General features: G+C 67.3%; 102 protein-coding genes, 1 tRNA gene, 1 other RNA gene and 1 riboswitch (1 of these 105 cut by a window edge). Of the genes, 60 read left to right on the forward strand and 44 right to left on the reverse strand.

Annotated features, from left to right (window positions below; all coding sequences use genetic code 11):
- Positions 1 to 35: 35 nt before the first annotated feature.
- The 5 genes from FBZ87_RS16135 (at position 36) to FBZ87_RS16155 (ending at position 4081) form a co-directional block, all read left to right on the forward strand.
- Positions 36 to 767, forward strand: coding sequence for an amino acid ABC transporter permease (locus FBZ87_RS16135; protein WP_145611320.1), 732 nt, complete (start codon positions 36 to 38; stop codon positions 765 to 767).
- Positions 767 to 1438, forward strand: coding sequence for an amino acid ABC transporter permease (locus FBZ87_RS16140; protein ID WP_145611321.1), 672 nt, complete (start codon positions 767 to 769; stop codon positions 1436 to 1438). The genes FBZ87_RS16135 and FBZ87_RS16140 overlap by 1 nt, the downstream gene beginning before the upstream one ends.
- A 28-nt stretch (positions 1439 to 1466) precedes the next feature.
- On the forward strand, positions 1467 to 2240 hold the full coding sequence (locus FBZ87_RS16145; RefSeq protein ID WP_145611322.1) for an amino acid ABC transporter ATP-binding protein: 774 nt from the start codon (positions 1467 to 1469) through the stop codon (positions 2238 to 2240).
- A complete protein-coding gene (locus FBZ87_RS16150) occupies positions 2237 to 3154 on the forward strand; it encodes an isoaspartyl peptidase/L-asparaginase (RefSeq protein ID WP_145611323.1) in 918 nt (305 codons plus the stop codon). The genes FBZ87_RS16145 and FBZ87_RS16150 overlap by 4 nt, the downstream gene beginning before the upstream one ends.
- Positions 3155 to 3301: 147 nt before the next feature.
- Entirely contained in the window at positions 3302 to 4081 is a 780-nt protein-coding gene (locus FBZ87_RS16155) for a transporter substrate-binding domain-containing protein (RefSeq protein ID WP_186454795.1), read from the forward strand.
- Here the strand turns inward: FBZ87_RS16155 and FBZ87_RS16160 are convergent.
- The gene (locus tag FBZ87_RS16160; protein WP_145611324.1) at positions 4078 to 5088 is read right to left on the reverse strand and encodes a LacI family DNA-binding transcriptional regulator; all 1011 of its coding nucleotides are present in this window, start codon (positions 5086 to 5088) and stop codon (positions 4078 to 4080) included. The genes FBZ87_RS16155 and FBZ87_RS16160 overlap by 4 nt on opposite strands.
- 89 nt (positions 5089 to 5177) lie before the next feature.
- On the opposite strand from FBZ87_RS16160, the gene FBZ87_RS16165 reads away from it, so the two are divergent.
- Together FBZ87_RS16165 and FBZ87_RS16170 are read left to right on the forward strand one after the other, a co-directional pair.
- Positions 5178 to 6098, forward strand: coding sequence for an ROK family protein (locus FBZ87_RS16165; protein WP_145611325.1), 921 nt, complete (start codon positions 5178 to 5180; stop codon positions 6096 to 6098).
- Positions 6099 to 6127: 29 nt separating this feature from the next.
- Complete coding sequence (locus FBZ87_RS16170; protein WP_145611326.1) at positions 6128 to 6886, forward strand: copper homeostasis protein CutC; 759 nt, start codon at positions 6128 to 6130, stop codon at positions 6884 to 6886.
- Here FBZ87_RS16170 and FBZ87_RS16175 read toward each other — a convergent pair.
- From FBZ87_RS16175 to ubiA, 5 genes are read right to left on the reverse strand one after another with little or no spacing between them, the layout of a single operon-like run.
- Positions 6874 to 7188 carry a type II toxin-antitoxin system RelE/ParE family toxin gene (locus tag FBZ87_RS16175; RefSeq protein ID WP_145611327.1) on the reverse strand — a complete coding sequence of 105 codons (315 nt, stop codon included), beginning with the start codon at positions 7186 to 7188 and terminating at the stop codon, positions 6874 to 6876. The two genes, FBZ87_RS16170 and FBZ87_RS16175, sit on opposite strands and share 13 nt — an antisense overlap.
- A gap of 4 nt (positions 7189 to 7192) precedes the next feature.
- Positions 7193 to 7432 (reverse strand): hypothetical protein, encoded by a 240-nt coding sequence (locus FBZ87_RS16180; protein WP_145611328.1) that lies wholly within the window; start codon positions 7430 to 7432, stop codon positions 7193 to 7195.
- 44 nt (positions 7433 to 7476) lie between these two features.
- The gene (locus FBZ87_RS16185; protein ID WP_145611329.1) at positions 7477 to 9006 is read right to left on the reverse strand and encodes a UbiD family decarboxylase; all 1530 of its coding nucleotides are present in this window, start codon (positions 9004 to 9006) and stop codon (positions 7477 to 7479) included.
- Positions 9007 to 9062: 56 nt separating this feature from the next.
- Positions 9063 to 9716 (reverse strand): class I SAM-dependent methyltransferase, encoded by a 654-nt coding sequence (locus FBZ87_RS16190; RefSeq protein ID WP_145611330.1) that lies wholly within the window; start codon positions 9714 to 9716, stop codon positions 9063 to 9065.
- Positions 9713 to 10645 (reverse strand): 4-hydroxybenzoate octaprenyltransferase, encoded by a 933-nt coding sequence (ubiA, locus tag FBZ87_RS16195; RefSeq protein ID WP_145611331.1) that lies wholly within the window; start codon positions 10643 to 10645, stop codon positions 9713 to 9715. Before ubiA ends, FBZ87_RS16190 begins: the two co-directional genes overlap by 4 nt.
- Positions 10646 to 10841: 196 nt before the next feature.
- On the opposite strand from ubiA, the gene FBZ87_RS16200 reads away from it, so the two are divergent.
- Together FBZ87_RS16200 and FBZ87_RS16205 are read left to right on the forward strand one after the other, a co-directional pair.
- Positions 10842 to 11633 carry a 16S rRNA (uracil(1498)-N(3))-methyltransferase gene (locus FBZ87_RS16200; RefSeq protein WP_145611332.1) on the forward strand — a complete coding sequence of 264 codons (792 nt, stop codon included), beginning with the start codon at positions 10842 to 10844 and terminating at the stop codon, positions 11631 to 11633.
- A gap of 86 nt (positions 11634 to 11719) precedes the next feature.
- On the forward strand, positions 11720 to 13087 hold the full coding sequence (locus FBZ87_RS16205) for a glutamate--cysteine ligase (protein ID WP_145611333.1): 1368 nt from the start codon (positions 11720 to 11722) through the stop codon (positions 13085 to 13087).
- A gap of 139 nt (positions 13088 to 13226) precedes the next feature.
- On the opposite strand, the gene FBZ87_RS16210 is transcribed toward FBZ87_RS16205, so the two are convergent.
- The 3 genes from FBZ87_RS16210 to tldD all read right to left on the reverse strand — a co-directional run bounded on the left by FBZ87_RS16210 (position 13227) and on the right by tldD (position 15818).
- The gene (locus FBZ87_RS16210; protein WP_145611334.1) at positions 13227 to 13571 is read right to left on the reverse strand and encodes a hypothetical protein; all 345 of its coding nucleotides are present in this window, start codon (positions 13569 to 13571) and stop codon (positions 13227 to 13229) included.
- A 191-nt stretch (positions 13572 to 13762) separates the two neighbouring features.
- Entirely contained in the window at positions 13763 to 14347 is a 585-nt protein-coding gene (locus FBZ87_RS16215; protein ID WP_145611335.1) for a DUF5655 domain-containing protein, read from the reverse strand.
- Between the two features lie 37 nt (positions 14348 to 14384).
- Positions 14385 to 15818 (reverse strand): metalloprotease TldD, encoded by a 1434-nt coding sequence (tldD, locus tag FBZ87_RS16220; protein WP_145611336.1) that lies wholly within the window; start codon positions 15816 to 15818, stop codon positions 14385 to 14387.
- Between the two features lie 584 nt (positions 15819 to 16402).
- Here tldD and coxB point away from each other — a divergent pair.
- The 10 genes from coxB to FBZ87_RS16270 all read left to right on the forward strand — a co-directional run bounded on the left by coxB (position 16403) and on the right by FBZ87_RS16270 (position 24162).
- Complete coding sequence (coxB, locus tag FBZ87_RS16225) at positions 16403 to 17293, forward strand: cytochrome c oxidase subunit II (protein WP_145611337.1); 891 nt, start codon at positions 16403 to 16405, stop codon at positions 17291 to 17293.
- Between the two features lie 55 nt (positions 17294 to 17348).
- Positions 17349 to 18962: a cytochrome c oxidase subunit I gene (gene ctaD / locus FBZ87_RS16230; protein WP_145611338.1), complete on the forward strand. Its 1614-nt coding sequence runs from the start codon at positions 17349 to 17351 to the stop codon at positions 18960 to 18962.
- A 134-nt stretch (positions 18963 to 19096) separates the two neighbouring features.
- A complete protein-coding gene (gene cyoE / locus FBZ87_RS16235) occupies positions 19097 to 20008 on the forward strand; it encodes a heme o synthase (RefSeq protein WP_145611339.1) in 912 nt (303 codons plus the stop codon).
- 44 nt (positions 20009 to 20052) lie between these two features.
- Positions 20053 to 20247 (forward strand): hypothetical protein, encoded by a 195-nt coding sequence (locus FBZ87_RS16240; protein ID WP_088871958.1) that lies wholly within the window; start codon positions 20053 to 20055, stop codon positions 20245 to 20247.
- Between the two features lie 101 nt (positions 20248 to 20348).
- Positions 20349 to 20978, forward strand: coding sequence for a cytochrome c oxidase assembly protein (locus FBZ87_RS16245; protein ID WP_281288977.1), 630 nt, complete (start codon positions 20349 to 20351; stop codon positions 20976 to 20978).
- 186 nt (positions 20979 to 21164) lie between these two features.
- Complete coding sequence (locus FBZ87_RS16250) at positions 21165 to 22034, forward strand: cytochrome c oxidase subunit 3 (protein ID WP_040845183.1); 870 nt, start codon at positions 21165 to 21167, stop codon at positions 22032 to 22034.
- 38 nt (positions 22035 to 22072) lie between these two features.
- Entirely contained in the window at positions 22073 to 22507 is a 435-nt protein-coding gene (locus FBZ87_RS16255; protein WP_246134435.1) for a DUF983 domain-containing protein, read from the forward strand.
- Positions 22504 to 23271 carry an SURF1 family protein gene (locus FBZ87_RS16260; RefSeq protein WP_145611340.1) on the forward strand — a complete coding sequence of 256 codons (768 nt, stop codon included), beginning with the start codon at positions 22504 to 22506 and terminating at the stop codon, positions 23269 to 23271. The genes FBZ87_RS16255 and FBZ87_RS16260 overlap by 4 nt, the downstream gene beginning before the upstream one ends.
- A 108-nt stretch (positions 23272 to 23379) precedes the next feature.
- Positions 23380 to 23664 carry a ribbon-helix-helix domain-containing protein gene (locus tag FBZ87_RS16265; RefSeq protein ID WP_186454796.1) on the forward strand — a complete coding sequence of 95 codons (285 nt, stop codon included), beginning with the start codon at positions 23380 to 23382 and terminating at the stop codon, positions 23662 to 23664.
- A 57-nt stretch (positions 23665 to 23721) separates the two neighbouring features.
- A complete protein-coding gene (locus FBZ87_RS16270; RefSeq protein ID WP_145611342.1) occupies positions 23722 to 24162 on the forward strand; it encodes a type II toxin-antitoxin system VapC family toxin in 441 nt (146 codons plus the stop codon).
- 22 nt (positions 24163 to 24184) lie between these two features.
- Here FBZ87_RS16270 and FBZ87_RS16275 read toward each other — a convergent pair whose 3' ends face one another.
- Positions 24185 to 24766, reverse strand: a complete 582-nt coding sequence (locus FBZ87_RS16275; protein WP_145611343.1) for a hypothetical protein — start codon at positions 24764 to 24766, stop codon at positions 24185 to 24187.
- Complete coding sequence (locus FBZ87_RS16280; RefSeq protein ID WP_145611344.1) at positions 24763 to 25335, reverse strand: hypothetical protein; 573 nt, start codon at positions 25333 to 25335, stop codon at positions 24763 to 24765. The genes FBZ87_RS16275 and FBZ87_RS16280 overlap by 4 nt, the downstream gene beginning before the upstream one ends.
- A 324-nt stretch (positions 25336 to 25659) precedes the next feature.
- Here FBZ87_RS16280 and thrC point away from each other — a divergent pair, with 324 nt between their 5' ends.
- The 3 genes from thrC to FBZ87_RS16295 are packed head-to-tail and all read left to right on the forward strand — an operon-like array spanning position 25660 to position 28991.
- A complete protein-coding gene (thrC, locus tag FBZ87_RS16285; RefSeq protein ID WP_145611345.1) occupies positions 25660 to 27081 on the forward strand; it encodes a threonine synthase in 1422 nt (473 codons plus the stop codon).
- Positions 27078 to 28349, forward strand: a complete 1272-nt coding sequence (locus FBZ87_RS16290) for a M16 family metallopeptidase (protein WP_145611346.1) — start codon at positions 27078 to 27080, stop codon at positions 28347 to 28349. Before thrC ends, FBZ87_RS16290 begins: the two co-directional genes overlap by 4 nt.
- A 51-nt stretch (positions 28350 to 28400) precedes the next feature.
- Positions 28401 to 28991, forward strand: a complete 591-nt coding sequence (locus FBZ87_RS16295) for a GNAT family N-acetyltransferase (protein WP_004272455.1) — start codon at positions 28401 to 28403, stop codon at positions 28989 to 28991.
- A gap of 10 nt (positions 28992 to 29001) precedes the next feature.
- Here FBZ87_RS16295 and FBZ87_RS16300 read toward each other — a convergent pair whose 3' ends face one another.
- Both FBZ87_RS16300 and FBZ87_RS16305 read right to left on the reverse strand, forming a co-directional pair.
- A complete protein-coding gene (locus FBZ87_RS16300; protein WP_145611347.1) occupies positions 29002 to 29502 on the reverse strand; it encodes a DUF2199 domain-containing protein in 501 nt (166 codons plus the stop codon).
- 93 nt (positions 29503 to 29595) lie between these two features.
- Positions 29596 to 33603, reverse strand: coding sequence for an autotransporter outer membrane beta-barrel domain-containing protein (locus FBZ87_RS16305; RefSeq protein ID WP_186454797.1), 4008 nt, complete (start codon positions 33601 to 33603; stop codon positions 29596 to 29598).
- A 258-nt stretch (positions 33604 to 33861) separates the two neighbouring features.
- Here FBZ87_RS16305 and FBZ87_RS29245 point away from each other — a divergent pair, with 258 nt between their 5' ends.
- Positions 33862 to 34149, forward strand: a complete 288-nt coding sequence (locus tag FBZ87_RS29245) for a hypothetical protein (protein ID WP_186454798.1) — start codon at positions 33862 to 33864, stop codon at positions 34147 to 34149.
- A 120-nt stretch (positions 34150 to 34269) separates the two neighbouring features.
- On the forward strand, positions 34270 to 34698 hold the full coding sequence (locus tag FBZ87_RS29250) for a hypothetical protein (RefSeq protein WP_186454799.1): 429 nt from the start codon (positions 34270 to 34272) through the stop codon (positions 34696 to 34698).
- Between the two features lie 1407 nt (positions 34699 to 36105).
- On the opposite strand, the gene FBZ87_RS16310 is transcribed toward FBZ87_RS29250, so the two are convergent.
- From FBZ87_RS16310 to FBZ87_RS16325, 4 genes are all read right to left on the reverse strand, one after another.
- Positions 36106 to 42123: an autotransporter domain-containing protein gene (locus FBZ87_RS16310; protein WP_145611349.1), complete on the reverse strand. Its 6018-nt coding sequence runs from the start codon at positions 42121 to 42123 to the stop codon at positions 36106 to 36108.
- A gap of 420 nt (positions 42124 to 42543) precedes the next feature.
- A complete protein-coding gene (locus tag FBZ87_RS16315) occupies positions 42544 to 42981 on the reverse strand; it encodes an NUDIX hydrolase (protein WP_145611350.1) in 438 nt (145 codons plus the stop codon).
- 337 nt (positions 42982 to 43318) lie between these two features.
- A complete protein-coding gene (locus FBZ87_RS16320) occupies positions 43319 to 44179 on the reverse strand; it encodes a DUF3108 domain-containing protein (RefSeq protein ID WP_145611351.1) in 861 nt (286 codons plus the stop codon).
- Positions 44180 to 44236: 57 nt separating this feature from the next.
- Positions 44237 to 44809 carry a YqgE/AlgH family protein gene (locus FBZ87_RS16325; RefSeq protein WP_145611352.1) on the reverse strand — a complete coding sequence of 191 codons (573 nt, stop codon included), beginning with the start codon at positions 44807 to 44809 and terminating at the stop codon, positions 44237 to 44239.
- 314 nt (positions 44810 to 45123) lie between these two features.
- Between FBZ87_RS16325 and FBZ87_RS16330 the strand changes: the two genes are divergently transcribed.
- Positions 45124 to 45606 (forward strand): peroxiredoxin, encoded by a 483-nt coding sequence (locus FBZ87_RS16330; RefSeq protein WP_145611353.1) that lies wholly within the window; start codon positions 45124 to 45126, stop codon positions 45604 to 45606.
- Positions 45607 to 45704: 98 nt separating this feature from the next.
- Here the strand turns inward: FBZ87_RS16330 and rnhA are convergent, their stop codons facing one another.
- A complete protein-coding gene (rnhA, locus tag FBZ87_RS16335; protein WP_145611354.1) occupies positions 45705 to 46178 on the reverse strand; it encodes a ribonuclease HI in 474 nt (157 codons plus the stop codon).
- Complete coding sequence (locus FBZ87_RS16340; RefSeq protein ID WP_145611355.1) at positions 46175 to 47167, reverse strand: homoserine kinase; 993 nt, start codon at positions 47165 to 47167, stop codon at positions 46175 to 46177. Before FBZ87_RS16340 ends, rnhA begins: the two co-directional genes overlap by 4 nt.
- A gap of 298 nt (positions 47168 to 47465) precedes the next feature.
- Here FBZ87_RS16340 and FBZ87_RS29255 point away from each other — a divergent pair, with 298 nt between their 5' ends.
- The 3 genes from FBZ87_RS29255 (at position 47466) to FBZ87_RS16350 (ending at position 48734) form a co-directional block, all read left to right on the forward strand.
- Positions 47466 to 47612, forward strand: coding sequence for a hypothetical protein (locus FBZ87_RS29255; RefSeq protein WP_186454800.1), 147 nt, complete (start codon positions 47466 to 47468; stop codon positions 47610 to 47612).
- A 56-nt stretch (positions 47613 to 47668) separates the two neighbouring features.
- On the forward strand, positions 47669 to 48346 hold the full coding sequence (locus tag FBZ87_RS16345) for a PspA/IM30 family protein (RefSeq protein WP_145611356.1): 678 nt from the start codon (positions 47669 to 47671) through the stop codon (positions 48344 to 48346).
- A 115-nt stretch (positions 48347 to 48461) separates the two neighbouring features.
- Positions 48462 to 48734 (forward strand): PspC domain-containing protein, encoded by a 273-nt coding sequence (locus FBZ87_RS16350; protein WP_081486478.1) that lies wholly within the window; start codon positions 48462 to 48464, stop codon positions 48732 to 48734.
- 124 nt (positions 48735 to 48858) lie between these two features.
- On the opposite strand, the gene FBZ87_RS16355 is transcribed toward FBZ87_RS16350, so the two are convergent.
- Positions 48859 to 49461, reverse strand: coding sequence for a methylated-DNA--[protein]-cysteine S-methyltransferase (locus FBZ87_RS16355; RefSeq protein WP_145611358.1), 603 nt, complete (start codon positions 49459 to 49461; stop codon positions 48859 to 48861).
- A 39-nt stretch (positions 49462 to 49500) separates the two neighbouring features.
- Positions 49501 to 50448: a 4-hydroxy-3-methylbut-2-enyl diphosphate reductase gene (gene ispH, locus FBZ87_RS16360; RefSeq protein ID WP_004272219.1), complete on the reverse strand. Its 948-nt coding sequence runs from the start codon at positions 50446 to 50448 to the stop codon at positions 49501 to 49503.
- A 312-nt stretch (positions 50449 to 50760) separates the two neighbouring features.
- Here ispH and FBZ87_RS16365 point away from each other — a divergent pair, with 312 nt between their 5' ends.
- The 7 genes from FBZ87_RS16365 (at position 50761) to FBZ87_RS16395 (ending at position 58188) form a co-directional block, all read left to right on the forward strand.
- On the forward strand, positions 50761 to 51258 hold the full coding sequence (locus FBZ87_RS16365) for a hypothetical protein (protein ID WP_145611359.1): 498 nt from the start codon (positions 50761 to 50763) through the stop codon (positions 51256 to 51258).
- A 140-nt stretch (positions 51259 to 51398) separates the two neighbouring features.
- Positions 51399 to 51505, forward strand: a riboswitch (glycine riboswitch).
- Positions 51506 to 51729: 224 nt separating this feature from the next.
- Entirely contained in the window at positions 51730 to 52845 is a 1116-nt protein-coding gene (gene gcvT / locus FBZ87_RS16370) for a glycine cleavage system aminomethyltransferase GcvT (protein ID WP_145611360.1), read from the forward strand.
- Between the two features lie 91 nt (positions 52846 to 52936).
- On the forward strand, positions 52937 to 53311 hold the full coding sequence (gene gcvH / locus FBZ87_RS16375; RefSeq protein ID WP_145611361.1) for a glycine cleavage system protein GcvH: 375 nt from the start codon (positions 52937 to 52939) through the stop codon (positions 53309 to 53311).
- Positions 53311 to 54654, forward strand: a complete 1344-nt coding sequence (gene gcvPA, locus FBZ87_RS16380) for an aminomethyl-transferring glycine dehydrogenase subunit GcvPA (RefSeq protein ID WP_145611362.1) — start codon at positions 53311 to 53313, stop codon at positions 54652 to 54654. The genes gcvH and gcvPA overlap by 1 nt, the downstream gene beginning before the upstream one ends.
- Positions 54654 to 56207, forward strand: coding sequence for an aminomethyl-transferring glycine dehydrogenase subunit GcvPB (gene gcvPB / locus FBZ87_RS16385; RefSeq protein WP_145611363.1), 1554 nt, complete (start codon positions 54654 to 54656; stop codon positions 56205 to 56207). The genes gcvPA and gcvPB overlap by 1 nt, the downstream gene beginning before the upstream one ends.
- A gap of 256 nt (positions 56208 to 56463) precedes the next feature.
- Complete coding sequence (locus FBZ87_RS16390; protein ID WP_145611364.1) at positions 56464 to 56835, forward strand: hypothetical protein; 372 nt, start codon at positions 56464 to 56466, stop codon at positions 56833 to 56835.
- A gap of 183 nt (positions 56836 to 57018) precedes the next feature.
- A complete protein-coding gene (locus FBZ87_RS16395; RefSeq protein WP_145611365.1) occupies positions 57019 to 58188 on the forward strand; it encodes an aminotransferase in 1170 nt (389 codons plus the stop codon).
- Between the two features lie 45 nt (positions 58189 to 58233).
- On the opposite strand, the gene FBZ87_RS16400 is transcribed toward FBZ87_RS16395, so the two are convergent.
- From FBZ87_RS16400 to trxB, 3 genes are all read right to left on the reverse strand, one after another.
- Positions 58234 to 58737, reverse strand: coding sequence for a PAS domain-containing protein (locus tag FBZ87_RS16400; RefSeq protein ID WP_145611366.1), 504 nt, complete (start codon positions 58735 to 58737; stop codon positions 58234 to 58236).
- Between the two features lie 413 nt (positions 58738 to 59150).
- Positions 59151 to 60065 carry a LysR family transcriptional regulator gene (locus tag FBZ87_RS16405; protein WP_088871934.1) on the reverse strand — a complete coding sequence of 305 codons (915 nt, stop codon included), beginning with the start codon at positions 60063 to 60065 and terminating at the stop codon, positions 59151 to 59153.
- A 302-nt stretch (positions 60066 to 60367) separates the two neighbouring features.
- On the reverse strand, positions 60368 to 61336 hold the full coding sequence (gene trxB / locus FBZ87_RS16410) for a thioredoxin-disulfide reductase (RefSeq protein WP_145611367.1): 969 nt from the start codon (positions 61334 to 61336) through the stop codon (positions 60368 to 60370).
- 260 nt (positions 61337 to 61596) lie between these two features.
- Between trxB and FBZ87_RS16415 the strand changes: the two genes are divergently transcribed.
- Complete coding sequence (locus FBZ87_RS16415; RefSeq protein WP_211106963.1) at positions 61597 to 63780, forward strand: protein-disulfide reductase DsbD family protein; 2184 nt, start codon at positions 61597 to 61599, stop codon at positions 63778 to 63780.
- A 299-nt stretch (positions 63781 to 64079) separates the two neighbouring features.
- Here the strand turns inward: FBZ87_RS16415 and FBZ87_RS16425 are convergent, their stop codons facing one another.
- The 3 genes from FBZ87_RS16425 to FBZ87_RS16435 form a co-directional block, all read right to left on the reverse strand.
- Positions 64080 to 66023, reverse strand: a complete 1944-nt coding sequence (locus tag FBZ87_RS16425) for a hypothetical protein (RefSeq protein ID WP_145611368.1) — start codon at positions 66021 to 66023, stop codon at positions 64080 to 64082.
- Positions 66024 to 66119: 96 nt separating this feature from the next.
- Positions 66120 to 66833 (reverse strand): 2OG-Fe(II) oxygenase, encoded by a 714-nt coding sequence (locus FBZ87_RS16430; RefSeq protein ID WP_145611369.1) that lies wholly within the window; start codon positions 66831 to 66833, stop codon positions 66120 to 66122.
- Positions 66834 to 67042: 209 nt separating this feature from the next.
- Entirely contained in the window at positions 67043 to 67954 is a 912-nt protein-coding gene (locus FBZ87_RS16435; protein WP_145611370.1) for a mitochondrial fission ELM1 family protein, read from the reverse strand.
- 231 nt (positions 67955 to 68185) lie between these two features.
- Between FBZ87_RS16435 and FBZ87_RS16440 the strand changes: the two genes are divergently transcribed.
- Positions 68186 to 68701, forward strand: coding sequence for an Lrp/AsnC family transcriptional regulator (locus FBZ87_RS16440; protein ID WP_145611371.1), 516 nt, complete (start codon positions 68186 to 68188; stop codon positions 68699 to 68701).
- 92 nt (positions 68702 to 68793) lie between these two features.
- Here FBZ87_RS16440 and greA read toward each other — a convergent pair whose 3' ends face one another.
- The 5 genes from greA to carA form a co-directional block, all read right to left on the reverse strand.
- Positions 68794 to 69267 carry a transcription elongation factor GreA gene (greA, locus tag FBZ87_RS16445; protein WP_145611372.1) on the reverse strand — a complete coding sequence of 158 codons (474 nt, stop codon included), beginning with the start codon at positions 69265 to 69267 and terminating at the stop codon, positions 68794 to 68796.
- A gap of 159 nt (positions 69268 to 69426) precedes the next feature.
- The gene (gene carB, locus FBZ87_RS16450; RefSeq protein WP_145611373.1) at positions 69427 to 72720 is read right to left on the reverse strand and encodes a carbamoyl-phosphate synthase large subunit; all 3294 of its coding nucleotides are present in this window, start codon (positions 72718 to 72720) and stop codon (positions 69427 to 69429) included.
- A 246-nt stretch (positions 72721 to 72966) separates the two neighbouring features.
- Complete coding sequence (locus tag FBZ87_RS16455) at positions 72967 to 73587, reverse strand: hypothetical protein (RefSeq protein WP_145611374.1); 621 nt, start codon at positions 73585 to 73587, stop codon at positions 72967 to 72969.
- 117 nt (positions 73588 to 73704) lie between these two features.
- The gene (locus tag FBZ87_RS16460) at positions 73705 to 74037 is read right to left on the reverse strand and encodes a hypothetical protein (RefSeq protein ID WP_145611375.1); all 333 of its coding nucleotides are present in this window, start codon (positions 74035 to 74037) and stop codon (positions 73705 to 73707) included.
- Positions 74038 to 74189: 152 nt separating this feature from the next.
- Positions 74190 to 75359 carry a glutamine-hydrolyzing carbamoyl-phosphate synthase small subunit gene (gene carA, locus FBZ87_RS16465; protein WP_145611376.1) on the reverse strand — a complete coding sequence of 390 codons (1170 nt, stop codon included), beginning with the start codon at positions 75357 to 75359 and terminating at the stop codon, positions 74190 to 74192.
- Between the two features lie 396 nt (positions 75360 to 75755).
- Between carA and FBZ87_RS16470 the strand changes: the two genes are divergently transcribed.
- From FBZ87_RS16470 to rpoD, 3 genes are all read left to right on the forward strand, one after another.
- A complete protein-coding gene (locus FBZ87_RS16470; RefSeq protein ID WP_145611377.1) occupies positions 75756 to 76214 on the forward strand; it encodes a GatB/YqeY domain-containing protein in 459 nt (152 codons plus the stop codon).
- 77 nt (positions 76215 to 76291) lie between these two features.
- Entirely contained in the window at positions 76292 to 78157 is a 1866-nt protein-coding gene (gene dnaG / locus FBZ87_RS16475; protein ID WP_145611378.1) for a DNA primase, read from the forward strand.
- Between the two features lie 455 nt (positions 78158 to 78612).
- Positions 78613 to 80604: an RNA polymerase sigma factor RpoD gene (rpoD, locus tag FBZ87_RS16480; protein ID WP_145611379.1), complete on the forward strand. Its 1992-nt coding sequence runs from the start codon at positions 78613 to 78615 to the stop codon at positions 80602 to 80604.
- A gap of 121 nt (positions 80605 to 80725) precedes the next feature.
- On the opposite strand, the gene FBZ87_RS16485 is transcribed toward rpoD, so the two are convergent.
- The 4 genes from FBZ87_RS16485 to ssrA all read right to left on the reverse strand — a co-directional run bounded on the left by FBZ87_RS16485 (position 80726) and on the right by ssrA (position 83145).
- Positions 80726 to 81625 carry an AbiTii domain-containing protein gene (locus tag FBZ87_RS16485; protein ID WP_145611380.1) on the reverse strand — a complete coding sequence of 300 codons (900 nt, stop codon included), beginning with the start codon at positions 81623 to 81625 and terminating at the stop codon, positions 80726 to 80728.
- Between the two features lie 113 nt (positions 81626 to 81738).
- Positions 81739 to 82158: a TfoX/Sxy family protein gene (locus tag FBZ87_RS16490; RefSeq protein ID WP_145611381.1), complete on the reverse strand. Its 420-nt coding sequence runs from the start codon at positions 82156 to 82158 to the stop codon at positions 81739 to 81741.
- A gap of 27 nt (positions 82159 to 82185) precedes the next feature.
- The gene (locus FBZ87_RS16495) at positions 82186 to 82671 is read right to left on the reverse strand and encodes an SspB family protein (RefSeq protein ID WP_145611382.1); all 486 of its coding nucleotides are present in this window, start codon (positions 82669 to 82671) and stop codon (positions 82186 to 82188) included.
- A gap of 150 nt (positions 82672 to 82821) precedes the next feature.
- Positions 82822 to 83145, reverse strand: a transfer-messenger RNA (tmRNA) gene (ssrA, locus tag FBZ87_RS16500).
- Between the two features lie 182 nt (positions 83146 to 83327).
- Here ssrA and thyA point away from each other — a divergent pair.
- The 4 genes from thyA (at position 83328) to FBZ87_RS16520 (ending at position 86652) form a co-directional block, all read left to right on the forward strand.
- Positions 83328 to 84218 (forward strand): thymidylate synthase, encoded by an 891-nt coding sequence (thyA, locus tag FBZ87_RS16505; protein WP_145611383.1) that lies wholly within the window; start codon positions 83328 to 83330, stop codon positions 84216 to 84218.
- A gap of 183 nt (positions 84219 to 84401) precedes the next feature.
- Positions 84402 to 84743 carry a hypothetical protein gene (locus FBZ87_RS16510; protein WP_145611385.1) on the forward strand — a complete coding sequence of 114 codons (342 nt, stop codon included), beginning with the start codon at positions 84402 to 84404 and terminating at the stop codon, positions 84741 to 84743.
- A gap of 95 nt (positions 84744 to 84838) precedes the next feature.
- Positions 84839 to 86353: a beta-lactamase family protein gene (locus FBZ87_RS16515; RefSeq protein ID WP_246134436.1), complete on the forward strand. Its 1515-nt coding sequence runs from the start codon at positions 84839 to 84841 to the stop codon at positions 86351 to 86353.
- An 89-nt stretch (positions 86354 to 86442) separates the two neighbouring features.
- Positions 86443 to 86652, forward strand: a complete 210-nt coding sequence (locus FBZ87_RS16520; RefSeq protein WP_211106965.1) for a nucleotidyltransferase family protein — start codon at positions 86443 to 86445, stop codon at positions 86650 to 86652.
- Between the two features lie 69 nt (positions 86653 to 86721).
- Here FBZ87_RS16520 and FBZ87_RS16525 read toward each other — a convergent pair whose 3' ends face one another.
- On the reverse strand, positions 86722 to 87393 hold the full coding sequence (locus tag FBZ87_RS16525; protein ID WP_145611387.1) for a hypothetical protein: 672 nt from the start codon (positions 87391 to 87393) through the stop codon (positions 86722 to 86724).
- Between the two features lie 180 nt (positions 87394 to 87573).
- Here FBZ87_RS16525 and FBZ87_RS16530 point away from each other — a divergent pair, with 180 nt between their 5' ends.
- The 7 genes from FBZ87_RS16530 (at position 87574) to FBZ87_RS16560 (ending at position 92576) form a co-directional block, all read left to right on the forward strand.
- Entirely contained in the window at positions 87574 to 88107 is a 534-nt protein-coding gene (locus tag FBZ87_RS16530) for a dihydrofolate reductase (protein ID WP_145611389.1), read from the forward strand.
- Entirely contained in the window at positions 88104 to 88751 is a 648-nt protein-coding gene (locus FBZ87_RS16535) for an elongation factor P hydroxylase (RefSeq protein WP_211106966.1), read from the forward strand. The genes FBZ87_RS16530 and FBZ87_RS16535 overlap by 4 nt, the downstream gene beginning before the upstream one ends.
- A gap of 146 nt (positions 88752 to 88897) precedes the next feature.
- The gene (locus FBZ87_RS16540; RefSeq protein ID WP_425465731.1) at positions 88898 to 90313 is read left to right on the forward strand and encodes a pyridoxal-phosphate dependent enzyme; all 1416 of its coding nucleotides are present in this window, start codon (positions 88898 to 88900) and stop codon (positions 90311 to 90313) included.
- 47 nt (positions 90314 to 90360) lie between these two features.
- Positions 90361 to 91554 (forward strand): cystathionine gamma-synthase, encoded by a 1194-nt coding sequence (locus FBZ87_RS16545; RefSeq protein WP_145611391.1) that lies wholly within the window; start codon positions 90361 to 90363, stop codon positions 91552 to 91554.
- Between the two features lie 181 nt (positions 91555 to 91735).
- Positions 91736 to 91936: a hypothetical protein gene (locus FBZ87_RS16550; protein WP_145611393.1), complete on the forward strand. Its 201-nt coding sequence runs from the start codon at positions 91736 to 91738 to the stop codon at positions 91934 to 91936.
- Between the two features lie 74 nt (positions 91937 to 92010).
- Positions 92011 to 92220, forward strand: a complete 210-nt coding sequence (locus FBZ87_RS16555) for an addiction module protein (protein ID WP_145611394.1) — start codon at positions 92011 to 92013, stop codon at positions 92218 to 92220.
- A gap of 8 nt (positions 92221 to 92228) precedes the next feature.
- The gene (locus FBZ87_RS16560; RefSeq protein ID WP_145611396.1) at positions 92229 to 92576 is read left to right on the forward strand and encodes a hypothetical protein; all 348 of its coding nucleotides are present in this window, start codon (positions 92229 to 92231) and stop codon (positions 92574 to 92576) included.
- Here the strand turns inward: FBZ87_RS16560 and FBZ87_RS16565 are convergent.
- Complete coding sequence (locus FBZ87_RS16565) at positions 92528 to 93214, reverse strand: MT-A70 family methyltransferase (protein WP_145611398.1); 687 nt, start codon at positions 93212 to 93214, stop codon at positions 92528 to 92530. The genes FBZ87_RS16560 and FBZ87_RS16565 overlap by 49 nt on opposite strands.
- A gap of 122 nt (positions 93215 to 93336) precedes the next feature.
- Positions 93337 to 94251 carry a uracil-DNA glycosylase gene (locus FBZ87_RS16570; protein ID WP_145611400.1) on the reverse strand — a complete coding sequence of 305 codons (915 nt, stop codon included), beginning with the start codon at positions 94249 to 94251 and terminating at the stop codon, positions 93337 to 93339.
- Between the two features lie 155 nt (positions 94252 to 94406).
- On the opposite strand from FBZ87_RS16570, the gene FBZ87_RS16575 reads away from it, so the two are divergent.
- The 3 genes from FBZ87_RS16575 to FBZ87_RS16585 all read left to right on the forward strand — a co-directional run bounded on the left by FBZ87_RS16575 (position 94407) and on the right by FBZ87_RS16585 (position 98870).
- Positions 94407 to 96068 carry an electron transfer flavoprotein-ubiquinone oxidoreductase gene (locus tag FBZ87_RS16575; RefSeq protein WP_145611402.1) on the forward strand — a complete coding sequence of 554 codons (1662 nt, stop codon included), beginning with the start codon at positions 94407 to 94409 and terminating at the stop codon, positions 96066 to 96068.
- A 168-nt stretch (positions 96069 to 96236) separates the two neighbouring features.
- Positions 96237 to 97934 carry a tetratricopeptide repeat protein gene (locus tag FBZ87_RS29755; RefSeq protein WP_246134437.1) on the forward strand — a complete coding sequence of 566 codons (1698 nt, stop codon included), beginning with the start codon at positions 96237 to 96239 and terminating at the stop codon, positions 97932 to 97934.
- 36 nt (positions 97935 to 97970) lie between these two features.
- Complete coding sequence (locus FBZ87_RS16585) at positions 97971 to 98870, forward strand: 4-(cytidine 5'-diphospho)-2-C-methyl-D-erythritol kinase (protein ID WP_145611404.1); 900 nt, start codon at positions 97971 to 97973, stop codon at positions 98868 to 98870.
- A 3-nt stretch (positions 98871 to 98873) separates the two neighbouring features.
- On the opposite strand, the gene FBZ87_RS16590 is transcribed toward FBZ87_RS16585, so the two are convergent.
- Positions 98874 to 99815, reverse strand: coding sequence for an SEL1-like repeat protein (locus FBZ87_RS16590; protein ID WP_145611406.1), 942 nt, complete (start codon positions 99813 to 99815; stop codon positions 98874 to 98876).
- 150 nt (positions 99816 to 99965) lie between these two features.
- Here FBZ87_RS16590 and FBZ87_RS16595 point away from each other — a divergent pair.
- The 3 genes from FBZ87_RS16595 (at position 99966) to FBZ87_RS16605 (ending at position 103017) form a co-directional block, all read left to right on the forward strand.
- A tRNA-Gln gene (locus tag FBZ87_RS16595) sits at positions 99966 to 100040 on the forward strand.
- A 528-nt stretch (positions 100041 to 100568) separates the two neighbouring features.
- Positions 100569 to 101789 carry an EAL domain-containing protein gene (locus tag FBZ87_RS16600; protein WP_246134438.1) on the forward strand — a complete coding sequence of 407 codons (1221 nt, stop codon included), beginning with the start codon at positions 100569 to 100571 and terminating at the stop codon, positions 101787 to 101789.
- A 196-nt stretch (positions 101790 to 101985) separates the two neighbouring features.
- On the forward strand, positions 101986 to 103017 hold the full coding sequence (locus tag FBZ87_RS16605; RefSeq protein ID WP_145611410.1) for a hypothetical protein: 1032 nt from the start codon (positions 101986 to 101988) through the stop codon (positions 103015 to 103017).
- A gap of 37 nt (positions 103018 to 103054) precedes the next feature.
- On the opposite strand, the gene FBZ87_RS16610 is transcribed toward FBZ87_RS16605, so the two are convergent.
- Genes FBZ87_RS16610 through FBZ87_RS16625 form a run of 4 tightly spaced genes read right to left on the reverse strand, consistent with a single transcriptional unit; the run spans position 103055 to position 109933 of the window.
- Positions 103055 to 105175, reverse strand: a complete 2121-nt coding sequence (locus tag FBZ87_RS16610; protein ID WP_211106967.1) for a hypothetical protein — start codon at positions 105173 to 105175, stop codon at positions 103055 to 103057.
- Positions 105172 to 107928 (reverse strand): DUF4159 domain-containing protein, encoded by a 2757-nt coding sequence (locus FBZ87_RS16615; protein WP_145611412.1) that lies wholly within the window; start codon positions 107926 to 107928, stop codon positions 105172 to 105174. The genes FBZ87_RS16610 and FBZ87_RS16615 overlap by 4 nt, the downstream gene beginning before the upstream one ends.
- Complete coding sequence (locus FBZ87_RS16620) at positions 107928 to 108917, reverse strand: DUF58 domain-containing protein (RefSeq protein ID WP_145611414.1); 990 nt, start codon at positions 108915 to 108917, stop codon at positions 107928 to 107930. The genes FBZ87_RS16615 and FBZ87_RS16620 overlap by 1 nt, the downstream gene beginning before the upstream one ends.
- A complete protein-coding gene (locus FBZ87_RS16625) occupies positions 108917 to 109933 on the reverse strand; it encodes an AAA family ATPase (RefSeq protein WP_411861219.1) in 1017 nt (338 codons plus the stop codon). Before FBZ87_RS16625 ends, FBZ87_RS16620 begins: the two co-directional genes overlap by 1 nt.
- Before the next feature lie 177 nt (positions 109934 to 110110).
- Here FBZ87_RS16625 and FBZ87_RS16630 point away from each other — a divergent pair, with 177 nt between their 5' ends.
- The 3 genes from FBZ87_RS16630 to FBZ87_RS30075 form a co-directional block, all read left to right on the forward strand.
- Positions 110111 to 110761, forward strand: a complete 651-nt coding sequence (locus FBZ87_RS16630; RefSeq protein ID WP_145611416.1) for a DUF1285 domain-containing protein — start codon at positions 110111 to 110113, stop codon at positions 110759 to 110761.
- Entirely contained in the window at positions 110758 to 111414 is a 657-nt protein-coding gene (locus FBZ87_RS16635; RefSeq protein ID WP_145611418.1) for a CoA pyrophosphatase, read from the forward strand. Before FBZ87_RS16630 ends, FBZ87_RS16635 begins: the two co-directional genes overlap by 4 nt.
- Positions 111415 to 111507: 93 nt before the next feature.
- A protein-coding gene (locus FBZ87_RS30075; RefSeq protein WP_145611420.1) for a CCA tRNA nucleotidyltransferase crosses the window boundary here: on the forward strand, positions 111508 to 112005 show its 5' end (the start). Its footprint extends 765 nt past the window's final position; only the first 498 of its 1263 coding nucleotides appear in the window; the start codon lies at positions 111508 to 111510; the stop codon falls past the right edge of the window.

Consider the following 112005-nt stretch of genomic DNA (forward strand, 5'->3'; position numbering starts at 1 on the left):
AGAACTGAAACCGATTTCACCAACAGGAATCGCCTTTGCCCTTCGACCCTACGGTGCTGACGTCCCATCTCGACACGCTGTTGGCGGGCGCCTGGCTGACGGCGGAGGTGTGCGCACTGGGTATCGCCGCCGCTTTTTCGCTGGCCGCCGCGCTAGGGGTGCTGGCGGTGGGGCGCGGCTGGGCCGGGCGATTGGCGCGGCTGTATGTCGACGTCTTCCGCAATGTGCCCTTCGTGGTGCAGGTCTTCTTCCTGTTTTACGGCCTGCCCGAGGTGGGCGTGTACATCGACGCCTTCTGGACCGGGGTGCTGGCGCTCGGCCTGGTGGGCGGCGCCTATGGCAGCGACGTGGTGCGCAGCGGCATCCTGGCGATCGAGCCTGGGGTGGTCGAGGCCGCGAAGGTCGGCGGCCTATCCCGGCTCGCCATCATCCGCCGCATCGTCCTGCCCATCGCCCTGCGCACCGCCATCCGGCCCCTGGGTTCCGTCTTCGTGAACCTGGTGCTCAGCTCCTCCATCCTGTCCATGATCACGCTGGATGAGGTGACGGGCACGGCCCGGGGCGTGGCGTCGGAAACCTACCGCCCGTTCGAGGTCTACGCCTTCCTGCTGGCCGCCTACGCCGGCCTGACCTATGCCGTGTCGCTGGGAATCGACGCCCTGCATCGGCGCCTTAACCGGCACATGGCGGATAACGGGGCGGCCCCTGGGGTGATTCATGGGGCGGCCCCCGGGGTGGCCCATGGGGCGATGGGGGGGACGGCTTGATGCGGCACGCCGGCTTCACCTGGCATGACGGCGCCTTGCTGGCCCAGGGGCTGGGCGTCAGCCTTGGTCTGTTCGCCGGCACCTTCCTCATCGGGCTGGTCCTGGGATCGGCCGCGGCAGTGCTGCGCCACTTCCGTGTGCCGACGCTGGGCACCCTGCTGCATACCGGCCTGGAACTGCTGCGCAACTCACCCGTGCTGGTGCAGTTGTTCCTGGTCTTCTTCGGTGTGCCCGCCTTGCTCCACCAGCCGCTGACGCCCGTCTTCGCCGCGGGCCTGACCCTGTCGGCCAACACGGCGGCCTTCGTCTATTTCATCGCCGTCGCCGGCCTGGATGCCGTGGGCCGCGACCAGGTGGAGGCGGCGCGCGCCTTCGGCCTCAGCCGCGTCCAGCTGGTGCGCCACATCCTGGGCCCCCAGGCGCTTGCCTTCGCGGTCGCGCCGCTGGTGGGCCTGGCGGTCAACCAGCTGCAGGTGACCTCCCTGGTTTCCGTCATCGGGGTGGTCGACCTGACCAAGGCCGGTGACATCCTGAACCTGCGCACCCTGCGTCCTTTCGCCGTGTGGACCCTGGTGGGCGTGCTGTATTTTGCGGCGGCCAAGACGCTGACACTGCTGGGCAATCGATGGGAACGGCGGCTGCGCGCCCATGCCGCCCCGCTTGGGCTTTAGGGGGCTGGGGCTTTAGGGAGATGACGGCATGATAGCGGTGGAGGGCGTGGTCAAGCGCTTTGGCGCCCACACGGTGCTGGACGGGGTCAGCCTGACGGTGGCGCCGGGGGAGGTGGTCACCATCCTGGGGTCCAGCGGGTCGGGCAAAAGCACGTTGATCCGCTGCATCAACGGGTTGGAGACACTGGATGGCGGCCGCATCACCGTGGACGGGCTGGACGTGGCCGACCCGCGCCAGCTGGCCCAGGCACGCCGCCTGTCGGCCACCGTGTTCCAGCTGTTCAACCTTTACCCCCACATGACCGTACTGCGGAACATCACCCTGGCGCCGGAACTTGTGCTGAAGCGTCCGAAGGCGGAGGTGGACGGTCAGGCCCGCGCCCTGCTGGCCAGCGTGGGGCTGGCGGGGAAGGCCGACTCCTATCCAGGCCAGCTGTCGGGCGGGCAGCGTCAGCGCGTGGGCATCTGCCGGGCACTGGCCATGAATCCGCGCTACCTGCTGCTGGACGAGGTGACCAGCGCGCTGGATCCCGAGATGACGGCGGAGGTGCTGGCCATCCTGGGGAAACTGGCGACCCGTCAACCAGGAGGGGCCGGCACCGCCATGCTGTTCGTGACGCATGAGGTGGAATTCGCCCGGCGCATCTCCACCCGCATCGTCTTCCTGGACCAGGGGCGCCTGATCGTCGACCTGCCCACGGACCAGTTCTTCGCCGCGGACGGGGGCCTGGCCCATCCGCGCATCCGTCAATTCCTGTCCAAGATGGCGCCCGCCGCCCCCCTTGCTGAGATTCCCGCATGATGTTGATCGCAAATTCCGAGGCTTGGCCCGGGTTCCAGACCTCCGTCGATCGCCTGAGGGCGGGGGAGCGGGGCCCCGACCCCCTGGTGGCCGGCATCGCGCGGGTGGAGCGTGAGGCGACGGTGCGCAGCGTCGGTTACGGCGGGTGGCCCAACATGTTGGGGGAGATGGAATTCGATGCCGGGGTCATGGACGGCGGCACCCGCCAAGTGGGGGCCGTCGGAGCGTTGCGCGACGTCATCCCGGCCAGCGCGGTGGCCCTGCAGGTCATGCGCCGCCTGCCGCACACCCTGCTGACCGGTGACGGGGCCCGCCGCTTCGCCCTGGAGTGCGGGTTCGACGTGGAACCGACGCTGCTGGAGGATTCGCGCCGGGTGTGGTGGGCGCGGCTGGAGAAGGAGCTGCCGCCCGATGACCTCGCCGCCTTTCCCAACATCCCGCTGGCGCCGCTCAGCCGCGCCATCACCGATCCGGAGCGGGTGCGCGACACCACCGTCTTCCTGGGCCGGGATGCCGGCGGCGACCTGCACGCGGCCACCAGCACCTCGGGCTGGGCGTGGAAGTACCCCGGCCGTCTGGGTGACTCACCCGTCGCCGGTGCCGGCTTCTACGCCGACAGCCGCTTCGGCGCCGCCGCCTGCACCCACACGGGGGAGATGACGGTGCGCTGCGGCACGGCGCGGTCCATCGTGCTGGCCTTGCAACTGGGCAAATCCCTGCGTGAGGCGGTGGACCTGGCGGTGGCGGACCTGGCGGAGCTGCGCGGGGGCTTCCTGGCCGGCGTGGTCATCCACGCGCTGGACGCCCACGGCAACCATGAGGTGGTCAGCTTCCGCTGCGGTCCCGCCATCCGCTATTGGTATTGGGATCCGTCGCTGTCCGCCCCTGAGGAACGCACTGCCCGCACGGTTTAACCCAGCGGCATGGGACGCGGCTCACGCCGCTGTCGGACACGACTGTGTCCGCCGGAGGTTTTCGGGGAACGCGGTGGACTGGAAACGGAGGAAGCCAAGTCGCCGGATGGCGGCGTCCGGCGTCCGAGGATCGCATAAGGAATTCTCATGCTGCGCAAGCTGCTGCTCATGCTCGCCGCCCTCCTGGTCGTGACGCCCGCCTGGGCCGGCAAGCTGGAGGATATCCGCCAGCGCGGCGTGCTGCGCGTGGGGGTGTCGCTGGGTGGGGAACCGGTGGGCTTCCGCGACGACCGCAACGCGCCCGCCGGCTATGACGTGGACGTGGCCAAGCGCCTGGCGGACAAGCTGGGGGTGCGGGTGGAATACACCGACGTTTCCGGCGACGCGCGGGTCAGCATGCTGGTGTCGGGCCAAATCGACGTGGCGGTGGCCAACCTGACGGCCACGGCGGAACGCGCCAAGACCATCGCCTTCACCATCCCCTACAACCGCGCGGGCCTGCGCGTCATCGTCCAGAAAAGCGCCGGCATCAACCAGCTGTCGGATCTGGCGGGCAAGAGGGTGGTGGTGGGCCGCAGCACGACAGGGGAGACCTTCCTGCGCCAGGCGGTGCCGGGGGCGAAGCTGGTGCACACCGATAGCTTCGCGCCCGATGGCGTGCTGCTGCTGGTGCAGCGGCGGGTGGACGCTGGCATCGAGGATTCATCCATGATGGACTATCTGGCCAGCGTCTATCCCACTTTGAAGATACTGCCCGACCTCTATTCCAACGCGCCCATCGCCATTGGCCTGGCCCAGGGCGATCCGGAATTCCTACGCTGGCTGAACGGCTTCGTCGCCGACTACATCAAGTCCGGGGCATATGAGGCGAATTACCGCAAATGGTGGGGCCGGGACGCGGCCGTACCGGCGCTGTCGGCCGGTTAAGCGGTCAGCCGGGGATGGAAGCGCGTGGGCAGGGTCAGGGGCCAGGGGCCGGTGGCCGCACCGGTCAGCACAGCGATGACCGCCGCCACATAGGCCTGCTTGTCATAGCCGATGGAAGAAATGGGATAGGCGTCGAAATCCGTCAGCGACAGGTTGTCGAAGCCATACAGGCGGGTGGTGGTGGCGCGGCCCTGGGGGAAGTCCGCCCGCAGGCGGTCCAGCACGCCCATGGCCATGGCGTCGGAGGTGCAGAAGATGGCGTCCGGACGGGGTGTGAGCGCCAGCTCCTCCCCCGCCTTGTGGCCGCTGGCATAGGAATAGTCGCCCTGCAGGCTGGCCGTCAGCCGGATGCCCTGGGCCGCCAGGGCTGCGTGGTACAAGCGGATGCGCGCCTGCTCCAGGACGGACGTGAGGCGGCCCGTCACCAGGGCGGCGCTCTTCACCCCCTGGCGTGCCGCGTGGGCCATGGCTTCGGCGATGCCCACCCGCTCATCGGGGATGACGGCGGGGGAGTCGTCATCGTGCCTGCCATTCAGCATCAGCACCTGGTCGCTGCGGAACAGCGTGCGGGCGGTGGCGGCATCGGCGAAATCGGAAAAGACGATGGCGGCATCGACGTGATAGGCGACGCCGGTACGCAGGAAGGACTCTACCCGGTCGCTGGAGCCCACCCGGATGAAAATCACCTGCTTGCCCATGTTCTGTACGGCGGCCAGCAGGGGATCGAACAGATCCAGGTCGCTCAGGTCATGGATGTGGTTGACGACGACGGCCACCAAGTTGACGCTTTTGGTGGTCAGGCTGCGGGCCAGCAGGTTGGGGCGGAATCCCAGCTCCTGCGCCGCCTGCAGCACGCGCGCCTTTTTCTCCGCCGACACCGGCCGTTGTTCGTCAGACAGCGCCCGGGACGCCACCGCCCGCGACACGCCGGCCCGTTCGGCCACGTCGCTGATGGTGGGGTTGGCTGGAAGGGGTGCGCACAGCTTGTCGGTTCCGTTCCCGTCCATCCCAACCATTCCCCATTCTTTCCCAACGCCGATAAGGTGCCGGCGGTTTCCTATAAAACCGGGCACATTAACGAAAGAAGATTTCAATCTTGATATACTGTTTCGATATCGGCGGGTCATACATTTCCCTGGGGACAGCCAGTACAGATGTCGCGGTGACAGGGGCGCTGACCCGTGTCGGTCGGGTGCCGACGCCGGCCCGCGACCGCGCCGCCTTCGTCCAGGCGCTGGCCAGCCTGATCGATCAGGCGCCAGGGCCCGAGGACGCGCCGGTGGCCCTGGCGCTGGCCGGTGACATCGACCCCGCGACGGGACTGGCCAGCTGCGCCAACATCCCCTGCCTGACGGGCACGCCCCTGGTGGCCGACCTGACGGCGGCGCTCGGCCGTCCCGTGGTGGTGGGCAACGACGCCGCCTGCTTCGTCCTGGCGGAGGCGATGGTGGGGGCGGCGCGCGGCCAGGACACCGTTTTCGGCATCATCCTGGGCACGGGCGTGGGCGGCGGCCTGGTGGTGGACGGCCGCCTGGTGCCGGGCGCTGGGGAATGGGGCCACGGGCCGGTGGTGAAGCAGGTGGCGGGCGACCCCAGCGTCACCCTGGCCCGCCTCCCCTGCGGCTGTGGCCAGGCGGGCTGCGTCGACACCATTGGCGGCGCCCGGGGGCTGGAGCGCCTGCACCACGCCCTGCACGGCGTGCGGCTGGACAGCCAGGCGCTGACGGCGGCGTGGCATGCCGGCGACCGCGACGCCACGCGCACGATGGATATCTATGTCGATCTGGTTGCCGATCCCCTGGCGGTGGTGGTGAACGCCGTGGGTGCGGGCCTGGTGCCGGTGGGCGGCGGCCTGTCCTCCGACGCCGCCCTTGTTTCGGCGTTGGACGCCGCCGTGCGCGCCCGTATCCTGCGCCGCACGGGCACGCCACTGTTGGTGCCCACGGGGTTGGGCGGAGCGGCCGGCATGCTGGGGGCGGCCATCCTGGGCGCGCGGTGGCTGGAACGGAACCGATAATGGAACAAGGCTTGAGGGGGACGGAGGGCATGACCCGGGCGGAAACGAATCGCGTGCGGCTTGAGGTGTGCGTGGACAGCCCGGCGGGGGTGGCCGCCGCCATCAAGGGGGGGGCCGACCGGCTGGAGCTGTGCGCTGCCTTGGTGGTGGGCGGCCTGACGCCGTCGCGCGGACTGATGGCGCTGGCGGCGGCCAGCGGGCGGCCCGCCTACGCCATGATCCGTCCTCGGCCGGGTGATTTCGTCTATGGTCCCGCCGACCTGGACGTCATGGGGGATGATATCGACACGGCGCGGGCCCTGGGCCTATCCGGCGTGGTGCTGGGCGCCAGCCTGCCCAGCGGTGAACTGGACGCGGCCGCCCTGTCCATCCTGGTGGACCGTGCCGGCGGCCTGGGCATGACCCTGCATCGGGCCATCGACCTGACCCCCGACCCCATCGAGGCCTTGGATATCGCCATCGAACTGGGGTTCGAACGGGTGCTGACCTCCGGCTGCGCCCGCACGGCGGTCGAGGGGGCGGAAACCATCGCCGAGCTGGTGGACCATGCCCAGGGCCGCATCAGCATCATGGCCGGTAGCGGCGTCACCCCCGACAACGCCGTCGACCTCATCCGCCAGACCGGGGTGGCCGAGGTCCACGCCTCCTGCGGCATGGCCCCGGCGGTGGTGGACCAGCACCTGCTGCACTTCGGCTTCGTCCAGCCCGGCGCGCGGGAGACGGACGCGGCGACGGTCATGTGGCTGGCGGCGGCGATCCGGGACATCGAGGCCGATCAGTGGCCGTAATGCTCGTCCCGCATGATGCGTTCATGGTCGCGAGCACCATGAAGAATATGGAGAATTTCGATCGCGTTCAGTTTGGGGACTGAGCGGTAGTAGATGATATAGTTCTTGTAAGGGAAACAACGGCCGCCAGACAGAAGATGGTCGCAAGCCTTTCCGGCGGCGGGAAAAAGAGCGCGCTTCTGGCAGATGGCCTCAAGTTCTTCAGCGAACGCGAGCGCACGATCCACGTCGTCCTGGGCGATGAAATAAGTGATGTCCTTCAGGTCTTGCTCAGCCAAGGGATGGAAGAAGGCTCTCGGCATAGGCTCACTGAGCCTGCGCCTTTTTCATTTCGAGCAAGCGGGCTTTCAGGTCACCGAACACCTTTTCCGCCGGGATAGGTGTTTGCCCATCTGATGCTCTGGCCTGGAGTATGGCCCGAATATGGGCTTCCGCCTCTTCCTCCGTCGCGTCAATGATTCGCACTTCGACGCGGCGGTTGCCGGCGAAGGGGGCGAGTTCGTCTGACAGCTTGTCGACGGTGGTACGGATGATGGTTTCAGCCATGCCCCCAGCATATGCCGTGGGCTGCCGTTGCGCCAGTGGATGCCTCACTTCCGCCAGATCGGCTTGCCACTCCCCGGCAGGCCGTAGCTGGCCCATTTGCGGCTGACCTCCTCCACCACGCCCTGGTCCATGGCGATCTTCTCGCCCCATTCGCGGTGGGTTTCGGGGGGCAGCTTGTTGGTGGCGTCCAGGCCGACCTTGCCGCCCAATCCGGACTCGGGGCTGGCGAAGTCCAGGTAGTCGATGGGCGTACCCTCGATGACGGTGATGTCTCGTGCCGGGTCCATGCGCGTGGACACGGCCCACATCACGTCCTTCCAGTCCCGGGCATTGATGTCGTCGTCCACGACGATCACCCACTTGGTGTACATGAACTGCCGCAGGAAGGACCACACGCCCATCATCACCCGCTTGGCGTGGCCCGGGTAGGCCTTGCGCATCGAGACGACGGCGATGCGATAGGAACAGCCCTCCGGCGGCAGCCAGAAATCGATGATCTCCGGAAACTGCTGGCGCAGCAGGGGGATGAAGACCTCGTTCAGGGACTCGCCCAGCACGGACGGCTCGTCCGGCGGCCGGCCGGTGAAGGTGGAGAGGTAGATGGGGTCGCGGCGCATGGTGATGGCCGTGACCTGGAAGACGGGGAACTTCTCCACCGAATTATAATAGCCGGTGTGGTCGCCATAGGGGCCCTCGTCCGCGTACTCGTCCAGCGAGACGTAGCCTTCCAGGACGATCTCCGCCTGGGCCGGCACCTTCAGCGGCACGGTCTTGCAATCGACCAGGTCCACCTTCTTGCCGCGCAGCATGCCGGCGAACTGGTATTCCGACAGGGTCTCTGGCACCGGGGTCACGGCGGCCAGGATGGTGCCGGGATCGGCGCCCAGCACCACGGCGGCGGGCAGGGGCTCGCGCTTGCCGGCCGCCTTCCAGCGATGATGGTGCTGGGCCCCGCCGCGGTGCTTCAGCCAGCGCATGATGGTGCGGTCGCGCCCCAGCACCTGCATGCGGTAGATGCCCAGGTTGAAGCGATCCTCCGCCATGCCGTCCCGGTCGTTGGCGGTGGGGCCTTGCGTCACCACCAGGGGCCAAGTGATCAGGGGGGCCGGCTCACCCGGCCAGCAGCTTTGGATGGGCAGGCGGCCAAGGTCGACCTGGTCGCCGGTCAGCACCACCTCCTGGCAGGGCGCGCTGCCCACCGTACGCGGGCGCATCGCCATGACCGTCTTCACCAGGGGCAGCATCTCCCACGCGTCGCGCAGGCCGCGCGGCGGCTCCGGCTGCTTCAGGAAGGCCAGCGTCTCCCCCACGTCGCGCAGTTCGTGCGGCTCCCGGTCCATGCCCCAGGCCACCCGTTCCACCGTGCCGAACAGGTTGACCAGCACCGGCATCTCCGACCGGGTACCGTCCGCCTTGATGACGTTCTCGAAGATCACGGCGGGGCCGCCCTCGGCCAGCAGGCGGGTCTGGATCTCGGTCATCTCCAGCACGGTGGAAACCGGGGTCTTGACCCGCACCAGGCGGCCCGACTGTTCCAGCCGGTCGATGAACTCACGCAAGGAGGCGTAGGGCATGGGAAATATCCAGGTGGGAAGTCAGGCGGTAAAGGAGCGGATGCGGCCCCGCCAGGTCAAGCCTCCACCCGCCAGACGACGCTGTCGCGGTGGGTGCGGTCCTCCAGCTCCAGCGTCGTCGGCACGCGGTACGTGGCCAGGGGAACCAGACCGTCCTTCGGCAGGTATGTACGGCCGGGATCCCCCATCAGGATCACCAGTCCGTCGCCGGCCAAGGCGCGCAGCCAGGCCATGACCCGCTCCGCCATCGGTTTCTCGTAGCAGACGTCGCCCACCAGCACGACGTCGATGTCCGTCAGGGGCTGGCCCACCACGTCGCGCTCCACCGCCGTCACGGCCACGCCGTTCAGCTGGGCGTTGAGGCCGATGGCGGCGATGGCGTAGGCGTCGATCTCCACCGCCATGACGGCGGCCGCCCCCGCCTTGGCGGCGGCGATGGCGATCAGGCCGCTTCCGGCGGCGAAGTCCAGCACGCGGGCGCCCCGCACCAGCTCCGGATGGTCCAGCACGTGGCGGGCGACGGCCTGCCCGCCGGCCCAGGGGAAGGCCCAGAAGGGGGGTGGCAGATCCTTGGCCGCCAGCGTCTCCTCCGTCGCCAGCCACAGGGGCGTGATCTCGGTGGCGGTCAGCAGCGTCAGCTCGGGCACCAGGGCCGGGGCTTCCGGGGCGGTGTTGGCGCGGATGAAGGCGGCGCGATCGATGTCGCTCAAGACGCGGCCGCCATGCCCAGGATGATGCTGGCCAGCAACACCCAGCCGGCGACGCGGGCGGCGCGGAAGGCGGCCAGGCTGTCGGCCGGGTCCTCGGGGCGCCACTGCCAGGCCTGGCGCAGCAGCATGCCGCCGGTCAGGACCACGCCCAGGTAGGCCAGCGGGTGGACGCCGGCGGCCATCAGGGCCAGCGCCCACAGCGCCGTGGCGCCGGCGTAGAAGCCCAGGATCCAGCGCTTGGAGGCGGCGCCCAAGCGCAGGGCGGTGGACTTCACGCCCACCTTCACGTCGTCCTCGCGATCCTGGTGGGCGTAGATGGTGTCATAGCCTAGGGTCCACAGGATGCCGCCGGCGTAGAGCAGCACCGGCGGCCAGGCGAGCTCGCCCGTGACCGCCACCCAGCCCAGCAGGGCGCCCCAGTTGAACGTCAGGCCCAGGAAGGCCTGGGGCCACCAGGTGATGCGCTTCATCAAGGGATATGCGGCCACCAGCACCAGCGAGGCGGCGCCCATGACGATGGTGGGCCGGTTCATCTGCACCAGCACGGCCAGGCCCACCAGGCACTGGGCGATCAGGAAGGCGATGGCCTGGGGCACGCTGACGGCGCCGCTGGGGATGGGGCGCACGCGGGTGCGTTCCACCAGGGCGTCGAACTTGCGGTCGATGATGTCGTTGATGGTGCAGCCGGCGCCACGCATGACCACCGAGCCCACGGCGAACAGCACCATGAGCCACAGCCTGGGCAGGTGGCCGGGTTCCGCGGCCAGGGCGATGGACCAGAGCCCCGGCAGCAGCAGCAGCCAGGTGCCGATGGGCCGGTCCAGCCGCGCCAGCCGGGCGTAGGGGCGGGCGCGGGGGGGCACATGCCGATCGATCCAGTCGCCCTGGCGGATGTCGGTATGGCCGGCGCTTATGGTCTCGCTGGGCATAGGGGAAGCCTTGTTCGGGTGTTTGCAGGGACCTTAGCGGGAAGAGGGGCGTCAAGAAAGGGCGGCCGGTCACCCTTCAGGCGGACGGGCTGACCCTTGAAAAATGCTCGAGTGTTCAATGGTAGAATGGACAAAGGAATGATTGTTCCGCATCTAGACCTCTCCCGTTCCGTCTCCTTTCTCCGCGACTGACCCCATGGCCGACCGCCCCCGCACCCGCCTGCATATCGACACGCCCCTGGCCGCCGGCCAGTCGGCACCGCTGTCGGGCGACCAGGCGCACTATTTGCGCGGCGTGCTGCGCCAGGCACCCGGCGACCGGCTGCTGGCCTTCAACGAGGCTGGCGGCGAATGGCTGGGGGAGATATCGGCGCTGACCAAGTCGGGAGGCACCATCACCCTGCTGGAACAGACCCGGGCGCCGGTGGCGGTGCCGGACGTCTGGCTGCTGTTCGCGCCGCTGAAGGGTGGCCGCACCGAGTACGTGGTGGAAAAGGCGACGGAACTGGGCGTGGCCCGCCTCTGCCCCGTGCTGACCCGCCGGGGCGATGTGCCGCGGGTGAACCTGGACCGCTTGCGCGCCAACGCGGTGGAGGCGGCGGAACAGTGTGAGCGGCTGTCCGTGCCCGTGGTCGACCCGCTGGCCGACCTTTCGTCCGTGCTGGCCGGCTGGCCCGCTAACCCCCTGACCCGGGATCGTACGCTGTTCGTGGCGGCGGAGACGGGGGCCGCCCAGCCCCTGGCCACGGCTGTGACGGCGGCTACTGCGTCGGGGCGCCCGGCGGCGTTCCTTGTGGGACCGGAGGGGGGCCTCCATCCCGGTGAGCTTGACCAGCTTGCCAAAACACCCTTTGTTGTCCCGGTAGGACTGGGTCCACGCATTCTGCGGGCGGACACGGCCGCTTTCGCTGTGCTTGCCCTGTGGCAGGCGCTGGCGGGCGACTGGACCGCCGCCCCAGGGCAGGACGCGCGCCCGCCGTTCCGTTGAGAGTCCCGTTCCCTGTTCCCGGCCCCCAGCCGCGCTTTGATACCCAAGCCGTGTAAAGCCAAGCCGTGTAAAGAAGGACCGACCTGATGTCTGCGCCGCCGAAGAGCCCGGGTGCCCCCATCACCGACCGCCGCGAGCTGGTCGAATATCTGGAACAGGGCAACAAGCCGGCGGATGCTTGGCGCATCGGCACGGAACACGAGAAGTTCGCCTTCCGCCTGGGCGACAACCGCCCGCTGCCCTATGAGGGCGAGCAGGGCATCGGCCGCATCCTGTCCGAGATGGCGACCCGCTACGACTGGACCCCGGTGAAGGAAGGCGAGAACATCATCGCCCTGACCAGGGGCCAGGCCAGCATCACGCTGGAGCCGGGCGGCCAGTTCGAGCTGTCGGGTGCGCCGCTGAGCACCATCCACCAGACCTGCGGCGAGGTTTCGGAGCACCTGGCCCAGGTGCGTGCGATTGGCGCTGACCTCGGCATCGGCATGATCGGCCTGGGCTTCAATCCCAAGTGGAAGCGGGAAGATATTCCCTGGATGCCCAAGGGCCGCTACCGCATCATGCGCGACTACATGCCCAAGAAGGGCACCATGGGCCTGGACATGATGACCCGCACCTCCACGGTGCAGGTCAACCTGGACTTCAGCTCCGAGGCCGACATGGTGAAGAAGTTCCGGGTCAGCCTGGCGCTGCAACCCATCGCCACGGCCCTGTTCGCCAACAGCCCCTTCAAGGAAGGCAAGCCCAACGGTTTCCAGAGCCTGCGCAGCCATGTGTGGACGGATACCGACCCCGACCGCTGCGGTGACCTGCCCTTCGTGTTCGAGGATGGCTTCGGCTTCGAGCGCTACGCCGACCACGCGCTGGGCGTGCCCATGTACTTCGTCTATCGCGACGGCCAGTACATCGACGCCTCGGGCCAGGACTTCCGCGCCTTCCTGAGGGGGGAACTGCCGGCCTTGCCGGGTGAGCGGCCGCTGATCACCGACTGGGTGGACCACCTGACCACCCTGTTCCCCGAGGTGCGGCTGAAGCGCTTCCTGGAGATGCGCGGCGCCGACGGCGGCCCATGGGCCCGCCTGTGCGCCCTGCCGGCCCTCTGGGTGGGCCTGCTGTACGACACCACGGCGCTGGACGCCGCCTGGGACATGATCAAGGACTGGACGGAGGAGGAGCGGGCGCAGTTGCGCAACAACGTGCCGCGCCTGGGCCTCGACACGCCTTTCCGCAAGGGCACCGTTCTGGACCTCGCACGTCAGACGGTGGCCATGTCGCGCAGCGGCCTGGACAACCGGGCGCGCCTGGCCGGCATGGGCGACAACGAAAGCCACTTCCTGGACGCGCTGCAGGCCATCGTGGACAGCGGCGTTTCGCCGGCCACGGAGCTGCTGAACAAGTTCAACGGGGAATGGGGCGGCGATATCGATCGCGTCTACGCGGAATACGCGTACTGAGGCCGGCCGTTCAACGGACCTTGGTGCCTCGTGTTGTTTATGTGCCCCCGGCTATGGCCGGGGATTCCTCCCTATAATCGACGCCATCTGGCTTCCCCCCGGAAACCGTGGCGTCATTCCCATCGCGTGGTCCGCGGGCTTACGATCCAGGGACCTTGGTGCCCAGCGGACGGTTCAGCAGATCCTTGGGGTCGGCGTGGCCGACATCGTTGCAATTGCCGGCCAGGCGGCTGCCCGTGTTCACGCACCGCTGCTGGGCCGCGGCCTTGGGCGCGGCGGCACTGGCCGTCTGGGCGTTATCCGGCTGGGTCTGGCATCCGGCCGTGAGCAAGGTGAGGCCAAAAGTTGCTGCCAGTAACTGATAGTGACGCATAAAAACCCCGTTTGATGTGGATGACGCAACAAACGGATTTATGCGTACCGCGGCGATGTGGGCAACCAGTCTTTTGTCCGGAAGCGTTGCGAAATTGATACCGGTTTCCATCCAGTCCCGCGTCTGACGCATCCAGGCCGCAGGAATGGCCAAAACGCGCAAAGATCCCCCTAACGCGGCGGCATTCCGGACGGGTTGGGGAGGGTTTCCGGAATTTGGCGGGGAGTGGCCCGCGCGCCGGCTTGAGGTCGCGCCCGGGCTGTTCGGCGACGGTGGGCGCCTGTCGCGATGGCGGCGGAAATTCAGTCGCGCGTCGCAACCCGGGCATGGGCGCGCGCCAGCCAATCCGCGACCTCCTCGGTGATGTCATCCACCGAGGCTAATGGGATCCTGTAGGTGATGCGATCGCTGGCATCGGCGGTCTTGACCGGGCTCAGGGAAACGGCGCCTAGCGGCAGGGGCTCCCGGCCCAAGGCCAAGCCCAAGTCGATTCGGCCCTTACCCGCCGGCTTGGCCTCCGCGAACTTCAGCCCCGCGCTGAAGGAGACCATAGTGGACAGGACGGTGCTGGTTACATCCGCGCCCAGGCCCAGGGCCAGGGCGGTCAACCTGTCGCCAATGGGGCGCAGGGTCTCCCGCCCTTGATACAGCTTATTCAGCCGTTGTTCCGGCGATAGATCGTGGACCCCGCCCAGGGCGTGGGCCGCCAGCACCTGTGCCGTGGCGCCGCCCAAGCCGTAGGCCTGCTTCAGCCAGCGGGCGCAGGCCTTGGGCTCGGCCGGCCCCTCCGCCTTGATCAGGGTGGTCCAGGCATCCGCGTCCCGGCCAGTCTTGGCCGGCAGGTTGCGCAGGATGGCGGCCATCATCTCGTCCGGGCTCTTGCCCATGGCCGCCCTCCCTCTCGTCCGGTTCGGGCCGCCCCGGTCAGGCCGCGGTGCCGCCGACGGTCAGGCCGTCGATGCGCAGCGTGGGCTGGCCCACGCCCACCGGCACGCTTTGCCCCTGCTTGCCGCAGACGCCGATGCCCTCGTCCAGGCAGCTGTCGTCGCCGATCATGGTGACCTTGGTCAGGGCGTCCGGGCCGTTGCCGATCAGGGTCGCGCCCTTCACCGACGGGCCGATCTTGCCGTCCTCGATCAGATAGGCCTCCGAGGCGGAGAAGACGAACTTGCCGGACACGATGTCCACCTGGCCGCCGCCGAAGTTCACGGCGTACAGCCCGCGCTTCACCGAGGCCAGAATCTCCTCCTTGGTTCGGTCGCCGGAGCGCATCATGGTGTTGGTCATGCGCGGCATGGGCACGCTGCTGAAACCCTGGCGGCGGCCGTTGCCCGTGGGCTTCACCCCCATCAGGCGGGCGTTCATGCGGTCCTGCATGTAGCCGACCAGGATGCCGTCCTCGATCAGGGTGTTGCACTGGCTGGGCGTGCCCTCGTCATCCACGGTGATGGAGCCGCGGCGTCCCTCCAGCGTGCCGTCGTCCACCACCGTGACGCCGGGGGCGGCCACCCGCTGGCCGATAAGGGAGGAGAAGGCAGAGGTGGCCTTGCGGTTGAAGTCGCCTTCCAGCCCGTGGCCGATAGCCTCATGCAGCAGCACGCCGCACCACCCGGGCCCGAGGACCACGGGCATCTCGCCCGCCGGCGCCGGGATGGCGGCTAGGTTGACCAGGGCCTGGCGCAGCGCCTCATCGACATGGTGGCGCCAGGTTTCCGGCTGCATGTAGCGCTCATAGGCCAGGCGGCCGCCGGCGCCGAAGCTGCCGGCCTCCATGCGGTCGCCCTCGCCGACGACCACGGAGACGTTCAGGCGCACCAGCGGGCGGATGTCCGCCACGCGGTGACCGTCGGCGCGGATGATCTGCACGGCCTGCCACTCGCCGGTCAGGCTGGCGCTGACCTGGCGCACGCGCGGGTCGCGGCCCCGGGCATAGGCGTCGATGTCGGCCAGCAGCTTCACCTTGGCCTCGAACGGCACGATGGCCAAGGGGTTGTCGGCAGCGTAGAGGGCGCGGTTGGTGCCCACCGGCGGCTCCGCATAGGTGCCGCCATGGCCGGCCTGGACCGTGCGCACGGTGGCGGCCGCGCGCTTCAGCGCCTCCTCCGTCAGGGTGGAGGCATGGGCAAAGCCCGTGGTCTCCCCGGCCACGGAGCGCAGGCCGAAGCCCTGCGTGGTATCGAAGGACGCGCTTTTAAGCTTGCCGTCATCCCAGAACACGCCTTCAGACTGGGCGTACTCCAGGAACAACTCGCCATCGTCGCCGCCCTTCAGCGCGTCGGCGACGATCGATTCGGTGCGCCCGCGGTCCAGTCCGGCCCGGGTGAAAAACAGATCGTCGGTCTGGGCGAGCAGGCTCATGGTCGCGAAACTCCAAGGAACGGGCCGAAAAGCAGGGGCGGCAGCGGGGCCGGCCAACCCGGCGGGGCGTGACATCCATAACATGGCGTGTCGATGCCGCCATCGCCAGGGGAAAGGCCACCCTTCGAAGGCGGAGGTGGATGGGGTCGGGAATCCTCAAGCACGCCAAGGCTGTAGCGCCGGGCCGCTTTTGCGCCACCCTGGCGCGTCCGGCGGGCGGGTCAGTGCGCCCAACGGTATGCGCTGGGACGCGTTGTCCGCTTTACGTCAAGGATTGGGAACGTTATGGTCTGCCACGATGCAGGTGTCCCTTAACCATCGGGGGCGCTTGCGATGCTGGGTCTAAATTCCCGGACAGGTGCCCCGATCGCCGACGCCGTCGCCGCTTCGTCCCGCCGCAACGGGAGGTGGGGGCGGGGGCAGGTCGATCAAGGACGGGCCCCCATAATAAACGGGAGGATGGGACGGCATCCCGCGTTCGGTGCGGCGCCTGAACAGGGGGCGTGCAGGGCCGGCGTGGGTCACCAGGACAATCTTCGGGTGGGACGTGTCACGCGTCCCCGGCAACGAGAGAGTGGTAAGGGATGTCCGTACGCAAGAACGCCGCCGCCTTCGCGGCCCTTTTGACGGCCCTGGCGGGGCGCGCTTCTGTGGCGCTGGCCGACCCGGTGGTGAGCATGCCGGAGGCGGGCAAGCTGGGCATGCAGCATGCCTACTCGCCCGTGGCGGTGCAGCTGGAGAACTTCCACAACCTGCTGCTCTACATCATCATCGGCATCGTCGCCTTCGTGTCGCTGCTGCTGCTGACGGTCATGGTGCGCTTCAACAAGCGCGCGAACCCCGTCCCGTCCAAGACCAGCCACCACACCCTGCTGGAAGTGGCGTGGACCGTGGTGCCGGTGCTGATCCTGGTGATCGTGGCCGTGCCGTCCTTCCGCGTCCTCTACTACGGCGACCGCACGCCCAATCCTGAGATGACGGTGAAGATCACCGGCCACCAGTGGTACTGGTCCTATGAATACCCGGACAACAACGACATCTCCTTCGACAGCAACATCGTCTCCGACGGTGATCTCAAGCCGGGTCAGCCCCGCCTGCTGACCGTAGACAACGAGATGGTGGTGCCGGTGGGCACGCCCGTCCGCTTGCTGCTGACCGGCGCCGACGTCATCCACTCCTGGTACGTGCCCTCGCTGGGCGTTCAGTTGCACGCCGTCCCCGGCCGCATCAACGAGACGTGGCTGCAGGCCAGCACCGAAGGCACCTTCTATGGCCAGTGCACGCTGATCTGCGGCACCAACCACGGCTTCATGCCCATCGTCGTCCATGCCGTCAGCAAGGAGGACTACAAGGCCTGGGCCGAGAAGACCAAGACCGCCGGCATCGACGCGGGCCGCGCGTTCCTCGCGTCGCTGGAAGCGGCGAAAGGGGCCACCAAGACCGCCCTGGCGACGGACAATGGCGCCGCGCGCTGAGCCCGCCCCGTCTGATATTTAACCCCGGCAGAGATTAACGAGGGGAACTGGAATTATGGCGCACGCAGCCCACGATACGGCTCACGACGCGCATCACGACCATAAGCCCGGGTTCGTGAAGCGGTGGTTGTTCTCGACCAACCACAAGGACATCGGCACGCTCTACCTCATCTTCTCCGTGATCGCCGGCCTTATCGGCGGCGCCATCTCGGTGATCATGCGAATGGAACTGCAGGAGCCGGGCATCCAGATCCTGAACCACCTGTCGGCCGACATCGGCCAGCAGTGGAATGTGCTGATCACCGCCCACGGCCTGATCATGGTGTTCTTCGTGGTCATGCCCGCCGTCATCGGCGGCTTCGGCAACTGGTTCGTGCCGCTGATGATCGGTGCGCCGGACATGGCCTTCCCGCGCCTGAACAACATCAGCTTCTGGCTGCTGGTCCCGGCCTTCCTGCTGCTGGTTTCGTCCTCGCTGATCGGCCCGGGCGCCGGCACCGGCTGGACCATCTACCCGCCGCTGTCCTCCACCGTGGGACACAGCGGCCCCTCGGTCGACATGGGCATCTTCGCCCTGCACCTGGCGGGCGCATCCTCCATCCTGGGTGCCGCCAACTTCATCACCACCATCTTCAACATGCGGGCGCCGGGCATGACCCTGCACAAGATGCCGCTGTTCGTGTGGTCGATGCTGGTGACCGCCTTCCTGCTGCTGCTGGCCGTGCCCGTGCTGGGCGGCGCCATCACCATGCTGCTGGCCGACCGCAACTTCGGCACCCACTTCTTCGACCCGGCCGGCGGCGGCGACCCGCTGCTGTTCCAGCACCTGTTCTGGTTCTTCGGCCATCCCGAAGTGTACATCATGATCCTGCCGGCATTCGGCATCATCAGCCAGATCGTCTCCACCTTCTCACGCAAGCCGGTGTTCGGCTACTTGGGCATGGCCTACGCCATGGTCGCCATCGGCGTGGTCGGCTTCATCGTCTGGGCGCACCACATGTTCACCGTGGGCCTGGACGTCGACACCCGCGCCTACTTCACTGCGGCGACCATGATCATCGCCGTGCCGACGGGCGTTAAGATCTTCTCCTGGATCGCCACCATGTGGGGCGGCTCCATCGAGTTCAAGCCGCCCATGGTCTGGGCCATCGGCTTCATCTTCCTGTTCACCGTGGGCGGCGTCACCGGCGTGGTGCTGGCCAACGGCGGCCTGGACGTGATGCTGCACGACACCTACTACGTCATCGCGCACTTCCATTACGTGCTGAGCCTGGGCGCCGTGTTCGCCATCTTCGCTGGCTACTACTACTGGATCGGCAAGATGTCGGGCCGGGAGCATCCGGAATGGGCGGCCCACCTGCACTTCTGGACCACCTTCATCGGCGTGAACCTGATCTTCTTCCCCCAGCACTTCCTGGGCCTGCAGGGCATGCCGCGCCGCATCCCGGATTATCCGGACGCGTTCCACATGTGGAACCAGATCTCCTCCATCGGGGCCTACATTTCCTTCGGCTCCACCTTGTTCTTCGTCGTGATGGCCCTTTATACCCTGATGTTCGGCCGGCGCGTCGGCGCCGACTACTGGAACACCGGTGAGACGACGCTGGAGTGGACCCTGTCCAGCCCGCCGCCGTTCCACCAGTTCGAGGTTCTGCCCCGCATCAAGTAAGGTGCTGAGGGTGGCACCGGCTGCATAGGCGACGACCGCGCGGGAGGGGTGGCTTCCCGCGCGGTTTTGCCTGATTAAAGACGCCATCGGTTCCCCGCATGGAGCCGGCGACGTCGGATGAGATGCGAAGACAGATGACCGATACCGCCTTCGAAGGCCAGACCGCCCCCGACCAGGCCGCCAGCCTGCCGGGCAGCGTGGCCGACTACATCGCCCTGCTGAAACCCCGGGTCATGTCGCTCGTGGTGTTCAGCGGCTTGGCCGGCTTGGTGGTGGCTCCCGGCACCCTGCACCCGGTTCTGGCGGTGGTGGCCCTGCTGTGCATCGCCGTCGGCGCCGGTGCCGCCGGAGCCATCAACATGTGGTACGACCGCGACATCGACGCCGTCATGGAGCGCACCCGCGGCCGGCCCATCCCCCAGGGCAAGGTCAACCCGGATGAGGCGCTGGCCTTCGGCGTGGTGCTGTCCGTCGCGTCCGTCCTGCTGATGGGCCTGGCGGTCAACTGGGTGGCCGCCGCCATCCTGGGCGTGGCCAACGCCTTCTACGTCTTCGTCTACACCATGTGGCTCAAGCGCCGCACGCCGCAGAACATCGTCATCGGCGGGGCCGCCGGCGCCTTCCCGCCCATGATCGGCTGGGCGGCGGTGACGGGCGACGTCAGCATCGGCCCGGTGCTGCTGTTCTGCCTGATCTTCTTCTGGACGCCACCGCACTTCTGGGCGCTGGCTCTGTTCCGCAGCGGTGATTACAGCCGTGCCGGCGTGCCCATGCTGCCCGTGGTGGCGGGCGAGGCCGCCACCAAGCGCCAGATGCTGGTCTACACCCTGCTGCTGCTGCCCATCGCCATCGCCCCCCACTGGTTCGGTGTGGGCGGTATGGCGTACCTGGTGGGCGCCACGGTGCTCAGCCTGCTGTTCATCCTCTGCGCCGTGCGGGTCATGCTGGACAAGACCCATCGCGCCGCCAAGCAGATGTTCGCCTATTCCATCCTCTACCTTTTCCTGCTGCTCGCCATCCTGATCGGTGAGAAGCTGGTGGCCTGACGCCCTCGCCTGAGAGGGCCCCTCCGCATAGGAACCCTTACCGCATGGCCAACACCATCAATCCCACTGGTACCCCCGCCGGCACCTCCTCCGCGCCCGAGCCTGTCCTCGACGCGGCCGAGCGGGCGCGCCGCCAGCGTGGCAAGAACCTGGCGCTATTCTTCTCGCTGCTGGGCTTCGTGGCATTGATCTATGTCGTGGCCATCGTGCGCATGGGGCTGCACGCGCAAGGCCAGTAACCCCCTTTCCCAATAAGAATTGGGCGGGTGAACCCGCCATCGGCGCGCAAGGACGGCCGCCTACCGCAAAGGGGCGTCGTCAAAGCCAGGGAGGCGACAGGTTGGCTGACACTCCAGGTCCCGATTCCCCGCAGACCCCGCCCGCGCGGCCTGATCTGGCCCGGCGCAACCGGCGCATGCTGGTGGGCGCGCTGACCATCGTGGCCGGCATGGTGGGGCTCAGCTTCGCCGCCGTGCCGCTTTACCGGGTGTTCTGCAAGGCCACCGGCTTCGGCGGCACGACGCAGGTGGCGGAAAAGGGCGTCGACCGCGTGGTCGACCGCACCGTCACTGTTCGTTTCGATGCCGAAGTGAACCGCGAATTGCCTTGGCAATTCCGACCCCTTCAGAATGCCGTGCAGGTTAAGCTGGGGGAGGTGCGAGAGATCCGCTACCACGCCAAGAACCTGTCGGACAAGGCGTTGGTGGGCACCGCCACCTTCAACGTCACGCCCGACAAGGCCGGCATTTATTTCAACAAAATCCAGTGCTTCTGCTTCACCCGTCAGCGGCTGGAGCCGGGGCAGGAACTGGACATGCCCGTCACCTTCTTCGTCGATCCCTCGTTGGCCGACGACCCGCACATGAAGGACGTGGCCACCATCACCCTGTCCTACACCTTCTTCCTGGCGGCCGACCAGACGGCGGCAGCCGTTCAGGACCAGGCCGTCAAAGCGCGTCCGGGCGGCTGAAGCGTACCCGGGCAACGGCTTCGCCACCGTACAACCTCTGGACGGGCGGGGCAGGAACGTTTACCAAGGGAGTGTCCAGTCCTCCGAACGCGGGGGACCAGGGAGGGCACGAATAAGGACCGGGGCGGCAATGTCCGCCGATATCTGACGACCACCGCGTTGTTTTGATCCGAGGGAAACAAGAACATGGCTGATGTCCAGGCTAACTCCGCTCCCGGAAATTCTGAGGGCATAAAGCAGCCCTACCACCTGGTGGACCCCAGCCCTTGGCCCTTGGTCGCCTCCGTCGCGGCGGGCCTGCTGACCAGCGGTGCTGTGTTGGGCATGCATGGCCATGGCTGGATCCTGGCCATCGTCGGTTTCCTGGGCGTGCTGGGCGTCATGTTTGCCTGGTGGCGCGACGTCATCGGCGAATCGGTGGTGCGCAAGCTCCACTCCCCGGTGGTGAAGATCGGCCTGCGCTACGGCATGACCCTGTTCATCGCGTCCGAGGTGATGTTCTTCGTGGCCTTCTTCTGGGCCTTCTTCGACACCAGCATCTACTTCAACGAGGCGCAGCAGATCGGCCGCGTCGCCGCCAATGGCGGCGTCTGGCCGCCCAAAGGGATTGAACCGGTCAACCCCTTCGACATGCCTATCCTGATGACCGTCATCCTGCTGCTGTCCGGCACCACGGTCACCTGGGCGCACCATGCGCTGGTCGAGGGCCGCAACAAGGAAGCGGCCCGGGCCTTGGGCTTCACCATCCTGCTGGGCCTGCTGTTCACCTGCTTCCAGGCATATGAGTACATGCACGCCGAATTCGGCTTCGCCCAGAACGCCTACACCTCGGCCTTCTTCATGGCGACCGGCTTCCACGGCTTCCATGTCATCGTCGGAACGATCTTCCTGATCGTCTGTTTCTTCCGCACCCGCGCCGGCCACTTCACGCCCAAGAGCCACTTCGGCTTCGAGGCCGCGGCCTGGTACTGGCACTTCGTGGACGTGGTCTGGCTGTTCCTGTTCGTCAGCATCTACTGGTGGGGTTCCACGCCGCGCGGCGTGATCCCGCACTGATGCCGGGACCGTCGTTCCGTTCCTGACGGAAATGAACCTTGGACTCTGATGCCTCCACCGTCGCCCCGATCCTGGCGGGCTTGCGCTGCAAGTGTCCCCGCTGTGGTCGGGGCGATTTGTTCGTGGGTTTCCTCACCGTGGCGGAGCGTTGCCCCGTCTGCGGCCTGGAACTGGCCCGGGGCGACAGTGGCGATGGCCCGGCCGTCTTCCTGATCTTCATCCTGGGCTTCGTCATCGTGCCCGTCGCGTTGATGGTGTCCATGCGGGTGGATTGGCCCTTATGGCTGACCGGCCTGGTCTGGGGCGTTGTCATCCTGGGTGGCACGCTGGGCCTGCTGCGCCCGGCCAAGGGCGTGGTGTTCGCCCTGCAATACCGCTACCGCCGGGCCGAATTCGAAGGGCCCCCCGAAGACACGCCCGGACATGGCGCCGGGCATGGCGATAGTGACAGCGATAGGAATTCTGGCGCATGACTTCTTCGTCCACCGCTTCCCCCACCGGCGCCGCGCCTGGTCCCGTCGCGAAGGGACACCGGCGCTTCCGTCCGACCTTCTGGGCCGGCTTGGTGGCTGGGGGCGCCATCCTGTTCATGGCCGGCCTGGGCACGTGGCAGGTGCAGCGCCTGTTCTGGAAGCAGGGCATCCTGGACCACATCCAGCAGCAGATGGCGGCCGCCCCGGCCGAACTGCCGGCCAAGATCGATGATCCCAAGGCCTGGGATTATCGCCGGGTGCGCATCACCGGCCACTTCCTGAACGATCATGAGCTGTACCTGGGCGCCCGCTCGCTGAAGGGGGCCCCCGGCTACGACGTCGTTACGCCCTTCGTGCGGGCGGACGGCGGCGGCGTGGTGCTGATCGACCGCGGCTGGGTTCCCACCCAGGGCAAGGACCCGGCGCGCCGGCCTGAAGGCCAGCTGGAAGGCGAGGTGACGGTGGACGGCGTGGCCCGCGTGCCGCCGCCGCGTGGCTGGATGCAGCCGGACAATCTGGTGAATGACAATTTCTGGCTCTGGTACGACCTGCCCGCCATGGCGGCCAAGGCGGGGACCGAGGTGCCGGAGCCCGTGGTGGTCGAGGCCGGCGCCACGCCCAACCCCGGCGGCTTCCCCGTGGGCGGCCAGACCCGCGTCACCATCCCCAATGACCATCTGCAGTACGCCATCACTTGGTACTGCCTGGCCATTGCCCTGGCGGTCATCGCCTACTTGCGTTTCAGCCGGGTGGAGAGCGACTGAGGCTGCTTTCTTCCGGTTGGTTGGCTTTCAAGGTCGATAGGGTTGGTGAATTGACCAATGCTGAGAGAGCATTATAATTCTTCCACGATTCCTATTCGGGCAGTTGCCATGAAAAGCGCAGCAACCCACGAAATGACCGTTACCGTATCTATGCCGAGCGACCTAAAGGCGGCTTTGGACGCGGAAGCGATTCGCGTGCAGGTTTCGCCGTCTGACTTGGTTGTAGAAGCCGTACGGCAGCATCTGAATGTGGCCGCCCCGCCGTCTGGCGGCGACGATCGTAAAGCCGCATTTGCTCGCCTTCGCTCTTTCGCTGGTACTGGCGTCGCCATTGTCGGTTCGCAGAGTGACGATGAAATTATGCGCCGTATCCGGGAAGTTAGAGAAGACTGACGCAGCCAGAGCGCGTTATCAATTGGAAGCCTTTCAATTCTAAGCTGTGAGCGCCAGATGCCCGCCGAGAGACGCGTATATCTGGATGCAAACATCTTCATTTATCTTCTTGAGGGCACGCCGGACTTCCAGCGGCGTAGTCTTCACATATTTGACGAGATAGAGAGCTGCGGCGCCTCCATATACACCAGTGAAATCACGATCGCAGAGTGCCTAGCGGGCGCCCGAAAACAAGGCGCATCGCGCCTGGTGACTAGGTATATGAGCCTATTCACTGAACCTGGCGCCATCGAACTTGTCGAGGTCAGTCGCGTGATCCTCTTTGACGCATCCGCGATTGTCGGACTTACCGGGCATAAGCTGGTAGATGCCATACATCTGGCCACAGCGATACGGATGGGGTGTGAGGTATTGTTTACGAATGATCGGGGAATTCAGTCCGTAGATGACAGTCTTGTCATCCTGAACGATGCGGCTGCCTGGAAATATCAAGACTAAAAGCTTCGTGATTCAGCGCAGCTTAACTGGCAGTCAACCTGGCCGCCTTCGCCGCCCGAGTCTCCAGCCCGCCGCCGGTGGCGGCCGGCGGGGCGGCGGCGGTGTGGCTGGGGCGCAGCATCAGTTGGCTGACACGGAAGCCGCTGCCGTGGGGGAAGCGGCGCTCCAGACGGGCTCGCGCGCCCTCATCATCGCCGGCCCACAACAGGAAGCGGCGGCGCTGCCACGGCACGGCGGCGGGCAGGGCGCTGTCGGCGACGGTGCCGCCCACCTCCACCGTGGCGATCCAGGCGGCATCGGCGGGGTTGCGGCGCTCCTCCAGCACGAAGATGCGGTTTTCCGGGCGGGCAATGCGCTTGATGTCCTGCTCCAGCCGCGCGCATTCGTCCTGCAATGTCTCCATGGTCAGCTGGATGTGGCGGCGTTGCTGCTTCAGGCTGTAGGTGGCGCGCGCCAGGCGGCGGATGCGCTGGCTTTGTTCACGCTGCCGGTTCAGGGCCTGGCGGCGGCGGGTCTTGGCCTCGCTGACGCGGGTCCAGGCGCGTTCCCCGGTCAGGCCTGCGGTGACCACCACGGCCAGCAGGGTCAGCATCAAGGCGATCATGCGATGCTCTCCTTCTGCGCGGCCGCGTCGGCCTTGCCGCTGTTGGCCAGCTGGATGCTCAGCAGCACATAGCCCAAGGGTGCGGGAAAATAGCGCTGCAGGTCGCGCCGGGCGTCGGCCAGGTTTTCCGACCACACCTCGATCATCTGCGGGCCGGCCCATTCAGGGTCTAGCGCCACGGCGGTCTTGGTGTCGCCTTGGGCCTGCTGCACCAGGCGGTTGACCATCCAGGCGACGAAGCGATTCAGGCCGGCGTCCTCACGCCCCACCACACGCACCGGGGCCTGGGCGCTACGGCGCGCATCCTCCAGGTCCTTGTCCAGGGCGTAGCGGCGGCGGCGCACCTCGCCCAAGGCGCCTTGCAGGGCCGTCAGCTCGGCGCGCAGCTCCGCCTCGCGTCCTTCCAGCCGATTCTCGACCTGGGCACCCAGGGGCAGGCGGTCGAGGGCACGGCGGAAGTCCGGCTGGCGTTCCACCGCCGCCTCGCCCAACTTGCCCAGAACCAGAATGATCAGGCCCGCCACCACCGCCAGGGCGCCGGCCAGCATGATCGCGTGCATCAGCCCCATGGTGCCGCGGAACGCCCCTTCTCGAAGACCCCACGGCGTTCCGGAACGATGCCTCGTCCGGTCCATCCTGGCGGGGAATGTTGCTATTGAACGGCGGAGCCAAGCCCCGGCCGTCGGTTCTATTGCAGCGCAACCGAAGGCGGTTTCCAAGTGTCATTTCCGGGAAAATTGGATGTCCTGGAACATCGCGCCGGGGCCTTGACACGCCGCTGTTCTTCCCATGCGAATCACCCATGTTTCCGTGAGGGGCTGGCGGGCTTGCGGGACCTTGGCGCCACTGGCTACTGTAGGGGTTCGAGTTGAGCCAAGGGATGGATGCCTAGGGTGGATTATATCAGCACGCGGGGCCGGGCGCCGGCCTTGGGCTTTGAGGATGCGCTACTGGCGGGCTTGGCCCGTGATGGCGGACTGTATGTGCCGGCGGCCTGGCCGGTCTTCGACGCCAGCGCCTTGCGCGCCCTGCGCGGCCTCAGCTATGGCGAGCTGGCCACCCGCGTGATGGCCCCCTTCATGGGCGGCGCCATTTCCGAGGATGAGCTGCGCGCCCTGGTGCATGACGCCTATGGCAGCTTCGCCCACGCCGCCGTCACCCCCCTGACCCAGTTGGGTCAGGAGGATTGGGTGCTGGAGCTTTTCCACGGCCCCACCCTGGCCTTCAAGGACGTGGCGCTGCAACTGCTGGGCCGCCTGTTCGACCATGTGCTGGCCAAGCGCGGTCGTCGTATCACCGTGGTGGGCGCCACCTCGGGCGATACCGGTTCCGCCGCCATCGAGGCCTGCCGGGATCGTGAGCTAGTGGACATCGTCATCCTGCACCCCGAGGGCCGCACGTCCGAGGTGCAGCGCCGGCAGATGACCACGGTCCTGTCGCCCAACGTGCACAACGTGGCGCTGGAGGGCACCTTCGACGATTGCCAGGCCATCGTGAAGGCCCTGTTCAATGACCAGGCCTACCGGGATGAGCTGAACATCTCCGCCGTCAACTCCATCAACTGGGCCCGCATCCTGGCCCAGGTGGTGTACTACGTGGCGGCCGGTGTGGCCCTGGGCGCGCCGGACCGGCCGGTGGCCTTCTCCGTTCCCACCGGCAACTTCGGCAACGTCTATGCCGCCTATGGCGCCCGGGCCATCGGCCTGCCCATCCAGCGCCTGGTGGTGGGCACCAACAGCAACGACATCCTGACCCGCTTCTTCCAGTCCGGCACCATGGCCACCAACGGCGTGGTCTCCACCATCAGCCCCAGCATGGACATCCAGGTGTCCAGCAATTTCGAACGCCTGCTGTTCGACCTGCTGGGCCGTGACGGCGCCGCCGTAACAGGCGTGATGGACGGCTTCGCCGCCAGCGGCCGCTTCACGGTGGACGGCCGCCAGCTCGCCGAGGCGCGGGGCCTGTTCGACGGCTTCCGCGCCGATGAGCAGGAAACGGCGGAAACCATGCGCCGGGTGTTCGAGACCACGGGTTATCTGCTGGACCCGCACACGGCTGTGGGTGTGCACGCGGCGGCCCAGGCCCGCGCCGCCGGCACCGTCCCGGCCGAGGTGCCGCTGGTGTCGCTGGCCTGCGCCCATCCGGCCAAGTTCCCCGACGCGGTCAAGGCCGCCACTGGCGTGCACCCGCCGCTGCCCCGCCACTTGGCCGACCTTTATGAGCGTGAGGAGCGCGTGACCGTCCTGCCCAATGATGTCGAAGCCGTGAAAGCCTTCGTGCGCTCCAAATCCCGCGTCACGGGAGCCGCCCGATGAGCGACGGTGGCGGAATCCAGGTCACCACGCTGGACAACGGCCTGCGCGTCGTCACCGACAGCATGGCTGGGGTGGAGACGGTGTCGCTGGGCGTCTGGGTCGGCGTCGGCACGCGGGATGAGGCGCCCGAGGTCAACGGCGTCGCCCACCTGGTAGAGCATATGCTGTTCAAGGGCACGCCCAAGCGCGACGCCTACCAGATCAGCCAGCAGATCGAGGATGTGGGCGGCCACCTGAACGCCTACACCACACGGGAGCACACGGCCTACTACGGCAAAGTGCTGAAGGAAGACGCGGGCCTGGCCCTGGACATCGTGGCCGACATGGTGCAGCACGCCAGCCTGGACGCCGACGAGCTGGCCAAGGAGCGCACGGTCGTCCTGCAGGAGATCGGCCAGGCCGAGGATACGCCCGACGACATCATCTTCGACCATTTCCAGGCGACGGCCTTTCCCGGCCAGGCGCTGGGCCGCCCGGTGCTGGGCCTGCCGGAGATTGTGGAGAGGCTCAGCCGCGATGATCTGAACGCCTATGTCCAAGGTCATTATTCCGGCCCGGCCATGGTGGTGGCGGCGTCCGGCCGCATCGAGCACGCCCGCATGGTGGACATGGCGGCCGAGATGTTCGGCGCCCTGCCGGAGCATCGGGACTGGACGCACGAAAAGGCCAGCTATCACGGCGGCGATTTCCGGGACGAGCGCGACCTGGAACAGACCCACGTCGTGCTGGGCTTCGAGGCAGTGGGCGTCCATCACGAGGACAACTACGCGACGCAGGTGCTGTCCACCCTGCTGGGCGGCGGCATGTCATCCCGCCTGTTCCAGGAGGTGCGGGAGAAGCGCGGGCTGGTCTACAGCATCTACAGCTTCGCCAGCCATTTCGCCGAGACGGGCCTGTTCGGCATCTATGCCGGCACGGGACCGGAACAGGTGGCGGAACTGGTGCCCGTGGTCTGTGGCGAGGTCGCCAACCTGGTGGGCAGCATCCGCGAGGATGAGGTGGCGCGCGCCCGCGCCCAGCTGAAGTCCAGCCTGGTCATGGCCTTGGAAAGCAGCATGGCGCGGTGCGAGCAGGTGGGGCAGCAGATGCTGATCCACGGCCGCCCCATCCCGGTGGCGGAGATGCTGGCCCGGGTGAACGCGGTGGACGTGGACGCCGTGGAACGGTGCGCCCGCCGGCTGTTGGAGAGTGAGCCGGTGGTGACGGCCCTGGGGCCGCTGGCCGGCTTGGAATCGTATGACCGCATCCGGGCCCGGCTGGGCCATTGAAGCCGGTAAGGATGGGGCGGCGGTGATGGGGGTAGGGAGGGGCTTGCGGCGGTGATACGGCTGTTACATGCCGATATCCTAAGCACACCGGCCATCCGCCTGGACGGGCCGCAGGTCTACCTGCGCCCGGCCCAGGTCAAGGATTGGCGGGAGTGGGCCGACCTGCGCGAACGCAGCCGGGACTTCCTGGCCCCGTGGGAACCCACCTGGCCGGCGGACGCCCTGCTGCGCTCTTCCTTCCTGCGCCGGGTGCGCCGGCACACGGCGGAATGGCGCAATGACGAAGCCTACAGCTTCCTGATCTTCGAACGCTCCAGCGATCGGCTGGTGGGCGGCATCGGCCTCTCCAATGTGCGCCGCGGCGTGGCCCAGATGGCCACCATGGGCTATTGGGTGGGTAAGCCCTACGCCCGGCGCGGCTATACCAGCGAGGCGGCCAAGGCCAGCCTGGGCTTCGCCTTCGGCCAGCTGGGCCTGCACCGGGTGGAGGCCGCCTGCCTGCCCACCAACCAGCCCAGCCAGGGCCTGCTGGAAAAGGTAGGCTTCGTACGCGAGGGCTATGCCCGGGGCTATCTGCGCATCGACGGCCGCTGGGCCGACCATGTGCTGTACGGCATCCTGCGTGACGACTGGCGCGGTTAGAGCGCGCCCGTCAAAGCGCGCCCAAGGCTTTCAGAATCTCATGGTGGCGGTCGGCGCCCATACCCGTCCGCTGTTCCTGGGCCAGGGGCGACATGTCGTCGTGGGTGAGTCGCAGCGTGGGCCGGGCGCTGGCGGCGCCGAACTGGATTAGCACCGGATGTCCCAGCGGCGCGTCGTAGAGGCTGATGACGTTGGCCAGCGTGCCGGGCAGCGGCGGTTCCGTACTGCCGTCCGCCTCGTATAAATCCAGATAGCGCAGGAAGGTCGAACGCCCGACCTCCGCCCACACGCCCCAGCCGAAGAAGTCCGCCTGGTGGGTGAAGGGGATGGGCAGGACGCAGCGGATGAAGAAGCGCCCGTCATAGGCGCACACGTCCTCGGTGAAATCGGCGGCGCCCTCACGGTCGCCCTCGGGAATGGCCCAGATCGCGTCGGGCAGCTTCCAGGCCCATTGGGTGGGCAGGCCCTCATGGGGCTGGCCGCAAACACTGCAGACGAACGCCTCACTCATGCCCGTTTCCCTCGCCGTTGTGCCCCCAGGATATGGCAACGGCCCGGATGGTTTCCCACCCGGGCCGTTGTCACATGTGGGCCTGTTTCCGTCTTACCAGCTGAGGCGGAAGCCGGCGGTGAAGACGTGGTCGGTCTCATGCCGGCGGAGCGTGCCGTCGTAGTTGGCGTAGAGGTTGAGGTTGTTGCCTTCCTGCAGGGTCAGCCCACCACCGATGCCCAGCGCGTTGGCGCCGGTGTCGGGGCCGGTCACGGCGAAGGTGGTGCCGGCCAGCGCCGCCTGGCTGGTCAGGGCCCGGTCGCGGAAGTCGTGCAGCCAGGCCGCCCGCAGCGCCGGGGTGATCACCGTGCCGCCGTCCGTCTTCCAGCTGGCCGAGGCGCGGCCGCCCACGCTGCTCTGCAGGGCCGTGGCGTCCAGGTCCTGCAGCACCAGGTTCAAGGCGCCGGCACCCGTCTCGGTGAAGCCGTCGCGGCCCACCCGCAGCCACTGGATGCCGGCCTGCGGCTCCAAGGTCAGGTTGGACACGCGCACCCGGTAGCCGGCCGTGACACCGGCGCTCAGCTCGTCACCGGTGGTGTGGCCGAAGGCCGTGCGGCTGAGGCCGCCGAAGCCCATGGTCCGCGCCGTATCGTACTGGTCGTAGGTGTAGCCGGCGTTGCCGGTGACGAACAGGCCGTCGCCGAGATCCACGTTGCCGTAGGCCGACAGGCCGTAGCTGCTGGTCTCGTTCGACCCGCCCGAGGTGCTCTGCAGCAGAACGCCGGCCAGGCCCAGGGTCACGCCCGGCGCCACTGTGCGGTCGCCGCCGAACAGGCCGCCGCCGGTGTTGCTGTGCCCGCCCGCGGCGTTGCCGTCGCTGTCCACCCGGGTGAACGCCCCCAGGCCCTGGGCCCAGAAGTGCCAGCCTTCCTCCGGCGCCGAGCCGGCGGCCGCACCGCGCTCGTCCTCAATCACTGCGCCGTCGGTGCCGCTGGCCATGCTGGTGTAGAGGGTGCGGCCGACCAACTGGGCCTGCATCGTGCCCTGCATGCCGCCCGCCACGCCATCGCGCACGGCCGCCAGGCGCTGGCCCAGCACCTGGGTGGCGGCCAGGCCCCGGTTCAGGCTGTAGGCGACGATGTTGGCCTGGCTGCTGCCGCCGATCTGGGCCAGGGCGTCCAGCGACGCCCCCACCGTGGGCAGACCATAGAGCGCCTTCAGCACGGTGCCGAGGTCAGCGTTGCCGGTGCTGCTCAGGCCCGCCACCACGCGGCCCATGGTCTGCTGGTTGGCGCTGGCGCCCAGGCTGGCCAGGGAGCCGTAGGTGGGGGTGACGTACAGGTCGATGGCGTTGCTGCCGTACAGTGCCGTGAACTGCGTGCCGGCCAGCAGCCCGCTGCCGGGCTGGGTGATGCCGGCGAAGGTGCCCTGCACGCCGCCCGCGGCCTGCACGATGGCGAAGTCCGTGCCCAGGCCGGGGGTGTAGGTGTTGCTGGCGCTGCCCGTCATGCCGCGCAGGTTGGGCTGCAGCACCGCGCCGGAGCCGATGACGTAGCTGCCGCCCGTCACCAGGACGCGGGAGTAGTTGCCAGCCCCCTTGCCGGTGCCCGTGCCATCGATATCGATGGACAGCACCGACTTGGCTGTCTGGGTCAAACCGTTAGTGAAGGTCAGCGTGCCGGGCGAATTGCCCGGACGCAGCACACCGGCCACGGTGGCCGCCCCGGTGATGACGCCGGACCCGCGCAGGGTGCCGCCGCTGCCCACGGTGACGGGGCCGGAGGCGGTGCCGTTCAAGGCCACCAGGCCGCCGTTGATGGCCAGGGGCGCCTGCACCGTGCCGCCCAGGTTCAGGCTGCCGCCCTGGACCTGCACCGCCGTCGTGCCGGCGATGGTGGACCCGGCGCCCTGGGTCAGAGTGCCGCCGCTGATGGTGCCCAGGGTGGCGCTGCCGCCGGCCAGCGCGATGGTGCCACCCGTGACGGTGCCCAGGCTGGCGGAACCACCGCTCTGCGTCAGGGTGCCGCCGCTGATGGTGCCCAGGGTGGCGCTGCCACCGGTCAGGGCGATCGCGCCACCGTTGATGGTTGCCAGAGTGGCGGTACCACCGCTCTGTGTCAGGGTGCCGCCGCTGATGGCGCCCAGGGTGGCATTGCCGCCGGTCAGGGCGATCGCGCCACCGCTGACGGTTGCCAGGGTGGCGGTACCACCGCTCTGCGTCAGGGTGCCACCGCTGATGGCGCCCAGGGTGGCGCTGCCGCCGGTCAGGGCGATCGCGCCACCGTTGACGGTGCCCAGGCTGGCCGTGCCACCCGTCTGCGTCAGGGTGCCACCGCTAATGCTGTCCAAGGCAACGTCGCCGCCCGTCAGAGCGATCGTGCCGCCGCTGACGGTGCCCACTGCGGGCGTACCGCCGGTCAGGACCAGGCTGCCACCCGTCATCTGATCCAGTGATGCGGCACCGCTGGAGATGGTGGCCGTGCCGCCGGCCGATAGGCTGCTGCCGCTCACGCGGATGATCAGGTCGGTCTGGCCGCCGACCACCGTGCTGGTGACGGTGGTGGAATCGTAGCCCGGGGCCAGCGCGGTCACGCTGGCATAGCTGGAGGCGGCGTCGCCGGCCGCCACGATAGTGTAGGCGGCGCCGCTGGTCAGGCCGTAGGCGTATTGCGAGGTCAGCACCACGGTGGCGCCGCTGATGCTGGCGCTGCCGCTGACCTGCAGGCCGCCCACGGTGCCGCCGGCCTCCAGGACCGTCAGCGTGCCGCCCGCCTGGGCATAGTTGCCGGTGATGGTGGTGGGGGCCGCCAGCACAAGGCTGCCGCCATTCTCCGCCAGGGTATGGCCGGCGACGCTGACGCTGTCGTTCAGCACGAGGTTGCCGGCCAGCGTCACGTTGCTGGCCGTGCTGGACAAGGTGCCACGGGCGCCGCCGACACCCGTCAGGGTGCCGAACACTGTGCCGCTGCCGCCGGTGATGGACAGGTCTGTGGCGGCGGTGTGGACGATGTCGCCGGCGATGACGCCGGTGTTCGTGACCGGGCCTAGGGTGCCGCTGTCACGGATGGCCGCCACGGCGCCGGTGATGGTGCCGCTGTTGGTCAGGGTGCCGATGGTGCCGGCGTTGATGATGCCGGTCTGGCCGCCCTGGATCAGGCCGCTGTTGACCAAGGTGCCGATGACGGCCGTGGCGGCGCCGTTGTCGATGCCCGCCACCGTCGTGCCCAGGATGGTCCTGCTGTTCATCAGCGTGCCGATGGTGCCGCCGATGGGGCCAGTGGTACCAATCACTAACGATGTGGAGTCGCTATAGGGAGAATAACGGAAGACCCTACTTTCCACCGTCTGGCTGGCCGAAGCGATTCCATTGACGATACCGCTTTGACCGCCGGTGATCGTGCCGCTGTTGGCCAGCGTGCCGATAATACCGCCCCCGCTGGAGGAGGTCCGAATGATAGTGGTTTGGCGGCTGGGGACATCGCTCACGGAAAAAGAGAAATCATACAGGTGACCAATGTTGATCACGCCGTTGCCGGTGCCGCCGATGATGACACCGCTGTTGTGCAGATCACCGATGCGGTCGCTAGACCCGATGCCGTTCGCGCCGCCGGCAATGATTCCTGTATTGCTGAAGGTGCCGATGGCCAACGGCTGGGCGTCAAGACCCTCCGCCGAAGTAGAAGCATAGTGGCTTACGTCGATTGCCGTCGTGCCGCCCTTCAGTGTGCCACTGTTGCTAAGCGTGCCAATCCTGGACGACAGTAATCCCAGTCCCGAGCTTGCGCCAGCGATGGTGCCCACTGCCAGGTTCAGCAGCGTGTCCACGATGCCATAACTAATGGTGATCCCCGCCCCGGTGGTGGATGCGCCTTGGTTGGTGATCAAGCCCGCGTTGCGTAACGTGCCGACATCGGTCGCGAGTTGGATCGCCCCGGATCCGCCCATGCCGACCAGCGTGCCCTTTATCAGGTTGTCGAGCAGGCCGATAGTGCCGTGGAGTACCGTTAATGCTGCCTTGCCAGATATCAGGCCATTGTTGCTGATGGTGCCGACATTGACTTCGCTAAGATCGACAGCTGGTCCGCTGTCGACAACCGTCCCGGTCAGGACTCCGACCGCCATGATGGTGCCCGTGTTCACCATGGTGCCAATTAGCGGCGGGCTCGGCATCGAGGCGAAATAGTCAATATCTGCAATGATGCCAGCGTACGTGCCGGAAATTAAGCCATCGTTTATCAAGGACCCGACGTTGCCACCACTAATAGATAAGGCGGCACTGACGCCCGAAATTGTGCCGGAGGCGCTATTGGTCAGGTTGTTGATCTGGGCTGGGGCTATTGTCGTTCCATTAAACAGGCCCCCGTTGATATCAAGGCCAACATGGGTGCCGCCATTGATCACGCCAGCGTTGGTCAGGGTGCCGATCGTCGCGCCATAGATGTTGAGACCGTTATAATCACCGTTTACGGTGGCGCCTTGAAGATTGGCCAGAGTCCCGATGAGAACCGTCACCACGGGACTGGGATCGACGGAATAGCCGCCCAATATAGCGCTCTCAATATCAAACCCGTTGCCTCCGGCATTAATCCGCCCGGCATTGATCAGGGTATCTACTGTGGCGCCGCGTACAATGATGCCTGCGGCATTGCCAATGATGGTGCCGGTTGAATTATTGACCAGCGTCCCGATTGTCCCTGGCGTGATGTCGGTACCAAGATCCACCGCGGCGGTGATTTGAAGGCCAGCTTCCTCCCCCGCAATCAATCCGCTATTGGACAGCGTCCCAAGATGTCCCCCGGCAACCTGGATGCCGGAGTGGGTTCCGGAAATAATGCCTGTAAGATCATTGGCCAAGCTGAAGACCTGACCACCCACAAATGTCGCACCGTCATACCCCGTCAACAACGAGATGCCATAGCCACCGCCACCGATCAGTCCGGCGTTGGCGATGGTTTCAATGGTGGCACCACTGACCTGGATACCGTTGACAGCACCACTGATGGTCGCACCCACGCCGTTGACCAAGGTGCCTATGCTGCCGGGGGTCACCGTTGTACTGGAGGTGTTGGAGGCGGCGTCATAGACGCTTTCAGTCTTTCCGGTAACCACCACACCTTGCCAACCCGTGCCGATGATCTGGCCATCGTTCACCAGGGTGCCGATGGTTCCTCCCTCCAGCCGAATGCCTGTGCCGCCGGTAACCAGCGCACTGGCTGAATTGGCGAGGGTGCCCATTGTGGCCCCAACAGCTTGATAATGTCCCGTCTGCGCCACCGGATCGTAAACATAGGTTTGGTCGCCCGTTAAAGCGATGCCGACACCCCAAATGCTACCGCCTTGAATGGCGCCAACGTTGGTGAGGCCACCAATGCCCGTACCCCTGAGATCAACGCCATTGTATCCACCTTGGACGGTACCTTCGTTAAGAACGGTGCCTATGGTCCCCCCGTTGCCAAATTGGCTGATCTGGATCCCATAGTCGCCCCCCGTCGCCACCCCCGTATTGACGAAAGTGCCCAGCGTTCCGCCCGGTACCTCCAATCCGATATAGCCGCCGATAATCGTTCCGCTGTTGGTTACGGTGTCTGTGACAATCAGGATGTCGACACCCTTCAGGGCACCGTACGCTGTTCCGGAATTATTGATCTCCTTCGCAGAGCCCCAATCGACAATGCCACCACTGTCAATACCGGTCACAATGCCCGAATTATTGATCGCCTGGACGGTTCCCCAGTTAGTTATGCCTTCATGGCTGCCGGTAATTGTAGCTGTGTTATATACTGTTCCCACATATCCGAAATTAGAAATGCCACTGCCATATCCCCCGTTTCCGAGAATAGAGCCGCTATTGGCCAGGGTATTTAGCCTCCCCCAGATCTCCACACCATTCTGACTTGTACTATTAATAAAACCGGTATTTGAAAGCACGGTTGCTGAGCCGTTGACGGTTACCGCAATCCCCTGGCCGGTGCCGAGCACCGTCCCATTGACGAAAAGACTACTGCCCGACAGTTCCAAAGGTCCCGATGACCCGGTGATCGTCGTATCCGCCCGTGCCCCGGGTGAGGCCATCGCAATGGCTAATGCGGAGGCAGAAAGCAACAGGGCGTTCAAGCGGCGGGGAGAGGTTTTGGGCATTGGAATTCCCGAAATATGGTTTGGGGAGACGCGCCGAAGACGATGGAAATTGAAATTTGCGCTTATTTGGAAGATTTCATTGAAGAAATGCAATCTCCATGCCTCAAAGTGCTTGGAGATGAAAGCGCAGAATTGCGCTTGGTGGCGTAACCCCATTAGCCAGAGCTAGGTTGCTGGATCTGGGGCTGGGCAACGGCCGGGACGTGGTGCCGGGCCTATCTGCTGAGCCTTGAAGGGGCGAGCGGCGTGCCGAAGCGAACGGCATCACATACGCTGCCCGTTGCAGTGCACATTGCAACGAGCTATTGCCCCGAGCATTCCGCATTACACGAGGGCACGGCGGTCACCACATACCAATGGCTAAAGCGCCAGGGCCATTTGGCGCAGGGTTTTGCCGGGTATCGTTTCGGCGAATGGGGCGCTCGTAAACAAACGGCCCGGGTGGATGCCACCCGGGCCGTTGTGAGGCATGAGTCTAAGCCCGCCTTACCAGCTGAGGCGGAAGCCGGCGGTGAAGACGTGGTCGGTCTCATGCCGGCGAAGCGTGCCGTCGTAGTTGGCGTAGAGGTTCAAGTTGTTGCCTTCCTGCAGGGTCAGCCCGCCGCCGATGCCCAGCGCGTTGGCGCCGGTGTCGGGGCCGGTCACGGCGAAGGTGGTGCCGGCCAGGGCGGCCTGGCTGGTCAGGGCCCGGTCGCGGAAGTCGTGCAGCCAGGCCGCCCGCAGCGCCGGGGTTATCACCGTGCCGCCGTCCGTCTTCCAGCTGGCCGAGGCCCGGCCGCCCACGCTGCTCTGCAGGGCCGTGGCGTCCAGGTCCTGCAGCACCAGGTTCAAGGCGCCGGCGCCCGTCTCAGTGAAGCCATCGCGGCCCACCTTCAGCCACTGGATGCCGGCCTGCGGCTCCAGCGTCAGGTTGGACACCCGCACCCGGTAGCCGGCCGTGACACCCGCGCTCAGCTCGTCACCGGTGGTGTGGCCGAAGGCCGTGCGGCTGAGACCGCCGAAGCCCATGGTCCGCGCCGTATCGTACTGGTCGTAGGTGTAGCCGGCGTTGCCGGTGACGAACAGGCCGTCGCCGAGATCCACGTTGCCGTAGGCCGACAGGCCGTAGCTGCTGGTCTCGTTCGACCCGCCCGAGGTGCTCTGCAGCAGAACGCCGGCCAGGCCCAGGGTCACGCCCGGCGCCACTGTGCGGTCGCCGCCGAACAGGCCGCCGCCGGTGTTGCTGTGCCCGCCCGCGGCGTTGCCGTCGCTGTCCACCCGGGTGAACGCCCCCAGGCCCTGGGCCCAGAAGTGCCAACCCTCCTCCGGCGCCGAGCCGGCGGCCGCCCCGCGCTCGTCCTCAATCACTGGGGCGTCGCCGCTGGCCATGCTGGTGTAGAGGGTGCGGCCGACCAGCTGGGCCTGCATCGTGCCCTGCATGCCCCCCGCCACGCCATCGCGCACCGCGGCCAGGCGCTGGCCCAGCACTTGGGTGGCGGCAAGGCCCCGGTTCAGGCTGTAGGCCACGATGTTGGCCTGGCTGCTGCCGCCGATCTGGGCCAGGGCGTCCAGCGATGCGCCCACCGTGGGCAGCCCGTAGAGGGCCTTCAGCACGGTGCCGAGGTCGGCGTTACCGGCCCCGGTCAGGCCCGCCACCACGCGGCCCATGGTCTGCTGGTTGGCGCTGGCGCCCAGGCTGGCCAGGGAGCCGTAGGTAGGGGTGACGTACAGGTCGATGGCGTTGCTGCCGTACAGCGCCGTGAACTGCGTGCCGGCCAGCAGCCCGCTGCTGGGCTGGGTGATGCCGGCGAAGGTGCCGGAGACGCCCCCCGCGGCCTGCACGATGGTGAAATCGGTGCCCAGGCCCGGGGTGTAGGTGTTGCTGGCGCTGCCGGTCATGCCCCGCAGGTTGGGCTGCAGCACAGCACCGGAACCGATGACGTAGCTGCCGCCCGTCACCAGGACGCGGGAGTAGTTGCCGGCGCCCTTTCCGGTACCCGTGCCGTCGATATCGATGGACAGCACCGACTTGGCCGCCTGGGTCAAACCGTTAGTGAAGGTCAGCGTCCCGGGCGAATTGCCGGGACGCAGCACCCCGGCCACGGTGGCCGCCCCGGTGATGACGCCGGACCCGCGCAGGGTGCCGCCGCTGCCCACGGTGACGGGGCCGGAGGCGCTGCCGTTCAACGCCACCAGGCCGCCGTTGACCGCCAGTGGCGCCTGCACTGTGCCGCCCAGGTTCAAGCTGCCGCCCTGGACCTGCACCGCCGTGGTGCCGGCGATGGTGGACCCGGCGCTTTGCGTCAGCGTGCCGCCGCTGATAGTGCCCAGGGTGGCGCTGCCGCCGGTCAGCGCGATGGTGCCACCCGTGACGGTGCCCAGGCTGGCGGAACCGCTGGTCTGGGTCAGCGTGCCGCCGGCGATGGACCCCACCGTGGGCGTGCCGCCGGTAATGGCCAGGGTGCCGCCCGTCATCTGGTCCAGCACGCCGGCGCCGCCGGCGATGGTGGCCGTGCCGCCGGCGGCCAGGCTGCTGGCGCCGATGCTGATGATCAGGTCGGTCTGGCCGCCGACCACCGTGCTGGTGACGGTGGTGGAACCGTAGCCCGGGGCGAGCGCGGTGACGCTGGTGTAGCTGGAGGCGGCGTCGCCGGCCGCCACGATGGTGTAGCTGGCGCCGCTGGTCAGGCCGTAGGCGTATTGCGAGGTCAGCACCACGGTGGCGCCGCTGATGCTGGCGCTGCCGCTGACCTGGAGGCCGCCCACGGTGCCGCCGGTCCCCACAGCAGTCAGCGTGCCGCCCGCCTGGGCATAGTTGCCGGTGAGGGTGGTGGGGGCGGTCAGCACCAGGCTACCGCCATTCTCCACCAGGGTATGGCCGGCGACGCTGACACTGTCGTTCAGCACGATGTTACCGGCCAGGGTCACGTTGCTGGCGGTGCTGGACAAGGTGCCGCGGGCGCCACTGACGCCCGTCAACGTGCCGAACACCGTGCCGCTGCCGCCGGTGATGGACAGGTCTGTGGCGGCGGTGTGGATGATGGCGCCGGCGATGACGCCGGTGTTGGTGACCGGGCCCAGGGTGCCGCTGTCCCGGATGGCCGCCCCGGCGCCGGTGATGGTGCCGCTGTTGGTCAGGGTGCCGATGGTCCCGGCGTTGATGATGCCCGTCTGGCCGCCCTGGATCAGGCCGCCGTTGACCAGCGTGCCGATGACGGCCGTCGCGGCGCCGTTGTCGATGCCGGCGGTCGCGGTGCCCAGGATGGTGCCGCTGTTCATCAGCGTGCCGATGGTGCCGCCAATGGGGCCGGTGGTGCTGACGACCGTCGATCGGGACAGGATGGAGGCGGAGAAGGCGTCACGGGTGTAAGTGATGATGGTTTTGGGCCCGGCGGCCAGCCCGTTGATCAAGCCAGTTTCACCGCCGCTGATCACGCCGGTGTTTTTCAGCGTCCCGATGGCGCCGCCCACGGTGGTGGTGACCCTGGTCGTGGTGGCAACGGCGACCGGGGCGTACCACGGCGTGGTCGTGTAAGTCGTCTGGCCCGCTGTACCGAGATTTTGAATGCCAACGGCTGTCCCGCCTATGATGGTGCCGGCGTTCGACAGGCTACCGATGCTGCCGGATGAGATGACGCCCGTGGCGCCGCCGCCGATCAGGCCGGTATTGCTCAGCGTTCCAACACTGCCCTTGAAGCTGCTCGATGATGTGAATGAGCTGTAGCTGCTGACATAAGAATAGACGTGGCTGTTGATGCCGGCTGTAGCGCCGGTAAGCGTGCCGGCGTTGTTGAGAACGCCGATGGTGTCGTATAAGCCCACGGCTGCGCCAGAAGCCGTGATCGTGCCGGTGGTGGCGTTGGTCAAGGTTCCCACCAACGCATCGACGTTGATGGCCGACGCGTGTGTGCCGGCCATGGCGCTGATCAGGCCGGCGTTGGTGATGGTATGGATGGTCCCCTCGGCATCGATGGCCGCAATCGTGCCGGTGCCGACAAGCTGACCCCCCGCCTGATTGTCGAGCAACTCCAGCGCGCCTGTTGTAACGCTGCCTGTCGTGTAGCCGTAAACCGCCAGGGCAGAATAACCAGAAATGACGCCGCTGTTCTTGATGGTTCCGACGTTGACATCGGTGAAGTCAAGAGCCGCCCCACCCGTCGTTGTTCCAGTCGCCAAGATGGTGCCGGTATTGACGATGGTGTCGATTAGCGGCCGGTTTGTATAACCATAGGAGGCGACGCCGGAGATGCCGGCTAGCATTCCAGAGATCAGACCATTGTTCACCAAGGATGTCACGGTGCCCCGTGAGACCTGGACGCCTTCGGCACCCCCTCTGATTGTGGCACCGCCATCGTTGAGGATGGCGGTGATCGACGGTTCCGGGTAGGTGCTGTCGTAAGAATAGTAGTTGCTCCGGCCCAGGGCGACGCCGGCGTAGCTCGCGCCCTGGATGACGCCGGCGTTGTGTAACGTGCCGATGGTGCCGCCGCTGGCGGCGATGCCGGTGTAACCCCCGCTAATGACAGCGCCGGCAGCGTTGGTCAGGGTGGGAATGGTGGATGGCAGATACAGCGAACCGCAATAGGTTCCAAAACAGCCGGACACACCCGCAATCTCGAGGTCGATGGCGGAAACCGAGCCGGCAATGGTGCCGGCATTCGCCAAGGTGCCGATGATGCCGCCCGTCAAGCCCAGGCCGCTATTGCCCTGGATCGTGCCCGAAGCGCTATTCGTGAGGCTGGTGATCGACCCGGCCAGGATGCTGGACGCGCCGGACGTGTAGCCGAGGTTTATCGCCGCCCCCGTGGTGCCTCGGATCAAGCCGTTGTTCTGAAGGGTGCCGATGGTATCGGATAGGGAGAGGCCACCGGCCCCTCCGCTGATTGTGGCGCCAGCGGCGTTGATGAGGGTGCCCATGCCGTGGGCGAGGGTGGTGTAGCCGCTGCCGTAGTAGACCAGGGCGGTGCCGGCGCCGGACAGAATCGTCCCATCGTTAATCAGGGTGCCGATGCTGCCACCATTGAGGAGGATGCCGTTGTTCCCGCCGTAGATCGTACCGGTACTCTCATTGAGCAAGGTGCCGATGGCGGCGGCCGATCCGGAGATGCCCGTTCCTGTGCCATAGTAGTAAGAGCCAACAGTGCCGGCGATGATCAGTCCGGCATTGTCGATCAGGTCGCTATCGCCGCCGAGTAGGACGCCGTTGTTTTGAGCTTGGATGACACCGCTGGTGCTATTGGTCAGCGTGCCCAGCCGGGACCTGAACTGTTGTGTCGTGTAAACATAGCTCGAGGTCACCGAATCGAAGACGGTGGTTCCGAGATAGGCGGAAGCGGCATTGATACCGGTGCCCGCCTTGATGGTTCCGTCATTCTGGATGACGCCGATGGTACTGCCCGTCAGGGCGATGCCGTCGGCAGCGTAGCCGTTGGCGATGATTTGGCCGCCGGCCGTGTTGACCAGGGTTCCCAGCGTGCCAGCCACATCCGTCCAAGCGGAATTACGATACACCTCATTGGCGCGCAGATCGATGGCGGCGGCGCCATACGTTGAGGTGAAGGCGCTGGCGGCGGAGATGGTGCCGCTGTTGGTCAGTGCGCCGATGGTGCTCCCGCTGAGGGCCAAGCCATCGGTGAAGCCCGAAATGGTGCCGCCGGCGCGGTTGGTGATGGCGCCGATGGTGGTGGTGAGCGCGGTCAGCGCGTTCGTTCCGTAGAAGGTTGTCGTGCCCTGCATCAGACCGGCATTGTCGATGGTGGCAATGCTGCCACTGAGGATCACGTTGCCGAAAATACTGCCGCTAGCAGTATTGATGAAGGTGCTGATCGACCCAGGCGACGCATATGTCTGATAAGTGAAGATCGAACCGTTGTAGGTCGGGACATAGCTGCTAAAGCTGCCAACGTTGATAGCGCTGCCATTAAGCCCGCCGTTGGCGATGATCCCGGAATTGATCAGGGTATTGATCGTGCTGCCCGTGAAGTCGATTCCGCCGTACCCGGCAATGGTGCCGCCGGCGTTGTTGATCAACGTGTCGACGACAACATTCCGTACCGTGCCGGACACCGCAGAGGCGACGGCACCAATGACATTGCCGTAATAGGCATAAGATGTCGCGATAGTCCCGCTGTTGGATACGGTGTTGATCGTGGCATTGTTCAACAAAACACCCATCCAGCCGCCCTGGATGATGCCACCTGCGTTATTGGCCAGCGTTCCCAAGGCCGCCGGCGTGGACCCGTCCGTCGAACCGTGCAGGCTCAGCACAGTGCCTGAGAAGCCCGATACGAGTAGGGCGCCGCTATTGGCGATGCTGCTTAGGGAACCCGACGCATCGACCACCGCGCTGTAGGAGCCGCTGATCGTCCCACTGTTCGCCAACCCGCCCGATGTAATGCTCACCGGCCCGGAGTTGCCCGTAACGTTGATATCGGCCCGCGCCGGATGTTGCCATGAGGTGGCGAGCGCCAGGACGGAGGCGCCAAGCAGCAGGGCCTTGGAACGGGTCGGGGTGGCGGTACGCATGGCGGCAAATGCTCCTGAAAACATGGACAGTGTCGAGAATCGGTCCAGCGGCGGGATGCGCGCTGGTGGGGAGGTGGATTGCGGAGGAATGCGGGGCTTAGCCCGGCGGCACCGGGCATAAATAAGTCCGGTATGCGCACGCAATTGGCGCTCGCCGGCGCGCGGCGGAGCTCAGGTTAATGTGACCTGGAACACGCATATCGATTCACAGCCCATCTCTTATACATTTTGGCTGAGACGATATAGCAAATGGATAATTTGTTAATCCATTTTTGCAAATTTAAATGCGTGCAGCTGTGAGCCGCCGGCTGTCAACGGTGCGTCCGGAAGTGAAAATACAAGTGTAGCGCATCAATTCGGAGGAGAGGGACGCCCCGGGGCATGGAAATGCAGGGCGGTCGAGACTCGGGCGGCCGGACCTTAGCTCTCGTCGCTAACCGCCACGCTGGCCAGCGACAGCAGGATGCTGACGAGGCCGCCCTCGGCCACCATCAGGGCCGCCTGCGACGGGCTGACCCAGCGGCGTTCGCGCTGGCCTTTTTCCGGCCAGTCCTCCAGCTCCCGCTCCACCTCAAAAAGGTAGGCGTCCACGGCACAGGGCAGGCGCTTGCCCGTGGGCATGACCTTGTAATAGTGGAAGGTGCCCAGCGGCTTCTTGTGGATGGTGCCGACCAGTCCCGCCTCTTCGAACGCCTCGTTGGCGGCCACGCCGCGGGCGTTCAGCTTCTTCTCCGGCCAACCCTTGGGCACCACCCAGCGCCGCGTCTCCCGCGAGGTGATCAGCATCACCTGCAGCTGCCCGTCCTGCACCCGGACGGGAATGGCGGCGTACTGGCGTTCGGCGGCCTCGCAGCCCATGGCTGGTTTATCCGAAACGAGAAGGGGGGCGGCGTGGGGCAGGGGGTGGAACCTTGTCGCGAAAGGTGGTGTCGAAAAAAGGTGGAGGCAACCGCGGTGGCGGGGACGATCCCCTACGATCGTACACCCGCATCCTTGTTTCATATAATCCCTGAACGGTTGCCAAGCCGTAAACGTTTTCAGTCATCTAAGACCAAAATGTGCGCCGGCGCGCCCATGCGGTCGATAGGACGCCCATTCGGCCTATCCTGACCAGATGGTCAGGGGCGAAAAAGGGGTCGCTTTTACGGAAGGAAAAGGGGGTGGGGCCGACTCAGGTGCGCTTGACGGAGGTGATTCAGGGCGACGGCGGCAGGACATCGACCTGGACCAGATGGCCGATGACATGGGTGAAGAACAGTTCCGCAGCCTCCAGCCGCACCGGCACCACCGGGCCGCCCGGCACCGGCCGGCCGACCCAGAGATCGAAGCCGCGCGGCTTGCCGTCCGGCGCTGCGGTCCAGAAGTTCTGGCTACCGCGCCCCGCCGGCTGGAAGCCTGCTACCGGCAGGATGGCGACATGGCAGCCGATGGCGTCGCCGTCGAAGACCGTATAGTCCGACTTTTCGATATGGCGGCGGGGCCGGCTTTCCATCAGCACGTCATAGCGACGCCGGCCATCATAGACGGGCAGGCGGCTGGCGCAGTCGCCGCCCTCGGCATGGCGGCTGATGGCGACGGCGGCGCTCAGCAGGTCGACGGTGCCGGGGCGCTGGTCCGCCGGCACCGCGGTGGCGTCGTCGGGCGAGGGCGGTGGCGTCTGGATGAAGGTCACGGCCGTGTCGCGTGTGCCATAGGGGGCGGCATAGCTCAGCGTCGCGTCCCAGCTCTTGTCCCGCAGGGTGCGCAGGCTGTGGAAGTGGCGCGGGGCGACGCCGTTGACGCCGCCGAGGCGTCCGTCCGCCTCGGCCGCGTAGGACCATTTGATCAAACGGGCCAGCATGTCGCCGGCCTCGGCTGCCACGGTGACGCGGTAGTCCTGGCCCTTGATCTCCGTCTCCAGCGTCATGCGCCCCATTTTCAGCCCGCCGACATAGACGTCGTAGCCCAGGCGCAGGTGCTGTGGGGTTTCAGCCGTGTGGGCCGTCAGGGGGCTGGCCAGGGCCGACAGCATCAGCACGGCGGCGCGGACGGCGCGGGGAAGGGTGATGGTGGTCATGCCCCCATCCTCAGTTGTGAAGATGGCGGCGGCAAGGCGCGGCGAAAGGAAGGGCCCTCAGGCGTGCCCAACCTCGGCCGACAGCATGGGCAGGCTGACGCCCAGCTTGGCGATGGCCCGTTCCCACTTGGTGTCCATGTCGTCGTCGAACAGCAAGGTGGGGTCGGCCGGCACGTGGAGCCAGCCGTTGGCCTGCATCTCCTGGTCCAGCTGCCCTGCCGCCCAGCCGGCATAGCCCAGGGCCAGCAGGCACTGGCGGGGGCCGCGCCCTTCCGTAATGGCGCGCAGGATGTCAACCGTGGCGGTCAGCGCCACCTCATCCTCCACCCGCAGCGTCCCTTCGCGCTGGTAATCGGTGCTGTGCAGCACGAAGCCGCGGCCCGGTTCCACCGGTCCGCCGAAATGCACGCGCAGGCGGTCGTCCGGATCACCGCCGTCGATGCCCAACTGCTCCAGCAAGCCACCGGCGTCGATGCCGTCGAACAGCCGGTTGATCACCAGGCCCATGGCGCCGTCATCGGTATGGGCGCAGACATAGATAACGGTGCGGGCGAAGCGCTCGTCCGGCATGGCGGGCATGGCGACCAGCAGTTGCCCGGTCAGGAAACGTCGGATGGTGGTGTCCTTCATGGGCGGCGCCTTCCCTTGCCACGTCGGCCCCCTCCAGGGGAAGGGACCGCTGAGCACCGGCCCACGCGGCCGGCGCTGTCATACTGCCTATCCATGCCGCTCAGCGTAGCATGGCCGAAACGGTCCGTCGCCCCCGTGGGCCGCGCGTGACCGTTCCTATTCTGGTCATATTGCGCGCCGCCGGCCTGTGACAAGGGGTGGAAAGCCGTTTCCCTTGCCCATCCCGCCCCTGGGACATAGAACCACAGGGCCTGAACCATCCAGCACCTCCGGCATTTACGCTCAAGGCCAAACATCAACGGGAGTTCCAGACCATGACCATCCAGGTTGGCGATACCTTCCCCAGCGTCTCCGTGAAACACCTGACCGATGCCGGCATGCAGGAGACCAGCACCGACGCCCTGCTGAAGGGCAAGAAGGTCGTCCTCTTCGCCGTGCCCGGCGCCTTCACCCCCACCTGCTCCGCCAAGCACCTGCCCGGCTTTATCCAGAACGCCGAGGCCCTGAAGGCCAAGGGCGTCGATGCCATCATCTGCCTGGCGGTCAACGACCCCTTCGTGATGCAGGCCTGGGCCAAGGCCAACGACGTGGGCGACACGGTGTTCATGCTGCCCGACGGCAACGGCACGCTGACCCGTGAACTCGGCCTCACCATGGATGGCACCGCCTACAACCTGGGCCACCGCAGCCAGCGCTTCGCCCTGATCATCGACGACGGCGTCGTGACCCGGGTGGACGTGGAAAAGCCCGGCGCCTTCGAGGTGTCCAGCGCCGAGGCGGTGCTGAAGAACTTGTAAAACCAGCACCATAACGCCAGAAGGCCCGCGCCGGTTCCCAACCCGCGCGGGCCTTCCTTATGCCGTGCCGCCCAGGGCCGGCGCTCGAGGCGACCGAACTAACGTCCCCGGGCCTCCGCCAGTCCCTCGCGCGCCAACTGGTCGGCGCGTTCGTTCTCGGGATGGCCGGCATGGCCGCGCACCCAATGGAACACCACCTCGTGCCGGTCGGCCTGGGCGGACAGCCGCTGCCACAGATCCACGTTCTTCACCGGCTTCTTGTCTGCGGTCAGCCAGCCCTTGGCCCGCCAGCCGTGGATCCACTTGGTGATGCCGTCGCGCAGGTACTGGCTGTCGGTGTGCAGGTCCACCTTCACCGGCCGTTTCAGCGTTTCCAGCGCCTGGATGGCGGCCATCAGTTCCATGCGGTTGTTGGTGGTGTCGGGCTCCCCGCCCTTCAGCTCCCGCTCCGTGCCGTTCCAGCGCAGGATGGCGCCCCAGCCGCCGGGGCCGGGGTTGCCGCTGCAGGCGCCGTCGGTGAAAATCTCCACACGCGGGCTGGGAACCTTCTGGGGGGCGGGGGTGTCGGTCACGTCAGTTCCTCCGGCGCCAAGCCGTAATCGGCCAGGCCACGGGCCTGCTGGTGGAAGCGCAGCTTGTGCAGGTATTCCAACGGGTCCTTGCGTTTCACCAGCGCCCCGGCGGGTGTGTTTACCCAGTCATACAGCCGGGTCAGCAGGAAGCGCAGGGCGCTGCCCCGGGCCAGCAGGGGCAGGGACGCCACCTCCGCCCCCGTCAGCGGCCGCACCTTGGCGTAATTGGCCAGCAGCAGGCGCGACTTGGTGACGTTGAAGGCGCCGTCCGGCTCGAAACACCAGGCGTTCAGGCAGATGGCTAGGTCGTAGGCCAGCATGTCGCTGCAGGCGAAATAGAAATCGATCAGCCCGGACAAGGCGCCGTCGCGGAAGAAGACGTTATCCGGGAACAGGTCGGCGTGGATGATGCCCTGCGGCAGGCTGGGGCGACCGTCGCGGCCGGGCCACAAGGATGCCAGGGCGGCCAGCTCATCCGCCAGGGCCGCCTTCAGGCCGGGCTTCACGCCGTCTGCCCCATCCGCTGTCGCCGCCACCAGGGCGCGCCAGCCGTCCAGCGACAGGCTGTTGGGCCGGGGCGTGGCGTAGTCGGCCCCGGCCAGGTGCAGCTGGGCCAGGGCAGTGCCCAGGGCGGCGCAATGGTCCGGCAGGATGCGGCGGGGCCACATGCCGGTGAGGAAGGTGACGATCACCGCCGGCCGGCCGGCCAGCACGCGCAAGGCCTCGCCATCACGGCCGGGGACCGGCTGGGGACAGACGATGCCGCGCGCCGCCAGATGGCGCATCAAGCCCAGGAAGAAGGGCAGGTCGGCCGGGTTCACCCGCTTTTCATAGAGGGTGAGGATGTAGGGCCCGTCCGTCGTCACCAGCAGATAGTTGGAGTTCTCCACCCCCTCGGCGATGCCCTTGCACGAGATCACCTCGCCGATCGCGTAATCGGCGATGAACGCGCGCAGTTCCTCATCGGTGACTTCGGTATAGACGGCCATGCCTTGCGAGGTAGCGGGATTTCCGGCCGGGGTCAATGGTCGCGGCGGAGCGGACCGCGCCTTTTCCGGCCCGTCGCCAGGAGACGGACGGTGCTGGTGGCGAGTTCGGCGATTTAGTGGCGAGAATTGTCACGCTGCTGCGGCCCGCCATAGTCGCCAAAAAATTTTATATAGCAAAAACAATGAATTATCGTCCTGCTCCGAAACTGGCACGGCGGTTGCTTTTAAGGGGACATGGCCGACACCGCCACCGGCGACCGGCCCTCGAGACAACCGAGCTTCGCTCACGGAGACTGAAATGACCGACCTGACCATGATCGCCGCCACCCGGACCTTCACCGCCCACGCCGGCCACACCCCCCGGGGCCTGGCCGCCGCCATCCGGCACCTGCCGCTGCTGGCCGTGACCGCCCTGCTGTCGGTCGCCATCCTCAGCCTGTTCTAAGCGCCTGCCGTCACCGCCTCCGTCCGCCACCGCCTCATCTCTCAAGGACGCCTGCCATGGGACTGTTTTCCCGCCTCGGCGACATCATCGATGCCAACCTGAACGCCATGCTGGACCGGGCTGAAGACCCGGAGCGCCTGATCGGCCTGGTCATCCAGGAGATGGAGGACACGCTGGTGGAGGTGCGGGCGGAAGCCGTGCGCTCCATGGCCCGCCGCAAGGAGCTGGAGGCCCGCTACCGCGATGTCGAGTTCGAATTGCTGGAATGGGACCGAAAGGCCGAACTGGCGGTGACCAAGGGCCGCGAGGATCTGGCCCGGGGCGCCCTGGTGGCCAAGGCCCGGCTGGCCGATGCCGCTGATCCCATCCGGCGCGAGATCCAGGCCATCAGCGACAGCCTGGCCAAGGGCGCCGACGACGTGGCGCGGCTGGAGGCCAAGCTGGCCGACGCCCGGGCCCGCCAGGGCAGCCTGATGGCCCGGCACCGCAGCGCCACCGCCCGCCTGCGCCTGCGCAGCCAGATCCACGACAACCGTCTGGAAGAGGCGTTGTCCCACTATGGCACCCTGCAACGCGACATCGACCTGCTGGAAAGCGAGGCCGAGGTCATGGAGATGGGGCGCCAACCGCGCGGCTTGGCCGCCGAGATCGACGCCTTGGGCGACGACAAGGTGACCGCCGAGCTTGAGGCGCTGAAGGCCCGCGTGGCCAGCCGCGCCAACCCGCAAGGCTAAGCCCGCCCGCAAGGCCAAGTTTCAGACGACCCGCACACGACCGCAGCGCCCGCCGGCGCTGGGCTTCACTGAACACCGGCGCACCTCGCGCCTTATGAACACGGGAGAGGGGATTATGAGGAGCTTTCAGCGTATTTCCGCCACCATGCGCCGTCATCGCCTGGCCAAGGACCCCAGCCGCGCCGTCCTCTTCGGCGTCTGCGCCGGCCTGGCGCGCTACACCGGCCTGCCGGCCACCTTCATCCGCATCCTGACGGTGCTGAGCCTGTTCTGCTTCTTCGGCGCCACCTTGGTGGTCTATGGCGTCCTGGCCCTGGTGCTGGACAGCGAGTACGCCGACCGCGAGGACATCTACGTCAGCCGCAGCTTCTATCGCGCGCACTGGTAAAGGGATCGGACGGTTCGCGGGGGACCGTCCCGACCGGCCCCCGCCGCACCCGGGAATCCGGCCCAATAGGCCAGAGGTGCCCGGAAGCGCGGCGGGGGCCGGTTCCATTTTCAGCGTCCTGTTTTCAGCGCCCCGGCTTCAGCGTTTGGGGTTTGATGGCCAGGGGCAATTGGTCGAACAGGCTGGGCGGTTCGTTCTCCGTCCTGGCCTGCTCGATGGCCAGGATGCGGAACTTGGTGTCGATGCCGCCCCGGGCGGAAAAGCCGCCGGTGCCGCCGCCCACTGCCAGCACGCGATGGCAGGGAATCAGGATGGGAATGGGGTTGTGGCCCAGCGCCTGGCCCACTGCCCGCGCCGCCTCTTTCGGCGCGCCAATCCGGCCGGCAACCGTGCCGTAGGTCAGTGTCTCCCCGCGCGGAATGGCGCGGGTCACGGCATAAACCTTAAGGGCGAAGGGATCGAGACCGGCAAGGTCGAGGGGGATGTCGGCGATGTCCACCGCCTCCCCCGCCATCAGGGCCCGGATGCGGGCCCGGGCCTCGCCGATCACGGGCGGCAGGTCATGCTCCGCTGCCGCCATGGCGCCGGGGAAGCGCCGCGCCAGCCGGGCCCCGGCCTGCTCGGGCCCGCCCTCCGGCAATTGCGCGCCCACGATTCCATCCGGCCCCCATACCAGCGCGCAAACGCCGATGGCGGTGTCGAACAGGATGTGGGCGCGTGTCGCCATGAGAAGCCAGGAGGGAAGTCGGGGTTGAGGGACCCGGAATTACTCCGCCGCCAGGCCGCGCGGCAGCTTGAAGGTGATGTTTTCCACCGCCGTCACGACTTCCTCGATCTGGACGTCGTAGCGCTCACGGCAGGCCTCGATGACCTCCTGCACCAGGATGTCCGGGGCCGAGGCGCCGGCGGTGATGCCCAGCACCTTGACCTTGTCCATCATGGACCAGTCGATCTGGGTGGCCCGCTGCACCAGCATGGAATTGACGCAGCCGTGCTTGGCCGCGACCTCCACCAGTCGCATGGAGTTGGAGCTGTTGGGCGCGCCCAGCACCAGGATGGCATCCGCCTTCTCGGCGATGGCCTTCACCGCCGTCTGGCGGTTGGTGGTGGCGTAGCAGATGTCTTCCTTGCGCGGCCCGGCGATGGCGGGGAAGCGGGCCTTCAGCGCGGCCACGATTTGCACCGTGTCATCCACCGACAGCGTGGTCTGGGTGACGAAGGCCAGGTTCAGCGGGTCGTCCACCTGGACGGTGCGCACATCCTCTTCCGATTCCACCAGCAGCACCGCGCCCGGCGGCAGCTGCCCCATGGTGCCTACCACCTCGGGGTGGCCGGCATGGCCGATCAGGATGATCTGGCGGCCGTCGGCGAAGTGGCGTTCCGCCTCACGATGGACCTTGGACACCAGAGGGCAGGTAGCATCGACATACAGCAGTTGCCGGCTCTCCGCCTCCGCCGGGATGGACTTGGGCACGCCGTGGGCGGAAAACACGACGGGGCGGCCGTCGGGCACCTCGTCCAATTCCTCCACGAAGATGGCGCCTTTGGCCTCCAGGCCCTGCACCACGAAGCGGTTGTGCACGATCTCATGCCGCACATAGACCGGGGCGCCATACCGCTGCAACGCCACCTCCACGATCTGGATGGCGCGGTCCACACCGGCGCAGAAACCGCGCGGGGAAGCCAGGAGGATGTTGAGCGTCGGCTTGGTCATGGTGATTGGGTCTACTCGGTTCCGGTAAGCCCCGGGTACGGGGCCGATCATGGCGGCGGATCATAAAACGGCGCGTCTGTGGATCGCCAGCGCCGTTACGTTAAATCTCGTCGCCCTTCAATATAGGGACGGCGCAGTCGATGTCTTGTGCCGGTATGGCTGCTTCTCTATTGTCGCGGGGCCCCGACGCCGGCCGGCGTCCAACTCCAGACGAGCCCCGCTTCAATGAACATCCACACGGACACTAATATAGGTTCGCCCACCAGGAAAGGCACCCGCGGCCGCCTGGCCCTGCTTTTGGGGATGCCTCTCATGCTGTCGCTGGCGGCATGCGCCAACAAGAACGTCGGCTACCGCCCCGGTTGCCCGACCGTGGCCATCGTGCGCGACGCCTCTTCGGTGGGCGTGCCCGGCGCCAACGGCCAGCTGAGCTACACTGCCGTGATGCCCAACATCGAGGGCCGCTGCGAGTACAGCGAAAAGGGCGTGACCATGACCGAGCAGCTGCGCGTGGGCGCCAGCACGGGGCCGGCCTACACCGGCGGTCCGCTGCCACTGACCTATTTCGTCGCCGTGACCGATGCCGACCGCAAGATCCTGACCAAGCAGACCTACAACGTCACGCTGGACGTCAGCGCCGGCAGCGGCGGTTCGGTGGAGCGGCTGACCCAATTCATCCCGCTGAGCCCGGAAGTCGATGGCCGTTACTACGAGGTGCTGGTGGGCTTCCAGCTGACGCCGGAGCAGCTGGAGGCCAACATCCGCTTCAATTCCAAGCCGCCGGCCCCGCCGGTTGCGGCTGGGAAGTAAGGACGAAGGTATAGCGTACGGGTTCGGCCGGCCGGGCAGGGGCGCCAGGGCCGGGGAACCACCAGGAAGGCGGGTCGCGGGGCAGCGGCCCGCCTTTACTTTTTGGGGCCCGTTGGATTAGGGTGCGCACGCGAAGCTGATGACATCTCGCGGGAGAGACCGGCCCCCTGTGGGCTACCCGCTAGGACCGGCGCCGAAGGAGCAACCGCCCCCGGAAACTCTCAGGCAAAAGGACCGCGAGGAAGAAGCGCATCTGGAAAGCGGCCCGGCCTCATAGCAACGCCTGAACCACCCCCTTTGGGGTGGATTTCCGGTGTTGGAGGCCACAAGCCCACCGACGGAGTAAGCGGGACCCTCCTGGCGACAGGATTTGGGACCCGTGAATCTCTCAGGGTCCGGGACAGAGGGGGGCGAGCCCGCACGGAATCCGTCCGCGCGGGAGGAACTCGTCCGCCGGGAGTCCCAGCGCCTATGTCCAGTGAAACCGATTCGCCCCTGCTTGTTACTCCCCTGAACGCCCTGCACCGCGAGCTGGGCGCCAAGATGGTGCCCTTCGCCGGCTATGACATGCCGGTGCAGTACCCCCTGGGCGTGCTGAAGGAGCATCTACACACCCGGGAGCAGGCGGGCCTGTTCGACGTGTCGCACATGGGCCAGGTCATCCTGCGCGGCGACGGCGTGGTCGACGCCCTGGAAAAGCTGGTGCCCGGCGAGCTGAAGGCCCTGAAGGAAGGGCGCATCCGCTACAGCTTCTTCACCAACGACCAGGGCGGCATCCTGGACGACCTGATGATCGCCAACCGCGGCGACCACCTGTTCCTGGTGGTGAACGCGGCCTGCAAGGTGGCGGACATCGCGCACCTGACGGCGGGCCTGCCGGGCATCGAGGTGGAGTACCTGGGCGACGACCGGGGCCTGCTGGCCCTGCAGGGCCCCGTGGCAGCCACGGTGCTGGCGCGCTTCCTGCCCGAGGTCGCCACCATGCCCTTCATGTCCATGGTGAACGCCAGCCTGAAGGGTATTCCCGTCACCATCGCCCGCTCCGGCTACACCGGCGAGGACGGGTATGAGATCGGCATCGACGCCGACCGTACCGAGGACGTGGCCCGCCTGCTGCTGGCGGAGCCCGAGGTGACGGCCATCGGCCTGGGCGCCCGCGACAGCCTGCGCCTAGAGGCCGGGCTCTGTCTCTACGGCCACGACATCGACACCACCACCACGCCCGTGGAAGCCGGCCTGACCTGGGCCATCTCCAAGCGTCGGCGGGAGGAGGGGGGCTACCCCGGCGACGCCATCGTCCGCCGCCAGCTGGCCGAGGGCGCCGCGCGCTACCGCATCGGCGTCCAGCCCGAGGGTCGGGCGCCGGCGCGTGAGCATACCGAAATCCAGGACGCCAACGGCCAGACGGTGGGCGAGATCACCTCCGGCGGCTTCGGCCCCAGCGCCAACGCCCCCGTCGCCATGGGCTATGTCACCGCCGGCAACGCCGCCGTGGGCACGCCCCTGTCGCTGATCGTGCGCGGCAAGGCCCTGCCGGCCAAGGTTGCCAGCCTGCCGTTCGTGCCGCAGCGCTACTACCGCGGCTGATCCCCATCGCGCGGCCCGGCCGGTGCCGGGCCCGCGCTTCCTTGATGCCCGCCTTTTCCTTGATGAACGCCTTCCCCCGAGGAGCAGAACCATGACCATCCGTTTCACCGAAGACCATGAGTGGATCAGCGTCGACGGCGACGTCGCCACCGTCGGCATCACCACCTTCGCCCAGAGCCAGCTGGGCGACGTGGTGTTCGTCGAGGTGCCCGAGGCCGGCCGCGCCCTGACCAAGGGCAAGGATGCCGCCGTGGTGGAATCGGTGAAGGCCGCCAGCGAGGTGTTCGCTCCCGTGGACGGCACGGTGGTCGAGGGCAACCAGGCCGTGGTCGACGATCCGTCCCTGGTCAACAGCGATCCGCAGGGTGCCGGCTGGTTCTTCAAGATGACGCTGGCCAACCCGGCCCAGCTGGACGGCCTGATGGACCAAGCCGCCTACGACGCCTTTGTGGAAGGTCAGCACTGATGCGGTATCTGCCCCTGACCGAGGCCGACCGGCAGGAGATGCTGGCGGCCATCGGCGCCCCGTCGGTGGACGCGCTGTTCGGCGATGTCCCGGCGGCGGCCCGCCTGGACCAGCCCATCGCTGGCCTGCCCAACCACCAGGGCGAGTTGCAGGTGGAACGCGCCCTGTCGCGACTGGCCGCCCGCAACGTGCCGGCCGGCAGCTGCCCCAGCTTCCTGGGCGCCGGCGCCTATCGCCATCATGTCCCCGCCTCGGTGGACCAGCTGCTGACGCGCGGTGAGTTCCTCACCAGCTATACGCCGTACCAGCCCGAGGTGACGCAGGGCACCCTGCAGTACCTGTTCGAGTTCCAGACCCAGGTGGCGCTGATCACCGGCATGGATGTGGCCAACGCCTCCATGTACGACGGCGCCACGGCCTGCGCCGAGGCGGTGCTGATGGCCAACCGCGTCACGCGCCGCAACCGCGCCGTGCTGTCCGGTGGCCTGCACCCGCACTACCGCGACGTCACCGCCACCACCACCGGCGTGCTGGGCGTGGACCTGGTGACCCTGCCGGCTGATCCGAAGGGGATCGAAGACCTGGCGGCCGCCATCGACGACAAGACCTCCTGCGTCGTGGTGCAGAACCCTACCCTATTCGGCCATGTCGCCGACCTGACGCCGCTGGCCGAGGCCTGCCATGCCAAGGGCGCCCTGCTGGTCGTGGTGGTGACCGAGGTGGTGAGCCTGGGCATGATGCCGTCGCCCGGTTCCATGGGCGCCGACATCGTGGTGGCCGAGGGCCAGAGCATCGGCAACGGCCTGAACTTCGGCGGGCCTTACCTGGGCCTGTTCGCCACCCGCGACAAGTTCGTGCGCCAGATGCCCGGCCGCCTGTGCGGCGAGACGGTGGACGCGGACGGCAAGCGCGGCTTCGTGCTGACCCTGTCCACACGGGAGCAGCACATCCGCCGCGAGAAGGCCACGTCCAACATCTGCACCAACTCCGGCCTCTGCGCGCTGGCCTTCACCATGCACCTGTCGCTGCTGGGCGAGGTGGGCTTTACCGGCCTGGCGCGGCTGAACCACGCCAAGGCGGTGCAGCTGGCAGACAAGCTGGCGGCGGCCGGCGTCAGCGTGCTGAACCAGGGCTTCTTCAACGAGTTCACCGTCCAGGTGAAGGGCGATGCCGCCGCGCTGGTGGACAGGCTGGCGGCGGAACCCATCCTGGCCGGCGTGCCCGTTTCCCGCCTGCACCCCGGCCAGGCGGACCTCGCCGACCTGCTGCTGGTGGCGGTGACGGAGACGACCACCGAAGACGACATGGACGCCCTCGTTCAGGCCCTGGGAGGCAAGCAGTGATGAACACCCAAGGACGCAAGACCACGCCCGACGTCGAGTCGGCGGCGGCCACCGACGTGGGCACCTATACCGGCAACCGTGCCTTGGTGCATGAAGAGCCGCTGATCTTCGAACTGGATAACCCCGGCGTCACCGGCGTGGACCTGGAGGCGGCCCCGGCCGTCGCCAGCCGCCTGGGTGGCCTGAAGGCCCGCGAGGGCATCGGCCTGCCCGGCCTGTCGGAACCGACGGTGGTGCGCCATTACACGCGCCTCAGTCAGAAGAACCTGGGCATCGACAGCACGATGTACCCGCTGGGCTCGTGCACCATGAAGCACAATCCCCGCCTGAACGAGAAGCTGGCGCGCCTGCCCGGCTTCGGCGACATCCACCCGATGCAGCCGCAGTCCACCGTCCAGGGCGCCTTGGAGCTGATCGACCAGCTGGCCCACTGGTTGAAGACCCTGACCGGCATGCCGGCCGTGGCCATGTCGCCCGCCGCCGGCGCCCATGGCGAGCTGTGCGGCCTCATGGCCATCCGCGCCGCGCTGCAGGCCCGGGGTGAGACCGGCCGCACCCGCGTGCTGGTGCCGGAATCGGCGCACGGCACCAACCCGGCCACGGCGGCCTTCTGTGGCTTCACCGTGGACGCCATCCCGGCCGAGGCCAACGGCCGCGTGAGCGTCGAGGCGGTGAAGGCCAAGCTGGGCCCCGATGTCGCCTGCATCATGCTGACCAACCCCAACACCTGCGGCCTGTTTGAGCCCCAGGTGAAGGAGATCGCGGACGCGGTGCACGCCGCGGGTGGCTATTTCTACTGTGACGGCGCCAACTACAACGCCATCGTCGGCCGGGTGCGCCCGGCGGACCTGGGCGTGGACGCCATGCACATCAATCTGCACAAGACCTTCTCCACCCCGCACGGCGGTGGCGGCCCGGGTTCCGGCCCGGTGGTCCTGTCGGACGCGCTGGCGCCCTACGCCCCGCTGCCCTATGTGGTGCACGGGGCCGATGGCTTCCGCCTGGTGGAGCATGAGGGCGAGGTGGAGCAGGGCGCCCAGCCCTTCGGTCGCATGAAGGCCTTCCACGGCCAGATGGGCATGTTCGTCCGCGCCCTGGCCTATATCATGAGCCACGGCGCCGACGGCCTGCGCCAGGCCTCCAGCGACGCCGTGCTGAACGCCAACTACCTGAAGGCGCGGTTGCAGGACCTGATGAGCGTGCCGTTCGACGGCTACTGCATGCATGAGGCCCTGTTCGACGACCGCTTCCTGAAGGACACAGGCGTCACCACCCTCGACTTCGCCAAGGCGATGATCGACGAAGGCTTCCATCCCATGACCATGTATTTCCCCCTGGTCGTGCACGGCGCCTTCCTGATCGAGCCGACCGAGACCGAGTCCAAGGCCACGCTGGACCAGTTCGTCGGCGCCATGCGGCACCTGGCGGGCAAGGCCAAGGCGGGGGACGCCGCCCACTTCCTGGCGGCCCCCCGTTACACCCCCCGCCGCCGTCTGGATGAGACTGCCGCGGCGCGCAAGCCAGTCCTGCGCTGGGCGCCGCCAGCGGTGTAAAGATGGGTTCGGGCCACCATCATGGCCCGGCGACATCATTGGAAAAGGGCGGAATCCTTGGGTTCCGCCCTTTTTCCTTCTGGGCGTGGCCCATTTCAGGGTCTGCGCCGTTGGCTTACCCAATCGGGTTGCAGCGCACACAAATCGGCATTGCCTCAGGGGGGCCTAGCTTCCATCTCAATTTCGGCCAAATCTCCCGTCATCACTCACCACGCGGCCGATCCGACGCCGCGACCTTCCGCCGGGACCATCCCCCATGTTGACCGTTGCCAGCTTGCCCAGGGTTGAGATCGCCCGCCTGCGCCGTCCGGCGCTGCAGGCGTCCGGCTGGCTGGTCATGGGCCTGGGTGTGCTGTCCCTGCCCATCCCCGGCCCGGTCTCCACGCCGCTGCTGGCGGTGGGTGGTCTCATGGTGCTGCGCAGCTCTGTCTCGGCTCGCCGCCATTACGTGCGCGCCCGCGACCACGCCCCCCGGCTGGTGCGCCCGCTGTTCGGCCGCTTCGACGCCTGGCGCCATCGCCACCGCGCCCCGGTTCGCGTGCCCGCAAAGGTGCTGGCCGCCGCCAACGACGTCGCCGCCAACGACCAGGGCGAGCTGGCCTCGGTGACCGTGGCCGGCAACGCCTGAAGGACCTGAGTTCCAAAGTTCGAGGCAAGGGCCGTAGCGTGGATGCCGCGTCGCGGCCCTTTGTCTTTTCAACGCCTTGACCATTCCTCATTTGACCCGGACCATGGGCTTCGCGCATGGGTCGGATCCCATGCGGTACGCGGGGCCGTACGAGTCCTGAAAGGGGTTGGGAGGAAGCGCCAGGTGCGATCGGGCAACGCCGTCCTGTCAGGGTACGGGACCACCATATTCGAGGCCATGTCGCGGCTGGCGGGCGCGCACAACGCCATCAACCTGGGCCAGGGCTTTCCCGACGACCGGGGGGCGGAGGATGTGCTGCAGGTGGCCGCCCGCGCGCTGCTGGAGGGCAACAACCAGTATCCGCCCATGATGGGTTTGCCGGCCCTGCGCCAGGCCGTGGCGGCCCACGCGGCGCGTTTCTACGGCCTGGAGGTGGATTGGGAGCGCGAGGTGATGGTGACCTCCGGCGCGACCGGGGCGCTGGCCGCCTGCCTGTTCGGCCTGATCGAACCGGGCGACGAGGTGGTGCTGTTCCAGCCGCTGTACGACAGTTACGTCCCCATCATCCGCCGGGCGGGCGGCATTCCCCGCTTCGTGCGCCTGCAGCCGCCAGGCTGGACCGTGGACCCTGACGAACTGGCCGCCGCCTTCAGCCCGCGCACCAAGCTGGTGGTGCTGAACAACCCCCTGAACCCGGCGGCCAAGGTCTGGTCAGCGGAGGAGTTGCGGCTGCTGGCGGACCAGGTCATCGCCCACGATTGCCTGGCCGTGTGCGACGAGGTCTATGAGCACCTGGTGTTCGACGGCCGCCGGCACGTGCCGCTTATGACCCTTCCCGGCATGCGTGGGCGCACGCTGCGCATCGGCTCCGCCGGCAAGACCTTCTCGCTGACGGGATGGAAGGTGGGGTACGTCACGGCCGCTCCGGACTTGTTGCAGCCAGTGGCCAAGGCGCACCAGTATTTGACCTTCAGTACCCCGCCCAACCTGCAGGCGGCTGTCGCCTACGGCCTGGCCAAGGATGACGCCTATTTCGGCCTGCTGGCGGCGGCGCTGGAGGCCAAGCGCGACCGTCTGGCCGCGGGCCTGGTCTCCGCCGGCCTGCCCGTTCTGCCCTCGGAAGGGACCTATTTCGTGGTGGCCGACATCACCGGCGCGCGCGGCCTGCGCCGGGGCGAGGATGACGCCGATTTCTGCCGACGCCTGACGAGGGATGCCGGCGTTGCCGCCATTCCGGTCAGCGCCTTCTATGAGGAAGGGGCGCCCACCCACCTCATCCGCTTCTGCTTCAGCAAGCAGGACGCCATCCTGGACAGCGCGGTGATGCGGCTGAAGGAATTCTTTGGGCGGTAGACCCGGCCGTTGCGAGAGGTAGCGCTACCAGCTGCGGCGCAAAAATCAGCCGACGACCTGCAGGCCTCGGCGCTTGCGGTCAAAGGCGCAGCCGACCAGCAGGCGGGCCACTTTGCCGTCCGAGCCGCCCAGGGGCAGCACCACCAGTTCGGCGGCGGGAACAGTCATGGAGGGGATGGCCGGCAGGCTGCGGGTCTGGGGCAAGCCGTTGTCGGCGCACCGGCGCAACATCTGGGCGAAGGGCACGGTGTTGGGGGAGGGGGGCAGATCCTCCAGCTGCAGGCCGGTGGACTCGCGGCGCAGCCATAAAACGTAATCGGTGCCCACCCAGAGCAGGGTGAAGGCCATCTGGTTGGGTGCCACGTCCACCAGCATGACGCCGCCGGGCGAGACCGGCAGATCCACCACCTCGACCTCGGAACTGTTGGGAAAGGCGCGGTCGCCGCGCAGGATGTCCCAATAGTCATGCAGGAGGCGCAAGGTCGAATTCTGGATTTGTAAAGGGAAGCGGGAGATCGAGGTCGCGCCCCAGGTGGCAGGTCCAGTCATTCTCGTCTCCCATCCTTACGTTCTACATGAGCGTCGCAAGTCGATGGGGCTATAACATTTGAGCCCGGACGGGACGCAAAACGGCAATGACCCGTCCTCATCCCGGCATGGAATGCGCGACGGCTGGAATGGATCAGGCAGATAAAATCAGAAAGCCCAGGCCTGCGCGTCGCAGTTATCCCGGGAGTAGCCCCAACGGGGTACTTCGCAACCACCAAGTAAAAAAACTGCCGGTAAGTCGATGACTTACCGGCGAGTTGAACAGGGAGGCTTCACGTCTGGGAGACGTTGGGCCCGAAGGCCCACTCCAGGACGGGCATCCTGGAGGAAACATCGGATGCTGCGTCGCAACATCCGATGGCCAATATTTAATCTTTTGATGCCCCGTTTAAAGGGGTGATTAGCCGTCTCAGCTATGCGGTGGGCGCATGCGTCGCGGGGAATGTTTCGGCGACCTTCTTCACCAGGAAGTCGCGGAAGACCGCGATGCGCTTGGAATGGCGCAATTCTTCGGCATAGACGAAGTAGGCGTCGATGCGCGGGCCCGTCACGTCCGGCAGGATGCGGACCAGGTCGGGGTTGCTTTCGGAAATGATGTAGTCGGGGATGGCCGCGATGCCCAGGCCGCTCTCCACCGCCTTGTACAGGGCGTACAGGCTGTTGACGCGGAAGATGGTGTCGCGCTCGCCGCCCGGCGGATCGCCCAGGGCCAGCAGCCAGTTGATGTTGGGCACCGGCGCCTTGGCGTCGGACGGATAGGCGATGAGGTCGTGCTTCTGCAGATCCTCCACCGTTTCCGGGGTGCCGCGCTTCTCCAGATAGGTGCGGTGACCGTAAAGGTGGGTGCGCACCGTCATCAGGTGGCGCTGGATCAGGTCGGGCTGGCGTGGCGGCACCATGCGGATGGCGATGTCCGCCTCGCGCATGGACAGATCCAGCTCGTTATCGTCCAGCAGCAGGGTCAGCTGCACGTCGGGGTAAATCGACAGGAATTCCCGGATGCGCGGGGTCAGCCATGTGGAACCGAAGGCGACGGTGGTGGTCACCTTGAGCGGGCCCTTCGGGTGCTCCTTGCTTTCCGAGAGCATCGCCTCTGTCATGGACAGCTTGGCGAACACCTCGCGGGCGGTGCGGTACAGCAGCTCGCCCTGTTCGGTGAGGATCAGGCCGCGGGCGTGGCGATGAAACAGCGGCACGTGGAGGCTTTCCTCCAGCGCGCTGATCTGCCGGCTGACGGCCGATTGGCTGAGGTTCAGGGTCTCGCCAGCATGCGTGAAGCTGCCGGCCTCCGCCACCGCGTGGAAAACGCGAAGCTTGTCCCAGTCCATTCCCGGTCCTTATGCGTCAAAGACGTTGCGATCCCGGAGAGCGGGACCGTCGGAAATGACGGCCTCAAGCGGGCCGCCATGCAAAGAATATATACCCAGCTTGTCCAAGACGCTACCGATTGTGGGTGTCCACACGGTTAGGCCATAGACTGATAAGGCATTTTAGCACCGCATCGTGCCGTTTTGGCAACGCCCGGGTGGCGAATTCGCGAACGGATACCGCGAATTAGTACAAAGAAGGGCGCCGCCGTACCAAGACGGCGGCGCCCGCTTCGGTGACTCGGGTGAGTGCCGCGGGTGACTCAGTGGCCGCCCAGGAAGCGCTCGGCCTCCAGGGCCGCCATGCAGCCCATGCCGGCGGCGGTGACGGCCTGGCGGAAGACCTTGTCCTTCACGTCGCCGGCGGCGAACACACCGGGCACGTTGGTGCGGGTGCTGTCCGGGGCGGTGATGACGTAGCCCTCGTCGTCCATCTCGACATGGCCCTTGAAGATGGCCGTGGCGGGGTCGTGGCCGATGGCGACGAACACGCCATCCAGCGGCAGCTCACGCCCCTCGCCGGTGACGGTGTTGCTGAGCGCCAGGCCGGTGACCTGCTTGGGGTTGTTGAGATCGAAGCCGCCGTCGGCCGCCCCGCCCTTGCCCAGCACCCGGTCCACCTTGTGGTTCCACAGCACTTCGATCTTCGGGTTGGCGAAGACGCGGTCGTGCAGGATCTTCTCGCCGCGGAAGGCGTCGCGGCGATGGATCAGGGTGACCTTGGACGCGTGGTGCGTCAGGTACAGCGCCTCTTCCAGGGCGGTGTTGCCGCCGCCAATGACCGCGACTTCCTTGCCCCGGAAGAAGAAGCCGTCGCAGGTGGCGCAGGCCGAGACACCGGCGCCCTGGAATTCCTGCTCCCCGGCCACGCCCAGCCAGCGCGCCTGGGCGCCCGTGGCGATGATGACGGTGTCGGCCACGAACTCGTCGCCGCTGTCGGCCTTGGCAACGAAGGGGCGCTGGCTGAAGTCGACGGAGGTGATGACGTCGTAGACCAGGGTGGTGCCCACATGCTCCGCCTGCTGGCGCATCTGCTCCATCAGGTCGGGGCCCTGCACCGCCTGGGCGAAGCCCGGATAGTTCTCCACCTCCGTGGTGATCATCAGCTGGCCGCCCGGCTGCATGCCCTGGACCAGGATGGGCTGGAGGTTGGCGCGGGCGGCATAGATGCCGGCGGTGTAGCCGGCGGGGCCGCCGCCGATGATCAGGACCTTGGTGCGATGGGTGGTCATGGGAACTGTTCCTGGCAGGGAAGGGGACCCTCTGGATTGGGGGCCGCGCCCTCGCCGCCCTCTAGATATGGTGAGGCAGGCGTGATGTTTCACTCAGACGCGGGACGATACCGGCAAGCGGCCCCGGGCTCAACGCCAGACGTCACAGAGAGGGCCATCCAGCCTTGCGAAGGTGCGGGGGCTGGGGGCGCCAAGGGTGCGGCCATTCCCCCATGGCGGCGGCCGCCCTCATGCACTACATGAGGGGGATGGGTTTGCGGATGAACTACGGAACGGCGGCGGTTATGGGCGGTTTCAGGAAATGGGCGGCGGGTCTCGTGGCGCTCGCCGGCTTGGCGGTCTCCCCCGCATGGTCCGCCCCGGTGCAGACCGAGCACACCGTCAGCCAGCTGGTGGCCGAGGGCCCCGCCGTTCCCGGCCAGCCGCTGTGGGTGGCGCTGGACCAGAAGCTGCAGGACGGCTGGCATACTTATTGGATCAATCCCGGCGACTCGGGCCTGCCGACAGAGGTCAACTGGACCCTGCCGGCCGGCTGGAAGGCCGGTCCGCTGAACTTCCCGGCCCCGCACCGTTTCACCACCGGCCCGCTGGTCAACTACGGCTATGAAAAGGCGACCCGCGTCCTGGCGCGCCTGGACGTGCCGGCCGATGCCAAGCCGGGCGGCACCGTCACCCTGACGGCCGCCGCCAACTGGCTGATCTGCGCCGACGTCTGCGTGCCCGAGGATGCCACCCTGACCCTGGACGTGCCGGTCGCCGCCCCAGGGGCCACCAGCGGCACCCCTGACCCGGCGGTGGCGCCGATGTTCGCGGAGGCGCGGGCGGCCCTGCCGGTGCCCAGCCCCTACACCGCCAGCGTCAGCGCCACCAAGACCGCCGTCACCGTGCGCCTGGCTGCCCCTGGCCTGACGGCCGACCAGGTCAAGGACGCCTACTTCTTCGCCGAGAACCCCGACCTGGTGGAGGCGGGCGCGCCGCAGCAGCTGGCCGTCACCAAGGATGGCCTGACCCTGACCCTGAAGCCCACCGGCCGCGCCACGCCCGGCCCGGTGAACGGCATCCTGGAGGTGACGGAACTGGTGAACGGCCAGCCCACCACCCAGGCGCTGGCCATCGCCATCCCCGCCGATGGCGTGGGGGCCGCACCGGCCGGCGGTGGTGTGGCGGCGGATACCGGCAGCGCGCCCGTCCTGCCCCTGTGGCAGGCGGTGCTGTTCGCCTGCCTGGGGGGCATGGTCCTGAACCTGATGCCCTGCGTCTTCCCTGTGCTGTCGATGAAGGCCATGGCCCTGGTGCGCCACCAGGGCGCCCATGCCCGCCTGCACGGCCTGGTCTACACCGCAGGCGTGCTGGCCTGCTTTGCCGCCATCGCCATCGTACTGATGGCCTTGCGCGCCGGCGGGCAGGAGATCGGCTGGGGTTTCCAGCTGCAGTCGCCCCTGGTGGTGGCGGTGCTGGCCTATGTCATGCTGCTGCTGGGCCTCAGCATGTCGGGCGTCTTCACCGTGGGCGACCAGTTCATGGGTGTGGGGCAAGGGCTGACCCAGGGGGACGGCTATGCCGGCTCCTTCTTCACCGGCGTGCTGGCTTCCGTCGTCGCCACGCCGTGCACGGCGCCCTTCATGGGGGCGGCCGTGGGCTACGCCCTGGTCCAGCCGTGGTATGTGGCGCTGGCCGTCTTCCTGGCCCTGGGCTTCGGCATGGCCTTGCCCTTCCTGGCGCTGGCCTGCAGCCCCTGGCTGCTGCGCCACCTGCCCAAGCCCGGCGCGTGGATGGAGCGGCTGAAGCAGGTGCTGGCCTTCCCCCTGTACGGCTCCGCCGCCTGGCTGGTCTGGGTGTTCGCGGTGCAGGTGGGGGCGCCCGGCATGACCGGCATCCTGGTCGGCCTGGTGCTGGTGGGCTTCGCCGCCTGGCTTTATGGCGTCACGCATTATGCCGAGGGCTGGGGCCGGCGCGGCGGTGCCCTGGCCGCCCTGGTGGCGCTGGTGCTGGCCGTCGCCGCCGTGTTGCCCCAGGCGGGAGGCAACGCGGCCTCGGCGGGCGGCCCGGTGGCGGGTGGCAAGGCCGTGGCCATGACGGACGGCTTCGAGGCGTTCTCCCCCGCGACGCTGGACAAGTTGCGCGCCGACGGCCGGCCGGTGCTGGTGGACTTCACCGCCGCCTGGTGCATCACCTGCCTGGTGAACGAGCGCGTGGCCCTGTCCAGCGACACGGTGCACCAGGCGCTGAAGGGTCACAACGTGGCCCTGCTGAAGGGCGATTGGACCAACCGTGATGCCGAGATCACCCGCGTGCTGCAGGCCCACGGCCGCAGCGGCGTGCCCCTCTACCTGTTCTACCGCCCCGGCCAGGCCGAGCCGGACGTCTGGCCCCAGATCCTGACCGAGGCCCAAGTGCTGGAGGCTGTGGGCACCCTGCCGAAGCAGAGCGCCAGCGCGCAGTAACGTCCCGGTGCGTCAATGAAAAAGGGCCGACGGAGCGATCCGCCGGCCCTTTTTCTTTGGTCCTTTCCCCTGCCTGTACAATCTTATGAGGGTGATCAGGATAGGGGCGTGTCGATGGTGGGCGTCTGGTCGGTGGAAATAATGACCTTTGTTGCCGCCCTTTATTGTCTGGTGCGCGGCCTGTTGGACCTGCGGCAGAAGCGTTACGTCTGGGGCGTGCTGGGCCTTTTGTGTGGGGTAGGTGTTCTCGTTATGCCTATCCACACACATGCGGTCCCGTGGACCTCTCCAACGGACACTCAGAACCCGAACATGTGATCCAGCGCGAAGGCCCCCTGGGCGCCGTCGCGGATCAAACCGTGATAGCCGAACAGGCGGCAGGTGGTGTCGCGGATCAGGACGTAGGCGTCGCGGCCCGCTTCCTTGACCTCGCTGCTCGTGAAGGTCTGGCCCACGCGGAAGTGGAAGCTGCCGGAGCAGGCGATGGCGACCGTGCGGCGGGCGACCTCCTCCCCATCCTTGGTCATCAGGATCAGGGCGGTGTTCGAGCGCGTATTCCACGGCGTGCTGGCCGGGTAGATCAGGTGGCACAGCGTGTCCACGTCCGCCGCCATGCCGGTGCGCAGGAACAGGCGGGTGGACAGGCCCGGCGCCCGGCCGGAATAGGACTGCGGCTCGTTCTTATAAGTCAGCACCGTGTTGAACATGTGGGCGCCGAAGCTGGTCTCCGCCGTGTGGCCGCTGACACCGTCCTCATAGCGGAACAGGGCGTGCAGCCAGCCGTCGGCGTCGTTCTCGCCGGCGGCGAAGTCGTAGATCAGCTCCAGATGGCCATAGCCGGAGGGCAGGCTCTTGCCGTCCAGGATGTCGGCCGCCTCGAACACCGTCTCATGGTTGCGGGGCAGGCGGCCCAGGTCGCGGCGGGCGACTTCCGTGCCGTCGGCGTCATAGACGATGGCGGTCAGCGGTAGGTGGTTTTGCGTGGTGCCCATGGGCGTGGGCAGGGCGATGGTGCGAAAGCGGCCGGCCGGGAAGATGGGGGCGGGCAGGATGAAGCCTTTGCCCATCAGGTTGGTCAGGGTGGCCAGCTTGGGGTCCGGCTTCAGATCCACGCGTTCCACGTTCGGGTGGGCGATGCGATGGCGGGTGGCGCCGGCGGCGTCGGTGCGGATGACCTCGTAGCGCGGGCGGACGAAGTGCTTCCCGGCGCGGATTTCCACCTGCTGCGGCCAGCGGGCGTCGGGCAGCAGGCTGGCCACGTCCAGGGCGTAGGTGGCGTAGGGCCCGACCTCGCGGTCCAGTTCCACCGCCGAGTCATGGCCCATCAGGTTCAGGGCGACGGCGCCGGCGGGGATGGGGCAGGGATGGCTGTTCTGCACCCACAGGATCACCCGCTCGTCCGCGCGCGGGGCGGGCAGGCCGGCGTAGAAGTCCGACGGCCAGGCGTTGGCGTCATGGGTGCAGGACAGGGTGTCCGCGGCGTCGCCATAGGTGTCCAGCGCGTACTTCACCACATCGTGGCCGGCGGCGCCCACCACATGGATGAACAGCTGGCCGGTGAATTCGGGCAGGTCGAACTTCTTGCGAACCTGGGCGCTGTCGATCACCACGGTGCCGTCGGCGCCGGGCAGATCCTGCGTCCAGCGCGCCAGCACCTGTCCGTCCTCGCCGAACAGGCAAAGCCAGAGATAAGGCTCGGCGGCGCCATAGCTGGACCAGTAGTTGGCCGTGACCACGCGGGTGTGGTGGCCGGCGCCATCGCGGAAGAAGGCGTAGTTGGTGGCGAAGTTCAGCGGCGCCAGATAGGTGCGGCGGTCAGTCAGCAACTCGGCCGGCAGCTTCAGCGGATCCAGGGAGAAGATCTTGGCGCCGGCGGGGATCAGGTGTCGGATGTGGGCCACCAGGCGATCAGCATCAAAGGCTGCCACGAACACGGCGTCGACGGCCGTGCCCGCCAGGGCGGTCACCGGCTGGGCCGGGCGGCCCAGCAACGGCTGGCCGATCTGATCCACGTTCTGGGCGTAGACCGCCGCCACGTCCACCGCGCCCTCGGGCCCAGTGAGGTGGTGGATCTCGTCGAACGGCTCCAGCATGTTCAGCGGATCGTAGACGGCGACCCGGCCCGCCGCCCGCAGATCGGCCAGCAGCGCCCGCGCCGGTTCCGCCGCCAGCGGATGGCCGATGGCCTTGAAGTAGCTGCTGCCGCCGGTGACGTTGCTGAAGGTTTCGATCTTGAGGGGCATGGACGGGTCCAAATGACGAGGGGCCCGCCGGCCCTCAAGCAGGCCGGCGGTGACGCATCAGGGCGTTATACGGGCAGACGCGCCGTTTTCACAGATTCAGCGGAAGGGGTTCAGGCGCTTCATCTTGGCCGACAGGGCGTGGCGGAATTGTTCCCGCTTCACCACGCCATCGTCCTGTACCCAGTTCAGCTGGATGACACGGCGCGGGCCGACGAAGCTGGTGTGGCCGTGCCAGGCGTTGGGACCGTTCAGGAAGGCCAGCAGGGTGCCCTCGGCCGGCGGGATCTCGGTCACCGCGTTGTCCAGGCTTTCCGGGCCGCGCAGCAGGCGCAGGCGCCCGTCCGACGTCTCCCAGGACGGGTTCATGTAGAGAAGGACGGTGATGATCTTGCTCTTGCTATCCACATGGATTTGGCCGTCCTGGGCCTTGGCCCGGCCGCGCACCGTCACCATGGTGGGGTGGCCGGTCAGGTCGATGCCGAACTTCTCCTCGAACGCCGCCGTCATGGCCGGGCCCTGAATTTCCTCCAGCAGCGCCGCGAAGGCGGGGCCAAAGCTCAGTTCCCGCGCGGGGAAGCTGCCGGCCTGCTCGATCTCTGGGAAATCGCGGTGGATGGCCTCGCGCGCCTCCGCCCGCACGAAGCCAGGGATGATCAGGTGGGCAAAGGGGTCCTGGGACAGCGGCGTGGCGCGAAAGGCGTCCAGGTCGATGGCGCGACCCGGGTCTGTCGCCACCGTCTCACCAGAAGCTTGGGCGCCAGACACGGGGGAGCCAGACGCGGGGGAGGAGGTGGCGGTGGTGCCGATCATGGTCCTGCTTCTTCCAAGGCTGGCGCCTGATCGGCGCCGGGGTTAGATCGTACGTTAGAATCGTTCTTGCTGAGACTGGTTCGCAAATACCTCACCCCAGATGGGGCGGCAGCGCATCGGGGTCAATGCCGATACCATGCGATTGGCCCACCCCAGCAATGGAAAGGCCCACCGTAGCACGGGCCGCGTCCCCGTGCGCGGTCGGGGCGTCAGCGCCGGGCGGCCATGCGCCGCAGCACCTCGGCCGCAACGCGGGGCGTGTCGTCCAGGGGCGTGGGCGTCCAATTCTCCACCACGCCGGTGAAGGGGCGGGTGACGCCGCGCTCCACCATCAGCTGGTGGAAACGGTCGAACTTGGCCGACTTGCCTTCCAGGGCGATGACATAGACGGGTTTGCCGGTGCTGGCCGCCTCCGACACCATGGATACGCTGTCGCCTGTGCACAGGACGGCGTCGGCCAGGCCCAGGTAGCCGAAATAGGGGTTGGCGCCGGCACCGTCCCAGACTACGGCCGGCAATCCTTGAAGGTGCTGGCGCAGCACCGCTTCGTTTTCAGCTCCCGTGCGGCGCGAGGGCGTGACCATCAGCCCCATGCCCTGGCGGGCCAGCGTGGCCAGCCGGTCGGCCAACTGCGCGGTCACGGCCGGGGTCAGCTGGTAGACACCATTGGAACCACCCACCAGCACGGCCACGCGCGGGCGGGGCAGGTGATCCAGCAGGGGCGCGAACTTGGCCGCCTCCGCCGCCAGGCGCCCCGCCGTCACCCGGTGCAGGGCGCCCAGGCTTTCCATCACGTTGGGCCCGGTCTTGCGGTCATGGGCCGGCATGACCACCAGGTCCAGCCAGCCGAAGGGCACGCCTGGGTTCTGGATGTGGACGCAGAAAGTGCGGCCCCCGCTTTGTCGGCGAATGGCCAGGGCGGCGCCCACCGCCTGCCGGCCGGAGGTGATCAGCAGATCCGGCCAGGGCGGCGCCAGGGTGTCGGAGTCGGGGGTAAGGCCGTGATCGAGGCTCAGCGGCAGGTAGGGGCTGAGCTGGCGCCAGGGCGTCTGAAGGTGGATGCGCTTGATCACCGGGGTGGCGCCCACGGCCTCCGCCAGGCCCAGGCACTGGTTTTCCATGCCCGCCTTGCCATCGGATAAAACCCAGCAGGTGGGCGGGGTTGCGGGCTGCGGGGCGAGGGGGACGGCGGGGGCCGCCAGGGGGCTCTGGGCGTTCATGGCGCCAGTGTAACGCGCATCACCAAAGGATGGGACCGTTTCGCGCGCAACAATCTTTCTTGCCTGGGGGCGGCGGGCAATCTATGTAATATCCTTTCAACCCCACCCCTCCCGGGAGCACAAGACAATACCATGCGGCGGGTCAAACTCGACCGAATTGATCGGCGTATCCTGCGCGACTTGCAGGCGGACGGCCGAATGACCAACGTGGAACTCGCCCGGCGGGCCGGCATTTCTGCGCCCCCCTGCCTGCGGCGCGTCCGCGCGTTGGAAGAGGCGGGCTTCATCCGGGGCTACCATGCGGACATCAACCCCGAGGCCCTGGGCTTTGGCGTGACCGTGTTCGCGCAGGTGGGCCTGTCTTCCCAGGCGGAAGCGGATCTGAAGAAGTTCGAAGGCATGGTCAACAGCTGGCCCGAGGTTCGGGAATGCAGCATGCTGGCCGGCGAAACCGACTTCCTGCTGAAGATCGTGGCCGCGGACTGGGACAGCTACCAGCGCTTCCTGACGACCAAGCTGACTGCGGCCCCCAACGTCAGCCACGTGAAGTCTGCCTTGGCCATCCGCCAGTCCAAGTACACCCCCGGCGTTCCCATCGACGTTGAAGTGGGCCCTGAGGTCCTGGACGACGAGGAAGACGAGGAATAAGCCCCGTCTTTCGGTCCTGCCGATAGCCATAAAGAAAGGCCCCCGCCGGATTGTCCAGCGGGGGCCTTTCTTTTCAGTGCGGGCGTTCCGCCTCAGCGGAAGGCGATCTCCACGATCTCGTAGCTCTTGGAGCCGCCGGGCGTGGTCACCTCGACATTGTCGCCGACATGCTTGCCGATCAGCGCGCGCGCCAGCGGGCTGGTGATCGACAGGAAGCCGTTCTTGATGTCGCTCTCGTCGGCACCCACGATCTGGTAGGTGGACTCCTCGTCCGTGTCCTCATCCGCCAAACGGATGGTGGCCCCGAACTTCACGGCGTTGCCGGTCAGCTTGCTGACGTCGATCACCTCGGCCCGGCTGATCTTGTCCTCCAGCTCCATGACGCGGCCTTCGATGAAGCTCTGGCGCTCGCGGGCGGCATGGTATTCCGCGTTTTCCGACAGGTCGCCGTGCTCACGCGCCTCGGCGATGGCCTTGATCACGGCTGGCCGCTCAACGACCTTCAAATGCTTCAGTTCTTCCTGGAGGCGGGTGTAACCCGCAGCCGTCATCGGGATTTTTTCCATAGCCTTCGATATTCCGTTACTCAGAACCCAGGGGATTTTGCCCTGGGGCGAGCCCCGAGGGGCCGCATCGCGACAACGAGAAACCCTCCCGAGGGTGATCTTGATCCCGGGATGGCGGCCGGTCGGCCGTCATCCCCTGGTCGATCGATCACCCGCAGGTTAGTAAGTCCCGCTCAGATAGGACTGAAGCGGCGCAACCTCAAGGCTGCCGGTGCGCAGCGCCGAGATGGCGTCCACGGCAGCGCGGGCCCCCGCGACCGTCGTGTAATAGGGAATGTTATTGACGAGTGCGGTGCGGCGCAAGCTGAAGCTGTCGGAGACGGCTTGGGCGCCTTCCGTGGTGTTGAACACCAGCTGCACCTCACCATCGATCATGGCGTCGACGATGTGGGGCTGGCCTTCCAGCACCTTGTTGATCTGGCTGACCGGGATGCCGGCCGCCGACAGCACCTTGGCGGTGCCGCAGGTGGCAACGATCCTGAAGCCCATGTCGACCAGGCGGCGGGCCACGGGAACCAGGGCGGGCTTGTCTCGTTCCCGAACCGAAATGAACACCGTCCCGGTGGTCGGCAGGGTTACGCCGGCGCCCAGCTGGGCCTTGGCGAAAGCCATGGCGAAGTTCGGGTCCAGACCCATGACCTCACCGGTGGACCGCATCTCCGGCCCCAGCAGGATGTCGACGCCGGGGAAACGGTTGAAGGGGAACACCGCCTCCTTCACCGCCGTGTGCGGCGGGAAGGCGCCGCCCAGCTTGAAGTCGGCCAATTTTTCGCCAGCCATGACGCGGGCGGCGATCTTGGCGATGGCGGTGCCGGTGGCCTTGGCGACGAAGGGCACGGTGCGCGAGGCGCGCGGGTTCACTTCCAGGATGTAGATGTCCTGGCCGGCCGGGCCGTTGCCGTCCGGATTCGCCTTGATGGCGAACTGGATGTTCATCAGGCCGACGACGTTCAGGCCGTGGGCCAGCGCCTCGGCCTGGCGGGACAGCTCGTCCACCACCGGCTTGGGCAGGGTGTAGGGGGGCAGGGCGCAGGCGCTGTCGCCGGAATGGATGCCGGCTTCCTCGATGTGCTCCATCACGCCCGCGACATAGACCTGGGTGCCGTCGCAGACAGCGTCCACATCCACCTCGATGGCGTCCTGCAGGTAGCTGTCGATCAGCACCGGGTTCTTGCCCGACACCTTTACGGCGTTGCCCATGTAGCGCTTGAGGCCGGCCTGGTCATGGACGATCTCCATGGCGCGGCCGCCCAGCACGTAGGACGGGCGGATGACGACGGGGAAGCCGATCTGCTCCGCCACCTTCTCCGCCTCTTCCAGCGAGCGGGCCAGGCCGTTGGCCGGCTGGCGCAGGTTCAGCTTGTGCAGCAGCTGCTGGAAGCGCTCGCGGTCCTCGGCCAGGTCGATGGCGTCCGGGCTGGTGCCCAGGATGGGGATCCCGGCCTCTTCCAGGTCGCGGGCCAGCTTCAGCGGCGTCTGACCGCCCAGCTGGACGATGACGCCCAGCACCTCGCCGTTGGCCTGCTCCGTCCGCACCAGCTCGATCACGTCCTCGGCCGTCAGCGGCTCGAAGTACAGGCGGTCGGCGGTGTCGTAGTCGGTGGAGACGGTCTCGGGGTTGCAGTTGACCATGATGGTCTCATAGCCGGCCTCGCGCAGGGCGTAGACGGCGTGGACGCAGCAATAGTCGAACTCGATGCCCTGGCCGATGCGGTTGGGGCCGCCGCCCAGGATGACGACCTTCTTCTTGTCCGTTGGCTCGGACTCGCACTCGCCGGCCACGCTGCCGTCACCCTCGTACGTGGAGTACATGTAGGGCGTCTTGCTGGCGAATTCGGCGGCGCAGGTGTCGATGCGCTTGAACACCGGGCGGATGCCCAAACCGCGACGGGCTGCGGCCACGGCCGCCTCGGTGCTGCCGGTCAGGGTGGCCAGGCGGGCGTCGGAGAAGCCCTGGCCCTTCAGCTTGGCGAAGTCGCGCTGGGTCAGGGCGGCCAGGCCCCCCTTCTGGACGGCGGCCTTCACACCGGCCTCGGCCTGCACGACCTCTTCGATCTGGCGCAGGAACCAGGGGTCGACGCGGCAGGCGGCGTGGATCTCCTCCACCGTCAGGCCGTGGCGGAAGGCCTGGGCGATGACCAGGATGCGGTCGTGCGTGGGCTTGGACAGGGCGGCGCGGATCTTCAGCGGATCGACCACGCCGGTGCCGCCGGTCAGGTCCACCTCGTCAAAGCCGGTCAGCCCGGTTTCCATGGAGCGCAGGGCTTTCTGCACCGATTCGGCGAAGCTGCGGCCGATGGACATGGCCTCGCCCACCGACTTCATCGAGGTGGTCAGCAGGGCGTCGGCGCCGGGGAACTTCTCGAACGCGAAGCGCGGCATCTTGGTGACGACGTAGTCGATCGTCGGCTCGAAGCTGGCCGGCGTGGACCCGGTGATGTCGTTGTCCAGCTCGTCCAGGGTGTAGCCCACGGCCAGCTTGGCGGCGATCTTGGCGATCGGGAAGCCGGTGGCCTTGGACGCCAGCGCGGACGAGCGGCTGACGCGCGGGTTCATCTCGATGACGACGACGCGGCCGTTCTCCGGATTCACGGCGAACTGGACGTTGGACCCGCCGGTGTCCACCCCGATCTCGCGCAGCACGGCGATCGAGGCGTTGCGCATCAGCTGGTATTCCTTGTCGGTCAGCGTCAACGCGGGTGCCACGGTGACGCTGTCACCGGTGTGGATGCCCATGGGGTCGATGTTCTCGATGGAGCAGATGATGATGCAGTTGTCGCGGCAGTCGCGCACAACCTCCATCTCATACTCCTTCCACCCCAGGACCGATTCCTCGACCAGGACCTCACCCACCGGGCTGGCGCGCAGGCCGCCACGGACGATGTCGACGTATTCCGCCTTGTTGTAGGCGATGCCGCCGCCGGTGCCGGCCAGGGTGAAGCTGGGGCGTATGATGGCGGGCAGGCCGACATAGGCCAGGGCGTCGGCGGCCTCGGCCTCCGACTTCACCATGCGCGACTTGGGGCTTTCCAGGCCGATCTTGTCCATGGCGTCGCGGAACAGCAGGCGGTCCTCCGCCTTTTCGATGACGTCGGCCTTGGCGCCGATCAGCTTGACCCCCAGCCGATCCAGCGTGCCGTCGTGGAACAGCTTGAGCGCCGTGTTCAGCGCCGTCTGGCCGCCCATCGTGGGCAGCAGGGCGTCGGGGCGCTCCTTCTCCAGGATCTTGGCGACGACGGCCGGGGTGATGGGCTCGACGTACGTGGCGTCGGCCAGGCCCGGGTCGGTCATGATGGTGGCGGGGTTGGAATTGACCAGGACGACCCGGTACCCCTCTTCCTTCAGCGCCTTGCACGCCTGCACACCGGAATAGTCGAATTCGCAAGCCTGGCCGATGATGATCGGGCCGGCGCCGATGATGCAGATGGACTTGATGTCTGTGCGTTTAGGCATGAGGGTCAGCCGCCATTTTTTGAATTCTACCGTCCGGTCAGTCCGGCCCAACCCGACGGGGGCTCCAGACTCCGGCCACACAAAACAATCCCCCGCCCTGGAATGGTGGCGCGGGGGATTGTTCGGCTGAGCCGCTTATATAAAGGGCCCCCGCCCCGGGGGGAAGCGCTGCATATGGGGTGGGGGGGTGCGCCTACCGCAACCCGCGGGGTCAAACCAGGGCTTGATCCTATGGAAACCAGCGGCTTAGGGGGCCTTGGGCGCCGGGGCCGAGACCGGGGTGACGCCGTTGGCGGCGGGATTCGGCGCGGCCGGGTCCTTGCCGTAGCCGCCGCCGGGCCCGTAGTACCAGGGTAGCAGCACGTCCTGCCGGGCGGTGTAGACGGTGCAGCGGGCCGTATCCTGCTTGTCGAAGAAATAGACCGTGCCGGCCTCGCGCTTGCGGTCGGGGTCCACGAGGTTGATGGCCCAGGTGCCGTAGGCCACGCCCAGCGGGTTCTCCCTGGGGCCGAAGGCGCGGTACAGCATGTCGACGCGCTGAATGAAGCGGCCGCGGCGGCAGGCGTCCGACAGTTCGCGCGACACCGTCATCATGCGCGACGCCGGGCCGGCGAAGGCATAGACGATGCGCGGCTGGGTATAGCGCGGTGGCAGGGGCAGGGCCACGGCCGGCGGTGGGCTGGGGTCGTGGGGGCCGGCGCCCACGTGGCCCGGCTGGGGTTGCGCCAGCTTCAGCCCATCATGCGGCGGGGTGGGGCGCACCATCCACTGCGAGGGCGTGGCCGGCGCGGTCTGCGCACACGCCGGCGCCGCAGCCAGGAAGGCCGTCGCCACGATTGCCGGTAGCAGGAGAGAATAGATGCGCATCACTTGAGAATATCACCAATCGACCCTGGCGGGGAGTCGGTGCCGCAAGTGATGAAAAAGCTGTTAACGGGAATTATTTAAAATTTTACCGGTATTGATTCGAGATGGCTCGGCTGATCAGCGGGAACGCAGGTAACGCGTCAGGAAGCCCGCGACCTTCAGGCGCCGCGCCTCGTCCAGGTTGACGAAGTTGATCTTGGCGTCTTTGCCAATAATGGCGGCGACTTGGCCGTCGCAGATGAAGGCGATGTTCTCTTTGCTGTCCTTGAAGGCGACCTTCATCTTGAAGCTCGTCCCCTGGCCCAGGCCGGCGGCCCCCGTGGCGGTAAAGCTGTTGGCTGCCATGTTGTTGATGGGATAGGTCTTCGAATTGATGACCACGCTGGCAGCCAGCGCGGGCACCTTCACCTTTTCCACCACATCTTTTTTCAGGAAATCGAACACGCCCATTATTGGCCTCATGCCGCCCGCGAATGATTTTTATAGCAGCGGCGCAAGATTTTTTCGAGAGGGTGTCGGATACTCAAAAGGTGAGGGCCGGTGAAGCGCTCTTCACCGGCCCTCCAGGCACGTTCATCAATACTTTGGTCAATATTGCCGCGTCAGCGCGCGGCGATGTTCTCGATGAACCGGTCGAACAGATAATGGCTGTCCTCCGGGCCGGGGCTCGCCTCCGGGTGATACTGGACGGAGAACACCGGCTTGTCCTTCAGGCGGATGCCCTCGTTGGTGCCGTCGAACAGAGACACATGGGTCACCTCCACCGTGTCCGGCAGGCTTTCCGGCAGCACGACGAAGCCGTGGTTCTGGCTGGTGATCTCAACCCGGCCGGTGGCCAGATCCTTCACCGGGTGGTTGGCGCCGCGGTGGCCCTTTTCCATCTTGGTCGTCTGGCCGCCCAGGGCCAGGGCCAGCAGCTGGTGGCCGAGGCAGATGCCGAACAGGGGCAGGCCGCTGGCCACGATCTGCTGAATCATGGGCACCGCATAGGTGCCGGTGGCGGCCGGGTCGCCGGGGCCGTTGGACAGGAAGACGCCGTCGGGCTTGTGCGCCAGGATTTCGTCGGCCGTGGCGGTGGCGGGCACCACCGTCACGCGGCAGCCGGCATTGGCCAGGCAGCGCAGGATGTTGCGCTTGGCGCCGAAATCGACGGCCACCACGTGGTGCTTGGGATCGGTCTGGCGGCCATAGCCGCCGGCGATGGTCCAGGCGCTTTCATCCCAGGTGAAGGTCTGGCCGCAGGTCACGTCCTTGGCCAGGTCCATGCCTTCCAGCCCAGGCCAGGCCTTGGCCTGCGCCAGCAGGGCATCCAGGTCGAACTTGCCGTCGGGGGAATGGGCGATGACGCCGTTGGGGGCGCCGCCGTCGCGTATGCGGCGGGTCAGGGCGCGGGTGTCCAGGCCGCCCAGACCCACCAGGCCGTGGCTTTTCAGCCAGGCGTCCAGGTTGCGCGTGGCGCGCCAGTTCGACGGCTCGGTGATATCGACGCGCAGGATCAGGCCCCGGGCTGCCGGGGTCACCGTCTCGATGTCCTCGTCGTTGGTGCCGACGTTGCCGATGTGCGGGAAGGTGAAGGTGATGATCTGGCCGGCGTAGGACGGGTCGGTCAGGATTTCCTGGTAGCCGGTCATGGAGGTGTTGAAGCAGACCTCGCCTACCGACTGGCCGGCGGCGCCGATGCCCTTGCCCCAATGGATGCTGCCGTCCGCCAGAACCAGCACGCCGGTGGCGCCCTCAGGCTGCGGGGGGTGGATGGGGGCGGCTGCGGTCATCGCTTCATTCCATTCGCTGCGGGGCACTCCCCGGACGGCGTTCGCGGCTGCCGGCCTTGAAGGTGCCCTCTCATCTCATCCGGTTCGACCTTGTGGGCGCGCGCTTGAGCACGGGGCGGGAGCCGCCCCCTGGAACGCGGGCATGCCGCAGGGGCCGCCCCAATGTCGTCGGAAATTCTTCTGTCACATAGAGAACACGGGCGGCCGGGTCAAGCGATGGCCCCCATGCTCGGGGCGCGGGGGCGCCTCTGTCATCTGGGCGCTGGCGCTCAAGGGGTTGGGCGGGTAAAGTTCGTCCTTCCCCATTGATTGGCTACCATCCCGCATGCGCCCCCAAAACCTGGGGCAGGCGGATGGCTTGCCGGTTGCCATGAAGCCTCTTGAGGAAGCCGACACATGCTGCGCGAGCGTTTCACCCAGGCCATGAAGGACGCCATGAAGGCGAAGGACACGCAGACGCTGTCCGCCGTCCGGATGATCATGGCGGAACTGAAGAAGCGGGATATCGACGCGCGCCCCAAGGGCCAGATGGACGGCATCCCCGAGGCCGAGATCGGCAGCATGCTGCAGACCATGGTGAAGCAGCGCCGCGAATCCGTGGCCCTCTACCGCCAGGGCGGCCGTGAGGAGCTGGCCGCCCAGGAAGAGGCGGAGATCGCCGTCATCATGTCCTTCCTGCCCAAGCAGCTGACCGAGGAGGAGACGAAGGCCGCCATCGCCCAGGCTGTGACCGACACCGGTGCCGCCAGCATCAAGGACATGGGCAAGGTCATGGCCGTGCTGAAGGACAAGTACACCGGCCAGATGGACTTCTCCACCGTCGGTCCGCTGGTCAAGGCCGCGCTGAACGGCTGAGGTCCCACCCTTTCTGGGGCCGGGCACGCCGCCCGGCCCCATCCTGACAGACCACCTCTAGGACTCCGCCACCGCCCATGGCCCTGCCGCCCCAATTCCTGGAAGAGCTGCGGAACCGGCTGACCCTGTCGGACGTGGTGATGCGGCGCGTGCGCCTGCAGCGGGCGGGGCGGGAGTTCCGCGCGCCCTGTCCCTTCCACAACGAAAAGACGCCCAGCTTCTACGTCAACGACCAGAAGGGCTTCTTCCACTGCTTCGGCTGCGGCGCGCACGGCGACGTCATCGGCTTCATCATGCGCAACGACAATTTGTCGTTCATGGAGGCGGTGGAGGCGCTGGCGCCCGAGGCCGGCTTGACCGTGCCCAAGGCCAGCCCGCAGGAGCGGGAGCGGTTCGAGCGCGAGAAGTCGCTGTATGACCTGGTGGAGCGCGCCACCCGCTGGTTCGAGGCGCAACTGCGCGCGCCGGCGGGCCGCCATGGCCTGGCCTACCTGCGCGGCCGCGGCCTGGATGACGAGGCCATGGCCCGCTTCCGCCTGGGCTACGCCCCCAGCGACGGCACGGGCCTGCGCGGGGAGCTGGTGACCGCCGGCTACACCGAGGCCGACATGGTGGAGGCCGGGCTGTTCAAGCGGCCGGACGACGGCCGTGCGCCCTTTCCCTTCTTCCGTAACCGGGTGCTGTTTCCCGTCACCGACCGGCGCGGCCGGGTGGTGGCCTTCGGCGGCCGCATCCTGGAGGGCGAGGGGCCGAAGTACATCAATTCGGCCGAGAACCCCCTGTTCCACAAGGGCGACATCCTCTACGGCATGAGCCGCGCGCGTCAGGCGGCGGCGGACGGCAAGCCGGTGATCGTCACCGAAGGCTATATGGACGTCATCGCCAGCGTCATGGCCGGGTTCGAGGGGGCTGTGGCGCCGCTGGGCACCGCGCTGACGGAGACGCAGATCCAGGCCCTGTGGAAGCTGGCGCCCGAGGGGCAGCGGATGCCCATCCTGTGCTTCGACGGTGACAACGCCGGCCGGCGCGCCGCCTTCCGCGCGGTGGAGCGGGTTCTGCCCCTGCTGGTGCCAGACCATTCCGTGCGCGTCGCCTTCATGCCGGAGAAGGAGGATCCCGACAGCCTGATCCGCGCCGGTGGTGCCGCCGCCTTCCAGGCGGTGCTGGACCGCGCGCGGCCGCTGACGGACGTGCTGTGGGACATGGAGGCGGCGGACCGCGACTTGACCCAGCCTGACGCCCAGGCCGGCATGCAGGCGGCCCTGGAGGCGCAGCTGGAACGCATTCCGGACGCCCGGGTGCGCAACGCCTATCACCGCGCCTTCAAGGATCGGCTGTACCAGTTGGGCCGTGCCGCGCGCCCCGCCTTCCAGGGCGGGCAGGGGGGTGGCTTCAACCGTGGCCAGCGGCCCGGCGCCTTGCCCTTTCCTGTGGCGCGGCAATGGGACAAGCGGTTCCGTGCCGGCGTGGAGACTGGGTCGGCGCGCTGGCGCGAACGCCTGCTGCTGGCCGTGGTGCTGAACCACCCCGTGCTGTTCGAGACCCTGGGCGAGACGCTGGCCATGATCAGCTTCGCCACCGAGGGGCTGGAACGGCTGCGCCAGGCGCTGGTCGAACGCCTGTTCCACGATTCGGGACTTGACGCCGAGGGTTTACGACGCCACTTGTCAGCTTGCGGCTTCGCCGAGGAACTGGATGAGACGCTGGGGGCGGACCTGCCCTCTTACGCCCGTCCGGAGGCGACGCCCGAATCCGCCCGCGCGGGCTGGCAGGAGGTTTGGCTCAATTCCCAGGAATTGGTGTTCCAGACCGAGCTGCGCGAGGCGGAAAGACGCCTGGCCGAGGATCCCAGTGAGGAGACCCTGGCCCGGCTGATGGCCCTTAAACGGGAAGAGTTGATACGCCGGGGCCATGCCCTGGATCCGGAAGGTGAGGGCGTCTGACGCCGCCACCCCGAGGTACCCCCGCACCGGACGGGGGCGGACGGTTCCTCCAGTCGGCACGCCCATCGCGGCGCGTTCCACGGACGGCCCGGCCGGAGGAGGTTGGAAATGAGGTTGCGCTGGGGAGCGACGATTACGCGAAAAGGCGACACGGGTCCGGCCAGGACGGACGGTTAGGGATGATGAGGGGTGGCGTTACCGGGATTTTCATCCGGTGCGGCGCCTTTTTTTCGTCCCAGCCCCTGTTTTTGGTGGGAACCGGCGCTTTCTTTGGGTATCGGAAGCACCAGTTTAGTCCGGCACCCGGTGTCGACGGCCCCCTGTGCAGACGGATCGGGCCCCGGATTGCGTGTCTGTGAGTGAAGGGTATGGGCCGGCGCCCATGAAGGCCGGCCGTCAGGGTTGAACCGGCGTTCAGTTGGTTTGCATTTCAGTTAGTCGGGGACATTGAGCGAATGGCCACGAAAGCAGCGCAGAGTGCGGACGTTTCCGAGGCGCGTGAGGAACAGGTGGACGGCCCGCTGATGGATGGCATGGGCCTGGCCGTCAAGAAGATGATCCAGCGCGGCAAGGAGCGGGGGTTCGTCACCTATGACGAGCTGAACGCGGCCCTGCCCCCCGACCAGTCCTCCTCCGAGCAGATCGAGGACACGATGGCCATGCTCAATGAGATGGGCATCAACGTCATCGAATCGGAAGAGCAGGATTCCGAGGCCAGCGGTGAAGGCGGTGGCGACGGCGAGGGCCGTGTCTCCGGTAACCTGGACGACGACGACATCGGCCGCACCGACGACCCGGTGCGCATGTACCTGCGCGAGATGGGCTCGGTGGAGCTGCTGTCGCGCGAGGGCGAAATCGCCATCGCCAAGCGCATCGAGGCCGGCCGCGAGATGATGATCGGCGCGATCTGCGAATCGCCGTTGACCATCCGTGCCATCATCCAGTGGCACGAGGCCCTGAACGAAGGGAAGATGCTGCTGCGCGACATCATCGACCTGGACGCGACCTATGGCGTCGATCCGGAGTCGGGTGAGCTGACCGAGGCCGTGCTGGGCGCCGAGGAGGCCCCGCGCGAGGAAGGGGCGGCCGAGGGTGGCGAGGGCGCCGGCGACGGTGAGGGCGGTGAGCGCCCCGAGGGCGGCGAGGGCGGTGAGCCCGGCGAAGGCGGCGAGGAAGAGGCCGGCATTTCGCTGGCCGCCATGGAAGCCGAACTGAAGCCCATGGTGCTGGAAACCTTCCAGACCATCGAGGACACTTACGACAAGCTGCACAAGATGCAGGAGCTGCGGCTGGCGGCCATCCAGCGCGGCGAGGATCTGGGCAAGGCCCAGGACAAGAAGTACGACAAGCTGAAGGCCGAGCTGACCGAGCTGGTCAACTCCGTGCGGCTGAACAACAGCCGCATCGAGGCCCTGGTCGAGCAGCTGTACGGCATGAACCGCCGCCTCATGGGCTTTGAGGGCAAGCTGCTGCGCCTGGCGACCGACTGCAAGGTCAAGCGCGAGGACTTCCTGCACCACTACTACGGCAGCGAGCTGGACCCCAACTGGCTGGACCGGGTGAAGGGCAACTCCAAGGCCTGGGCCAAGTTCGCCGAGCGCAGCGCCACCGAGATCGTGAAGGTCCGCGAGGGCATCAACGAGATCGCGGAAGGCGTGCGCCTGCCCATCAGCGAATTCCGCCGCATCGTCTCGACGGTGCAGAAGGGCGAGAAGGAAGCCAGCCGCGCCAAGAAGGAGATGGTGGAGGCCAACCTGCGCCTCGTTATCTCCATCGCCAAGAAATACACCAACCGCGGCCTGCAGTTCCTGGACCTCATCCAGGAAGGCAACATCGGCCTGATGAAGGCCGTTGATAAGTTCGAATACCGGCGCGGCTACAAGTTCTCGACCTACGCCACCTGGTGGATTCGCCAGGCCATCACCCGGTCCATCGCCGACCAGGCCCGCACCATCCGCATCCCCGTGCACATGATCGAGACGATCAACAAGCTGGTGCGCACCTCGCGCCAGATGCTGCACGAGATCGGCCGCGAGCCGACGCCGGAGGAATTGGCCGAACGGCTGATGATGCCGCTGGAGAAGGTCCGCAAGGTCCTGAAGATCGCGAAGGAGCCCATCAGCCTCGAGACGCCGATCGGCGACGAGGAAGACAGCCACTTGGGCGACTTCATCGAGGACAAGAACGCCGTCCTGCCGCTGGACGCCGCCATCCAGGCGAACCTGCGCGAGACGACCACCCGCGTCCTGGCCTCGCTGACCCCGCGTGAGGAGCGTGTGCTGCGCATGCGCTTCGGCATCGGCATGAACACCGACCACACCCTGGAAGAAGTGGGCCAGCAGTTCAGCGTGACCCGCGAGCGTATCCGCCAGATCGAGGCGAAGGCGCTGCGCAAGCTGAAGCACCCTTCCCGCTCGCGCAAGCTGCGCAGCTTCCTGGACACCTGATCCCGTCAGGGGTTGGGCACTGAGTAGCGAGAAGGGCGGTCCCGCTGGGGCCGCCCTTTTTGTTTCGAGATACTGCGAGAAATAAGCTCAGGGATTCTCAGCATACAGTTTAGATCCGTATTTAGCTCAAGAACTTGCCAATAAGCGCTAGTATGCCGGAGGCAATGAGATTCCCTACGGCGCCTTCGCATGAGGTACGAATCGATGCTAAGCCTTGCTGAATGCGGGAACTTCTGGGAGTTCTAGAACCAAGCTCTGCATCAATCTCGGCGAGGGCGGAAAGTGTAGAGGTTTGTATCTGCTCTGGAAGTTGATTTGTGCAGATTCTTATTTGGCGTGTAATCTCTCTTAGTTCTGTGAAGTCTGACGGGGTGTAACTCGTGCCCTGGTTTGTTTGGACCTGTGATTTAGAAACGTCGCCAAGGATTCCTACATTCCCAGTTATGTTATATGTGTTTCCGGACATTTCGCGGACGGCCTCTCGTTCTTTTAGTGTGAAGTGCATTCCGATCCCTAGAACCCCAGCTTTCTCCAGGGATAATGACCAGTCTAGTATCCTATTTCTTACGGCATCTAGAAGACGGATAGCGGCAGAAATTGGAATGTGAACTTGGAACTGGGTTTGGAAATTAAACATATCAGACAGAACGATTTGCTGTTGCTGATTCGGTGAATAGGCTACATATCCTGCGCCGTCTTCTGTTCTTCTAACAGTATCTTCTATAACGCTAATAGCGTCATTTGCCTGGAACTTTGACACTATGTCTTCTATTCTTTGATCATTGATTATCGCTGGAATCCATCCTCGATATGGATTCCAAGCCTTTAGCTTTCCGAAAAGTATTCTGTATTCTGGCAAATTATTCAGATCTGGATACCCATTCATCTCATGGTCTATCCATTCTCTAACATCTGTAAGATCAAGTTTCACAGATACTATCTTTGCTTTCCGGAGAAGGTCGGCAATAAGCGTCTCGCTGTCCATCGCGGCAGCTTGTAGCTGTAGGACCAGGGAGTTCATGAAGGGCTCGCGCGACGAAGTGGGGGCTAACTACTAATAGTAGCCCTTTCTAGCTTTGCCGCTAGATCATTGTGCTGACCTGTACGAACACCAGTTCAACGGCATAACTCACCCTACTCCAGCAACATGTCCGCCAGGTTCTTCCTTTTCGCCGCCGCCGGTGCCTTCGCCTTCTTCGGCGCCTTGGCCGGGGCGCGCAGGGCGGCGTCCACGGCCAGGCGGGCCCAGCGCAGCAGTTCGTCGGGATCGTCCATGGCGCCCTCGGGTGGGGTGTAATAACCCAGCGAGCGGTGCGGCTTGTCGGCCCAGGGGGCGAAGCGGATGCAGCCGGCGGCCTCGAACTGGGGTTGGCTGATGGCGTCGGCCTTCAGGTACAGCGTGTCGTCGCGGGTGATGAGGCCGAAGTTGCGGCCGTGCAGAGTCAGGCCCCGGCCGCCGAACAGGCGCGGGGCTTCAACCGATCCTCCATATTCGTTTGAAAGGGGGGCCAGCAGGTCCAGGATGTAGTCCAGGAAATCGGGGGAGACGGGCATGGTCGCTGCTCCCCCGCGCGGGCGCGCTTATTTCTTACGAAACGCGTCCAGCGCCACGACGGTGCCGCCCTGCTTGGGCGCGTCGTCGTCCTCGCCCTCGGGGGCGGCCTCTTCGTCCTCGGCGGCCTCGTCCACCGCGTCCTCGCCCTCTTCCTCGTCGGGGGGCTGGAACTGCAGGGCGAAGTTGACCGAGGGGTCGGCGAAGGTGGTGATGGCCGCCATGGGCACCACCAGGCGCTCATGACTGCCGTTGAAGCTCAGCGTCACTTCCACCCGCTCGTCATTCACGTCCAGGCCATAGAACTGGTACTGCAGGACGATGGTGATCTCATCCGGGTACTTGGCGCGCAGGAATTCCGGCATGCGCACGCCCGGATACTGGGTGCGGAAGCTGATGAAGAAATGATGCTCGCCGGGCAGGCCATGCTCCTGCACTTCCTTCAGCGCATCGCGCACGACGCGGCGCAGGGCGGCCTCGACCATACGGTCGTAGCGAAGGAGATCGGTGGACATGGCAGGCAAAACGCTCCGGTAGCGGGGTACAACGTCACCAATAGACCCGCCCGGCGCGCGATTTGCAAGCTTGGGCGCGCGAAAACGCCGGCAGGTGGGTCAAAGGACGGGCCGACCGGCGGCTTGGACGTCCGCCGATCGGGGCCGTTCAGTGGGGGGCTTCTGTTGCCGGGTGCCCCCCGAACCCCGTTCTTAGCTTTCCGCTAATACCCCGTTGAGGGTATTAGGCGGCCATGCGAAGAGCAGGCGCCGAATTATCGTTGGCACCTATGAAATGGCCCGATAACGGCGGAACCATGCCGAGCGAAAACCATGCCTTTACCACGCACGTCGATCCTGATTCGCCCCCATGATGGTGGAGGCGCCGGGTACCGCCCCCGGGTCCGCAACGCTTATTCCGCAAGGCGTTTATCGCCATAGTCGGGCAAGCCCGACATTTCCAATATAGGGATGCGGGCACGAAAGTGAAAGGCCTTCGGGGAATGGCAGGCCCGCGACCTTTCCGTGGAACCGGTTGTTCGGCGCCGACCATGGCCTGGGCCCCGCCGGCGTCTATGGCTTCTTGAGATATGGGGTTCCGCACGCCCGGGCGCTACATTATGTAGTGATACCGTTTCCGCGTCGGGCCGCCCGGCGATCGTTTGTTGAGGGCTGCCATGGCGCATCCGGAATACCAGTACCTATCGCTGCTGCGCCGCCTGATCGACCACGGGACCGCCCGGGTGGACCGTACGGGCGTGGGCACCAAGGCGCTGTTCGGCGAGCAGATGCGTTTCGACCTGTCGGTCGGTTTCCCCCTGCTGACCACGAAGAAGATTTTCCACCGCCAGGCCATCCACGAGATGCTGTGGTTCCTGTCGGGCGATACCAGCATCCGCCCGCTGCTGGCCAACAAGGTGCGCATCTGGACGGACTGGCCGCTGGCCAATTACCGCAGAAAGACGGGCGAGGAGATTTCGCAGGAAGACTTCGAGGCCCGCGTGTTGGCCGATGACGCCTTCGCTGCCCAGTGGGGCGACCTGGGCCCCGTCTATGGCAAGCAGTGGCGGCGCTGGCAGGGGCCGGACGGTAAGGTCATCGACCAGATTCAGGAACTGGTGGACGGCATCCGCACCAATCCCACCAGCCGGCGCCTGCTGTTCACCGGCTGGAACGTGGCCGACCTGCCCGACATGGCGCTGCCGCCCTGCCACATGACCTATCAGTTCTTCGTGGCAGACGGGAAGCTGTCCGGCCTGATCTTCCAGCGCAGCGCCGACACCCTGCTGGGCCTTCCCTGGAACCTGTGCGAGGGCGCGCTGCTGATCCACATGCTGGCCCACCAGTGCGACCTCTCCGTGGGTGACCTGGTGTGGCAGGGCGGGGACGTGCACCTCTACCTCAACCACATCCCCCAGGCGGAAGAACAGCTGACGCGCGCGCCGCGGCCCTTCCCCCGGCTGGTGATCAAGCGCAAAGCCGACAGCCTGTTCGACTATCGCTTCGAGGATTTTGAGATCACCGGCTACGACCCGCACCCGCACATCAAGGCCGACGTGGCGGTGTGATCAGGGAGGTGGCGGGCGGCAACTTTTGCCTGTGTATCTCGGCAATATTTGCTGATCCGGTTGTTGTCTCCGACCACGCATCTTCTTCCCACCGCAGCCGCCCTGGCCTTTGGTGGCGAACGCTTCTGGCACGCCAGGTGCTTGCCCCGGCCGCAGTTTCGCGCGTTCGGAGGGGGAACAGACGTGACGACGATTAACGCGGCATCCGGCGGCGCGCCGGATTTCACCCGCATGTCCCGCAGCCAGATGATGGGCGTGGCTGGCGGTCTTTATCAGTCCGGACAGATCAGCCTGGAACAGATGGGCAAGCTGGAGATGATGGGGCGCCTGGGCAAGGTGGGGCCCAATGGCCAGTTCCAGGCCTTCACGGCGCAGGAGCGCGCCAGCCTGGACAGCCAGCCGGTCAACTACATCGACCAAACCCGGAAGGTCATCAGCGCCATTGAGCAGCGCGGTGACGCCACCAATCCGCTCTCCGGCTATCAGGACTGGAAACAGCTTCTGCTGACCCTGCAAGAGGCCTGAGGCGGCCCGCCGGTGGGGCCACCGGAGTGGCCCTCAGCGTCCCGCCGCCCGCCTGCTAGCATGCCCCCGCTCAGGTGTTGATGCGGGGATGTATCATGCGCGGGATGTGGGGACTGGTGGCGCTGCTGCTGCTGACGGGGGCGCCGATGGTGGGCCAGGCGGCCACGGGCAAGGCGGTGGTGGCCGCCAACCGGGCGCCGCCGGCCGCCGGCGCGGTGGATACGGTGGCGACCCCGGTGGCGGCACAGGTCGACGCTTTCCTACAGGGCCAGATGCGGGCGCTGGGCATCCCCGGCCTGCAGGTGGCGGTCATCCAGCACGGGCGCCTGGTGCTGTCGCGCAGCTATGGCGTGGCCAACCTGCAGACGCCGGTGCCGGTGACCAATGAGACGATCTTCGCCGTCAATTCCATCACCAAGGCCTTCACCGGCGTGGCCGCGATGCGGCAGGTGCAGGCCGGGCGGCTGGACCTGGACGCGCCCGTCGGCCAGTACCTGGACGACCTGCCCGCCGCCTGGCGCCCCATCACCATCCGCCAGCTGCTGACCCACATGTCCGGCTTGCCCGACATCAACCGCGCGCCGGGCGACCGGGACGAGCGGGTGGGGGGTGACGCCATCTGGGCCTGGGTGCAGGCCCAGCCCATGAAGTTCACGCCCGGCGAGCGCTTCGATTACTGCCAGACCAACTACACCCTGGTGCAGCGGGTGGTGGACACGCTGACCGGCCAGCCGCCCGACACGCCCATCATCGGCTGGGAGATCGAGGCGGCGGGCATGACCCACACCGCCTTTGGCGACAGCAGCATGGTCACGCCGGGCAAGGCCGCCGGCTACCGCAACAGCTATGCGCCCAATCCCGCTGGGGGGCCGGATGGCGCCCCGGTGGCAACACCCCGCCCGGTCTATGAACTGTTCCGCCCCATGCATCGCGCCTCCTCCGGCCTGGACAGCACGGCGGAGGATATGGCGCGCTGGATGATCGCCGTCAGCCAGGGTCAGTTGCTGGACGCCGACAGCCTGCGCCTGCTGTGGACGCCCGCCGCCTTCAACGATGGCCGCGCGGGCCAGTGGGGCCTGGGCTGGGAGGTTTTGGACCGCGGCGGCCATCGCGCCGTGGGCATGACCGGCGGCGGCCGCTCCGCCTTCTTCCTCTACCCGGAGGATGAGGTGGGCGTGGTCATCCTGACCAACCTGTCCGGCGCGTTTCCTGAGGACATGATCGACCAGGTAGCCGCCCTCTATGGCGCCAAGCTGGCCGGCCTGGCCGCCCTGCGCGTGGACATCCAGCGCCACGGCTTCGACCAGGTGCCGGCGCTCTACGCCGCGATGAAGGCCCGCGAGCCGGGCGTGACGTTGCAGGAGGCGGAATTGAACGACTGGGGCTATCGCCTGCTCAGCAACGGCCAGCCCCGGAGCGCCCTGGCCATCCTGAAACTGGCCGCCGACCTCTACCCCGACAGCGGCAACGCCCAGGACAGCCTGGCCGAGGCGCTGGCGGCCACCGGCGACAAGCCCGCCGCCATCCTGGCCTACCAGCGCGCCCTGGAGCTGGACCCGAAGAACCAGAACGCCGAGCGGCGGCTGGGGGCGCTGAAGGCGGGCGGGTGAGGGGCGTGGACAGGGCAGGCGGGCGGACTTACCCTTAAGATATCCGTTGCCGATACGACCACGCCAATGACCGCGCCCACGCTATAGACTTGCTGAGGCAACACGAACCGGAATTTCGCCGCGCCGGCATCGGCGCGCTATTCCTATTCGGCTCCGTCGCGCGGGATGAGGCCACCGAGGCGTCTGACGTCGATGTCTTCTTCGACCTGGACCGGCCCCAGGGCTTCACCTTGTTCAGCCTGGCGGCGGTGCAGGAGCGCCTGCAGGATATCCTGGGCGCCAAGGTTGACGTCTCATGACCCGCGACGGCATTCACCCCCGGCGGCGGGAACGGATCGAGGCGGATGGCGTGCGGGTGTTTTGATCTTTCATTTTATTGGCAGGCGATGTCCCCCTAATTCCCATACGGTAGGCAAGGTCAGATCTGGGCCCATAATTGCCATGCGAATAGGGCGGCCGGTCATCTCCGTGTCTTTATCTGGAAACCGTAAATTCGGGAATGGCGACAAATGCTTCTGATGAGGGCTGTTTATATCAATTCTCTCGCAACTGTGTTTGGAGGAAATAGCAAATAAAAATCCTCTCGATTTCATTGAGATAATATAGTGCAGATCTATATTTGCATCTCCAGCATATGTGTTTATTATTGATTCTTTTTCTTCTCTTGTGATCATTATATCGACTGAGGTTGCCATATTGGTGGGTGCGGCCTCGATCATGTAGGTTTCCGGTTCAATTCTATATTGAGTTGAGAGGTGGTTTGTGGGAAACGTAATCCGAAGCAAAAGTGTTGCCGCGCCTGCTCCTTTAGGGGCAGTTTCAGATTTCCATTTAGCAAAAGCTCTGTCGGAGCCATCTGCCATAGGTGAGACCAGAGCCCATCGAGAGAGACCACTTTTATGGAAACTGAATTTTATTCTATTAGCGGCAGTTCCGAGTTGCAGAAGATAGATATCATCTTGCTGTGGCCACAGGCGCCAGGAGCACGAGTGAGGCCCTGATTCATGGCCAACAACGAACTTAAAGGCTTTTGAGGTCATCTGAAGATTCCTTAATGATCTAAAGGAAACTGAGCTAAAGGATCGAATGCGCGAAACGCATTAAATCTCCAGGCTGCCCATTTAGGCACCCCCGCCCTTTGATCTTCCGCATTCTCACCATCCCCCGTTTGCCGTAAAACCGCAGGCCTTGAGCGTTCATCAGCCAGGCTCCTTGATCCCATGCCCGATTCCGCGCCCATTCCCTTGGCCCTCATCGCCGCCGTCTCCACCAACAACGTCATCGGGGTGGAGAACCGCCTGCCGTGGCGCTTGAAGGGAGATCTGAAGTATTTCAAGGAGATGACCCTGGGCAAGCCGGTGGTCATGGGCCGGCGGACGTGGGAGAGCATCGGGGCTAAGCCGCTGCCGGGGCGCACCAACATCGTCGTGACGCACAAGAAGGACTACCGCGCCCACGGCGCCGTGGTCTGCCACAGCCTGGACGCCGCCATCGAGCAGGCGCGCCTGATCGCGGCGGTCGACGGCGCGCCGGAGGTGATGGTGATCGGCGGGGAGCTGCTGTTCGCCACCGCCCTGAAGACCGCGCACCGCCTGTATCTGACCGAGGTGCACGCCAGCCCGGAGGGCGACGCCTTCTTCCCCACCTTTGACCGGGCTGAATGGCGGGAAGTGTCGCGGCGCGATGTGCCGGCGCTGGAGGTGGAGGTCGACCCCGCCCCGGCGCACAGCTTCGTGGTGCTGGAGCGGGCATGATCCTCACCCCCATTCCCCTGGAGGAGTTGCCGGCCATCCTGGCCGACCTGCGCGGCCGCCTGACCGGCGCCGATCCGCTGGTCGCGGAGGTGTTCGAGCGCATCGCCGCCACCTTGGACCTGGTGCCCCTGGGCGTGGATACGCCCCAGCACCGGGCGGACGGCGTCGCGCTGGCCCACCGCTTCGGCATCGAGACCATCGATGAACTGCCCATGGCGGCCTACAGCTGGGACGGTCGCGCCATCCGAACCCAGAGCGAGTCCTATGTGCTGATCCATGAGATCGGCCACTGGCTGGTGGCGCCGCCGGAGCGGCGGGGCCTGGTCGATTTCGGCCTGGGCGCCGGGCCGGAGACGGGCCGCATCGAGGAAGCCAACGCCGCCATCTGCGTCGACCAGGAAACCCAGATCGAGGAAGAGGCCCTGTCCTCCCTCATCGGCATCCTGTGGGAGGTGGAACTGGGCCATCCCGCCATCATGGCCTTCCTGGAGCAGAACTGGCTGGAAGGCTGGGACCGCGCCGCCTGCATTGACAACCTGGCCGACAATCTGGCCAATTTGCATCGGCGGGGATTGATTGATGCGAATTACCGCCCAATTCCGCCAGAACATTTCGAAGTAAAGCGGCGCGTCGCAAGCTTGTAATATTGTGCGTTGCGGCGAGGGCAATAAGACTTTCCGCCGGGCGCCGGCCAACAGGAAGCGGCGCGAGGGTCTATACTGACGGGGGATTGTAAGTGCCCCGCCCATCGGTCACTGTTTTGCTTAACGAACAGACCGAGAGGGTTCCCATGTCGATCGCGCACGCGTCGTCCGCCCCCATTCCCTCAACAGAGAACGCCCCGGATGGCCCCGCCATCCTGTCCCTGATCGGCAATACGCCGCTGGTCCGCGTCACCAAGGTCGATACCGGCCCCTGTGAGCTGTACCTGAAGCTGGAAAACCAGAACCCCGGCGGCTCCATCAAGGACCGCATCGGCCTCGCCATGGTGGAGGGGGCGGAGAAGGCGGGCCGGCTGAAGCCCGGCGGCACGGTGGTGGAGGCGACGGCCGGCAACACCGGCCTGGGCCTGGCCCTGGTCTGCGCCGCCAAGGGCTATCGCCTGGTGCTGGTCATCCCCGACAAGATGGCGGCGGAGAAGATCAACCATCTGCGGGCCTTGGGCGCCGAAATCCATGTGACGCGCAGCGACGTGGGGAAGGGCCATCCCGACTATTACCAGGACATCGCCGAGCGGCTGGCCGCCGAGATCCCCGGTGCCGTCTACATGAACCAGTTCGCCAACCCCGACAACCCGGCGGCGCATGAGCGCTGGACGGGGCCCGAGCTGCTGCGCCAGATGGACGGGCGGCTGGACGCCGTGGTGGTGGGTGTGGGCTCCGGCGGCACGCTGACCGGCCTGGGCCGCTATTTCCGCGCCGCCAGCCCGCGCACCCGCATGGTGCTGGCCGACCCCCAGGGCTCCATCCTGCGCGACCTGGTGAAGACCGGCCGGCATGACGAGCCGGGCAGCTGGGTGGTGGAGGGCATTGGCGAGGATTTCGTGCCGCCCAACTGCGACCTGCAGTATGTGGAGGACGCCTACACTATCCCCGATGCCGAGAGCCTGAACGCGGCGCGCGAGCTGCTGCGCCGGGAGGGCATCCTGGGCGGTTCCTCCAGCGGCACCCTGTTCGCCGCCGCCCTGCGCTATTGCCGGGCGCAGACGCTTCCGAAGCGCGTGGTCACGCTGGTGTGCGACACGGGCAACAAGTACCTGTCCAAGATGTTCAACGACGGCTGGATGGCCGACCAAGGCTTCCTGCCCAGCGCCCGCACCGGCGATCTGCGCGACCTTATCACCCGGCGGGTGGACAAGGGCCAAGTGGTGACCGTCTCGCCCGACGACACCCTGCTGACGGCGTACAAGCGCATGCGCATCTCCGACGTCTCGCAGCTGCCGGTGATGCAGGGCGGCCGCGTGGTGGGCCTGCTGGACGAGTCCGACCTGCTGCTGCATGTCGAGCCCGACCCGTCGCGCTTCCGCGAGGCGGTGCGGGAGGCCATGACCTCGCGCCTGGAAACCGTGCCGGTGACCGCCCCCATCAGCGCGCTGGACGCCATCTTCAGCCGCAACATGGTGGCCCTGGTCACCGAGGGGGACGCCTTCCTAGGATTGCTGACCCGCGTCGACCTGCTGAACCATTTGCGCCGGCAGCTGGGCTGACGCCCGCCCTCTGTCCCGCGCCCCGCTTTCATCCCCAAGGAATCCCCATGGCCGACCGCAGCCACAACCGTCCCCTGTCCAACCAACGGGCCTTCGCCACCCGCACCGTGCATGCGGGGCAGGAGCCGGACCCCAGCACCGGCGCCATCACCGTGCCCATCTACGCCACCTCCACCTATGTGCAGGAAAGCCCCGGCGTCCATAAGGGCTATGAGTACAGCCGCAGCCAGAACCCCACCCGCATGGCCTATGAGCGCTGCGTGGCGGATCTGGAGGGCGGGGTGCGGGGCTATGCCTTCGCCTCCGGCCTGGCGGCGGAGGCCACCATCCTGGAGCTGCTGGACGCCGGCAGCCACATCATCGCCATGGACGACCTCTACGGCGGCAGCTACCGCCTGCTGGAACGGGTGCGCAAGCGCTCCATGGGCCTCACCTCCCGCTTCGTCGACATGACCGACCCGGCCAAGCTGGAGGCGGCGCTGACGCCCGACACCCGCCTGCTGTGGGTGGAGACGCCGACCAACCCGCTGCTGAAGCTGGTGGACCTGGAGGCCGTGGCCGCCTTCGCCCGGCGGCATGGGCTGATTTCCGTGTGCGACAACACCTTCGCCACGCCCTACGCCCAGCGGCCGCTGGAGCTGGGCTTCGACATCGTCGTGCATTCGGCCACCAAGTACCTGAACGGCCATTGCGACATGGTGGGCGGCGTCGCCGTGGTGCGGGAGGAGGGGGAACTGGCGGACCGCCTGGGCTTCCTGCAAAACGCCGTGGGCGCCGTGGCCGGTCCCTTCGACAGCTTCCTGGCGCTGCGCGGGCTGAAGACCCTGTCCCTGCGCATGGAGCGGCACAGCGCCAACGCCGCCGCCATCGCCCAGTGGCTGGAACGCCACCCGGCGGTGGCGGGGGTGCGCTATCCCGGCCTGGCCAGCCATCCGCAGCATGAACTGGCCCGGCGCCAGATGAGGGGCGGCGGCGGCATGGTTTCCGTCAGCCTGAAAGGCGGGCTGGAGGCGGCGCGGCGCTTCCTGGAGCGGACGGAGCTGTTCTCCCTGGCGGAAAGCCTGGGCGGGGTGGAAAGCCTGATCGAGCATCCCGCCATCATGACCCACGCCTCCATCCCGGCGGAGCTGCGGGCCGCGGCCGGCATCGACGACGGCCTGGTGCGCCTGTCGGTGGGCATCGAGGACGTGGACGACCTGATCGCCGACCTGGACGCCGCCCTTAGCACTACCCTGGCCTAAACCTCTGGCCTAAACCGGCGCCTAGGCTTGTCGGTTGTAACAGCCTAACCTTTTGCCACGTGGCCTTTGCCGCGAAAAAGCGGCATTCCATGCGATGTTGCCTGGGCGATCGCGCCCGTGGAATCGGTGCCGGAATTGGGATGCCGTTCGAATGTTTGGCAGTTTGGCTTGAGGTTAGGCGATGCGGCGTCTGTTCGATGCTGACGGTAAGCGGACCGCCCTTCAGGGGGTAATGGACGACCAGGCCTTGCGTGAACTGTCGGGTATCGACTACCTGCCCTTGGGCCTGACGGCCGAGCAGATGGCGGCACTGGAGGAATCCTTCCTGGAAGCCCAAACCAGCCGCAAGGGCCGCACCTTCTGGGGGCGCCGCGGGCGGTGAAATTTTCGGGGGACCTCGACATGAGGAAGGCCGGCTGCCATCTTTAATGGGCGACTTGCTTAGGACCGGTGCCCATGTCCGCCATAGACTTCAGCCATCTGACCGTTGAGGAGCGTCTCGATCTGATCGGGGAGCTTTGCGACAGCTTGGAGAATGAGGCGCTACCGATATCGGAAGCGCTGGCCGCTGAACTCGATCGCCGCGATGCGACTTTTGAGGAAGACAAGCGGCATGCTGTTCCTTGGTCGGAGGTGCGGGCAAGTTTGTGGCGGAACCGGACCTGACTGGTGAAATGCTGAATCTCTATTTCCTGCCCGTCGCGCAGTCGGAAATTGAGGCGGCACGGCAGTGGTATGATGATCAGCTTCCGGATTTGGGAACACGCTTCCTGATCGCCGTCGATGGTGTGTTGGCTCGTATTCAGGGCAATCCGCACCAATTCCCCATCGTCCGGGCGGGTATCCCGGCGAGCGATCATCAATGGTTTTCCCTATGCGCCGTATTTCAAGGTGAGTGGCGGCAACGTCTATGTCACAGGGGGCGTTCATATGCGGCGCCATCCAAGGCGATGGCGCCGATAGGGCCGTCCGATTACTCCGCCGCCGCGACGCGGCGCTGGGTGGCGGAGTTGTGGGCGTAGGTGTCCCAGGTGGGCTCATAGCTGTCGTCGGCCTGGTTGCCCCACACGGTCCATTTGGGCCGGGCGCCGCGGGCGAACATCTCCAGATAGGGGCCGGGGCTGCAGGCCTCGATCAGGTCGTACTGCTCATCGGGCTTGCGCGAATGCTCCCGCTTGCGCGTGCCTAGATAGTTCACCTGGGTGCGGCCGGGGTCCAGCGTGCGGGCATTCTTGCCGCGCACACCGAACAGGATCAGTTCGGTGACGTTGCGGAAATAGAAGCCCACGCCGCGCCCGTCGGAGCCGCCGTCCTTGCGCAGCTTATGCCACACCAGGTTGGTCTTGTACTGGAAGCCCCAGGCCTGCATGACCTGCAACCCCTCCGGCAGCAGGGCATTGGGCACCCACAGGTACAGATGCGCCGTGTCGGCCAGCACCTTGGCCACCGGCAGGGCGCAAATCTCCTCCACCGATAGGGTGCCGTAGCGCGACAGGCGGTGATGCTCCGGCGCCATCTTGCCGGTGCGGTTCACGAATCGCCAGGGCGGGTCCGCCAGCACGGTGGCGAAACGCTTCTTGCCGGCCACGGCCAACAGGTCGCGCGCCGGGTCCAGATCGGGCTGAGCGGGGGAGGGGGCGGAGGTCACAGGGAGGGTCATGCCGGCTTGCCGTCCATCCGTCCGTTCATCACTGGCCGGGAAATAAAGTGAAGAAGGCTACGGAACATATGTAGAACACGAGCGCCCGGGCGGCGCAAGGGATGATCATCGTTTATGCGGCCTTACGGGCGGGGCGGCAAGGCCTGAAGACGTTGGCGCAGCGACAGAAGGTCCCGCCAGGTTTCGCGCTTGGCGCCCGGGTTGCGCAGCAGATAGGCGGGGTGCAGCAGGGCCAGGGCGGGCAGGGGCCGGGTCAGGCCGGGGCTGCCGTAGTCGAACCACCGGCCGCGCAGCCGGGTGATGCCCTCCGTCTTGGCCAGCAGGGTCTTGGCCGAGATGCCGCCCAGGAAGACCAGGATGTCGGGGTCGGCAATCTCCACATGCCGCTGGACAAAGGGCAGGCAGGCGGCGATCTCGCTGTCCGTGGGGTTGCGGTTGCCGGGCGGGCGCCAGGGCAGGATGTTGCTGATATAGACCGCCTTGTCCGGCGCTTCGGCATGGCGGTCCAGGCCGATGGCGGCCAGCATCTTGTCCAGCAGCGCGCCGGCCGGCCCGACGAAGGGCTTGCCCTGCCTGTCCTCCTGCTCGCCCGGCGCCTCGCCCACCAGCATGACGCGCGCCTTGGGGTTGCCGTCGGCGAAGACGGTGGAGCTGGCGGTTTGCTTCAGGGGGCAGCCGTCAAAGGCCAGCAGGGCCTTGTGCAGTTCGTCCAGCGTGGTGGCGGCCATGGCGGCACCGCGGGCGCTGGCCCGGGCCTCGCTCATGCCCAAGGGGCTGCCGGGCGGACCATCGCCGCCAGCCAGGGCAGCGAGGGGAGGCGGGCCACCGAAACTTTTTTCCGGCGGTGTGGCGGAACGGCCAGGGGCGGCGGCGGACGGGGCGCCGGCCGGCGGGCGGCCCGGGCCGGCGTCGCGCGCAGTAGGCGCCCTGCGGCTGGCCACCTGGGTCCAGTCCGTCGGCTGGTCGTTGATCGCTTCGTCGGCACCGATCTCGACCAGCCAGGCCAGATCCGTGACGGCTTTTGCCGTGTCAATCATGATTTGACCCTACCATCGCTGGTGTGTTTCTTCATCAACCGCATGGGGCGAGCGCGCGCGAAAATGACGCGCTCCCTTTAGGGTTCGTCCGCGAGGGCCCGCACGCAAGCCACGGAACTCCGCACCGGTAACCTGGGAAAAAGAAGGCGAAAGACATGGAACGGGAGTCGATGGAGTATGACGTCGTCGTCGTTGGCGCCGGCCCCTCGGGGTTGTCGGCCGCGATACGGCTGAAGCAGCTGGCCGCCGCCGCGGACAAGGAGATCAGCGTCTGCGTCATCGAAAAGGGATCGGAGGTCGGGGCCCACATCCTGTCGGGCGCCGTCATCGATCCCATCGCCCTGAATGAGCTGATTCCCGACTGGAAAGAGAAGGGCGCGCCGCTCAACACCCCCGTCACCGACGACCGCTTCTACATCCTGACCGAGGTCGGCTCCATGCGCATTCCCAATGCGCTGCTGCCGCCGCTGATGAACAACCACGGCAACTACATCGTCAGCCTGGGCAACGTCTGCCGCTGGCTGGCGCAACAGGCCGAGGAACTGGGCGTTGAAATCTACCCCGGCTTCGCCGCGGCCGAGGTGCTGTACCACGACGACGGCTCGGTCAAGGGCATCGCCACCGGCGACATGGGCATCGGCAAGGATGGGGAGCCGACGGACCGCTACACCCCCGGCATGGAGCTGCATGGCAAGTACACGCTGTTCGCCGAGGGCGTGCGGGGCAACCTGTCGAAGGAGCTGATGGCCCGCTTCAACCTGCGCGACGGCGTGGATCCCCAGAAGTACGGCATCGGCATCAAGGAGCTGTGGCAGATCGACCCCGCCAAGCATAAACAGGGCCTGGTGTTGCACAGCCAGGGCTGGCCGCTGGACAGCAAGACCGGGGGCGGGTCCTTCATGTACCACCTGGAGGACAACCAGGTGGCCATCGGCTTCGTCGTCCACCTGAACTACACCAACCCCTACCTGTCGCCGTTCGAGGAATTCCAGCGCTTCAAGCAGCACCCGCTGATCCGTCCCTATCTGGAGGGGGGCAAGCGCCTGTCCTACGGCGCCCGCGCCATCAACGAGGGTGGGTTGCAGTCCGTGCCGAAGCTGACCTTCCCCGGCGGCGCGCTGATCGGCTGCGCCGCCGGCTTCGTCAACCTGCCCCGCATCAAGGGCAGCCACAACGCCATGAAGACCGGCATGCTGGCGGCCGAGGCGGCGTTCGAGCGCCTGGCGGCGGGCAGCGAGGGCCATGACGCGCTGACGGATCTTGAGACCAAGTGGCGTCAGAGCTGGGTCTTCCAGGACCTGTACAAGGTGCGCAACGTGAAGCCCAGCCTGAAGCACGGCATGTGGCTGGGCACGGCCCTGGGCGGCCTGCACATGTGGCTGAACGACCTGAAGCTGGGCTTCCTGGTGGGCTGGACCCAGCATCACGGCAAGCCGGACCATGAGAGCCTGGTGCCGGCGGCCAACGCCAAGAAGATCGCCTATCCCAAGGCCGACGGCGTCATCAGCTTCGACCGCCTGTCCTCGGTGTTCATCTCCAACACCAACCATGAGGAAGACCAGCCGTCGCACCTGAAGCTGAAGGACCCGACCGTCCCCATCGCCTTCAACCTGCCCACGTATGACGAGCCGGCGCAGCGCTACTGCCCCGCCGGGGTGTATGAGGTCACGCGCGACGACAACGGGCAGAACCCGCGCTTCGTCATCAACGCGCAGAACTGCGTGCACTGTAAGACCTGCGACATCAAGGACCCGACCCAGAACATCAACTGGACGGTGCCGGAGGGCGGCGGGGGCCCCAATTATCCCAACATGTAAGCCCGCTTCATGAAAAGGCGCCCAGCACCGGGCGCCTTTTTTGTTTCCGCCCGTGTCTGACCGGCGCGGTTGTTCCGGCCGCGTTTCCCGATTAGCTTGGGCACCCGGACCTTAAGAATAGACGGCGGCGATCTCGTGCGGTTTTTGCGGCGGACATCAACGGTGGTCATGGCGGGCCTGCTGACGGCGGGCCTGACGGGGGCTTGGGGGCATTCCGCCTGGGCGGCCAAGGCGCCGGAGCAGGGGGGTGGCCCCGACCCGCTGGCGGCCTTCGTCGCCGGCAAGGTGGCGCAGGGGGCGGGCGACTGGACGGCGGCGGCCGACTTCCTGGCGCTCAGCCTCAAGTCCGACCCCGACGACCTGACCCTGCTGCGCCGCGCCGTGCTGATCAATGTCGGCCTGGGCCGCACCAAGGTGGCGCTGCCCCTGGCCAAGCGCCTGGTGGCGGCCAAGGACGGCAATCCGGTGGCCCTGACCCTGCTGGCGGCCGACGCCGTGGCGGCAGGGGACGAGCCGGGCGCGCTGCACGCCATCGATGCCCTGCCCCAGGACGGTCTGGGCACCTTCATGCGGCCGCTGGTGACCGCCTGGGTCAAGGCGCGCAAGGGTGACTGGGCCGCCGCCAAGGCGGCGCTGGAACCGCTGGAGGCGCAGCAGTCCTTCCGCGCCATGGCGGCCCTGCACGCCGCCCTGATCGAGGATCTGGCGGGCCACGAGGATGCGGCCCGCAGCTGGTACGCCCAGGCCTCGGACGGTGGCCAGGTGCTGCGCGTCGCCATGCTGCGCGCCAATTTCGAAATGCGCATGGGGCACGCCGACCTGGCGCAGGCGGCGGTGGCGGCCATCCTGCAGGCGGACCCCAAGGGCCCCATGGGCGACGCCGCCCGCGCCCTGCTGTCCCGTCCCCACCCGGGCCGCATGGTGGCCAACGCCACCGAAGGCCTGGCGGAGGCGCTGTTCGACGTGGCTGCCGCCATCAACCAGGAAAAGGTGGCGGAGGTGGCTTTGCTCTATAGCCGCCTGGCCTTGCACCTGGACCCATCGCTGGCCCCCGCCCGCATGCTGGCGGGCGAAACGCTGACGGAAATGAACCGGGATCAGGAGGCGGCGGCCGAATATGCTGCCGTCGTCGCCGACCTGGGTATGAAGACGGGGGAGAAGGCGGACGCGGGCCTGCTGTGGGCGGCGCGTCTGCGCCAGGCTGACGCCCTCGCCCGTCTTAACAAGACGCAGGAGGCGGCCGGCATCCTGCGGGCCATGGCGTCCGAGAGGCCGGACCGCAGCGACGCCCTGGTGCGCCTGGGCGATCTGCTGCGCGCCGACCATAAGCTTCCCGAGGCCTTGACCGCCTATAACCAGGCCATCGAACGCCTGGGCGGCCGCCCGAATGGCGGCGACTGGTTCCTCTATTATGCCCGCGCCACCGTGCAGGACCAGATGGGGCATTGGCCGGAGGCGGAGTCCGACCTGCTGCGCGCCCTGCAGCTGCAGCCCAATCAGCCGGGCGTCCTGAATTACCTGGGCTATGCCTGGTCGGAAAAGGGCGTGAAGCTGGACCAGGCGCGCCAGCTGCTGGAGCAGGCGGTGAAGCTGCGCCCCAACGACGGCGCCATCATCGACAGCCTGGGCTGGGCCAAGTACCGTGCGGGCGACATCCCCGGCGCGGTTGATCTGCTGGAACGCGCGGCGGAGCTGAAGTCCCGCGATCCGGCCATCAACGACCATCTGGGCGACGCCTACTGGGCCACCGGCCGGCGGCTCGAAGCGCACTATCAGTGGCAACGCGCCGCGCGCGAGAATCCGGACGACAGCCTGAAGGCCGCGCTGGATGAAAAGCTGAAGCGCGACCCCGCAGCACCCCAATAATTCCGATACCCAAGATTTGTTGAAGGACCGATCCCCGTGACCACGGTAAGCGCCGCCGCCGCCGCCAAGCTGAACCTGTACCTGCACGTGCTGGGCAAGCGGCCCGACGGCTATCATGAGCTGGATAGCCTGGTGGTGTTCGCCACCGCCCACGACCTGATCACCGTGACCGAGGCGCCGGGTTTCAGCCTGGCCATCGACGGCCCCTTCGGCAGCACCCTGGTGGCCGAGGGCACGGGCCGCAACCTGGTGTCCCGCGCCGCGCACGCCCTGGCCGACGTTCTGGGTCGCGACCCGCACGTCGCCATCCGCCTGACCAAGAACCTGCCGGTGGCGTCCGGCATCGGCGGCGGTTCGGCCGATGCTGCCGCCACCCTGAAGGCGCTGGCCGAGCTGTGGGGCGTGGCGCAGGATGATGCCCGCCTGGTGGAGCTGGCGCCCACGCTGGGCGCCGATGTGCCCGTATGCCTGTTCGGCCGCACCGCCTATTTCGGCGGCGCGGGGGAGCAGGTGGTGGCCGGGCCCACCCTGCCGCCGGCCGCCCTGCTGCTGGTGAACCCCGGCGTGCACATGCCGACCAAGGACGTCTTCGCCGCCCGCACCGGCGCCTGGTCCACCGCCGGCCGGCTGGAACGCGATCCCGTGGACGTGGCCGACTTCGCCCTGCTGCTGCGGGCGCGGGGCAATGATCTGGGGGCCGCCGCCGAAAGCCTGTCGCCCGCCATCACCGATGTGCTGGCCGCCCTGGATGCGACGCCGGGCTGCCTGCTGGCCCGCATGTCGGGCAGCGGCGCCACCTGCATCGGCCTCTATGCCGATGTCGCGGCGGCGGCCTCGGCCGCCGCCTTGATCAACCGCGTGCGCCCGACCTGGTGGGTCAAGGCCACCGCCCTGCTGCCCGAGGTGCCAGCGGCCGAGGTGGTAGCGGACGCCTGAGTCTCAGGGCCGGGAGAGGCGCGCCAGCAGGTCACGGCCGGGCCAGCCGTCCGGTGGCGGTGCCGTTTCGTCCCAAACCGCCGGGTGCGCCGCCTCATAGGCCAGGATGGCGTTGGCCGTGCGGGCGCCCAGGCGGCCGTCCGCCGGCCCGTGCAGGTACCCCAGGTCGCGCAGGCGCTGCTGGATCAGGCGCAGTTCGTCCGCGCCGACGGCGGCCGGCGGCGTGCGCGGCTGGCCGGGGACGGGCCTGGGCGCCGGCTTGACGGTGGCGGGGTCTTGCGATTGCGCCGCCAAACCAATGCCCACCACCTGTGGTGACGGCCCGCCGCGCTTGAGACGGGCCAAGGCGTGGACGGCCGCGACGTCACCCTTGGCCGCCGCCTCACCGTACAGGCGCGCGGCGGCGTCCCGGTCATGGCCGCGCTCGGCCAGGGCCCCCAGCCGCTCCAGCGCCAGCACGAGGCCGCCCTCGGCGGCGCGGCGGTACCAGGCCTCCGCCTGGGCCGCGTCCGCCGGCACGTCCACGCCCTCGTCATACAGCAGGCCCAGATTGAACTGCGACTGCACGTCGCCCAGATCGGCGGCGCAGCGGTACCAGGGCAGGGCGGCCGCGATGTTTTCCGGCCAGCCCATGCCGCCGGCCTCCAGCGTGCCCAGGGCGGCGCAAGCCTGCCGGCGGAGGACGGGGTCCGGCGTGGCGGCCGCCAGCCGGTACCAGGCGCTGGCCCGGGCCACGTCGGCGGGGCGGTCGAAGGGGACGTCGCCATAGGCGTCAGCCAGATCCAGCTGCGCCTGGGCATCACCGGCGCGCGCCCGGGCGTCCAGCGCCAGCAGGCCGGCGTCGGCTCCAGCGGGCGGCGGCTCCGGCAAGCGGCTGGGGGCGGCCAGGGCGGTGCCGGCCAGCAGCAGGATGGCCAGGGCGGGAATAGGCGAGGGAAGGGGCATGGGATGGCCGGGCGAGGGAGCGTACCGCCATAGTGCCACGGCGGGGGATCGGCGCCAGCGTTTCGCGGAAAAGGTCAGGGCGATTTGGGGCGTTGCGTCCGCCGGGCTTTCTGATTATGGTGCCGCCCTCCCTGACGGGAGGCCCGGTGATGGGGCGTCGCCAAGCGGTAAGGCAGCGGATTTTGATTCCGCCATGCGGAGGTTCGATCCCTCCCGCCCCAGCCATCCCTTCCGGCTATTTTCTCGATTCCAAGGTCAGGCGCGCCACTTGGGCGTGTATTACTGTCGTGGCTGCCGATGCCATTAGTGTGGGCCTGGCCTATACTGCACGATTCGAGGCCAATGCGGTGCCGATGGGGCGCAATGTCAGGATTCGTCAAATTTTAGGTATCGTCACCGCCTCTTCCAAAGTATTATTGCCGCAAGGATAGGTTTGCCTGTTGGGGGCGCCATCCTGAGGGATAGCGGGATATTGAATTGGCCAATGTATCGGCCATGATATCCTGTCAGGGAAGGTTGTACGCGGATGGCCCGGAGGACGCGGTGGCGGTGTGGCCCCATCCTGCGGGCGCCTGCGGATGACGGGGTTTCGGGTTGCTTGGGGCTCAAGGGCGTGGGCCCGGTCCACAGTGGAAAATTTGCCCGTCCTAGTTGTTGCCCGGAGCCTTGGGAGCATCCGGTTGCGGAGATGAGATGAATCGTCCGAATGCGCCGAAACGGGATTGGGTCCGGGTAAAGCCCGGCGAACGTCCGGTGGCGTTGCCTGAAAAGCCGGAATACGACGATCAGAAGCTGTTGACCCTGCTGCAGTCCGCCAAGCGGGAACTGCAGGGCCTGCGTCTCATCCACCTGCATCTGTCCCTGCTGAAGGACAAGAGCAACCTGGACCTCATGTCCATCAAACGCGCAATGCAGGAAACGGCGGACAATTCGTCGTACCTGCAGGTCTTCAACCTGTCCAACGACGACGTCATCGTCCTGTACAAGGGCATCAAGTTCTCGCTGATTAGCGACGTCTGCTCGAAGATCGAAAAGCTGCTGCTGTCGCGCACGACGATGACGAAGCAGAACCCCTACCGGGAAGACAGCCTCTATTCGATCATGGAGCTGTCGCTCAACTTCGTGAGCGTCATCCGCTTCATTGAAGGCCTGCAGAAGGGCGAGGGCGGCGACGCGCCGGTCGAACAGACCAAGCCCCCCATTACGCTGGAGGAATTGGGCAAGATCGAACGCGCCGTGCAGATGTTCGACCTGTCGCCCTTCATGCTGAACCAGCCGGTGGTGAACATCCAGAACCCCACCGAGAACGAGTACGAGTATTTCGAGCTCTACATCGCCATCAAGGCGCTGGAAGAGCGGCTGTCGCCCGAGTTCGACATCACCGCCAACCGCTGGCTGTTCAGCTACTTCACCTCGCAGTTGGACCTGTCGGTCCTGCGCGCGCTGAACTACGGCGTGGACTTCCTGCGTGGCAAGCGCCTGGGCCTGAACCTGAACCTGGCCACCATCCTGTCGGCCAGCTTCGTGAAGTTCGATGAGCGGTTGACGACCGACCTGCGCGGCAACGTCGTCCTGGAAATCAACAAGACCGACCTGATCGAGAACGTCTCGATGTACAAGGAGGTCGTCGATTTCGCCGCCACCCGTGGCTACAAGATCTGCATCGACGGACTGAACGACTTCTGGGTCACGCACATGGACCTGGAATACATGGCCTGCGATTACGCCAAGATCATCTGGTCCCCCGACATGGAAAGCATGACGGAGGAGGAGATCGAGGCCCTGCAGGAAAAGGTGCGGCAGCAGGAAAACTGCCGCTACATCCTGGCCCGCTGCGGCACCGTCTCCGGCCTCATCTGGGCCGAGAAGATGGGCATCAGCCTGGTGCAGGGCCGCGTCATCGACAACATCCTGCGCAAGAGCGTCCTGGTGCGGGACGCGCTGAAGACGGCGCAGGTGATGAATGACGACTGATAGGGTAAGCCCGGTCAGCCAATGCCGCCGCCGACTTAACTACCTGGTAAGCTTGCCTCATTAAAATGAGGTTATCGCCGGGCCGGCATCTGTGTCACCTTCTGCCAGGGGGCCATCCGGTTGCAGCCGGGGAGCGCAGGGTCGTTCCCGCAGGCTGATATCAGGACGGCGTGTCGGGCGGAACTGACCGGAGACGATGTTGGGACGTGACTATCCGGTGCAGGCGGCCGCGGCCGAGGAAGGCGCTGGCGACGGTGCCGCGGGTGCGTCGCGTGCCGCCTCGGATGAGGCAGAGGCCAGCCGCAGCACGCATTTCATGTTCGAGAACAAGGTCTTCGCTGTCCCCGGCGCCTTCTTCTCCTTCACCCGCGACACCAATGAGGCCGTCTACAACGTCCAGCTGGGCGACGTGTGGGGCAAGATACCCTTCCGCACCCTGCGCGAAGCCTTCGGCATCGACGACAACAGCGCCGACGCCACCCTGCTGGGCGTGGTCGAGCGTGGCCTGAAATATGTCAAGACCATCCGGCCTGGCGACAGCATCCCGCGCGAACTGCTGGACGGCAGCGCGTCCTGGCGGGTGGAAGACAGCCACCTGCAGATCGCGCGCGGCCGAATCACCGTGCAGCTGGTGTCCTGGATCACGGGCAAGGAAACCTTGGTCACCGACCGCGGTCAGCTGGAACAGGTGGTGGAGGATCCGCAGACCAAGCAGCGCGCCCAGCAGGCCTTCAGCGAACTGGCCCGCCGCTTCGGCCTGCCCGATGACCGCAAGCAGGAGATCGTGGACAAGGTCGAGTCGATCGCCCGCGAGCTGTCTTATATCGAGGCACTGCGCGACCGTTACGGCCAGGTGCAGCAGATCATCGCCGGCGTGGCCCAGGCCGGCCGCATCTATAAGACCGACCGCCAGTTGCAGGCCGACATGACGCGCATGATGGCCCTGGTCAAGCAGCCCATCCTGGATTTCGAGGACATCTTCGGCCAGCTGGATGCCCAGACCAGCGAGATCATGGCGGTGCTGAAATCCTACGACAGCCAGGTGGCCTTCATCCGCCGCATGCGCGATGAGCTGCACACCCGCCTGATGCTGTGGGACGACATGATCTATGCCTGGGACGGCGAACCGCTGGAACGCGGCCCCGAGTTGGAGGCGCGCCTGAAGAAGACCTATCAGTTCCTGGCCCAGCACTTCCTGGTGACCAAGGTCTGGCAACGGGGTGCGTGAGGCGGGGTGCGTGAGGCGTTTACGCTGATCAACCGCTTCAGCGACCCTCGCGGCGCCAGCCCAGGACCAGCAGGGCGGCCAGGACCAGCAGCGCCAGCCAGGCGGGCACCAGGGGCACGCGGGCGACGCCGGTGACGGTGTAGTCGCCGTTGGCGCGCAGGCCCAGCCAGCTACCGCCGGCGGCACTCTGGCCGGGACTGACCCGGCGAAGGTCAGGCAGGCCGCCAGCACCGGACCCATCCACCAGCCAGAACATACCACCACCGGTGGCCTTGGCCAGCGGGGCCAGGCGGTCGGGGGTGGTGCGCATGTCGGCCAGTTCCGGCGGGTTCAGGGCGCCCACCACGGCCAGGGCGGTGCGGTCGCCATCCTTCACCCGCCACAGGCCGGGCTCGGTCGCCTCCAGGCTGCCGCGCGCGACGCCGTCGGGGCTGTCGGCCAGGGGCAGGGTGGTGACGGCGTCGCTGGGAGATCGTACTTCCACCGGGTCGGCATCCGGCTTCAAGGAGCGGCGTTCCACCACCAGGCGATCGCCGTCGACGTGCGCCTTGAGGTCGTCTTCCTCCAGCGCCGGCTCCTTCATCAGCCAGTGGGCCAGGCGGCGCAGCAGTTCCGCCGCCGGGCCGCCGCCCTCAAAGCCGCGCGACCATAGCCACATATGGTCGGACGCGATCTGGGCTACGCGTCCCTTGCCCACGCGGTCCAGCACCACCAGCGGCTGGTTGTTGGCGCCGTTCATCACCACCGTGCCCTGGCGCGGCACGATGTCGATCTGGCGGAACCAGCGTCCCCAGGGGGCTTTCTGCTGGTTTCCCTGGGCCGGCGCGGTCTCGCCATAACCATCCAGGCCGGCCGTGACGGGATGGCGGCGGCCGGCCTCGGTCAGGGTGGGGGTGTAGGGCTGTTCCGTCACGGTGCCCGTGGGCTCGCCCGGCAGGATCTCGCCCAGCGGCGTGCGGTACAGCGACAGCGGCGTGGCGTAGGCGGGGCCGCTGGCCTCCAGGAAGGCGCCGCCGTTGCGCACATATTCCGCGATGTTGGCGAGATAGCCCATGGGCAGGACGTTGCGCTGGCGATAGCGGTCGAAGATGACGAGGTCGAAGTCGTTCAGCTTCACCTCGAACAGTTCGCGAATGGGGAACTGGATCAGCGACAGCTCGCGGATGGGCGTGCTGTCGGACTTCTCCTGCGAGCGCAGGATGGTGAAGTGCACCAGATCCACCGCCGGGTCTGCCTTCAGCAGGTCCCGCCAGGTGCGCTCACCCGCGTGCGGCTCGCCCGACACCAGCAGCACGCGCAGGCGGTCGCGCACGCCGTTGACGATGAAGGCGGTGCGGTTGTTGGCCATGGACAGCTCGGCCGGGCCGGCGTTGACCGACAGTTCCAGCAGGTTGGGCCCGCCATGGCCCACGGTAATGGTCAGGGGAACGTCCTCCCCCACCGGCACCGGCACCTGCCGCTCGGGCTGGCCGTCCTGGCGGATGGTCAGCAGGGCGCTGTCCGCACCCTTTCCCGCCGGCAGGTCCTCCACCCGCACGGTGGCGGTGACCGTCTTGCCGACGATGCCATAGCTGGGGCCGCGCACCAGCACCAGGCGACGGTCGCCCTCGCCATGCTCACCCGTCAGCAGGGTGTGCACGGGGCCCAGGTCGGCCAGGCTCTCCGGCTTTTCCGGCACGTCGTGCACCTGGCCGTCGGTCAGCAGGATGGCGCCGGCCAGGCGGCGGCGGGGCACGTCGGCCACAGCCTGGGTCAGGGCGTCGATGGCCCGCGTCTCCTCCCCCTTGCCGCCGGCGGTGGAGGTGCCGGTCTCCACCACCCGCAGGTCCAGGTCGGGCACCTGGGACAGCTTGGCCTTGAGGGCGGCCAGGGCGGCGTCCGTGCGCTCCTTGCGGTGGCCCACGTTCTGGCTGGCGGAGGTGTCGACCACCACCACGGCCACGTCCTTCAGCGGATGGCGGTCCTCCCGCACCAGCGCGGGGTCCAGCAGCAACAGGGCCAGCGCCGCCAGGGTGACCGCGCGCCAGGTCAGGCCGCGCGCCCGGCGCCAGGCCATGAGCGCCAGGCCCAGCAGCGACAGCGCGCCCAGCAGGATCAGCAGCCAGGCGGGCAGCAAGGGTTCGAAACTGATGCTGAGGCCGGCGAACAGGTTCATCATTGGCCCAGCCGCTCCAGGATGGCCGGCACGTGCACCTGGTCGGCCTTGTAATTGCCGGTCAGGGCGTACATCACCAGGTTGATGCCGAAGCGGTAGGCCATCTCGCGCTGGCGCTCCCCACCCGGCACCACGGCGTTCAGCGGCCGGCCCCGGCCGTCGATGGCCCAGGCGCCGGCCCAGTCGTTACCGCCCACCAGCACGGGTGAGACGCCATCGTTCACACGGCCCTCGGAGGCTTCCGCCCATACCTGGCCCCCCGCCTGGCGGCCGGGGAAGTCCTGCATCAGGAAGAAGGTGCGGCCCAGCACGTGCTCCGGCCCCACCGGGGCCAGGGGCGGGATGTCCAGGCCGTGGGTCAGGTCGCGCAGGCGCGCCTGGATGCCGGCGTCCGGGGCGCCTTGGTCTCGGGTGTCGAACAGGATCATGCCGCCGGCGTGGAGGTACTGGTTCAGCTTGGCCACCGCCGCGTCGGACGGGGCGGCTTGGCCCGGCGTCACCACCCAGTACAGCAGGGGGAACAGGGCCAGGTCGTCCTTCTCCACGTTCACGCTCATGGCGCCCGCCACCTCCACCGCCGTGCGGCGGTTCAGCTGTTCGCCCAGTCCCAGCAGGCCGGCCTTGGTGGTGGCGTCGGCGGCGCGGTCGCCCGTCTCGACATAGGCCAGCCAGTTGGCGGTGGTGGCCTTCACGATCTCATCGTCCGGCGTGGCGGCATGCCCGCGCGGGGCGGCCAGCACCGTTGCCAGCGCCAGTGCCGCCGCGGCGGCGCCCCGGCGCCAGCGCGCTTTGGGCCGCAGCGAGGTGGGCAGCAGGCCCCGTACCAGCAGCGACAGGAGCAGGTCGGCCACCCACAGCGCCGCCGCGAGGCCCAGGAACCAGGGGCGCAGGTCCGTTTCCCGCGTGCCGCCGAAGCCCTGGTAGGCGACGCCGGCCAGCGGCTCCATGGGCACCAGCGGCGCCACGGACCCAGCCAGGTTCAGGGCGCGGCGCCGGTCACCCACGCCGTAATAGCCCGGCGGGTGCAGCGGCCCCACCGGGGTACCGGCGGCCTCATCCTTGCCTTCCGGCTCCAGCGGTTGGGCCACGGCGGAGGGGGCGACCAGCCGGCCCTGGCCGTCCAGCAGGGACAGGGGCGGCAGGGCGCCGCCGGCGTTGCCGCCAATACCGCCGGGCAGGCCGTCGCTGAGGGCCACCAGGCGGCGCAGCATGTCGACGTAGAGGCCCGACAGCGCCAGGTTGGACCAGGCGGGGTCGGCGCTGGTGTGCACCAGCGCCAGCCAGCCCTTGCCCCGCCGCTCGCCCGTCACCAGGGGCGTGCCGTCCTCCAGCCGCGCCCAGACCTTGTCGCCCATGTCGGGCCCGGGTTCCGCCAGCACCTGGCGGCTGACGGTCACGTCGGGCGGCACCGCCAGGCCGGCGAAGGGGCTTTTGTCGTCGAAGGGCGCCAGGTGGGCGGGCGTGGTCCAGGACAGGGCGCCGCCCAGGGAGCGGTCGCCGCCGCGCAGGCGCACGGGCAACAGGGTCTCAGCGCCGATGGGCTCTGACTCATGGGCCAGGCGGGTGCCGCCGAAGCGCACCAGCACGCCGCCCTGGTCTATCCAGCGGGCCAGGCGGGCGGTGTCGCTGTCGGTCAGGGCGCCGCTGTCGGGCAGCACCAGGATGGAGACCCCGCCGTCCAGCAGCGCGGAGATGGTGCCGCGCCGCACCTCGGCATAGGGGGCCAGGGCCCGGTCCAGATAGTAGAGGCTGGACAGCAGGGGCTGGTTGTCGCCGCCGGGACCGGCGGTGGCCAGGCCCACAGGGCGGCGGCGCCAGCGATCGTCCAGCAGCAGGCTGGCGCCCACGCCCGCGCGGTCCTCCAGGTGCAGGCGGACGGCAGCGTTGCGCAGCTCCCCGGGCAGGATCAGGGGCAGGGTCAGCTGGCGCTGGCCGGGGGCGAAGATGCCGTCCGCCCGGCCCAGGGCGCGGCCGTCCTCGCCCAACGCCTCGACGGCGATGGGCTGGGCTTGGGCCCCTTCCGCCCGTTCCACCGGCACCATCAGCGTGCCCCCGTCATTATTCGGCGCCCGCAGCAGCAGCGGGCCATGGTCGGCGCCGGCCGTCATCACCGTGACGCGTCCCAGGGCGCGCAGGCGGCCGGCCAGGGCTGCCACGCTGCCGTCGTTCAGGCCATCGGCCAGCCAGTAGCTGTCGGCGGCGACGCCGGCCAGGGGGCCGCTCTTCTGGGCGGTATCCAGGGCGCCCAGGGCCGCGGCGCGGTCAGTGGGCCAGGGCTGCGGCGCCAGGGCCTGCACCAGCCGGCGTGCAGCCGTGGCGCTCATGGGACCCTGCACCTGTGGCGCGTCGCCGCCGGCGCCGGCGGCGGTGGCCAGCAGCAGCACGGGGCGGTCCTGGCGTTCCGCCTGGGTCACCAGCCGGTCCAGCGCCTGCTGCCGCTCCGGCCAGTCCCGGCCGGCGGCCCAGCCGCTGTCGACCACCAGCAACAAGGGGGCCGTGCCCGCGACGGATGTGGCGTCGGGGTGCAGCAGCGGCCGGGCCAGGCCGATGATCAGCAACGCGCAGAGGGCCAGGCGCAGCACCAGCAGCCACCAGGGCGTGCGCGCGGGCGTCTCTTCCTTCGCGGTCAGGCCCAGCAGCAGGCGCAAGGCCGGGAAGGTGACGCGCTTGGGGGCGGGTGGCGTCAGGCGCAACAGCCACCACAGGCCTGGCAGCAGAACCAGGGCCCACAGCACCAGCGGGCTGGCGAAGGCCATCAGGCGCCCCCCTCGTTTGTCCAATTGGCGGGCGCGTGGGTAACGCCGGAATGGGCGGCCGCGGTCCTAACGCTTTCCTGCGACAAGGCGCCCCACAGGCCTAGCAGCGCCGTCTGCGGCGGCTTGTCGGTGTGGTGCAGGGAGAAGGACCAGCCGCTGGCCCGCGCGATCTGGGCCAGGCCGGCACGGTGGGCGGCCAGCCGCTCCTGATAGGCGCCGCGCAGACCGTCCACCCGGGGCACCAGCAGGCGGTGCTCACCCTCCACCGCGCCATGGACGGCACGGAATTCTACCCGGCCTTCATAAGGCAGGGTCTCTTCCGCCGGATCCAGGATCTGCAGCAGGTGGCCGCGCACGCCATGCCCTGCATGGAAGGCGACCGCCGCCTGGATGTCCTCCAGCGGCGCCAGCAGGTCGCCCATCACCACCAACCGCGCGTGGCGGGCCAGGGGCTGTGCCGGTGGCACCGGCGGGGGGGGTGCTGAGGGGACCCGCGTCAGCGCCAGGGCCAGGGGCTCCAGCGCCGGGCGGCCGGGCAGCGGGCGGGGACCGCCCATCAGACCCACGCGCTCGCCACCGCGCACCAGCAGGCAGGCCAGGGCCAGGGCCAGCAGGTCGGCGCGCTCCCGCTTCAGCGGCAGCTCACGGTCCGACCGCCAGTCCATGGACGGGCCGGCGTCGCGCCACAGCCAGACGGTCTGCGCCGCCTCCCACTCGTTTTCCCGCACATAGACATGATCGCCCTTGGCCGACTGGCGCCAATCGATCTGGTCGGTGTCGTCGCCCTGCTGATAGCGGCGGAACTGCCAGAACGCCTCGCCCGTGCCCACGCGGCGGCGGCCGTGCAGGCCGGGCGTCACCGCGGCGGCCACCCTCTCCGCCGCCACCAGCAGCGGCGGCAGGCGCTGGGCCAGGGCGTCGGCGCGGTCGCGCAGGCGGCTGGCCGCCGGCGCGGGATCTGTTGGATTCTGGGGAGCCTTGGGGGACATCAGGCCAGCGGCGCGCACAGGCGGTCGATGACGGCGTCCAGCGTGACGCCCTCGGCCCGCGCGCTGAAGTTCAGCGCCATGCGGTGGCGCAGCACCGGCTTGGCCAGGGCCACCACATCGTCGAGGGAGGGGGTGTAGCGCCCGTCCATCAGGGCGCGGGCGCGGCTGGCCAGCATCAGGGCCTGGGCGGCGCGGGGGCCGGGGCCCCAGGCCACGTGGCGGCGCACCTCCGCCACGTCGCTGGTCTCCGGCCGGCCGCTGCGCACCAAGTCCAGGATGCCGTCGACCACGCTGTCGCCCACCGGCACCCGGCGCACCAGCTCCTGCGCCGCCTGCAGTTCCGCCGCCGTCAGCACCGGCCGCACGGCGGCGGCGGTGGCGCCGGTGGTGGCGATCATCATCAGCCGTTCGGCGTCACGCTCGGGATAGGTGACGTCCACCTGCAGCAGGAATCGGTCCAGCTGGGCCTCCGGCAGGGGATATGTGCCCTCCTGCTCCAGCGGGTTCTGGGTCGCCAGCACATGGAAGGGGCGGGGCAGGGGATGATATTGCCCCGCCACCGAAACCCGGCCTTCCTGCATGGCCTGCAGCAGGGCCGACTGGGTGCGCGGGCTGGCGCGGTTGATCTCATCCGCCATCAGCAGCTGGGCGAAGACGGGGCCGGGAATGAAGCGGAATGCGCGGCGGCCGTGCTCCCCCTCCTCCAGCACTTCGGAGCCCAGGATGTCGGCGGGCATCAGGTCGGGGGTGCATTGCACCCGGCGTTCGTCCAGGCCCAGCACGATGCCCAGAGTTTCCACCAGGCGGGTCTTGGCCAGGCCCGGCACGCCCACCAGCAATAGGTGACCGCCCGCCAGCAGGGTGACGAGGCTGAGGTCGATCACCTCTTCCTGACCGAAGATGGCCTGGCCGATCATGGCGCGCACGCTGGCCAGCTTCAGGCCCGTGTTTTCGATGTCCAAAGCCAGGCTCGCATCCGGGTAAACCTGGTCACGGGGCAGGTCGGTGATGCTCAACGCGGGGTCTCCCAAGAGTGCAATTGTTCACCAGCGATGCCAGAACGCCGGCTCCGGGCCTTTATGCCAGCCCCCTTTATGCTAGCTTTGTGGCCGAAATCGGAAAAATTTCCGGTCCCCCCGCATCGGCCGATAGGCTGATGGGGCGGACCTTTTGGCTTGATGGTTGATTGCGTCATGACGGAAAGCAAGCCCGATGCCGGTCCTGGAACCGGCCAGGACGCCGCGGACAAACCCGCCACCGCCTCGGAAGGTCCCGCCGATCTGGCCGGCCTGCGCGCGGCGCGCGCGCCCGGCGACGGTGCGCCCGACACCCGGCCGGATGAAGGCTACGACATCCGCATCGCCCGCGACGGCACCTGGTTTTACCACGGCAGCCCCATTGGCCGGCTGCCCCTGGTCAAGCTGTTCTCCACCGTCCTGCGGCGGGACGAGGCGGGGGACTATTGGCTCATCACCCCGGCGGAGCGGGGCCGCATCCGGGTGGATGACGCGCCCTTCGTGGCGGTAGAGATGCGGCGCGAGGGCGAGGGGCGGGGCCAGGCCCTGTCCTTCCGCACCAACCTGGACCACTGGGTAACGGCCGGGGCGGAGCATCCGATTCGGGTGGCGATCGATCCGGCGACGGGGGAGCCCAGCCCCTACATTCACGTGCGCGGCGACATCGGCCGCGGGTTGGAGGCGCGCTTGAACCGCCCGGTGTTCTATGAGCTGGCCGACATGGCCTTGGCGGCAGAGGGGGCCGCAGGGGGCGACGGCCCGGTGGGGGGATACGGCCCGGCCGGGGTATGGAGCCAAGGCGTGTTCTTCCGGTTGGAGCCGGCATGACGGCGGCGGCGGCGATCCGCCGCGCTTTCGCCCAAGGCCCCCAAGGGGGCCGGCACGAGGGGGCCTTCGCGTTCGAGGGGCCGGGCATCGGCGCCCGGGGGGACCGCGACGGCAACGAGGTGGATGTTGGCGGCGTGTTCGATCCGCCACCGACGGTGCGCGACGCGGCCGTGCTGGTGCCCCTGGTTGACCGGCCGGAGGGCATGACCGTGCTGCTGACCCAGCGCAGCGCCCACCTGGCGGCCCATGGCGGCCAGATCAGCTTCCCCGGCGGCCGGGTGGAGCCTGAGGACACCGACGCCATCGCCACCGCGCTGCGCGAGACGGAGGAGGAGGTGGGGCTGGCCCCCACCCAGGTGGAGGTGGTCGGTCGGCTGGATACCTACTACACCCGCACCGGCTTCCGCGTGGTGCCGGTGGTGGGGCTGGTCAACCCGCCGTTTTTCCTGCAGCCCGACCCGTTCGAGGTGCAGGAAGTGTTCGAGGTGCCGCTCAGCTTCATCCTGGATCCCGGCAGCCGCCAGCGGCAGTCCCGCGAGTTCAAGGGCGCCCTCCGGCACTTCTGGGTCTTCCCCTACAACGACCGCTACATCTGGGGCGCCACGGCGGGGATGCTGGTGAACCTGTGCGAGGTGCTGGGACTGCCCGGCTGATGCCCGTGCCGGGCCGCCCGTATCCTGGGCGCAGCCGTTGCCGGGAGCGCGGATCCTTGATAAAATTGCGATAAAATACAACCTTAAGGCGTCATGACCTCCGTCCGCTCCCTGGTGCCCACGGGCCCGCTGGCTTCCGTGGCCAGCCGCCGTGTCCTGCAGTCCCTGATGCGCACCGGGCAGGAGGCGCGATTCGTCGGTGGCTGCGTGCGGGATTGCCTGCTGGAAATCCAGGCGGCCGACATCGACATCGCCACCCCCCTGCCGCCGGAGGAGGTGATGCGCCGGCTCAAGGCCGACGGCATCCGCGTCGTGCCCACCGGCCTGAAGCATGGCACCGTCACCGCCATCATCGGCAACGAGACGTTCGAGATCACCACCCTGCGCCAGGATGTGGAGACGTTCGGGCGGAGCGCGCGGGTGGCCTTCACCGACGACTGGCTGGCCGATGCCGCCCGCCGTGACTTCACCTTCAACGCCATGTCGCTGACCGTGGATGGCGAGCTGTACGACCCCTTCGGCGGCGTGCCCGACCTGACGGCGGGGCGCGTGCGCTTCATCGGCGACGCCGAGACCCGCATCCGCGAGGAC

Origin of the sequence: Nitrospirillum amazonense (genome assembly GCF_007828035.1) — a bacterium.
In the GTDB taxonomy this organism is placed as follows: Bacteria; Pseudomonadota; Alphaproteobacteria; order Azospirillales; family Azospirillaceae; genus Nitrospirillum; species Nitrospirillum amazonense.

What these genes read in the sequence shown, in the direction of transcription:
- FBZ87_RS16355 (WP_145611358.1), bottom strand. Translation starts at nt 49,461, where the DNA reads ATGGCGACACGCGCCCACATCCTGTTCGACACCGCCATCGGCGTTTGC.
- dnaG (WP_145611378.1), top strand. Translation starts at nt 76,292, where the DNA reads ATGGCCCTGCCGCCCCAATTCCTGGAAGAGCTGCGGAACCGGCTGACC.
- FBZ87_RS29245 (WP_186454798.1), top strand. Translation starts at nt 33,862, where the DNA reads ATGGGTGCCGCCATTGATCACGCCAGCGTTGGTCAGGGTGCCGATCGT.
- FBZ87_RS16140 (WP_145611321.1), top strand. Translation starts at nt 767, where the DNA reads ATGCGGCACGCCGGCTTCACCTGGCATGACGGCGCCTTGCTGGCCCAG.
- FBZ87_RS16440 (WP_145611371.1), top strand. Translation starts at nt 68,186, where the DNA reads ATGCGGCGGGTCAAACTCGACCGAATTGATCGGCGTATCCTGCGCGAC.
- FBZ87_RS16415 (WP_211106963.1), top strand. Translation starts at nt 61,597, where the DNA reads ATGAACTACGGAACGGCGGCGGTTATGGGCGGTTTCAGGAAATGGGCG.
- FBZ87_RS16590 (WP_145611406.1), bottom strand. Translation starts at nt 99,815, where the DNA reads ATGCCCCTTCCCTCGCCTATTCCCGCCCTGGCCATCCTGCTGCTGGCC.
- FBZ87_RS16350 (WP_081486478.1), top strand. Translation starts at nt 48,462, where the DNA reads ATGAGGAGCTTTCAGCGTATTTCCGCCACCATGCGCCGTCATCGCCTG.
- FBZ87_RS16280 (WP_145611344.1), bottom strand. Translation starts at nt 25,335, where the DNA reads ATGGGGCTGATGCACGCGATCATGCTGGCCGGCGCCCTGGCGGTGGTG.
- ubiA (WP_145611331.1), bottom strand. Translation starts at nt 10,645, where the DNA reads ATGCCCAGCGAGACCATAAGCGCCGGCCATACCGACATCCGCCAGGGC.
- ispH (WP_004272219.1), bottom strand. Translation starts at nt 50,448, where the DNA reads ATGACCAAGCCGACGCTCAACATCCTCCTGGCTTCCCCGCGCGGTTTC.
- FBZ87_RS16345 (WP_145611356.1), top strand. Translation starts at nt 47,669, where the DNA reads ATGGGACTGTTTTCCCGCCTCGGCGACATCATCGATGCCAACCTGAAC.
- FBZ87_RS16405 (WP_088871934.1), bottom strand. Translation starts at nt 60,065, where the DNA reads ATGGACTGGGACAAGCTTCGCGTTTTCCACGCGGTGGCGGAGGCCGGC.
- FBZ87_RS16180 (WP_145611328.1), bottom strand. Translation starts at nt 7,432, where the DNA reads ATGGCTGAAACCATCATCCGTACCACCGTCGACAAGCTGTCAGACGAA.
- FBZ87_RS16205 (WP_145611333.1), top strand. Translation starts at nt 11,720, where the DNA reads ATGTCTGCGCCGCCGAAGAGCCCGGGTGCCCCCATCACCGACCGCCGC.
- FBZ87_RS16365 (WP_145611359.1), top strand. Translation starts at nt 50,761, where the DNA reads ATGCTGTCGCTGGCGGCATGCGCCAACAAGAACGTCGGCTACCGCCCC.
- FBZ87_RS16570 (WP_145611400.1), bottom strand. Translation starts at nt 94,251, where the DNA reads ATGATTGACACGGCAAAAGCCGTCACGGATCTGGCCTGGCTGGTCGAG.
- FBZ87_RS16575 (WP_145611402.1), top strand. Translation starts at nt 94,407, where the DNA reads ATGGAACGGGAGTCGATGGAGTATGACGTCGTCGTCGTTGGCGCCGGC.
- FBZ87_RS29255 (WP_186454800.1), top strand. Translation starts at nt 47,466, where the DNA reads ATGACCGACCTGACCATGATCGCCGCCACCCGGACCTTCACCGCCCAC.
- FBZ87_RS16435 (WP_145611370.1), bottom strand. Translation starts at nt 67,954, where the DNA reads ATGGAAAACCAGTGCCTGGGCCTGGCGGAGGCCGTGGGCGCCACCCCG.
- tldD (WP_145611336.1), bottom strand. Translation starts at nt 15,818, where the DNA reads ATGAGCCTGCTCGCCCAGACCGACGATCTGTTTTTCACCCGGGCCGGA.
- FBZ87_RS16550 (WP_145611393.1), top strand. Translation starts at nt 91,736, where the DNA reads ATGCGGCGTCTGTTCGATGCTGACGGTAAGCGGACCGCCCTTCAGGGG.
- FBZ87_RS16540 (WP_425465731.1), top strand. Translation starts at nt 88,898, where the DNA reads ATGTCGATCGCGCACGCGTCGTCCGCCCCCATTCCCTCAACAGAGAAC.
- FBZ87_RS16545 (WP_145611391.1), top strand. Translation starts at nt 90,361, where the DNA reads ATGGCCGACCGCAGCCACAACCGTCCCCTGTCCAACCAACGGGCCTTC.
- FBZ87_RS16155 (WP_186454795.1), top strand. Translation starts at nt 3,302, where the DNA reads ATGCTGCGCAAGCTGCTGCTCATGCTCGCCGCCCTCCTGGTCGTGACG.
- FBZ87_RS29755 (WP_246134437.1), top strand. Translation starts at nt 96,237, where the DNA reads ATGGCGGGCCTGCTGACGGCGGGCCTGACGGGGGCTTGGGGGCATTCC.
- gcvH (WP_145611361.1), top strand. Translation starts at nt 52,937, where the DNA reads ATGACCATCCGTTTCACCGAAGACCATGAGTGGATCAGCGTCGACGGC.
- FBZ87_RS16525 (WP_145611387.1), bottom strand. Translation starts at nt 87,393, where the DNA reads ATGACCTCAAAAGCCTTTAAGTTCGTTGTTGGCCATGAATCAGGGCCT.
- FBZ87_RS16210 (WP_145611334.1), bottom strand. Translation starts at nt 13,571, where the DNA reads ATGGAAACCGGTATCAATTTCGCAACGCTTCCGGACAAAAGACTGGTT.
- FBZ87_RS16330 (WP_145611353.1), top strand. Translation starts at nt 45,124, where the DNA reads ATGACCATCCAGGTTGGCGATACCTTCCCCAGCGTCTCCGTGAAACAC.
- FBZ87_RS16145 (WP_145611322.1), top strand. Translation starts at nt 1,467, where the DNA reads ATGATAGCGGTGGAGGGCGTGGTCAAGCGCTTTGGCGCCCACACGGTG.
- FBZ87_RS16200 (WP_145611332.1), top strand. Translation starts at nt 10,842, where the DNA reads ATGGCCGACCGCCCCCGCACCCGCCTGCATATCGACACGCCCCTGGCC.
- FBZ87_RS16490 (WP_145611381.1), bottom strand. Translation starts at nt 82,158, where the DNA reads ATGCCCGTCTCCCCCGATTTCCTGGACTACATCCTGGACCTGCTGGCC.
- carA (WP_145611376.1), bottom strand. Translation starts at nt 75,359, where the DNA reads ATGACCGCAGCCGCCCCCATCCACCCCCCGCAGCCTGAGGGCGCCACC.
- FBZ87_RS16425 (WP_145611368.1), bottom strand. Translation starts at nt 66,023, where the DNA reads ATGCCCCTCAAGATCGAAACCTTCAGCAACGTCACCGGCGGCAGCAGC.
- FBZ87_RS16275 (WP_145611343.1), bottom strand. Translation starts at nt 24,766, where the DNA reads ATGATCGCCTTGATGCTGACCCTGCTGGCCGTGGTGGTCACCGCAGGC.
- FBZ87_RS16605 (WP_145611410.1), top strand. Translation starts at nt 101,986, where the DNA reads ATGTTGGGACGTGACTATCCGGTGCAGGCGGCCGCGGCCGAGGAAGGC.
- FBZ87_RS16455 (WP_145611374.1), bottom strand. Translation starts at nt 73,587, where the DNA reads ATGCGCATCTATTCTCTCCTGCTACCGGCAATCGTGGCGACGGCCTTC.
- FBZ87_RS16175 (WP_145611327.1), bottom strand. Translation starts at nt 7,188, where the DNA reads ATGCCGAGAGCCTTCTTCCATCCCTTGGCTGAGCAAGACCTGAAGGAC.
- ctaD (WP_145611338.1), top strand. Translation starts at nt 17,349, where the DNA reads ATGGCGCACGCAGCCCACGATACGGCTCACGACGCGCATCACGACCAT.
- FBZ87_RS16470 (WP_145611377.1), top strand. Translation starts at nt 75,756, where the DNA reads ATGCTGCGCGAGCGTTTCACCCAGGCCATGAAGGACGCCATGAAGGCG.
- coxB (WP_145611337.1), top strand. Translation starts at nt 16,403, where the DNA reads ATGTCCGTACGCAAGAACGCCGCCGCCTTCGCGGCCCTTTTGACGGCC.
- FBZ87_RS16460 (WP_145611375.1), bottom strand. Translation starts at nt 74,037, where the DNA reads ATGGGCGTGTTCGATTTCCTGAAAAAAGATGTGGTGGAAAAGGTGAAG.
- FBZ87_RS16400 (WP_145611366.1), bottom strand. Translation starts at nt 58,737, where the DNA reads ATGACTGGACCTGCCACCTGGGGCGCGACCTCGATCTCCCGCTTCCCT.
- FBZ87_RS16530 (WP_145611389.1), top strand. Translation starts at nt 87,574, where the DNA reads ATGCCCGATTCCGCGCCCATTCCCTTGGCCCTCATCGCCGCCGTCTCC.
- FBZ87_RS16315 (WP_145611350.1), bottom strand. Translation starts at nt 42,981, where the DNA reads ATGGGCTGCGAGGCCGCCGAACGCCAGTACGCCGCCATTCCCGTCCGG.
- FBZ87_RS16325 (WP_145611352.1), bottom strand. Translation starts at nt 44,809, where the DNA reads ATGAAGGACACCACCATCCGACGTTTCCTGACCGGGCAACTGCTGGTC.
- FBZ87_RS16240 (WP_088871958.1), top strand. Translation starts at nt 20,053, where the DNA reads ATGGCCAACACCATCAATCCCACTGGTACCCCCGCCGGCACCTCCTCC.
- FBZ87_RS16310 (WP_145611349.1), bottom strand. Translation starts at nt 42,123, where the DNA reads ATGCGTACCGCCACCCCGACCCGTTCCAAGGCCCTGCTGCTTGGCGCC.
- greA (WP_145611372.1), bottom strand. Translation starts at nt 69,267, where the DNA reads ATGGAAAAAATCCCGATGACGGCTGCGGGTTACACCCGCCTCCAGGAA.
- FBZ87_RS16635 (WP_145611418.1), top strand. Translation starts at nt 110,758, where the DNA reads ATGACGGCGGCGGCGGCGATCCGCCGCGCTTTCGCCCAAGGCCCCCAA.
- FBZ87_RS16430 (WP_145611369.1), bottom strand. Translation starts at nt 66,833, where the DNA reads ATGATCGGCACCACCGCCACCTCCTCCCCCGCGTCTGGCTCCCCCGTG.
- FBZ87_RS16320 (WP_145611351.1), bottom strand. Translation starts at nt 44,179, where the DNA reads ATGACCACCATCACCCTTCCCCGCGCCGTCCGCGCCGCCGTGCTGATG.
- FBZ87_RS16290 (WP_145611346.1), top strand. Translation starts at nt 27,078, where the DNA reads ATGAGCGACGGTGGCGGAATCCAGGTCACCACGCTGGACAACGGCCTG.
- FBZ87_RS16620 (WP_145611414.1), bottom strand. Translation starts at nt 108,917, where the DNA reads ATGTCCCCCAAGGCTCCCCAGAATCCAACAGATCCCGCGCCGGCGGCC.
- FBZ87_RS16170 (WP_145611326.1), top strand. Translation starts at nt 6,128, where the DNA reads ATGACCCGGGCGGAAACGAATCGCGTGCGGCTTGAGGTGTGCGTGGAC.
- gcvPA (WP_145611362.1), top strand. Translation starts at nt 53,311, where the DNA reads ATGCGGTATCTGCCCCTGACCGAGGCCGACCGGCAGGAGATGCTGGCG.
- FBZ87_RS16305 (WP_186454797.1), bottom strand. Translation starts at nt 33,603, where the DNA reads ATGGCGGTCGGAGTCCTGACCGGGACGGTTGTCGACAGCGGACCAGCT.
- FBZ87_RS16615 (WP_145611412.1), bottom strand. Translation starts at nt 107,928, where the DNA reads ATGGCCTTCGCCAGCCCGCTGGTGCTGTGGGCCCTGGTTCTGCTGCCA.
- FBZ87_RS16495 (WP_145611382.1), bottom strand. Translation starts at nt 82,671, where the DNA reads ATGTCCACCGATCTCCTTCGCTACGACCGTATGGTCGAGGCCGCCCTG.
- FBZ87_RS16565 (WP_145611398.1), bottom strand. Translation starts at nt 93,214, where the DNA reads ATGACCCTCCCTGTGACCTCCGCCCCCTCCCCCGCTCAGCCCGATCTG.
- FBZ87_RS16515 (WP_246134436.1), top strand. Translation starts at nt 84,839, where the DNA reads ATGCGCGGGATGTGGGGACTGGTGGCGCTGCTGCTGCTGACGGGGGCG.
- carB (WP_145611373.1), bottom strand. Translation starts at nt 72,720, where the DNA reads ATGCCTAAACGCACAGACATCAAGTCCATCTGCATCATCGGCGCCGGC.
- FBZ87_RS16160 (WP_145611324.1), bottom strand. Translation starts at nt 5,088, where the DNA reads ATGGACGGGAACGGAACCGACAAGCTGTGCGCACCCCTTCCAGCCAAC.
- gcvPB (WP_145611363.1), top strand. Translation starts at nt 54,654, where the DNA reads ATGAACACCCAAGGACGCAAGACCACGCCCGACGTCGAGTCGGCGGCG.
- gcvT (WP_145611360.1), top strand. Translation starts at nt 51,730, where the DNA reads ATGTCCAGTGAAACCGATTCGCCCCTGCTTGTTACTCCCCTGAACGCC.
- FBZ87_RS16260 (WP_145611340.1), top strand. Translation starts at nt 22,504, where the DNA reads ATGACTTCTTCGTCCACCGCTTCCCCCACCGGCGCCGCGCCTGGTCCC.
- FBZ87_RS16215 (WP_145611335.1), bottom strand. Translation starts at nt 14,347, where the DNA reads ATGGGCAAGAGCCCGGACGAGATGATGGCCGCCATCCTGCGCAACCTG.
- trxB (WP_145611367.1), bottom strand. Translation starts at nt 61,336, where the DNA reads ATGACCACCCATCGCACCAAGGTCCTGATCATCGGCGGCGGCCCCGCC.
- FBZ87_RS16150 (WP_145611323.1), top strand. Translation starts at nt 2,237, where the DNA reads ATGATGTTGATCGCAAATTCCGAGGCTTGGCCCGGGTTCCAGACCTCC.
- FBZ87_RS16340 (WP_145611355.1), bottom strand. Translation starts at nt 47,167, where the DNA reads ATGGCCGTCTATACCGAAGTCACCGATGAGGAACTGCGCGCGTTCATC.
- cyoE (WP_145611339.1), top strand. Translation starts at nt 19,097, where the DNA reads ATGACCGATACCGCCTTCGAAGGCCAGACCGCCCCCGACCAGGCCGCC.
- FBZ87_RS16265 (WP_186454796.1), top strand. Translation starts at nt 23,380, where the DNA reads ATGAAAAGCGCAGCAACCCACGAAATGACCGTTACCGTATCTATGCCG.
- FBZ87_RS16610 (WP_211106967.1), bottom strand. Translation starts at nt 105,175, where the DNA reads ATGATGAACCTGTTCGCCGGCCTCAGCATCAGTTTCGAACCCTTGCTG.
- FBZ87_RS16485 (WP_145611380.1), bottom strand. Translation starts at nt 81,625, where the DNA reads ATGAACTCCCTGGTCCTACAGCTACAAGCTGCCGCGATGGACAGCGAG.
- FBZ87_RS16185 (WP_145611329.1), bottom strand. Translation starts at nt 9,006, where the DNA reads ATGCCCTACGCCTCCTTGCGTGAGTTCATCGACCGGCTGGAACAGTCG.
- FBZ87_RS16270 (WP_145611342.1), top strand. Translation starts at nt 23,722, where the DNA reads ATGCCCGCCGAGAGACGCGTATATCTGGATGCAAACATCTTCATTTAT.
- FBZ87_RS29250 (WP_186454799.1), top strand. Translation starts at nt 34,270, where the DNA reads ATGTCCCCCGGCAACCTGGATGCCGGAGTGGGTTCCGGAAATAATGCC.
- FBZ87_RS16560 (WP_145611396.1), top strand. Translation starts at nt 92,229, where the DNA reads ATGCTGAATCTCTATTTCCTGCCCGTCGCGCAGTCGGAAATTGAGGCG.
- FBZ87_RS16555 (WP_145611394.1), top strand. Translation starts at nt 92,011, where the DNA reads ATGTCCGCCATAGACTTCAGCCATCTGACCGTTGAGGAGCGTCTCGAT.
- FBZ87_RS16250 (WP_040845183.1), top strand. Translation starts at nt 21,165, where the DNA reads ATGGCTGATGTCCAGGCTAACTCCGCTCCCGGAAATTCTGAGGGCATA.
- FBZ87_RS16390 (WP_145611364.1), top strand. Translation starts at nt 56,464, where the DNA reads ATGTTGACCGTTGCCAGCTTGCCCAGGGTTGAGATCGCCCGCCTGCGC.
- thyA (WP_145611383.1), top strand. Translation starts at nt 83,328, where the DNA reads ATGGCGCATCCGGAATACCAGTACCTATCGCTGCTGCGCCGCCTGATC.
- FBZ87_RS16535 (WP_211106966.1), top strand. Translation starts at nt 88,104, where the DNA reads ATGATCCTCACCCCCATTCCCCTGGAGGAGTTGCCGGCCATCCTGGCC.
- rpoD (WP_145611379.1), top strand. Translation starts at nt 78,613, where the DNA reads ATGGCCACGAAAGCAGCGCAGAGTGCGGACGTTTCCGAGGCGCGTGAG.
- FBZ87_RS16630 (WP_145611416.1), top strand. Translation starts at nt 110,111, where the DNA reads ATGACGGAAAGCAAGCCCGATGCCGGTCCTGGAACCGGCCAGGACGCC.
- FBZ87_RS16300 (WP_145611347.1), bottom strand. Translation starts at nt 29,502, where the DNA reads ATGAGTGAGGCGTTCGTCTGCAGTGTTTGCGGCCAGCCCCATGAGGGC.